Here is a 115,343-nt window from a genome sequence, read left to right as displayed (position 1 = left end):
CGAGGAGAAGCCACCGGTAGAAGCTTTTATGCAGGAATACGGATTTACATTTCCGGTGACCTATCTCTTCGCAGAAAGCGATAGCCCTTTACCCTCCGTGGAACCCCCGCGGTCCTATCTTATAGATCAGCAGGGATATATCGTTATAGACCAGTCCGGAATGGCTGACTGGAATACGTCAAAGGTTCGGGCATTACTCGATACCCTATTGGAAAACCCCCAGAATGATTAGGCATGCCTCCAATTACGACCTTGACCTTGTTTCGATTCAAGGGATGGCGCAGGAAATTTTGGGCCCTTTCCCAAATGGGGCGAGCCCCGGGCAGGCTTAAAGAGGTCAGGGGTTTGCGCTTTTTCAAATTGCTTGGAACCGGGGCCGAGGGATTTTCAACAAAGCCTGACTGGTCTGTTTACGGTCTGCTGCAGGTCTGGGACGGAACCCTGGCAGCGGAGGCATTTTTCAATACCCACACGCAGTTTCAACGCTACAGGCTCAATTCGGAGGAATACCTCACCCTCTATATGCGTCCCTTGCGATCTATGGGGCGCTGGAATGGCATAAATCCATTTGAGACAGACGGTAAACCCCGGGTGGAAAACGCTCCTTTGGCTGTAATCACCCGGGCTACGATTCGCAGAAAATACCTTCGTTCATTCTGGAAACACGTTCCGGCTTCCCAGCACCCGCTAAAGGGAAAGAGTGGGCTGATTTATGCCAAGGGTATCGGGGAAACCCCTTTTGTCGACATGGCCACTTTTAGCTTGTGGACCGATGAGGAGGCGATGAAAGCCTATGCCTATGGAACAGAGGCACATCAGAAGGTCATCCGCAGAACGCGGGAACTCGGATGGTACAAGGAAGAGCTTTTCGCTAGGTTTCAGCCTTACCGGGTTCTGGGAAGCTGGGGCGATATTCCAAATTTAGAGACCTTTCGGGATATGCTCAAGAAAGCAAATACAAGCCTATAAAAAAGACGAATTGGGCGCTGAGCAGGTGAATCGAAAATAACCGGTCTCCTTTGATGCCTATCTTTTCATAACCCCAGAGAAAAAGTACGGAGAGAATAAACCAGCAGGTGTAATTCCACAAGGGGGGTGTTCCTCCCTCAAAGGTCCAGAAATCCAGTCTTGGAGCCATACCTTCCATAAAAAAGTCCAACCCGACCAAAAGCAGAGACCCAAAAAGAATGCGAGCTCCTTTAGGCAGAGGTAAATCACTGCTGACACAACCACTGCAAAAACTAAGCAAGGCCCAGTTAATCCCTATGAGATAGGGGATTCCATCCAACTTGGGACCTAAATTCCCGCCGTAATGGTACGATCCGAAAAGCAGACCTGTATGCACGCCAATCCATTCTGCCGCAATACCAGAGGCGCAAATAAATGCGAATAGCAAAACCTTCCGCCTTGTATTTAGTGGAAAGATCCAGATAAAGAGCAGGGTCATAAGCAGGAGGTTGAGCGGCGTTTTGGTTACAAACCATTCGGAATGTCCAGATAATATCCCGATCAGCCCGCTGAGGTGCAGCAACCAAATCAGAAAAATCCCTAGGGGCAGCTTGTACCGTTCACTTATGGAGGTGCTGTGAGTCATGGGTTCTTTATGGTGTTGCTGATGATTTTGGCAGAGAGCAGTGCGAGCGGTATCCCGCCTCCCGGATGTACGGAACCCCCTGCGAAATACAAATTTTTTATGCGTTGGCTGAAATTGGGATGGCGCAGGAAGGCAGCAAATTTATTGTTGCTTGCCGCTCCATATAAGGCACCTCTGTAGGAACTCGTGCGGGCGGCAATACCTGCCGGGGTGAGTACTTGTTCCACCTGTATATGGTCCGCAATGGATACCTTGAGGTTCCGACTGAGTTTGGCCAGGATGGCTTGGCGTCCCTGAGCCACCAGCCTATCCCAATCCTGACCGTAATCTCCCGGCGCATTGATCATGACAAACCAGTTTTCCCCTCCGCCGGGAGCGTCCTCTGAGTTCTCTTTGGCGGTTATATTTATATAGACCGTAGGGTCGTCAAACAGTGTTTTTTCTTCGAAGATTTTTTTGAACTCTCCGGGATAATCCCCGCTGAAAAAAATATTGTGTAAATCGAGATTTGGGAATTCCCTGTTCATTCCCCAATAAAAAATAAGGGCCGAACTGGAGCGTTCCTGAGAGAGGATGCGCTCCGGCGCCTTGAGGTCCGGAAGCAATTTCCGATATGTCGGATAGATATCCATATTCGACACGACCACCTCGGCCGGATAGTCCACCTGACCAACGCGAATCCCAGTGGCCCTGCCATTGGTTGTGAGAATACGTGAGACGGGCGAATTAAAGGAAAAGGAGACACCAATTGACTTTGCCAGTTCGTAAAGGCTCATGGGAATGCGGTGCATGCCTCCTTCCGGATAGTAGGTTCCAATTCCCATTTCCAGATGGGGAATCATGGACATTATTCCCGGGGTTTTATACGGGTTAGAACCGTTGTAAGTGGCATACCGGTTGAAGAGCTGCACAAGTTTGGGATTTGTAAACGCGGCCTTGTTCAGCCTATCGAGACTCGTAAAGATACCCAGGCCGCTTGCCGACAGCAGGGCCCTAAGGGTCTTTGTGGAGCTGTAGGTCTTTAGTTTGTGCAGGCTCTGTTCTAAAAATAGGGGAGCGGTCAGCTCGTATTTTTTCTGATTTTTTTTCAGATAGGCAAAAATGTCCTGTTCATTTTCACCAAATGTCCGGGCGGCTTCACGGACAAATCTGGAAGTATCGGCTGGGGCAAAAAATTGGGTACCATCTTCCCAGAAATAATGACAGAGGACCTGCTTTCTCAAATACTGAAAATGATTTTTCGGATCTACCCCGCATAATTGGAAGAGTTCATCGACCAGGTGTGGGAGCGTGAAAAGGGACGGCCCAAGATCAAATCTGTAGCCCTGATACGTTTCGGCGTGCATCTTACCGCCTGCATAGGAATTCGCTTCGAAAACGGAAACCTCATAACCTTTTGCCCTCAGCCGTATAGCGGACGCAAGGCCTGCGATACCAGACCCTACAATACAAGCGCGAGCCATTGATGGTTATTTCTTAAAGTATTTGAAGGGGACAAAGAGCATTCCAAAACATTCCCCCTCTTCTTTTCCGAGGTGCTTGTGATGGATCTTATGGGCTCTTCGGATACCTCTGGCATACCAGTTATTGGCATTCCTGAAGAGTTTGAATCGCTGGTGGATAAAAATATCATGCACCATAAAGTAGGCGATTCCATAAGCCAGAATACCAAATCCAATAGGGTAGCCCTGCCAGAACGAAGTATTGGCCGCGGTCATTAAAAATGACATGCTGACTACGGCATAAAAAATAAAAAAGGCATCGTTCCGTTCAAACCAGGAATCGTGGTCTTTGTGGTGATGATCCCGGTGCAGGGACCAAAGGAAACCATGCATGATGTACTTATGGGTAAACCACGCCATAAATTCCATAAAGCAGAAGGTGCCGATAAATATTCCGATCCAGAGTAGTACTTGCATAACTTATACCAAATTTAAACGATATCTGACATATGAACGGGCAAGTAAGCCCACTTTTTGATAATTCGGTACCCGAACCCTTGAATTTTTTATTTCCAGGGAAGGTAGCCTTCGCAATTTATTAAGCAATTTAGAATAGTATCGATAAGCCATATACACCCCGAATTTAGATTCTCCGGGGAGTTTGAGGATTCCCTCATACCCTTTGGCAAAATCCGCTTCGATTTCGGCTACAATTGCGGCTTTAGAGACTTCGTCCAGCTCCAGGAGATTGGTGTTTGGAAAGTACGTCCGCTCCAGGCCATCAAAATCAGCTTTCAGGTCCCTGAGGAAATTCACTTTTTGAAAGGCTGAGCCCAGGGCCATCGCAGACTCTTTGAGTTCCTCATATCGGTCCCGGTCGCCTTTGACGAAAACACAGAGGCACATCAAACCGACGACATCCGCGGAACCGTAAATATATTCCCGGTACTCATCCTCGGTTTTGTATTCCTTTTTGTGAAGGTCCATCCGCATACTTTTCATAAAGGATGCGACCAAATGATGAGGAATGCCGTATTTGTGATAGGTGTGTTGAAATGAATTGAGAATAGGGTTCAGGCTAATGCCATGGGAGAGGGCGTACTCAAGGTCGGCCTCAAAACCGTTCAAGAGCACCTCTTTGTCGAAGTCGTGGAATGAATCGACGATCTCGTCAGCAAATCGCACAAAACCATAAATATTGTAAATGTCCTGGCGAATGCTGTTGGAGAGCATTTTGGTCGCCAGTGAGAATGACGTACTGTAGCGGTTGGTCACCAGCTGGCTGCACGAATCAGACACCGAATCAAAAAGAGCTTTCATACTCAGGCTTTGTTTTGTTGGTCGATCAGCTCAGAGACCAATTTACCGGAAATCAGGGATGGGGGAACACCCGGCCCGGGCACGGTTAATTGTCCTGTGAAGAACAAATTCTTAACTTTCTTACTCTCCAGACCGGGCCTCAGAAAGGCGGTCTGCAATAAGGTGTTTGCCATGCCGTATGCATTTCCTTTAAAGGAGTTATATCGACTGACAAAATCATTAACACAAAAATCCTCTTTAAATATAATACTATTTCGAACTGTTTGTCCGGTTCTTTTCTCCAGACGGTTTAAAAGTACTTCAAAATATGAATCTCGCAATGCCTGCGTATCTTCAATACCCGGCGCGAGTGGCATGAGAAAAAATCCGGCTTCCTTGCCTTCAGGTGCCATTCCGGGGTCTGTTACCGAAGGAAAATTAGCGTAGAACAAGGGGTCTTCCGGCCATTCAGGTGTGTCGTAGATGGCCCTGGCATGTTTGTCAAAGTCGGTATCAAAGAAGAGGTTATGATGCCGTACTCCTTTGATTTTTTTGTCAAACCCGACGTAAAAAAGAAGGGAAGAAGGTGCAAAAGTTCGTGTATTCCAGTACGACTCCGAATATTGCCTGTCCGAATTGGGAAGCAGGCTTTCGGTGTGGTGGTAATCCGCCCCGCTAAGGACAATGTCCGCCGTTATGGCCTCACCCCCAATTTGAATTCCTGTAGCTGCGCCCCCGGATAGGAGTATTTCTTCCACGGCTGCGTTTGTTCGAAAGGTCACGCCAAGCGATGCTGCCAGGTCGGTCATCGCCTTAACAACCTCGTACATGCCACCTTTTGGGTGCCAGGTCCCCAGGCCAAAGTCAGCATAATTCATAAAGCTGTAAAAGGAGGGCGTTTTGGAGGGTTTTGCCCCCAGGAACAAAACGGGAAACTCCAGTATGGAAACTAATTTTGGATTTTTAAATTCTTTTCGAACATCCTTGCTGATGGTGCTGAAAAATTGCCCCACACGTTTGATGGTATCGGCAGACACAAGCTCCAGGGGAGATTTTCCAGGTTTGTAAACCATCTTATTGATGGCTATGTCGTAATTATCGGCTGCCTTGGCAATAAACTTTTTAAGGGGTTTGGAACTCCCTGCTTCTATGCGCTCGAATTCCTGACAAATCTGTTCCATTGAGTCCCCAATGGTTACGACATCATCTTCAAAGATGATTTGGTAGGCCGGGCTGAGTTTCTCCAGTTGGTAGTAGTCTGAACTGCTTTTACCAAAATCGTTGAAGAACTTCTCAAAAATATCAGGCATCCAGTACCAACTGGGCCCCATGTCGAAAGTAAATCCATCCCGGATCAATTGAGAGGCCCTTCCCCCCAATTGTTCATTTTTTTCGTAAACCGTGACCTCGTATCCGGCCCTGGCCAGGTAACAGGAAGCGGACAGGCCCGCAAACCCAGATCCGATTATGGCAATCTTTTTACGCATAGTTTTAACGGGCTCCCCAGAAGGAATCAAAGCTGTTTCAACATTTGTTCAATGGAGTGGTAGACCGAAATATTTTCAGGCAGGTTATCCGCCGAAGCGTGTTCCGTTTGTCTCCCAAGCACCCAGAGCTGACTTTTAATTTCAGAATGTAATTTTTCCCTGAAATCCTCGAAGTACTGACCGAGATCATCTTTAGTGGGAATAACGGTAAAGTAAGAAACAAAAATCGGATCCTCGTAATAATTCTTTAAATCCACCAAACTTTCCAAAGGGATGGTTTGTCCGAGGTATATGGTTTTATAGCCTCTCAGAACCAATTCATAATTCACAAACAACAAGCCTATTTCGTGAATCTCGTTTTCCGGAAGGAACAAAACAAACACCTTGTCCGTATTTGAAGGTTCCAGAGACTGGAGTTTTTCAGTACTGGTATTGATTTTTTGTTTAATCAGGTGGGTGATGAAATGTTCGTGAGCAGGACCTATGGTATCGGACTGCCAAAGCAAACCGAGCTCGTGTAACAGGGGCATAAAAACTTCCCAGAATATTTCGCGAAAAGACCTTTCTGCCAAGAGGCCCGAGTATGTTTTCTGGAAGAGGGACTGGTCAAAGTTTATCATCGAAAGCTTGAACGCATTGATCGCATGACTCTTGACGCTGTTCTGGGCGACAATCTCACGCACCTGCTGAGAAATCTGGCCTTCCGGAAGATCTGCAATTTTAGAAATCTTATACCCGTTGTTGTAGAGCAGGGTGACGTTGAGTAATTTTTGAAGACTTTGCAGGCTGTAGGTTCGAATATTTGTCTGGGTGCGTTCCGGTTTCAGGAGCCCGTATCGCTTTTCCCAAATCCTTATGGTGTGCGCCTTAATTCCGGTCAAATTTTCCAAATCCCGAATGCCGAAGGATTTTTTAACACTGTTCATCTTTTCATTTTAAAACTTAAACAAAAGTATCAAAAATATAAAGACCCGGCCTTTAGGAATCGTTAAAATTATCCATACATCCTTAATTCACTGTAAAACACAGGACCTGTATTCAGAGAATACGGGATTCGTCCGAATTTGAAGTTCAGTTAAAATTTGCGCTCCGGCTGAAAAGGATCCAGGGACATTGAAGGTTGGGATCCCGAGATGAGTTCTGTAATGAGTTTTCCTGTAACAGGGCCGAGGCTCCACCCCATCATAGCGTGCCCGGTCGCCAGACTCAGGTTCTTCCAGGCCTGAACCCGCCCGATATAGGGAAGTCCATCCGGAGTCACGGGTCTGAGACCACATGCGGCAGCCTGTAATTCTTTGGGCTCCACACGCAGTTCGTCATAGTATTGCTCTGTCAGGCGGGCTATGGCCTCTACGCGGTTCTTCCGTATGTCGTTGTTGATCCCTGAGAGTTCCATAGTCCCGGCCAGCCGGGTAAACCCATCCATTGGGGTAATGGCCACCTTGGCCTCCATCAGGACTGCCGGGATGCGCACAGGGGTAGGTCTGGAAAGATCGATCCGATAACCTTTACCTGCCTGCAGAGGCAGTCTGATTCCAAGTTGTTTGCCCAGTAACGGGCTCCATGCCCCTGAGGCCAGTACGACCTCATCTGCCTTGAAGTATCCTTTAGAGGTTTCCACTCCCTTTAAAATGGCTCCACTGGACCTGAAAGCGGTTACCTCCGTCTTGGTGTGGATTTCTACCCCGGCATTGGGTAGAAACGACTTAAACCTTTCCATGATCTGGTTTGGGGTCGTGTGGGCATCGCACTGATAGTGGATGGCTCCCTGTATTTCCCGATTCAATCCCGGTTGCATTTTACCCAGCTCCTCCAGGGATAGTTCCCGGGCCTCCAGGCCCAGGTCAAGGGCACGTTTCATAACCTCCAGTTCCTCACGCCCCATCTGCTCGGACTTGAAAAGCATGAGCAAGCCCTTTTTTTCCAGTTGAAAATCCCCCAGGTCCCCACTTTGGTGGATTTCTTCATAGAGCGCTTTGCTCAAAACATTGATCTCGGCGATTACAGGAATGGCCTTGGCCACATTTTTGGGTGTGGAAGCTCTGTGAAAGTACCATGCCCATTTAAGAAAATCCGAATCCAGCCGGGGTTTGAGGTAAAAAGGACTGCTGCTGTTAAACATCCATTTCAGTCCTTTGGCCATTACACCCGGGGCGGCAAGCGGTATAATATGACTTGGGGTCAAATAACCGGCGTTCACATAGGAGGCCCCCCCGTTCATCTCGGATTTATCCAGAACTACGACCTGATGCCCGGCTTTGTGAAGATAATAGGCCGTATTCAGACCCATTATCCCTCCGCCGATGACGACTACATTTTTAGACATTTCTATTGTGAAAAATTAAAGCTAAATGTACGGATTCAGTTTGAAATGCGGCCCGGTTCAAAACTTAAGATTCTTCGGATCGGGGGGCATTGTTTCACAAAAGTTCTCTTACCGTCCCAGGTACTCAGGGCGAGGTGTAAATGCGGGGACTTAACAGCGGCGCTCTGGTAATGCGAACGCTTCGCCGGCGGTGGCGGTACATTACTGCGATGCATCATAACGTGGGGCCGAAAGTGTCTGGGGCGGTTCTGAAAAAGAAAACCCCGCTCTTCAGAGCAGGGTTTACACTTTAAGTGACCACGACTGGAGTCGAACCAGCACGTCCGTAGGACACTACCCCCTCAAGGTAGCGCGTCTACCAATTCCGCCACGTGGCCGTAATTAGCGGGACAAATATAACCCCCTTTTTCGTACTGGTACAAACCTCAGGGAAGAAAATTTAAATCCCGGGCCGGATCCTGTAGCTAGCTGACCAAAATCAGTTGGCATTAATACGGGTGGAGGTACCTTTAAATCAAAGAAAAAAGCATGTTAATGCGGTACCTGCCATGGTTTATCATCCTGGCTTTGGTTGCGGAGATATTGGGGACCGTTGGAGGATTCGGATCCTCGGTTTATTTTGTTCCCGTCGCCAGCTATTTTATGGATTTCCAGAGCGTGTTAGGGGTTACGGCCCTTTTTCATCTGTCCAGCAACGTGACCAAGATCGGGTTCTTCAGAAAGGGTATCGACAGGCATTTGCTATTGTATCTGGGGATACCCGCCGTGGTCTTCGTGGTTCTCGGGGGGGTTCTGAGCAGGTTTGCGAATCCCAGGTATCTTGGGCTTTCACTGGGGATTTTCCTGATTGCTTTTAGTGTGTTGTTCCTGGTCCATAAGACCCTCAGGATCCGGGCAACCAAAAAAAACGCCATAACCGGGGGAGTGGTTTCAGGCCTGATGGCCGGTTTGCTGGGTACCGGAGGTGCTATCCGTGGCGCTACCATGGCTGCCTTCAGACTTAAAAAAGACATTTTTATAGCCACTTCTGCTACCATTGACCTGGGCATAGACCTCAGCCGGTCCGTGGTCTATTTTTATAACGGGTATGTACACCAGCACGATCTATACCTGATCCCTATCCTGATTGTTGTCAGCCTAGTGGGCACCTATGCAGGAAAGCGCATCCTTGAGAAGATTTCCCAGAAGAAGTTTCAGCAAAACGTACTACTTTTATTGTTGTTCATTGGTTTGATAACCTTGGTAGTCCATCTGTTCGGCCTTCAAATAGACCCCGGTGGGTCAGCAGGGGAGGTTGCACTGGGAAGTTGAAACTGGGAACAGCAGGTGGCAGACAGCCCCGATTCAGACTTTTTAAAACTAACTGCGATACGCATTTATGGATTTTATCGATTACTACAACGTACTGGGAATACCTTCCACTGCAACGGCCAAGGAAATAAAGGCTGCCTACCGGAAGATGGCCCGGAAGTACCACCCGGACCTGAACCCGAACGATTCGAATGCAGAACTGAAATTCAAACAGGCCAATGAGGCGCACGAAGTCCTCAGCGACCCGGAGAAGCGGAAAAAATACGACCAGTATGGGAAAGACTGGATGCACGCCGAAGAATTCGAAAAGGCCAGGAAATCCAGGGGCCCTTCAGGGGATGCCGGTCAGTACACCTATTCCACCGGGCAGGAAGGGGACTTTTCTGATTTCTTTGAATCGATGTTTGGAGGGTTCACCTCCGGCCGAAGCGGACAGGGCAGGGGAAGAGGGTTCAAAGGGCAGGACTACAATGCCAACCTTCAACTCGATCTCAGAGATGCATTTAAAACCCATAAACGAACCCTTACGGTCGGCGATCGGAATATCCGGATAACGATTCCCGCCGGGATAGAAGATGGACAAACGATTCGGATAAAGGGATATGGAGGCCCCGGGATCAACGGAGGCCCCAAAGGAGATCTCTACCTTACTTTTGAGATTCGGAATACAACCGGATTTCGGAGGGACGGATCCAATCTGTACAAATCGGTTGCTGTGCCGCTAACCACAGCCGTTCTTGGGGGCGATCTTACGGTGGACACCTTCGATGGCAAGGCTAAGTTAAAAGTAAAGCCGCTTAGCCAGAACAATACCCGGGTGAAGCTCACGGGCAAGGGATTCCCAAAATATAAAAAGGAAGGGGAGTTCGGGAACTTGTTTATTACCTACGAGGTCACCCTGCCCAGGCACCTCACAGAGGAACAGAAACGGCTTTTTGAATCGCTTAAGGCCACAAATCTCTAACTTTATGAATGTGAAAAAATATATACGCATCACGGATTTTTGCAAGGGTCACGCCCTGGAAGAGTCTTTTTTGGTTTCACTTCACGAAATAGAACTCATCGATATTCGGGAGGTGGAATCCGAACGTGTGATCCCAAAAAGGGACCTTCGCAGGTTGGAAAGACTCGTACGACTTCACAGGGATTTGGAGATCAGTCCGCAGGGACTCCTGGCAGTTGACCACCTGCTCAACAGGATGGAGGTGCTTCAGGAAGAGGTGCTTGAATTGCGTCGTCGCCTCAATCGATGGGAGTAATCCACAGGACTTAATTCCCGTTGATAATCCGGCCGTCTTCCATTTCCAGAATGCGGTCAGTTCTGTGGGCAAAATCCTGGTCATGGGTTACGACCAAAAGGGAAAGGCCTTCTTCTTCCCTAAGCTGTTTAAAAATCTGAAATACATTTTCCGAATTATAACTGTCCAGATTTCCTGTGGGCTCGTCCCCCATTAGGATAGCGGGATTATTGATCAGTGCACGCGCAATAGCTACCCGCTGTTTTTCACCCCCTGAAATCCGGGACGCCCTTTTTAGGGCCAGTTTATCGATATGGAGCATCCGCAGTTTTTCCATGGCGTCGTAACGAATTTCTTCGACCGATTTTACGCCGAGTTTCAAAGCGGGCAACATAACGTTATCCAAAACTGTAAATTCCAGCAAGAGGTAATGGAACTGAAAGACGAAACCGATATACTCATTTCTGAGACTGGCGAGATGCTTATAGGAACTTCCTGTAATGAGATCACCCTTAAGGTAAAGGGATCCTTCATAGTCCGTATCCATGGTGGAGAGAATATAGAGCAGGGTAGATTTTCCCGACCCCGATTTGCCTATGATACTGGTAAACTGCCCCTCGGGAAGCACAAAACTAATATCTTTCAGCACGTGGTATTCCACGGGCTTCCGAAAGAATTTGTCGATATTTCTGGCCTCCAGAACTGCGCTCATAACCTGGTTTTAATTTCCGCGAATGATCTGTACGGGATCGATTTTTTTAGCCTTCGCTGAAGGCAGGTATCCCGCAACAAAGGTCGAAAGCAGGGCAAAGGTAATCCCGATCACGTAATACAAGGGATTGTGATTCACCGGAAAAGTATCGATCGTGGGCAAAGCTTCGGTTTCAAAGGGCAGGGAATCGATCAGATGGCTGAGGCCAAAGCCCAGAATCAGACCTGATAACCCGCCGATCAGCCCGATTAAAAGTGCCTGGCTCATAAAAATATTCTGTACGTCCAACCCGGAAAAACCGGTAGCTTTAAGGATGGCGATATCATTCATTTTTTCATAGATCAGCATATTGAGGATGTTATAGATCCCAAATCCTGCGACAATCAGCAGGGTAATGGATACGGCATAGGTGATCAGATTACGAATGGTGGTTCCGGTTTCAAACTGGGCGTTGGCATCCTGAATATCCCGCGCTTTAACCTTGTACTGGGCCTGCAGCTGCCTGGCCATTGCGGGGGCCTGGCGGATATCGGAAAGTTTGATGTGAATGTCGGTAATATAGTTGGAGGCTTCCCCCATAATGCGTTGGGCAGTCTCAAGATTGACAAGGCTCTGTGTATTGTCGATATCGGCCAGGCCACTTTGATAAATCCCTACAATCCGCAGAGGGAATACAGTGCCTTCCGGGGTGCTTACCTGAACACGGTCCCCCATCCGCAATGACATTTTCTCTAAAAGACCAATGCCCAGGATGATCCCGTTGTCGGAATTCGAAAGGGCACTGGGGCTCCCGGCTATGATATAATCCCCGAGGTTTGAAATCCGCTCCTCCTCTAGAATATCCATTCCTACCAAAACGCCCCCCAGGTTTTGGGCGCCTGACAGGTAAAAGATTTGTGCCCGTAACTGAGGGGTGGCCCCGACCACGCCCTTGCTGGATTTGAGGTTTTTCAGGATGGGCTGGGCATTGTGTATTTTCAGTTGTCCTTTTTTGGGTTTAACCGAGCGAATCTGCAAAAGGTCATCACCAAAAAGGGCATACTGGTTTACCGGCTGTACCTCGCTGGGCTGTACCTCGTTATACAAATGGATATGCGGGGTTTGATTGAGGATCAAATCGTCCAGCATGGTATTGAGTCCCGTCATAAAACTGACCAGAGTGATGTATGCCCCAATTCCAAAGGTAACCCCCAGGGCTGCGGTCACAGTGGATTTCATCTTGGTCAGCAGATGCGTCCGTGCAATACTCAGGATGAGCGGCCATTGCTTCATTACCGGGGTCTTAAGAGTTCCGTAGAGACGTCAATTCCCTCTATAATTTCAATGCGATCCAGGGTTTCGAGGCCAGTAACCACTTTGCGTATTCCCCGGGTAGTGCGCACGCTGTCCTCTCCAATTAAAAAGCTTTTGGGTATGGTAAGCGCTCCCTTCCTTTGTCCGATGACAATATTGGCCTCCCCGGAAAGGCCGGGATACAGGATTTCCGGGGCACTTTCAAACTGGGCTTCCACCTTAAAGGTCTGTGAGCGTTCATCCTTCTGGGGATAAATCTTAACTATGCGGGTTTCAAAAATGGTGCTGGGGTACGCATCCAGACTAATAAGGGCCAGCTGCCCGGTTTTGATTTGCACAATGTCAACTTCATCCACAAGGAGTTCGGCCAGGAAAACATCCGGGCTGCCAATGAGTGCCAGGGGTTCATTCGGGAGGACTCCCTCCCCCGCCTCTTTGTAAAGGGCGTACACTTTACCGTCTATGGTACTGCGTACCGTATAGTCCGCCGCACTCACCAAACTGGACCTGTAGGTGTTCTGCGCCTGGATCATCTGAGTTTTCAGTTCTTTTTGAAGCCTGTTGTATTCACTGCGCAATTGCTGTAGCTGGTTTCGGGAACGTTCGTAGGCCAATTTGCGGTTTTCATAGGTAGAGAGGGACCCGATATTTTGGGACCACAGTTTTTCCTGTCGCCTGAAATTGACCGAATCGTCCCGAAAGGTGAGTTCCGCGGTTTGAATACGCACCTCCAGGTCCTTTAAGGGGGTGGAAGCCCCGGTGTAGTATTGTTCTGCCAGCTCCATTTGCAAGCGCGCATTTTCCGAAGTCAATCGGGGTGTGGCATCGGTGATATGGAGTAGGGGAGCCCCTGTACTGATCAAATTTCCTTCTTCGACGAGGTTTTGTTCCAAAATACCACTTACCGAAGCGTAGACTCGGTACATGCTGTCCGGCCAGATAGTTACCGAGGCATAGACCGATGAGGTAATGTTTTGTTTTTCCGGCAGGATGGACTCCTGGTCAGGCCCGCAGGATATGGTGAGACAGAGCAGGAATAACAAAAGTGTAAGCCCTTTTGCGGATGGCGATACGAACCTCAGTTGTGTTGATTTCATAGGATTATCAACTTAAAAAAAGCGTAATCTGTACGGGTAATCAGGATTCGAGCAGGGGTCGCAGTTCCTGAAGCAATGCATCTTTAGGCAAAACCCCGGATTTTCTCCATCGTATTTCCCCCCTTTTGAACAGAATCATGGTTGGTACGCCCCGAATCTGATACCGCCCTGCGATATTTGAATTGCTGTCCACATCGATCTTCACAATTTTGATGCGATCCCCCAATTCCTGCTTTACATCCTTCAGGATGGGAGTCAGCATTTTGCAGGGTGCGCACCAGTCTGCATAGAAATCGATAAGTACCGGTGTCTCGGATTGAATGATTTTGTTGAAAGAACCTTTCATAATACTTTAATATCAGTATAAAAGTAGACATTCCCAAAGAGCTTAAACAATGATGTAAGTCATATAGGTGCCCCGATGCTTTTTGTAAATTTAGGACGATAACTAAAATGACTACTATGGGGTTTCGAATTGCCATTCCAACTGATTTTTCTGAAAACGCCCTAAAGGCGACGCGTTTTGCTATGGAATTATTTGCCGGGGAGGAGTGCACCTTCTACCTCACACATACCTATACCCCCGCATTCTACAGGGCGGAGTATTTGCTGCACAGCCCTGGTCAGATCGGCCTTGGCGATTTCTACCAGGAGCGCGTGCTTAAAAAGCTGGAGAAACATAAAAAAATGCTGCTTCAGTATGCGGATAAAAAACATGAGTTTATGACCCATGCGGCCTTTAATTCACTTGCGGAGGAACTCAATGAAATGGGCAAAAAAGAAGTACTGGATTTGATTGTGATGGGCACACAGGGAGCCACGGGGGCTCGCGAGGTCCTCTTCGGCACCCATGCCGTTCAGGTTTTACACAAAGCGAGTTGTCCGGTGCTCGTCGTCCCGGAGGGAGCCGAAGTAAGCTCTATGGAACACCTCTTGTTTCCAACCGATTTTAAACCGGATTACGAAAAGTTGCCCCTGGAGGCCTTAAAATTTCTTTTGCGGAAACCCGGGGTATTTCTGCATGTGTTACACGCGTATACACAGGCAGATGCCAAACCTGAACGAGAGCGGGGCAAGGCACAGCTCACCGAGCTTCTGACTTCCTATACATGGGAAATGCACGAAACGGGAGAAGGGGATATCGTTGGGGCCATTAACCGGTTTGCAGAGCAAACCCCTGTTCAATTATTGATTCTAGTTCGAAATGAGCACACGTTCCTGGAAAACCTCCTGGTTACCCCATTGATTGACCAGATTGGGTTTTATACCCGAATCCCTTTTATGGTTATCCCGCCATCAGGGGTGCCACAGACATGAGTAACTGATTTATACCAAAAATAACTTCAAAAAATTATATCGATGAAACAGATAGGCGTATGGATGGATAAAAAGGAGGCCCACGTGGTTTCCGTTTCCGAGGGCAAGACTGAGATGAAAAACCTGGCTTCAGATCTTGAATTCTTTAACCCCAAGGGGGGGTCCCGGTCCAAGACCCGATGGGGTCCTCAACAGGTCGTACACGACAGCCGGTATACGGAGCGGGAAAATCACCAGCTCCGGGAGTATTACGACACGCTTGCCCGTGAATTAAAAGATGCAGAAGCGATTGTATTATATGGGCCGGCGGGCACCAAAGCAGACTTTAAAAAACGCCTGGATGAAGCCCATCCGGATATCGGAATGAAGGTACGCGATGTCCTGACAGCAGATAGCATGACCCCAAATCAGGTTAAAGCTCTTATCCTCGGATATTTTGAGTCCTAACATGGAATGATAAGGGCACTGATCTATGACCCGGAACCCAAAAATCGTCAAATCATCGGGGGAAGCGGTGCGCTTTTCGCCCCGAAAACTCAGGAAATCGCTCGTACATAGCGGAGCACCTCCAGAGGTGGTCGATACGATTGTCGAAACGGTAACCCGGGAAGCCTATGAGGGCATGCCTACCCATGAGATCTACAAACGGGCCTTTGCCCTGCTGAGGGATTACCGCGAGTCCTGTGCTTCCCGTTACAAATTGAAGAAGGCCATTTACGAACTCGGCCCGACAGGATTTCCTTTTGAACGCTTTATAAGCGCAGTGCTCAGCCACTCGGGTTACAGGACCGAGACCAACCGGGGCTACCGCGGCAAATGCGTGTCTCATGAAATTGACGTGGTGGCCACAAACGGGGAGGGAACCCGTCTTATCGAGTGTAAATTTCATTCAGACCGGGGAAAGAAATGCGACGTTAAGGTGCCGTTGTATATTCACTCAAGGTTTGAGGATATTATTCGCCGTGAACGGGCCGAAAAGGGGAGTCATTCGAAACTTAAACCGGGTTGGGTGGTCACCAATACGAGGTTTACCAGGGATGCGCAGAAATACGGGACCTGTGTGGGCCTCTATCTTTTGAGTTGGAATTACCCCACAAAAAACAGCCTTAAGCGGCGTATTGATCGCTCGGGCTTATACCCGATTACAGTGAGCCCCCTTTTAAGCGGCAAGGAAAAGCAATTACTCCTGGAACGGGGACTGGTACTTTGCAGGGAAGTCCTGAAAGCACCGTACCTGTTGGATCAGATTGGGATCTCAAAATCGCGCCAAAAACGAATCCTGACAGAGTTCCGACAACTGTGCAACACAAATTCCGGCCTATGAATGATCTGAAAATACATTTCTGGGGAGCTGCTGGCTGCGTTACGGGGTCTAAATTCCTGATTGAGACGCCTTCGGACTGTATCCTTGTGGATTGCGGGATGTTTCAGGGTCTAAAGGAAAAAAGAAAGCGCAACTGGGAACCCTGGCCAAGGCCGCCCTCTGAAATCCATCGTGTCCTGATAACCCACGGACACCTGGATCATGTAGGGATGCTTCCGCGTTTGGTAAGGGATGGGTTTAAAGGACCGATTTGCGGCACTTCACCAAGTCTGGAAATTGCCCGGATTGTCCTTGAGGACAGCGCCAAAATCCATATGGAAGAGGCCGAACGCGCAAGGGCAGAGGGCTATAGCCGTCATGAAGTCCCTATGCCCCTGTACACCCCTGAGGATGTTAAAGCCACTTTGGCGCTCTTTACTCCCGTACCCAAAGACCATTGGAAAACGGCCGGGGAAGATCTGAAATTTCGCTTTCGCTTCAATGGTCACATCCTTGGTGCGAGTTTTATTGAAATACAGCTTGCCGGAAAGCGTATAGTTTGTTCCGGAGATATTGGCAGGCCCCGCGATCCCCTTCTCGCCCCCCCGGAAAAACCAGGCCAGGCAGATATCCTTCTATTGGAAAGTACCTATGGCAACAAGAACCATCCGGATATAGACATCTCCTCAAGTCTGGAGGAACACATCAACGCCACAATCCATGAAAGAGGGGTTTGCATCATCCCGAGTTTTGCGGTAGAGCGCCTGCAAACTGTGATGTACCTCCTCTGGAAACTGGTTCGCACCAACAGGATTCCTCCGCTCCCCATTTACGTCGATAGCCCTATGGGAGAGAATGTTCTCGATCTTTTTGCACGATTTCCGCACTGGCATAAGTTACCCATGGAAGACTACAGGCAGATGCGGCGACAAATAGAAGTGATTACAGAATACAGGGATACCTGGAAGGCAATTGATGATCCTAGGCCCAAGGTTGTGGTAGCGGGAAGTGGGATGCTCTCCGGAGGGAGGGTTCTGACCTATCTGAGCCAATTACTGGATCGGGCAACAACACGAATTCTACTTGTGGGATATCAGGCAGAAGGAACCAGGGGCAGAAACTTACTCGAAGGGGCGCACGAACTCAAAATTTTCGGGAAATATATACCTGTGGCAGCCAATGTGATCCAATTGGACAGTTTATCTGCCCATGCAGACCAGGGAGAATTACTGGATTGGGTTTCGGATATCACCCAGGCACCTGAACATATTTTTCTGGTGCATGGAGAGCCTACGGCTCAGGATGCGTTGCGTGTAAAATTAGCGGATGACAAAGGGTGGAAGGTGCGCATTCCCGGGATCATGGAAACTGTTGAACTCGACTGATTTTTTTGCTGATGATAGTCATATCCAGAGCAGTTGAAAAATCGTAACTTAAACACATAAATACGCTTTTAACATGAATACAAAAGGCGCATCACCTCTGGAATCCGAGGGCAACCGGGACCGACTCCTTGCCATGGAGCGGGATCTGCAGTTCCTCTATTTCCTTGTAAAGGCCCCTGTATATCAGAAACAGAGGCCCAACCTGTATGAACGCCTCATGGAATACGCTGATCAGGCGGGAGAACTCGAGGAGGAACTGCGCCGGCTGGATTCGGGCAGTAAAGGGGAACTCGAAGTTTTCGAAAAAAAATGCAACCTGTGGAAATCTGGGCTTTATGAATTTCTGGAGAGTATTTTATAATGGCGTTTGGCAGGCGCGTAAAAACAACCTCATGAACATTGCCATAAAAAAGCATTCTGGTCTGATATACGCTTATATAGGGGTCCTGCTGTTGTTTTCCTGCGGATCTCTGAGAGAAGAATCGCAATATAAAAATCCCGAAACAGTCCTCTTCCACGCAAATAAAGTCCTTGTGGTTGGGATGGTCTCGGATTACGGGACACGGCTGCGTCTGGAAAGCCACTTAAAAGATGCCTTTGCAGAGCGGGGTGTTGAGGCTATGCGAAGTGTGGATCTTTTCGATGTGGCCTTTACGGCATCTGAACGTACTGAAGCGGAATTGGATAAGGTGGAGCAGCAACTGCTCGATAAGGATTTCGATGCGATTTTGTTTTCCAAGCGCATCGATTCGGATACGCGCTCACAGCTGAGTTCACAACTGGCCGAAATGGGCAGATCTTATGAACGCTTCAGTGAAGATTACCTGATTCATCAGGGAATCTATTACGATGAGGACAAGGACGCGAATCAAAAACACTACACTGCAGAAACCTCGCTTTACTGCATATGCACCGGAAAGGAACGGGAATTGATATGGCGCTCAGATGTCAGACTTCCCAAACGACGCAATTCAGCGGGCGTTATTGACAACTATGCGGACTGGCTGATTCAGAGACTGGAAGATCAGCAGCTCATCATCGGGCATGAATCCTTTTAGCAATCCTTAAAGCAGGGGGCTTATAACCCTTGCTGCACCTTCCGCCAATCGATGTGTCAGGGGTCTGGTGCTAAAATCTTCAAAGTTCAGTTCGATGCTTTTTTCACTATCCCTTTCGAAGTATTCCCGGAGTTCTACCGCCGTCGTTTTTTCGAAGACCACGGCATTGACCTCGTAGTTGTGCTGAAAACTTCGGTCATCCACATTCGCAGTGCCTATCGTGCACACCCGGTCATCCACGGTGATTATTTTACTGTGAAGAAAACCTTCAGGATATAGAAAAATACGAATACCGGACCGCAGGAACCGTTGAAAATAAGAGCGAACACAAAGATTCACCACGATACTATCTGATTTTGAGGATAAAAGCAACCTTACGTCCACACCGCTGAGGGCGGCCGTGTGAAGGGCGGTCATCAGGGCGTGGTTGGGGATGATATACGGATTGGTGATATAGACGTATTTTCGCGCACTGTTTATTAGGGTAAAATACAGTTTTTCCATTAGGGAAAAGTCATCGTTGGGCCCGCTGGCCAGAATTTGCATCCGGACGTTCCCAGGGAATTGGGACATTTCAGGGGGCTTTATTTCAAGCTGGTTTCCGCTTACCAGTTCCCAGTCATTGATAAATACTGTGTTGAGGTGATGTGCAGCACTTCCGCGGATCATCAGGTGCATATCGTGCCAAATCCCCAGGTTTTCGTCTCCTTTGAGGTATTTGTCCGAAATATTTATGCCCCCCGTAAACGCCGTTTCCCCGTCTACAACAATAATTTTCCTATGGTTTCGATAATTAAGGGAAGTGAGGAAGCGCCCGAAGCGGTACGGTAAAAAGTTGTAAACCTCAATACCGGCCTCCCTTAATTTTTGGAGGTATCCACGGCTGAGTGACAGACTGCCAATGCTGTCGTAGATGAGTCGGACTTCAACCCCTTCGGCTTCTTTCTGAACAAAGAGGTCCAGAAGGCGATCGGCAAGTTCCCCTTCCTCAAAGATGTAGTATTGAACGTGTATGGTTTCCCGCGCTTCCCTGAGGGCTTCGAAAATCCGTTTGAAGGTTTTTTCGCCGTCTTTCAGGAGTTCTACCTCATTATCGGTAGTAAGGGGGAAGCCCGTATTGCCAGCTATAAGTTTCGAAATTTGGCCCTCGCGTTTGGACAGGGGGGCTGTGTCCTGGGCAGGGACGGCAGGAGTAATTTCAGGTGCCCTGGGTTTTCTGGAGTATCGCTGCTGTTTTCGCTTGTTGCGGCCCAGCATTAAATACAACAGAATGCCTCCTACTGGGATGGTGAAGATGGCTAACAGCCAAGCCAATGTCTTCGAGGGTCGGATTCCATTCAGTAGGAGGCTAATAACTATCGCTATTGCGATAAGTATATAAAGTGCGATTCCTATTACAGTCCACACGTGGTATCGGGTTTTACCGACAAGTTACATCAATTTAAAATTAATTGGGATGCTATAGGGTACGCTCACATTTCTGTTTCGTTGTCTTCCTGGAATCATTTGTGGCAAAGCGGCTATAATACGCTGTGCTTCTTTTTCCAGGGAAGGGTCTGGACCGCGGCTTCTAATTTTGGTAATCTTGCCATCGCGGTCGATGACAAATTGTACAAATACCCTGCCTTCAATTCCAAGTTCCTCAGCTGTTTCGGGATACATGAAATTCTTCTGGACGTGTTCCTGCATTTTTTTGTTAAAACACTCCCGCTGATCGGCGGTTGTAAGGCCTTCACATCCGGGGAATACAGGGATTTCTTCAATTACTGCAAAGGGTACCTCGATATCTTCCTCTTCTTCTTCGACATCAATATCGGAAGCATCCAGATTAACGCTCGCAATTTCAGTATCCTGACTTATCTCTGTACTTTCTATAATGGTTTCCTCCACTTCTTCAGTATCCTCAATGACCTCGATGACTTCGGGGGCAGCAGGAGGGGGAGGGGGAGGGGTCGTACGAATCATTTCTGTTTGAGGGACATCCTCATCGAGAGATTCCGCGTCTACCAACATGACAATTTCTTCCTGAACACTGTCAAAGGTTTTGTACTCAAGTGCTCTCCAAGTCACAAAGAGCACGATAGCCAGGCCCATCACAAAATAGAGCCCGCTATTACGATTCAGATCGGCTTTAGGATTCTTTTTAACTTTCATGGCTGTTAAATTTTGGCTGTTAATACTAATTATATTAACAATTTACCTCCATTTAACCTTTTAAAATATGATATTCGTCATATTTGCCTTCTTTTATTAAGAATTCCTTAACTAAAGGTCTGAATCAGATACAGGTAAATAGGCATTCCCAGGGTGATATTGAAGGGGAATGTCAGGGCCAGAGCCATTGGAAGGTAGAGGCTCGGGTTCGCCTTGGGGACCGCCAGTCGCATGGCGGCTGGGACGGCGATGTAAGAGGCACTGGCAGCCAGGATCGCAAACAGGAATCGATTTCCGGGTTCTGTTATAAACGAAGCAGTGACCACAGCGGTAATGCACCCGTTGATCAGGGGGATCAGGATGGCAAACACAAGGGCGAACCATCCTTTTTTCACCAGGGCGGAGAGCTTCGCACCACTGGTGATCCCCATGTCGAGCAGAAAAACAGCCAGGAAACCTTTGAAAATATCGGTCGTAAAAGGCTTAATCCCCTCTGCCTGGTGGTCACTAGCAAGGAAGCCAATCACCAGGCTCCCAAGGATGAGCAGAACGCTCCCATTGGTTACGGAATGCCGGAAAACTTTGGGAAGCGGCAGCGCAAAACCGTTCTTTTTGTCGAAAATGGCGACGAGCAAGACACCTACTACAATAGAAGGCGCTTCCATAAGGGCCATAACAGCTACCATATGTCCCCCGTAACTGATCTGTTCAATTTCCAGAAAAGATATGGCCGTGACAAAAGTGACCGCACTGACCGAACCATAGGCAGCGGCTATAGCTCCTGAATTGGCTACATTAAAACGCCGTCGCAGTATGAAATAGGTATAGATAGGTACAAAAACGGCCAAAAAGATTCCGAAAAGTAAGGACCAGATTATTTCGGGGTCATAAGGGCTGTGCGCTAATTCCTGCCCCCCCTTAAAACCGATTGAGAACAAGAGGTATAAGGAGATGAACTTAGAGGAATTTGGCGGGATTTCCAGATCGCTTTTGAGCTGGACCGCAATGATTCCCAGAAAAAAGAACAGCAGGGCAGGGTTCGTCAGGTTGTCGACGAGCAGATGTAAATCCATACGGAAAGTCTTCGCGTAAGGGTTTAAGTAAAGGTGGGCTTACTCTTTATCTATGGTAATTTCCAGGGTGCCTTTAATGGAGAGGCATTTACCCATCTCCCTGGCCTGGCGTATGAATTTACGCGCCATGATTTTTTCTGCTTCGAGCTCTGCAATGCGTTGGTCCGCATAGGAGGTGTCTGCTCCAAAATGGCCTTCGCACCAGCGCAGACGCTGCAATTTGTGGAAGTTGATCTTCTCATCCAGAAGAGACAGTACAACGTCTGTTGCTTCCATAGGGGTAAAGCTCCCTTTGACTAATTGCACTTTTTGGTCGGTGATCGTCTCTTGCATTGCGGTGTATTTATCGTTTTTCATAGCTAGTATTGTCAGGTTGTGATTTAAGCCGGATCAGGCTGATGATCCCCCATACGAATGTAACTGCCAGGAGTTCGGTCATAAAAAGATTGTCGAGACTCCAGGATCCCAGAAGCAGGACCCCCATAAGGACTGATCCTGCAATTATTTCCAGTTTGGTGCGGCTAAGGACCGGGCTGGTCGTGGATGCCATCTCATCTTCTGTATTGCGATGTTCCGTTTTGAAATCGCTGGCGTGTTTATAGTTGTATGAATATGCCATTTACGTCTGTTTAACGGCACAAAGTTGCAATATGTTTTTCATACATTTTTATTTATATTTATGATGAAAAACATTAATATTATTTATGAATTACACCCTTAACCAGCTAAATATATTCTATAAAATAGCTCAAAATCAAAGTATTACAAAGGCGGCTGAAGAATTACATTTAACCCAGCCAGCGGTCTCTATTCAGTTAAAAAACTTTCAGGATCAGTTTTCCATTCCACTGACAGAGGTTGTCGGGAGGAAGCTTTATGTGACAGATTTCGGAAAAGAGATTGCAGCTGCCGCAGAGCAGATTATCCACCAGGTCCAGGCGATCAACTACAAAACACATGCCTTTGAAGGTAATATTGCGGGTCGGTTGACGATATCCACGGTTTCAACGGCCAAATATGTCATGCCGTATTTCCTGACCGATTTTATGGATGCAAATCCCGGGGTTGACCTGGTGATGGATGTAACCAACAAGGCTAAGGTAATTCGGAGTCTGGAGCAAAATGCCATCGACTTTGCAATGGTATCTGTTTTACCGGATCACTTGAAAATTAACCGTGTGGAATTGATGCAAAACAAACTATTCCTGGTGGGGGGGACCTCACGGAGCCGGCCAAAAAGCTACTCTGCAGCCCGCATCCTGCGCGAGGAGCCGTTAATTCTCCGGGAGCAGGGTTCGGCAACCCGAAACGCCATGGAGACTTTTCTGGCTTCTAAGGACATCCAAAATTCAAAAAAACTGGAACTTACCAGCAATGAAGCTTTAAAACAGGCACTGGTGGCTGGCCTGGGATATTCAATAATGCCGCTGATCGGATTAAAAAACGAATTGGGGAATAAGGATCTGGAAATCATCCCGATGCGAGGCCTGCCCATCATCACACACTGGAATCTGATTTGGCAAAAGTCCAAGAAACTGTCACCGACTGCCCAGGCATTTTTGGATTATATTGAGGCTCAGAAAAATGAAATTATCCGGGATCGCTTTGACTGGTTTGAAAAATACAATTAAGGTAGCCTCAGGGTTAAGGTATTCGGGTTTTACCACTGCCTGAATTCCCGCAATGAATTTCCCAAACCTCCAGTATGGCATGAACGGTTTTAATGGTTTTGTTCTGAATGCCCAGTGCCAGTTCGGGGCAGTCGAGAAAAAAGGGAATGAGTTTTTTGCGCTTCAAACCAAAAATACCCTGGGTGGCCCTTGCCCACTGATCCTTTCCAGGCCTGTAAAACAGGGGGAAGCTATCGATATGGAAGTTATCCTCATCCGTGTATTCCCATTCGTATAAGATCAGATCCGGATTTCGCCTCACAACCTTTAAAAACACGGGCTCTTGCTTCGGATCTGTTTTGTAATTAAACCGGAAAAATGCGGCATCTTCCAGCAGCGCCACAGATTCAAAATGGAACTGGTCATAGCCGTATCCCCGGATTTGATCCGGCCTGTACCTTTTCTTGCGCCCTTTCTTTTTAAACCGGACTTTGGTGTACAACCCTTCAAAGGGCTCCGGACTCCGGTCTTTGATATAGCCTCTGAGGGTATCTCCTTTGAGTGTAATGAGGTACCCATCGGAATACCCCTTCTTTTGGGCGTGAACGGCGGTGGACCCCAGCAGGAGTAACAGCGTTATTAAAACGAGAACAGGGACTCCGGAAGCTTTTGGCTGACGCATATGTATGACTTTAAGTACCGATAACGGTTCTTAAAGCTTCATCCGCAAGGTATATGCCAGTTAGTGAGCGCTGCGTTAAAAGGTTGCGATATTCGTTGAACGTTTTGAAATTCCGGGAATTCCTAAGCTATTTCCAAAGATAAACTGCCTGAATTTTTGGGTCTGGTTCCGGACTGAGGGTAAAAAAGGCATTCAGCGTGTCCCTGGCGCCATAGAGCTGGAAAGATCCCCTTAGTTGGTTTACAGGCCTCATTTCCCCCCATCCCTGTATGGCTCCGGCTTTTTCCAGTAAAGAGCCGAATTCCGCAAGCCGGTTTTCCCGGCTCATATCCAGATAGAAGTTTTCGGCAAAGATCCGGGAGCCCAGGGCCTTATCCGGGGTTTTAAACCACTCGACGAGTTGTTCCTGCCGCATCTTCAGGATTTGCGGTGCATTGCGTTGTCTGGGTTCCAGATCGAGTTCCTCAAAGAGCAATTTAAGAATTTCGACATAGGGCCAGGGGGTGGTGTAGGTAACATTGCAGAAGGCCATCACCCCAATCCCCAGGTCCGGATAGAAAACATAATTACTCCCAAATCCGGGTAAGGCACCCCCATGGGAAATCCTCCGGGTTCCCTTACAGTTTTCCATACTGCCGAGTCCGTAACCGTAACCGCTTATCGCAGGGCACAGACTGTCATTCCAATCCCTTGACGTCGCATTGAGACGGGAATATTGGGGCTGTTGCATTTTTCTCAGGGAACTGCGCCTGACCGGACCTGTTTCTTCAGAATTTCTTGGTGGCCAGGCCGAAAGGTGGTAACTCACATATTTACTGAAGTCTTTAATAGAGGTGATCAAACCTCCCATGGCCCCATAACTTCCATCGTGCAGCATTGGGGCCACAGTCAGGCTGTCCGGGTTGTATCCGATCACCAGCAGATCCCCCGGGACTTCCTGATATTCCCAATAGGTTTCCCTCATTTCCAGGGGTTCCAAAATCCGGGTTTTTATATACTGTTGGTAGGGCATTCCCGAAACTTCGGATATGATCATACCCAGGATGGCATAGCCCGTATTGCTATATTCGAAATCGATGGATGGCGGATTGGAAAAACTTGGATTCCCTTTGATCAGGTCCCTGAGCATCTCAGAAGTTTCATCTAACTGCCGATCCCCCCAGGGATTGTCTTCGGGGAACCCAGCGGTCATGGTTAGCAGGTTTTCAATAGTGATATGTGTGGCATCTGACGTCGGATACTCCATGGACGCCATCTGGGGTACATAAAGGTAAGCCGGGTCTTCAAGGGAGATTTTTCCCGCTTCTACCAAAGTCATAATCGCCATAGCCGTAAAACTCTTGGTCATCGAGGCGATCCGGAATTGGGAGGAGGTGCTGGCAGGGATTTTCTGCTCCAGGTTGCTATAACCAAGGGCGGAATCCACCACGAGCTGATCATCCACAACAATCCCGTAAGCGATACCAGGGATATTCTTCTCCTCGGCATAGGTTTCAAAAAGCGTGTGAAGCTTTGATTTGATAGAGGCTATTTGGGCGGCCCTGGTATCCGCCTCGAAAGTTTCTACTTCATAACCCTGGGCAACCCGAAGTGTGGGAATGTCCTTTGGGAGGGCTTCAGTCTCCTGCTTACAGGATGCACAGATCAGGAATAGCACAAAGATGGAAAGTGCGAAAAGTAGTTTGGCGGTTATTTTCTTCACAGGTTACTTCTTAGGGGTTAAGGCACAATAATTTATGGGTCTATGCTGGAGTCTATCGCTACTTTCCGGGGGAAGGTAAGGCAGATGAGGTCAAATTACCGGTTTATTCGCAACGTATAATTGCCGTGTTGGCTGTATCGGGTAATTTTTCCGGTTTCATCCCGCTCAAATACGAGTGTTTCTCCAAGGGTTCCATCTCCACGAACACGGCGGAAGGTATCTCCTTCAATATACCTGAATTTGGTCATGGCATCCGCAGGTTTGTCTGACGGGAGGTTGAGGATGACCAAATCGCCATCCCAGCTGCCGATATATTCCTCACTGGACCATGGCATGGGATTGTAATACCCGAGATATTCCGAGAGGTCTTTCTTTGACGCATCCGGGGCCGTTTCTGTTTCCGATCCTTTTTTGGTCATTTTAGTAAGGATGGCATGCATTCCCATGACGTATTTCATAGGGTTCGTACCGCTGGAATTGATCATCACAGAGTACCCCCTCTTGTTTTTAAGATCCATCTCAAAGGAGGACCGATAGCCCGGACAGCTTCCTCCGTGGCCCGCCCAGGTCGTCCCATTGGGACCCTTATATACCCGGAAACCCAACCCCCAGGTTGTTTTCCAATTTGGATTGGTCCAGTGGACGGACTGCATATACTTCAGGGTAGCAGGCTTCAGGATTTCCGCAGTCTTACTTTCTCTGAGCCGGAATTGCCAGGAGGCGAATCGCCCGAGATCGGTGACATTTGAGGTAAATCCAGCTGCCGGGGTGATCCCATTGGCTTGAAAAAAGGCCACTTTTTCACGCTCCCCCCCCCGGTTTAAAGCGCTATAGCCTATTGCGAGTTCCGATCCGTAAAGCGACTCCGGCATTTCGGGCCGGGTGTCCGAAAGATTTAGGGGAGTAAGTATGTTTTGTTGGACAAAGGTTTCATAGGGAATACCCGATATCTCTGTGACTATTTCACCCAGGAGGGTGAGCGCCAGATTGCTGTATTGGAAATAGGTTGATGCCGGATAGAGCGATTCCTGTTCTGATAGCCTGGCGTCGATTTCTTCCGTAGACGGGAACGGAAAGTCGGGCCCGGTCCAATACGGATATCCCGCTTCACGCGGAAGTCCGGAGGAATGGGTAAGCAGGGTGCGGACCGTAATGGGGCCGCTATCGGGGAATTGCTGTTTCAGATCATATGCGGGCAGCAAATCCGCCAGGCGATCGTCAAGGCGCAATTTGCCATCATCGTAAAGCTTCATAATGGCGACGGAGGTAAAGAGTTTGGAGATGGAACATATACTGCATAGGGTAGCCTCTGTAAAGGGTGCATTTGATTCGGGATTTGCAGATCCGACTGCGCCACTCCACAGGAGTTTCTGATCTTCTACGATACTCGCGGAGATTCCGGGAATGTCTTCAAAGTCCTTTTGGGCATCCAGCCAGACTTCAATTAGCTTCAGGGCTTCTTCGTAGGAAGCTGTTTCATTTTGTGCGGGCAGGTTAGCCGAGCTGAAGAGGAGGCAGCAGAGGATATAAAAGTATTTTCTTCGCATTTTCATGAGGGCGTTTGTTAAAATGACAAGGGTTAAAGGCTATTGAAGCACAATCCGTTTCCCCGTTTTGGCACTTTGTTTTGCCGCCTCCAGGATCTCCATAACAATCATATTGTTATCGAGGGAAGACAGGTCGTACGGCCCAGGGGAATGGGCTTTGCGTAACACCGCTTTAAAATACAAAAAAGGGTCGTTAAAAGGGGTTTCCCGATCTTCCAATTCAAATTCTTTTTCCTCAAAACCATCATAACCTTTGGCTATCCGGAGACGCAATTGGGTACGATTATCGGCATAAACAGCGCCCTGCAGGCCGTAAATCTCCATATCTTTTCGACCGATGGGCCAATTCCAGGAGGCGTGTATGACGGCATTGGCGGATTCGTATTCCAGGAGTATCAGGGCCTCATCCTCAACCTCAGGGTTGTTTTCAGGTTGTAATTGCTGGGTGATTGCCGTAACCGCCACAGGTCTTTCTCCGTCCATCAATCGCGTCATCAGGTTAGCCCCATAACACCCGAAATCCATTAGCGCACCCCCGCCGTTTTGCACCGGGTCGATGAGCCATTCCAGGAATTCGGGATCCACACCAATTTTTGCCGGGCCCCTGTGCCCGTCCCGGATGACCACTTTGCGGACGGGTCCGACAACGGATTCCCGTACCATTTCAAAAGCCTTGTGAGTTGTAGGATACCACGTGGTCTCATAATTGGTCAGGACCTGTATCCGATGCCGGCGCGCCAGGGTTGCAATTTTCCGGGCGTGTTCCATGGAAACCGCCAGTGGTTTTTCAACCATCACATGTATCCCCAGGGGGGCACAGGCCTCCACGATGCTCAGGTGATCATATATTGTCCCAAATGCCGCAATGGCCTCCGGGTTCTGACTTGAGATGAGCTCATCCAGGGTGGTGTAAACCTTCTCCTCGGGGAATTCGTATTGTTCGGTGTACCTTCTGGCTAAGTCTGCATTCGCTTCGGCTATGCCTGCGATTTCGATTTCACCTGCTTTCGCACTATTGAAAATTTGGTGGACATGGGTGTGGGAAAGTCCTGCAATTCCAATTCTCAAAGGTGCATCCTGACCGAATCCACTGACGGCCATCATGAGCACAAGGCCGGAGAATACAAAAGGACGTGCTCGTTTCATGACAAAATTGGCGAAGTGTTTATGCTGGGTTTTCTTCCCTCAAATTTTATTGCTTTGGCTCTGATCCATTCTCTTCAGGCGCTTCCTTTGCCTGCTGCTCCTCTGCTTCTGTCAACCATCCACCACCAAGGGCCTTATACAGCCGTACATAGGACGAAAGCAAATTAGCCCGAAGCCCTTCCAATAAGAGTTCCGCATCAAAGGCCTGTCGTTGTTGTTCCAAAAACTCAAGGTAACTCGTCACCCCCATATTGTAGCGTTCCCGGGAGAGCGTTTGAGCCTGCAGAGCGGCAGTCCTGCGTTGTTCGGCAATCTCGATTTCAGCTTTGGTGGTTCTGATTTCCGTCAGGATATCCTCAACCTCTTTCAGGGCAAAGAAAACGGTGTTTTGATACGCATATAGCGCCTGAAAACTTCGGCTATCTTCAATATCGACCTGTCTTTTGAGCTGCCCCCAATAAAAAAGCGGGCCCGCCAGCTGTCCGGTCAAGGTCCAGAGTGGATTCTGAAAGCTAAGGCTCCCAAAACTGTCTGCCGTAATTCCGACCAGGGCTCCTACACTAAGGGAGGGGAGCCGGTTGCCTTTAGCTGCCCCAACAAGGGCATTCTGGGCGATCAGTTGATATTCTGCCGAGATCACATCGGGCCTTCTCGCGAGCAGGTCGACCGGTCTGGCCAGGGGCAGGTCAATATCGAAATTTTGGGTATTCAGGGCCTTTCCAGTACCCACTTCACCCGGGTTTCGCCCCAGAAGTATGCTCAGTGTATTTTGAAGTTGGACAATCTGGAGCTCGTATTGGGGGACAGCCCCGGCTGCGATTGTGTATTGTATTGTTGCCTGATTCACATCGAGTATGGGGACGATCCCTTTGTCATACCTGGCCTGGATCAGCTGGAGCATGCTGTCGCGGGAAGTCGCATTCCGAACCGATATTTCATATTGGGATTTTGCCCGGAGAAGGGAGAAATAAGTGGTAGCTACCTCGCTGATCAGGGATATCATCACACCCCTGTAACCGTATTCCGAGGCCACGAGGTCCGCCCGGGCTGCTTCGGACAGCCGCCTGAGTTTACCCCAAAGGTCCAGTTCCCAATTCGCGGAGGCAGCCCCCAGGATCAGGTTTTGTGGATCCCCGACCTGATTGAGCAGGAAGTTTCCCCTCTGCACTTGTCCGTTAATATCGAACTTGGGGAGCATTTCTGCATTCTGATTTTTCAGGGCAAAGCGACCCTGTAAGACACTTTCCGCCGCAATAAGGGCATCCCGGTTATTTTCCATGGCCACCAGGATCAGGCTGTCGAGGACCGGATCATCATAGAGTTCCCACCATTTGAGGTCTGCCGTACTCAGTTCCAGGGTATCGGTGTTAATGCTGTCGTATTTTACTTGCATTCCCGGAGTCTGCTGGGCGTACTGCTCCGGCTGGACAAGTTCGGTCCCCTGGTAATTCTTGCCAATCTTACAATTTTGTAAGAGCATCGCAACCAGCGCTATCAGGAGGAGGCGTTTCATTGTAGTTCAGTGGTTTTTGCAAGTTCAGCATCCCGCTTCTTTTCGTATCCGGCAATTTTTCCGATAAGCAGGAAGAGCATCGGATAGAAAAACACCCCTAATAAGGTCGCAATGCTCATCCCTCCCAGTAATGCCATACCCATTACCTTCCGCGCTTCTGCGCCTGTTCCGGAGGCGATAACCAGTGGGAATACCCCAAGGATAAATGAAAAAGCCGTCATCAAAATCGGCCGGAACCTCGATTTTGCAGCCGCGATTGCGGCATCGAACAGGGAGGCGCCATTTTTGAATTCCTCATTGGCAAACTCCACAATTAAAATAGCATTCTTGGCAGCCATTCCGATAAGCATCACAAAGGATACCTGAGCAAAAATATTGTTCTCAAAGCTCACGCTGAATTGCCTGGCGATCCAAAGGAAGAACAGGGCGCCGAAAATGGCAAAAGGGGTTCCGAGCAAGATCGCAAAAGGCAGACTCCAACTTTCGTACTGGGCTGCGAGGATGAGGAAAACAAAAAGGAGGGAAAATGCGAGGATTACCCCCAGGGAACCCGAAGCCTTGTCTTCCTGAAAAGACATCGCATTCCATGAAGTGGTCATGTCATCCGGCAACGTTTCCGCAGCGACCTCTTTCAATGCAGCCATGGCCTGGGCTGAGGTATATCCCGGGGCCGGGGCTCCGGTAACTTCAACCGCGCGAAACAGGTTAAAACGAGAGGTGTAGTCCGGGCCGCTAACGGGACGTATGGTGGCAACGGTCGACAGTGGAACCATATCGCCCACATTGTTTTTGATAAAGAAATTTTCGATCTGAGCTTCGTTCACTCGGTATTCGCTCTCGGCCTGAATATAGGTTTTGTACAGACGGCCAAATCGAGTGAAGTCATTGACATAGGCCCCTCCCATAAACGCACCGATCGTTTGATAAACGTCGTTCAGGGAAAGTCCCAGCTTCAGGGCTTTTTCCTTATCGATATCCATATAGCGCTGGGGTACATTGCTCTGAAATGTAGTGAATGCACTCCCGATCTCCTCCCGCTGATTGGCAGCGGCGATAAATTTATAGGCATTCTGAGAAAGGTATTCTGGTGTATTCCCCCCCTTATCCTGAACCATTATACTAAAGCCCGATCCGTTACCCAATCCAGGTATTGCCGGAGGTCCGAAGGCGAAGGCCTGTGCCCCGGCAATGGTAGTGGCCAGTTCATAATTCACCCGGTTGATGACCTCCTTGGCGGTGGCTTCGCGCTCGCCCCAATCCTTAAGAGTTACGAACATAAAGCCGTTATTGGTCGCCATAGCCCCTGATAAAAGGCTATACCCCGTTGCATTGGTTACGTATTCAACTTCGGGATACTGCAGGAGGCGCGCTTCGATTTGAGCACTAATAGCGTCTGATCTCTGAAGGGATGCCGCGTTGGGGAGCTGGACGTTTACGTAAAAATAGCCCATGTCTTCTTCAGGGATAAACCCTCCGGGCACCAACATGCCGAAGACCCCTGCACCCAAAGTCAGGATCAGAATAAATATCACACCCCTTTTTAATTTTCCGGTAATGGCCGTGGTGAAGGACATATAGCTGTCCGTAGTTTTGCCGATCCACCGGTTGAACGACCCGAAGAACTTTCCGAGCAATCCTTTGTAGGGTTCTGGTTTCTTAAGCAGGAGCGCGCAAAGAGCGGGGCTCAGCGTTAGTGCATTCACAGAGGACACTAAAACACTTACGACAATGGTGATGGCGAATTGCTTATACAGGATGCCGGTAATGCCAGCCATACCCGCTACAGGGATAAATACGGCCACTAAAACGAGGGTTGTCGCCAAAATGGGGGCTGTCACCTTTTTCATCGCCTCAATGGTGGCTTCTTTGGCGTTCATCCCCTTGTCAATGTTGACCTGTACGGCCTCCACAACCACAATAGCGTCGTCCACCACAATACCAATGGCCAGGACAAGTCCTAATAAAGAGAGGACATTAATGGTGAACCCCAACATGGGGAAGAAAATAAAGGCGCCGATAAGTGAAACGGGTATCGCCAGGGTAGGGATAAGGGTGGCACGCCAATCCTGGATGAAAATAAAAACCACAAGGATAACCAGGATAAGGGCAATGACAAGCGTGATGACAATATCCCGCAATCCGGCCGTAATCGGCAGTGTTGAATCCAGGGATACATCGTATGACATGCCGTCGGGAAAACCGAATTTGATTTCCTCCATCTCCGAAATCACATTCTGGGCGAGCTCTACGGCATTTGAACCCGGAGCCTGATACAGGCCAATGATGGCCGCAGATTTTGGAATCGAGTCCCTTCCCTCCAGGTTAACACCTAAACGGGGGATCATGCTGTAGGTTTCCACTCCCAGGCCAACCCGGGCAATATCGCCGATTTTAACCTGGGATCCGTCATCCTGTGTGCGTACGACAATTTCTTCAAAGGCCTCAGGAGAATTAAACCGTTCCGGTAACCGCACCGTGTAGGTGAATTCAGTTCCGGCAGGTGCCGGCTCTGCTCCGAATTTCCCACCGGGCACGATCACGTTTTGGGCATTGATCGCTGCGACGATCTCGGGTACGGTAATCCCCAGTGTGGATAGCCTGTCCGGTTTAATCCAAATACGCATGGAGTAATTGGAAGCCCCGAGGACATCTACCCTCCCAAGACCTGGAATCCGCGCAAGCCGGTCCTTGATATTGATCAGGGCATAATTTCCGAGGAATTCCTGATTGTTGTGATTGGGGTTCAGGGATGTCAGCGTTACCAGCATCAACTGGTTGGGCATGGACTTCTTTGTTGTCACCCCATACTGGGTAACCGCTGAAGGCAATTTGGAGGTTGCCGCCGAGACCCTGTTCTGCGCCAGAACCGTATTCATATCCGGATCCGTACCCACATCAAAGGAAACCTGGATGGTCATTGTGCCATCATTGGCATTTGTGGACTTCATGTAGATCATGTTGTCCACCCCATTCATCTCCTGTTCAATAGGTGTGGCAACCGATTCTTCTACATTCAGGGCATTTGCCCCGACATAGGTGCCCCGTACTTCTACCACGGGTGGGGTTAGACTCGGGTATTGCTCTATGGCCAGGCCAATGACGGAAACGCCACCTACAATTACGATTACTATGGCGATTACCATAGCCACAATAGGCCTCCTTACAAAGAAATTTCCGCCTCCTTCTGCCATACCTACAAAGTGGTTTTGCTTTCGAATTCTGTAGGCACGGGGTTCACCTTCATCCCTGCCTGTACTTTCTGGAGTGCATCTATGACTACTTTGTCGCCGGCCTGAACCCCATCTTCAATAATGACCATATCTCCAATTTTACGACCGATTTGGACCGCTCTGGATTCAATGGTGTTATTCGGGTCAGCCACCATGACAGAATACTGCCCCTGGAGTTCCGTAAGGCAGCGCTGTGGAATAACAATGGCTCCTTCAGCCACACTCATCTGCAGTCGTACCTTGGCATATAAACCGGGCCTGAGTATTCTGGAGCTATTTGGAAAACTGGCCTGGATTAACAAAGACCCTGTTGAGGAATTTATCTGACTGTTTACAAAATCTATTGACCCTTTTTCCTCAAAATGTGACCCATCGGCAAGGATGAGTTCGATATTGGGTTCCAGCCGACCTTCCTGAACATCCCTGGTGACTTCTTCGTCCGACTTGCCTTTACTGTATGCGCGTGCGAGTTCAAGGTACTTGGCTTCAGAAATCGAGAACTGGACTCGGATGGTATCAATTCTGGACAGGGTATTGAGGATAACCGGGTTCGGGTTGCGGCCCACATACTCACCTTCCCGGGCCTCAGTGGCCCCAATGAGCCCATCGATAGGCGCTTTGATGGAGCAATAGCCCAATTGAATCTGGGATTGTTTCAAATTGGCCCTGGCGGCATCCACATTTGCACGGGATGCGTCATAGGCGGCCTGTGCCCCGTCCAGGTCACTCTGGCTGACCGCGTTCATTTCTGCCAGCGGGATGTACCGATCCAGCTCGTTTTTTGCATTGACCATCAGGGTTCGGGCTTCGGCCAAAAGACTTTCTTTGGCGGCTACTTCTGCGAGGTATGGATCCGGGTCTATGGAATATAAAAGTTGTCCTTTTTTGACGCGAGACCCCTCTTCAAAGGAAATTTTCTGAAGGTAGCCATCTACCCTAGCCCGGATTGGGATATCCTTCTGCCCATATATCTGGCCCACCAGTTCATCGTAAATGGGCACGTCCTGTTGTTTCGCCTCAAACACGGTAATATCCCGGGCGCTCTGGGCTCCTTGTGGTTCTTTTTGCTTGCAGGACGTGCTTAAGGTAAAAAAAACCAAAGCACTTATACCCTGGACTAAAAAGCTAGGTCTAATATTAAGAATCCGATCCATTTCCCTCAATTGCAAAATTTTTGTTAAAGTAAGAAAATTTAAGTTACTGATCGGTGTAATAAATCCCTTACACCTTAGCCGGACACGCCTCATTAGGGGTCCACCAGAAGGGGTGATCCGGCGATTTCAATACGCAAGTCCACAGGAGCCGAACGCATTTTGAGGCAAAGAGGGTTTCAAAGTGCAAAAACGGTATCCGTAGGGTGGTGTTAATGCGTGGCGAAATCAGGGGGTATACCGGTCAATTCCCATTTCCCCAGGGAAACAGGGATATTTCCTATGGCGTTGAGGCGGTCCAGGAAATCTTTAATCCGGAAAGGGGTAGTCGTTCCCTCCTGTAAACGCGCGTATTCCATCATGGCCTCCTCCAGCAAATACTTCCCGGTAATATAACTGCTTCCATAGCCCGGTTGGCGCATATACAAATGCTGTTCAAAGAGCAAAAGTTCCTTTTCGGTTTTCATCCAACCCCTTGGGGTGTATTCGGAGTGGATCCCCCCGGCTTCCTCCATGGTCATCTCATTGGCATGGGCGTATAGTGAGCCCAGGCCCCGGGCAGCGCGTTGTGCAATCATGATGTAGACAATCTCGCGGCTTCTCGGACTGTCTTCATACAAGCCGGCCTGCATAAACATTTCTTCTACCGCCGTAGCCGTCCCTTCATTCCGTGAATCGAAAATATTATAGAGCAGGGGCCCTTTTCGGATTGGTGAGGGGTTTGGTTCGGTATCCATCCGCGCGAGTTCAAACCAATGATAAAAATGGGAATAGAGGGGTCGGGGATCATAGTGCTCCCCTATGACGAAAAAATTTCGCTTCTCCTTCGGGACAAATTCCCCGAGGTGTTCCCTTAGGGCCGGGTCAAAATAAGGTTTAACCGTTACAATGTCCTGTGAGGTCAGAAAATCGATAAGGCTTTTGGCGGCGCGGTCTGCCATGGCATCGTAGGCCTCCGGGGAATCGGCATCTGAGAGTTGGGGCAGGTCCCTGTTGCGGTGTTCTACCAGTTTTAAAGCGGTCCACGCCCGAGCGAGTTCCCTTTTAAGGAGCATAACTTCATCTTCCCAGGTCAAGGGGACCAGATGTACATTTTGAAGGTACCAGGTATAGTTTTCCTTTCCGATACCTGAAGGTCCGGTTTTGGTCGCACCTTCCGAGGTCAGCCATTGGACAAAGCTCTCAGTGGATTCAATGGCCCCTTCAATAGCACCGGTAACTTCCCGGTCTTCCTCAATACCCGGGTATTCCAGTATCTTCCTGAGGTCTTCGCCCTGCTGATGAATATCCCGGATCCCGGCCATCCACAATTCCCTGGCATTTCCGGTCAGGTTGGACCGAGCCTGGTTATTCAAAACGGGGATCACCCTGAGGTCTTCCAGAAACCTGTCCCGCTCAGGGGATGACAGGGGAAACTGGTACGTCCACATTTCCGTAGTCCGGTGATGCGTAGGGCCTTCATGCGCAGGGACATCACTGCGCGCCATCCAGACGGATTTATAAAAGGCGGGGTCGCGGACCCAGGACTGTAAAACCCTTTGATTGAAGTCGTATCCGTTCATCTCAGCCCATACAATAGTCCAGTCTACTTTTTGAGGTGTTGACCACCCCGTGGTGTCAATAGAGTGCAATTGTGACTGGAGCGCCTTGAATTTCGGCCATCGCGCTTTCCGGCCTGCGGCCGTATAGTCCGGTGCCCCATCGAGGAGGGGAGGGGTCTCGAATTCCCGCCATTGGTCAAAAAGTGAAACCAGCGCCTGGTAATCGGATTGGCCTGATGCCTGCTGGCCGTGTATAATAAAAGAACCAAGGGCTAGTAAAATGAAGAGGGTTGGACGGAGGGTCGTTTTCATATGTTGGGAATTTAGTCTTTTTTGTGAATGGGCTCGTAGATCAATCGCATAAAGGCACTGAAGCGCTCATTTTCGCGGGCTATCGGAATACCCGCTACGATCCCTACGAGCAGGGTTTCGGAAATATCGAGGCGCATCTGGGGACGAATGGTCATATCAAAATCCCCGTGCTCGATTTCCTTATTGAATTCCACCCCAATAAAATTAATTGTTCCAGGCACCATATAGTGGAAACTGGTATTGATTTCATAGGATGTTTCAAGGGTTCCGGAGCGATAGTCCTGCTCGAAAATAGGACCGGTGTAGATTAAAGAGTGAAAATGCCTTCCCCACCTTTTGGCAACTACCAGAAAGGGATTATAAGCATTGCCCTTAAAAAGGGGATTACCGAAGGAATCGAAAGGGGATAACTGGAATTCATTGAGATACCCCAATGCCATTGATGTTGCAATTTCCGGCTTTACCAGAAAAGTCCATTGCATCGCCACCTGCAAGGCATCCAACTGGTTTGAAGGTACCGAATCGCGGGCGGCGCCTTCGGCAGGCGAGTAAAAGGTAAAGGGGAGTTCCACTTCCAGCCCCAATCTGTTGACGGGAGCCCACTCGTACTCTATAAGCGCCTCATAGGAATCATAGCGCAAATTATCCTTGAGTCCAAGGCCTATGTTCCATTCCTTTTCGCCCTTCCGCGCCCCCAGGTCGCGGATGAGGTCGATATAAAGGGGTTCGGCGTGAAGTATTTTGTAGGGTTCCCTATCATCCTCCAGTTCTTGTTGGGGTATTCTCTGCTGGGACACCCGATTCTGCTGGGCGAGGCCAGGACTCGAGAGGACTAGGAAAAAAACTACAAACTCAGCAACCTTGGATCGCATCTGGAGATTCATTTTTTACAGGCTGTATTATCAATACAAATCAGCGTTCAACAATTCGATTTACGATATAGGTATATGCCCGTCGCGCACTCTGGACGGCTCCGTCCATATATCCTGGAAATGAACCGGAGGTCTCCGCCCCCGCCAGAATCAATTTACCCTTCATCTGTGCATTCTGAAATTGCTCGTTCCCGTTATTCTGATGAGGAAAAACAGACCTCTCATAAGGTACAAAGGTATGGGATTCATTCGCCCAAACCTTTTCGGAATAATTGATAAAAGAATCCACTGCCTTTCCGTAATACTTACGCAATTGGGCCAGTACGCGAAGGCGTCGTTCATCTTTGGAAAGGGAATAAAAGTTACCGTTTAGGAATCCCTTGAGGGCATAGCGGTCGTCGTCATAGTTAGAGTGGTCATACAGCTCGGTCACCGGGCCAACATTGCTAAAGACCGTTCCGCTGGTACTTACATCCCTCCAGAAAGGTTCTTTGTATTCCAGCCCGAATTTAATGGATTCCCCCATCCATGTATGGGTCTGTTCCATGAGTTCAATAAGCTCTGGATCAAAGGGCGGAGTAATGGATATCGTTTTATGCAGTAGATAGGGTGGGAGGGTAGAGACTGCGATTTTGCTCCTGAAAACACCTGTATCCGATTTTACCTCAATGCCATCCCCAACATCCCCTATATTCTGAACAACCTGATTATAGGAAATACGGCTATTTGGGATGGATTCCAACAATGCTTCAATCAGCTTTGAGGTCCCGCCCTTTATTCGGAAACTCGGGTCTGAATTCTCCGGCAAAACGACCAATTGGGCCGGGCTGCTGGAAATCGGTTCATAGATAGCCCGGTCCCCGAGGACTTGTTCAAAAATGTCAATATTCAGTTTACGCAGCAGGGAGGAAAGACTGGAGTGTTTTCGACCCAGCCATGTCGCCCCCATTTCTATGGTAGCGCCTGAAGGCGTAGTCTGGGTGAGGATCCGCCCCCCGGGGCGTTCCCTGGCTTCCAGTATTTGCACGCTGAGGTTTGTGCTTCGGAGCAGGTAAGCCAGGGTCAGTCCCGTAAGCCCAGCTCCGATAATCACAATATCCGATGAATTGTTTACCATGAATACCGGGATAGTGTATAAGGTTTAGATTTTATAGCCTTTCAAATATACGTCCGAATCCTGTTACCCGAACCCAGGTGGCTTTAGGTGGCCATTTCCCAGTTTAGGGACCAGGCGAATCAGGATGGGCTTAGGTCATAAGTGGAGTTTATTTTTATATAAGTATTACAAATGACTCAGGTCATCTTTATAAGCCAGGATTATCGTTACTTTGAGAAACTTACGAAATAAATAAATTACAAGAACCATGGAAGACAATACGCATTCAACATCAGCCTACAATGCCAACGCAGGCAGTAGCGCTGACAGCCCTGAAAGTAAATGTCCCTTTCTCAACGGGGAGATGAAGCAGGCAGCCGGCGGAGGAACCACGAACCGCGACTGGTGGCCCAATTCACTGAATTTAAATATCCTGCGGCAGCATTCGGAACTGGCCGATCCCATGGATCCGGATTTCGATTACGCTGAAGCCTTTAAATCGCTGGATCTCGAAGCAGTTAAAAAGGACCTTACCGATCTGATGACGGACAGCCAGGACTGGTGGCCGGCTGACTATGGACACTACGGACCTTTCTTTATCCGGATGGCCTGGCATGCTGCGGGAACCTATCGCATCTCCGATGGACGCGGGGGAGGCGGAACCGGTGCACAGCGCTTTGCGCCACTGAACAGCTGGCCGGATAATGCGAACCTGGATAAAGCCCGGGTGCTCCTATGGCCTGTAAAACAGAAATACGGTAAAAAATTATCCTGGGCAGATCTTTTGATCCTTGCCGGGAACGTCGCGCACGAATCTATGGGATTGCCGATGTATGGATTTGCCGGGGGACGGGAAGACATCTGGCAGCCTGAAGAAGATATTTATTGGGGTTCGGAGACCGAATGGCTCGGAAACAAGGCCCGATACAGCGAAGACGGGGAACTCGAAAAGCAAATGGGAGCCGCTCATATGGGACTCATTTACGTGAATCCGGAAGGACCGAATGGAAACCCCGATCCGGTGGCTGCGGCCCGCGATATTCGGGAGACCTTCGGACGTATGGCCATGAATGATTACGAGACTGTGGCGCTGATTGCCGGGGGACATACCTTCGGAAAGACGCATGGTGCAGCCAGTGATGCAGAATATCTGGAAGCTGAGCCTGCAGGTGCCGGGATCGAAATGCAGAGCCTCGGATGGAAGTCTAATTTTGGTACCGGAGTAGGTACCGATACCATTACCAGTGGCCTGGAAGGCGCCTGGACAGATACCCCGATTAAATGGAGCCATAAGTACCTGGAAAACCTTTTTGGGTATGAGTGGGAACTGACAAAAAGCCCCGCCGGAGCCTGGCAGTATAAGCCCAAGGATGGAGCCGGGGCCGGTACGGTACCCGATGCTCAGGATCCGAATAAAAAGCACGACCCGTTTATGCTGGTCACCGACCTCTCCCTGAGAATGGACCCTGCCTATGAGAAAATTTCACGGCATTTCCTCGACAACCCTGAGGAGTTTAAGGAAGCCTATCAGAAGGCGTGGTTTAAACTGACGCACCGGGATATGGGACCCAAAGCACGGTACCTGGGGGATGAAGTGCCCGGAGAGGACCTGATTTGGCAAGATCCAGTACCTGCTGCCGATTATGATAGTATTGATTCATCTGACGTTGAAACCCTTAAAGCGCAAATCCTGGAATCCGGTTTGGGTATTTCAGAACTCGTAGGTGCTGCCTGGGCTTCGGCATCAACCTTCCGCGGCTCTGATTACCGGGGCGGAGCGAATGGCGCCCGTGTTCGACTGGCACCTCAGAATCAGTGGAAAGTGAATAACCCGGTCCAACTGGGCAGGGTGTTGGATGGCCTTGCGGCCATTCAGAAGGCGTTTAACGATGCACAGTCCGGAAATAAAAGGGTATCCCTTGCGGATTTGATCGTCCTTGGAGGTTCGGCTGCGGTGGAAAAGGCAGCTCAGGAAGCGGGTCATAAGATCAGCGTTCCTTTTACCCCTGGGCGTACAGATGCGACCGAGGAGATGACAGATGCCGAATCCTTTGAGCACCTGGAGCCCCTGGCCGATGGCTTCAGAAATTACGTCAAGTCCAAGTTCTCGGTAAAAACTGAAGAACTCCTGGTGGATAAGGCACAGCTGATGACCCTTACCGCCCCTGAAATGACTGTACTGGTCGGAGGGATGCGCGTGCTGAATGCAAACTGGGACGGATCCCAGAAGGGTGTCTTTACGGATAGCCCAGGGAAACTGACCAATGACTTTTTCGTAAACCTTCTGGATATGGGTAATGAGTGGAAGGCAATGGATGCAGATGAAGAAGTCTTCGAAGGCCGCGATCGTAAAACCGGTGAATTGCGATGGGTAGGTTCCCGTGTGGACCTCATTTTTGGTTCCAACTCGGAACTCAGAGCCCTCGCTGAGGTTTATGCCTGTGATGATGCCAAAGAAAAGTTCGTAAAGGATTTTGTCGCGGCATGGCACAAAGTGATGAACCTGGACCGGTTCTAAACAGTGCTCGCGGGAATGCGATACCCGTTTTAAATCAATAAAGGGCGATCTGGGAACAGATCGCCTTTTTTATTCCATATATCGCGAAATGGAGTTGTATGCGGACAGCCGTTTGAGTGAGCTTTTTGCTGTGGTTCGAAATTTGGATAAAGCATACCTTTGGCTGCATCAGTAGCAGTACATTTCGCAAAATGAAATACGAATGAAGCACATCTTAATTTTAGGTTTATCCGTAATACTGGCAATGGTCTCGTGCAAATCTTCTGAAAAGGAAATTGATACCCTCTCAATGGCCAGAGAATACTATGCGTTTCTCGACAGTTCTGAGGGTTCTAAAATGGCAGCATTGTTGGGTGATCGCATTGTGATAAGAGAAAGCCAGGACAACTATGAAGAGGATTTTTCCAGGAAAGAATATTTGGAATGGCTGGAATGGGATTCCGTCTTTGAGCCGACATACAATGTTCTTGAAATTGAACGCGATAACGGTTCTGTCCGGGCGAGAATTTCAAAGCTTGACAAGCGAATCTTCTTTCTTCAGGGAGAACCGATGGTCTGGAATGAAATTATCCGATTTGACAATGAAAAAATAGCCAGAGTTGAACGCATTGAATACGAGGTTTTCAACGTTGAGAAGTTTTTAAAGAACAGAGATGGACTTGTCAACTGGATTGCCGAAAACCATCCCGAATTGAATGGGTTTCTCTACGACCAAACTGCCGCAGGAGGAATCGCGTATTTAAAGGCCATTGAGCTTTACAAAAATCGGGAATAGGGCAAGGGCAATAAAGTGAATAACATCCACTTTTGAGCAAACATAAATGGGATCACATAGGAGGCTAAAATTATATGCCCATTCACTGGAGAATTCTGGAAGGGCGAAGGAAAGGGAAGTCGGTTTTTCGTCCCTTTACCCGAGGTATTTTAAAGGAGATTCTCCAAAATCTGCAAGGGCAGGAAGCAGGTTGGTGACGATTGAAAGTAACTGGAGCTATTGGTGAAGCCTTATGAGAGACAGGCAATATGTTATGACACGAAAAGAAACACGTATCTGCTTCCTGTAATAGCCGAATTACGAAGAATGCCGGTCTGAAGTTGGAAGATATAATTGTGGTAATTCTTTTGATTTATCCCTCGATCCATGACTGTGCCAAATAAAAGCGTGCTCAAGTCTGGGGATCTATTCTACACACTTTCCCGGTGTATTTAAAACCGTGGCTCTGGTTTTTATTCTGAAGCCCTTCGTTTCTCAAAACGAACCTTGCGTACCCCATGGTCTGTATCGTACTGAAGGATTTCGCGAAAATCGAACTTTCGGTACAGGGTGGTGGCAGGCCCGTTTTCTGCCCCTGTTTCTACTGTGAATACCGGACTATTGCAGCGCTTAAGGACATAAGTGAGCAGGGCACTTCCAATTCCTTTCCTGAAATTTGCAGGGTGTACAACCAAACTTTGGATATGGGTAACCGCCGTATCTGGAATTATCTCAATCACACCGGCTAATTCCCCATGTTCAAAAAAGCCAAAAAATACATTGCCAATTTCTATAAAATCCGAAAGAGGCCGCCTAAGGGGTGGGAAATCCAAAGCGCCCAGCAGTTCAGCTTCCACGGCATAAGAAGCCTGAAATACCTGACGGATCAAGGCCGCGACCTCAGGATTTTTATTCTCTAGCCTTTGGATCATCTGGAAAGATACTTAAACAAGACATTTCCTTAAAACCTGTACCAGGCAAAATTTGGTTTATACTAAAAAATATAGTATTATTGTGATATCAAAATAATATTATTATGAAATCTGAAAAACACATAACACCCTCCAGTGGCTATTCGATGCTTTTTGTCCTTTTTCTCCTCCTGGTCCTTATGATCGGTGGGCTTCTTTTCTTTCGAAATCCGTTATTTCTCCTGATGGCTCCTTTTCTACTGCTTTTTATGCGGGGTTTCTTTACTGTAAATCCGAACAGCTCCAAGGTCATGGTGCTTTTCGGGGCTTATAAAGGTACCGTTCGGGAAAACGGCTTTTTCTGGGCCAACCCGTTTTATACACGACAAAGGATATCGCTCAGGGCCCGGAATTTTGACAGTGAACGCGTTAAAGTGAATGACAAAATTGGAAACCCAATCCTGATTAATGTAATCCTGGTGTGGCAGGTGGAGGACACCTTTAAATCTGCTTTTGATGTCGACAATTATGAAGAATTTGTACGTGTCCAGACCGATGCGGCGGTTCGCAAACTGGCCGGGTCGTATCCCTATGATAATTTTGACGATGAACAGGCCGAACTAACCCTGAGGTCTGGAATGGACGAGGTAAATGAAGCCCTTGAGGTTGAAATAACCGAACGTTTGCAGATCGCCGGTATCAAGGTGATTGAAGCGCGCATTGGATATTTGGCCTATGCGCCGGAAATCGCTAATTCCATGCTTAAAAGGCAACAGGCAGTAGCCATTGTAGCGGCCCGGAAAAAAATTGTGGAAGGCGCTGTGGGTATGGTAGAGGACGCCCTGGAACAATTGTCACGGGATAATATTATCGACTTTGACGACGACAAACGGGCATCCATGGTCAGTAACCTGATGGTCGTCCTCTGCGGGGATAAGGAGGCCGTACCTATTGTAAATGCCGGAACCTTAAACGGTTGATTTGTGAGCAAGCGTAAATCCTTTGTATTGAGAATTGATCCTGAACTCTTCAAAGAGGTCGAAAAATGGGCCGACGATGAGTTCAGGAGTGTCAATGGTCAATTGGAGTGGATGATCCATAAAAGCCTCAAAGACGCCAAGCGCTTACCGAAAAAGGGAAAATAGCTCAGGAGACACTATCCGACTCAGGGACTGGACTCCTCCTCTGGTAGTTTAGACCCTTCGCCTCCGGGAGTGTCGTCCTTCGAAGGGGTACCCGGCATGAGTTTGTAGATCAACCACCCAAATCCAAGGAGGAGATGGAGGGCGATGAGGCCAAGGATGATTTTTGTAATCAGGTTCATTCTGCTGTTACCGTTGCTGAAATCTGTTCTTCAGGCCAGGCGCCTATCGGACCCTTGCCAAAATCCAGTTTGAAATTTCCTGCAGGGCCGTTTCGGCAAACGTTTCCTCCAGGGCGGCGTATTCACCAGGGGAGCCTGTAGCGGAATTTTGAAACAGGTGATTCAGCCCGGGCAGTTCTTTTACCGTAAAGTCCGGATTTCCCCCTAGTTTCAAGTGCTTTTCAATGGACTCCAGATTCACTTTGGAAGGGACCTGAAGGTCATTTTCGCCATTCAGGGCTAAAACTGGGCATTTAAGGCGCTCAAGCGCCGGGGCCGGATCGTATTTCAGGAAATACTGCATCCACGGCGTGGAGAGTGCATCAACCTGGGTCTGAACCACATCCTCCAGAGCCACTCCCGGAGGTACCTGATCCGGATTTTTCCGGAGTTCCTCAAGGAGATAGGCATCTAAAACTCGCCTAAGTTCTGTCGGATCCTCCGTATTGCGCACGAGTTCAAGGGCGCCCCGGGTGAGGTCCAGTTCTTTTTGCAATTCCGTACCGCTTACTCCGCTGGCCTTGCGGATCAGCTCGCTTTGGAGCATTAAAATATCAAAGCCCGAAATACCGGGTCCCGCGAGCATTACAATAAAAGCGATGTCATCAGAACCATCCGCTACGATAGGGGCGATCAAACCACCTTCGCTATGGCCGACCAACCCGATGTTTTTACTATCGACATCTTTTCGCGCTTTGAGGAAATCCACGGCACTTTGGACATCCCTGGCCAAATCCACGGAGGTGGCACTGGGATAATCCCCGGTAGAGTTACCCGTACCCCGGTCATCATACCTCAATACGCCAATCCCGCTGCGGGTCAGGTGATCGGAGAGCACCAGGAAGGGTTTATGCCCGAAAACCTCTTCGTCCCTGTTTTGTGCCCCGCTGCCGCTTATCAGGACCACTGTGGGATAGATTCCATCCTTGGTGGGGAGCGTAAGGGTTCCGGAAAGTGTCAGCCCGTCTGCTGAATTGGAAATGGAGACTTCTTCGGAATAGTAGGGGTAGGGTTCTTTAGGTTCCTGAGGTCGTAGCAATTTATTTTTCACAACGGCATCCCTTGAAAAGTTTAGGGGAAGCGACTGTCCCATCTGGGTAAAAGTGCCTTCAATATTCCCGGCCGCATTGAGTTTACCAGCGTAGGTAATCGCCATAGGGGTTACTTCGAAATTCAGATTGGGATTCTCAAAGGTTACTGCAGTAATCTCGATACCGGTTGCGCCCTGATCCGGACTGTCCATGGTCGCCGTAAAACCGGTATCGGATTCCTGTATGTGTATCACAAGTGGAAGTTGGATTCCCTGCGTCTCAAGCATTCCATTCCATGTCCCCAGAATATCCTGAGACTGCAGGATACCTATGGTCCATAGCGAAATGAAAACCAGTATTTTTCGCTTCATTTTGTAGTGATTAGTGCCTGTAATAAATGAAAGGTGGTTCGTACAGCTTCCAGTCAGCGCACCTGGTCATATGTGCATGCCAAAACCAACTTTCCTGAAAATAGGGTACGTTAGGATTCCAGACGGTAGGTGACCTTGCAATTTTGGCATACTTTATGGTCGTCCTCCCGGACTAATTGAATGCCATCCAGGTGCTTCTTTGCATAGTCCAAAACCCATCCGTCATGCGGGTCATGGGCATCGACATCGTGACTGTAATTTCGAACAGCTTCGTAGAACTCCCCTCCGTATTCCTGCCTGCCCCAACAATTCGGGCAATACCCCTCGGGAGAAGCTTCTCCGGATAAAGACTTATTCTTTTTGAAAAAGTCCAGAAATGAATTTTTCTTAGCCATTGCTCAAAGTGATTTGATGATTTCACTTGGACTGAAATCAGGAAAGTTAAAGTACTAAAAAGTTTTCTGGTTTCCGAGTACGATTTCGCACCCTTTCAGCATTTCTTTATTCAGGCTTTTTTGGACCGCGACCGGTAATTTACCACCCTGTAGCTGATTTTTTTAAGAAACCCAGGTCTGACGCAATAGTATGGCATAAGGACTGGGGGGAGTCGATCCCAAAAGGGTGTAAAAGAAACCCGTACCAGTACAGCCCTTTGCAGGAGATACTGAGGCAATGTGAAAGGGGGGGTGAGGCGGATTTCCGCTGTACAACCCCGCATGAATTAATTACAACAATCACAACGGCTGCAGTCGCAGGAATTACAAGGGCATTGGGCCTCCTTACAGTTTCCGCAATTGCATTTGGAACATTCACAATTGGTACATGTACACGTATTCATCTGGAATTTTTTTTGAGATTCTCATGCCGGGGCCGAATCCAGGGTTTCCTTAAAGATAGCAAATTTCTGATGAGTTTCTCAGGACACCTCTTAATGGGGAGATCAGATCCAGGCTGTTCGTAGATATTGCGGCTTTCCATATCTTTAACCTCTAACCCGGGACAGGACCAACCCAACCAAAGAAGAAACCATGTTTAGAAATTTCAGGTATCCGGCGCTCTTTTCTATAGCAATCACTTTTCTGAGTGTACTAGGTGTATCCGGCCAACAAAATGACCTTCCTTCCCTTGAACAGGTAACGGCTGCTCTGGAGTTCCGGGAGATCGGACCCGCCGTCATGGGAGGACGTATCGCGGACATTGCGGTAAATCCCCAAAATCCAAATACCTGGTACGTAGCCGTAGGTTCAGGGGGACTTTGGAAAACGATGAATCGCGGGACTACCTGGAAACCTGTATTCGACGAACAGGCGTCGTATTCCTTAGGTTGTGTTACCCTGGATCCCGGGAATCCCGAGACGGTGTGGGTAGGTTCAGGGGAGAATGTCAGCGGGCGCCATGTGGGTTGGGGTGATGGGGTTTACCTCAGTAAGGATGGCGGCCGGACATGGCAAAACAAGGGCCTTAAGGATTCGGAGCATATTGGTAAAATCCTGGTAGATCCCAGGAATAGTGATATCGTTTTTGTGGCAGCCGAAGGCCCGCTTTGGGCTTCTGGAGGCCAACGGGGTCTGTTCAGGTCAGCAGATGGAGGCAACACCTGGGATCTCGTTCTGCAAATCGATGCAAATACCGGGGTAACAGACATTGAATTTGACCCGTCCAACCCGGATGTTCTCTATGCAGCGGCGTACCAGAGGCGCCGGCATGTCTGGTCCCTGATGGCCGGCGGCCCCAATTCTGGTATTTACAAGTCTACGGATAACGGCCTTACCTGGAAGCAGGTACAGTCAGGCCTGCCCAAAGGGGATATGGGCAAAATCGGCCTTGGCGTTAGTCCGGCAAACCCGAATTTAGTGTATGCTACGATTGAAGCAGCGCAAGGGGATAAGGGCTTTTACCGTTCCACCGATAAAGGGGAAAGTTGGGAGCGACGCAATAGCTATATTTCAGGGGGTACCGGACCCCACTATTACCAGGAAATTGAAGTTTCTCCAACGGATCCGAACCTCGTATATCAGATGGATGTGTTTCTGCATGTTACCAGAGATGGGGGTGCATCATTTGACTATCTGGGCACGGGACGTGAAAAGCACAGTGATAACCATACACTCTGGATCGATCCGAATGACGGGCAACACCTTATCGCGGGTACGGATGCCGGGCTGTACGAATCGTATGATCAGGGAGCTACCTGGCGTCATTTTCCCAACCTGCCGGTTTCCCAGTTTTATAAACTCGGACTGGACAACGCGGAACCCTTTTACAACATCGTAGGTGGAGCTCAGGATTTAGGGACCTTAATAGGTCCTTCCAGAACTCAGAATATTGAAGGGGTACGCAATCAGGACTGGTATGTGCCACTGGGGGCAGATGGCTATGAATCCGTTTTTGACCCGGAGGACCCCAATACAGTTTACATGGAAATACAACAAGGGTTGCTGCATCGCCTGGACCGCAGGACTGAAGAGGTTTTGAACATACAGCCCCAACCAGGCCCTTCGGACCCTCCGGAGCGCTGGAACTGGGATAGTCCGGTGATTGTTAGTCCGCATAATTCCAGGCGCCTGTACTTTGGCTCCCAAAGGGTCTGGAGAAGTGAGGACAGGGGAGATTCCTGGAGCGCGATCAGTGGTGACCTGACGACAAATACAAACCGGTACGAGCTTGAAATGGGGGACAGGGTATGGAGCGTAGATGCACTTTACGACACCGGGGCGATGTCCAAATACGCTACCCTTACTGCAATTTCCGAATCCCCGGGAGTTGAAGGATTACTCTATACAGGTTCGGATGATGGTATGCTTCAGGTCAGTGAAGACGGGGGGCAAAACTGGCGTAAAATGGCATCGCTTCCCAAGGTTCCCACACGTGCTTTTATAACGGATATTGAGGCCTCTTCCCACGATGATAACACCGTATTTGTTTCGGTGGATGTCCATAAAAAAGGAGATTTTAAGCCGTATCTGTTCATGAGTTCGGACCGGGGCAGATCCTGGAAATCCATCACATCTGATTTGCCTGCTAAAACCATTGTCTGGGTTGTAAAACAGGATCACCTCGACCCGAATTTACTTTTTATCGGTACGGAATACGGAATTTATTTTTCCCACAACCGCGGTGGCAATTGGATCCAACTCAAAGGGGGACTCCCGACGATTCCCTTTCGGGATATCGAATTGCATAAAAGGGATAACGACCTGGTTGGAGCTTCATTTGGGAGGGGTTTTTATGTGCTGGATGACTATTCAGCCCTCCGTGAGATATCGGCGGTTTTTAACCGTAAGGCCAACACGCTCTTTGATGTCCGCGATGCCTGGTGGTATATCCCCAATACGCCTATGCAGGCTAAGGCGATGCCCACACTTGGAAGTACACTTTATGTGGGGGACAACCCGCCTTTTGGCGCGGTGTTGACGTATTACCTCAGTGAAGTCCCCAAGACAGGTAAGTCGGGGCGAGAGGATCGCGAGAAAAAGCTGCGTGCTCAGAATGCGAGTATCCCCTTTCCGGGATGGGACCAGCTCAGGGCAGAACGCCTGGAAGGAGAACCTGAAGTCCTTCTGTTGATAAAAGATTCCGGAGATAATCCCGTTCGGTGGCTGAAAGCCGAGGCTTCTGAAGGACTGCACCGAACCTCCTGGGACCTGAGATTTGCCGCTCCAAACCCGGTTTCCCTTGAAGTCCCCGATTTTCAGCCTCCCTGGGCAGGGGATCCTCAGGGGCCCCTCGCTGCCCCCGGAACCTATTCTGCCACCCTTTACATCCTGCACGACGGGAAATTAACAGCTCAGGGAAGCCCGAAAGAATTTAGGGTTCGTCCCTTGCCCGGGGACGACTCCAATACTGATTTTGAGGCTATTTCAGCATTTCAGCAAAGCACCGGGGTACTTTCCAGGGAAATTTCGGCGTCCCGGAGAAGCCTGAGCGAAGCAGGCAGAAGGCTTAATTACATGGAAGCCGCGCTTCCCCGGACTACTCGGGCTACCTCAGCCCATTTTGAACAATTAAACGCACTTGAGGACCGCATGGCGGGCTTGCAGGAACGCCTTACCGGAGATCAGGTGATGCAGCGGATGAATGAATCGACGGTACCATCCATTGCTTCCCGGGTTGGAGGAGTGGTTTACGGGCATTGGGAAACGCGACAGCCCCCTACGGCTACCCAAAAGGAACAGGTCGAAATTGCCAGGCGGGAGTACCAGGGCTTTAAAGGGGATTTACGCACATTTATGGACGACCTCGACAAATTTCAGGCCGATCTCGAGGCGGCCGGGGCGCCCTGGACACCGGGTCAGAAACTCGAATAGGTATTGAGGGTGCATGCTTCCATCAGGCTGCACAACGAGATTTTAAGTCCCGTGGGAATCTGGTGGGTGAGACATCCCATAACCTCTTAATTCTGAAGTATCTACAGCTGTTGGTATAGCTATTGGCTTTCAATAGGGTCAATACCGTTATTTCCAAGGACTTTATTGACCTTGGGCAGCTCTTTTTTCAGGACCGTATTCAAGGTGTTCAAATGGGCGTCGAGTTCAGCCGAGAGCTCATTATAGACCTTGTAAGCTCCATCCGTAGGTCGGGCATCCCCCGTTTCCACACTGCGTCTCAGGGAGGCCAGGCGGTTGTTCAGTTTGATCGGGAAATTCAGCGGATCCTGATTGGACTGGTTCTTCACCTGATAGAGTTCCTCCTCTACCGCACTTAGCTGATCCATAAAGGGTTGTACGGTTTTTTGGAAAGCACCCGCGGGAATCTGATCCCGGTTTTCTTCGAGGTGGGACTTCATTTTCCGAATATCGATAACGGTTTGATTGGCTGTGCTGGTTTTACCCATGATCTGGTTGGAGAGTTCGAACTGGGCCTCCAGGTCGGCCTGAGAAATGCCCTTCAGGTTAGGGTCCATCACAATACTGAAGGGCCTGGTTTCTGTTCCATACGCGGTCTTTATGCGGACTTTGTAGGCTCCTGGTGGTGCTTTTGGCCCCCGTTGGGGTCTGGCACTCCAGATGATCATCCCTTCAAAGGTTGTAGCCCCCGGATACCTTAAATCCCAGGTGAATGCATTGAGTCCCTGTGCCGTGGTGGGCTTAGAGGAGCCTCCTCGTTGCCACCAGGGGAGGTCCGGATCTTCTTCATAGGCCGGCTGACTCCCGGTGTATGTATTTACCACCCGGTCCTGAGCATCGAGGATCTCAACGGTTATCGTATCCAGGGCTTCTTTGAGGTAGTACTGAACCGTCGCATCTGATATCCCCCTGATGGCGTTTGCAGGGGTAAACAGGACGGCGGCCTTGTCTTTCATCTCTTCAGAATACTGTCTTAAAGGGCGTATGTCATCCAGAATCCAGAACCCCCTCCCATGGGATCCCAGGACCACGTCGTCATCTTTGATCACTAAATCGCGTATGGGTGTATCCGGTAGGTTTAATTGGAGTGACTGCCACTGGGCCCCATCGTCGATAGAGAAATATACCCCGTGCTCTGTCGCGAGAAATAGAAGCCCCTCCCGGATAGGATCTTCCCGGACTGCCCGGGCAAAATGACCCTCGGAAATCCCATTGATTATTTTCGTCCAGGTCTTCCCGTAATCGTGGGTTTTAAAAACGTAGGGTTGCCGGTCATCCACCTGATAGCGGTTTGCCGCCAGGTAAAGGGTTCCGGGTCGGTGTTTGGATTCATCGATAATACTGATCCGTGAGAATTTGGGCAGTTCTTCCGGGGTGATATCCTCCCAGTTCCCGCCGCCATCTCTTGTAATATGGACCTTGCCATCATCTGATCCTGCCCAAATCGTTTTGACGTCATGCCATGATGGAGCCAGGGCGAAAACCGTGGCGTAGATCTCCGGGCCGTTCATGTCCATGGTGATGACTCCCCCGGTTTTGCCCAGGGTTTCAGGATCGGCATAGGTCAGGTCCGGACTTATTTTTTCCCAGGACTGCCCGTCATCCATTGTTTTCCAGACGTGCTGGGAACAGGTATACATTATCCGGGAATCCTGAGGGGCGAACATAATGGGGAATGTCCATTGCCAGCGCTCCGGAAGCGCTTCTGCGGGTTCCCCGGAAAAGAAACGGGGGTACACCTGAATATCCCGGCGCTGGCCGGTACTCCGATCGTAACGGGTGAGCAGGGCACCCTGACTGCCGGCGTAAAAAATATCGGGATTATCCGGGTGCTGCGTAATCCATCCACTTTCTCCTCCACCGACAGCGTAATACCAACCGTGATTCGGTCCCCGGGCCTGCATATGGTCCCAGCCGTCGCTTGGCATGGCAAGGGTACTGTTATCCTGTTGTGCCCCTGCGACATGGTAGGGGACATCACTTGTGGTCATCACATGGTAGAACTGGGTGGTTACGTAATCCTGTTCCGTCCACGTTTTCCCCCCATTAATACTCACATTACCTCCTCCGTCGTTGGAATTGATCATCCGATCCGGGTTTGTAGGGTCTATCCAGAGGTCGTGATTATCCCCGTGGGGTACTTTCAGGGTAGTGTCAAAAGTTTTACCTCCGTCTGTCGATTTGTAAAACCCTGTATTCAGGCAATAGACGGTTTCCTTATCAACGGGGTCCGCATAAATCCTGGAATAATAGAAAGCCCTCTGCCTGAGCTTGCGCTCATCATTGGTCCGCTCCCATGTCTTACCGGCATCGTCGGAACGAAATACGCCCCCTTCGTTGGCCTCAACGATGGCCCAGACCCTGTTGGAATCTACAGGAGAAACGGTCACCCCAATTTTTCCGATCGGTCCTTCCGGCATGCCCGCATTGGCCGTTAGGTCGGACCAGGTAGTCCCGCCGTCCACAGACTTCCATAACTTGCTGTCGCCTCCGCCTCCCCACATCTTCCAGGCTTTCCGGTAAACTTCCCAGGTGGTGGCGTAGAGGACTTGTGGATTATTCCGGTCTATAATCAGGTCTACTGCACCAGCTTTTGGACCCACGTACAATACTTTTTCCCAGGTTGTGCCCCCATTGGTAGATCGGAAAACACCCCGTTCTTCATTCGCTCCATAGGGATGCCCCAGGGCAGCCACGTATACGATATCGGGATTCGCAGGATGTATGCGGATCCTGGCAATTGCCTGGGTTTCTTCAAGGCCGAGATGCTTCCAGGTTTTTCCGGCATCACTGCTTTTATATACCCCGTCTCCCTGGGTGATGCTTCCCCTGAGCTGTACTTCGCCCATCCCGATATACACAATATCCGGATTGGTTTCGGCTACAGCAACGGCTCCTACGGAAGAGCTGGTAACCTGGCCGTCCGTGACCGCTTTCCATTCATTTCCACCATCCGTAGTTTTCCATAATCCCCCGCCCGTAGCCCCAAAATAGTACTCATAGGGCCTAGAAGGACTACCGGCGCAACCCAGGGATCGACCTCCGCGATTTGGGCCGATATTGCGCCATTCCAGACCATTATAGAAGGATGTGTCAATGGCAACGGATCGGTTTGAGTCGGCATCTGCCTGTTGCGCGCCAAGCGTAAATCCGGTAAGCAGTACACTAAAAAAAAACAGGTATCTGAAAGGAAACTTCATCGGGAAAAGGGTTTAGTTCGGTCCAAACCCAAAAGGCAGGACCGGGGGTTGATTAGCGTTTTTCGGGTCACCTTTAAAAATAGGAAAATTTTCGAGGTTGGGGGGTGCAGTCCACCGATTAGTTCCCCCCGACAGCAGGACGTAGGAAAGACGGCAATCGGCATACACGGGATTCCGTTTGGGAATGCGGTTGCAACCTATGCCTTTGGATTGAGTGGCCCCTGTTCCTGTAGTGTCTCCGGCTGGTTTGGAATATCAAACCTGAAAATGTCGTCCCTTGCGTAGTGGCCGATAACGTCGAAATCCATTTTGGAAGGGATGATATCTTCTAAATCCAGGTCTGCAATTAAAGCCCCTGCGGTATCGAACAACGGTCCGGCGAGGACCTCCCCCATAGGAGAGATTATCGCACTACCTCCCCTGCAAAGGTCTTCGGGTTCCCCTTCGAGAAGCGTTTGGTATTCCTCAGGATACATGGATTTGGTAAAGAACTGGTTGCATCCCAGTACAAAGCAGCGTCCTTCAAGCGCAATGTGCCTGAGGGTCGCGGTCCACCCTTCCCGGGAATCTGCCGTTGGCGCTATATAGATTTCCACGCCTTTCCGATACATGGACATACGGGCGAGTGGCATGTAATTTTCCCAGCAGATCAGGCCGCCTAATCTGCCTACCCGGGTCTGGAAACTTACCAGGGAGGATGCATTCGCTTCAGCCCATATCAGGCGTTCTGTGCCCGTTGGTTTGATTTTTCGGTGCACCCCTAAAAGCCCGTCGGTAGGGGACAGGTACAGCATGGAGCAATAGAGGCTTCCGTTTTCCTTCCGCTTTTCGGTAACACCGAGGACCAGGTAGGCGTTTACATCACGGGCCAGATTTTCAAGCCATTTTAAATCCGCACCCTCCAGATCGATGCTGTTCTCGTGATATTTGCTGTAAAGCTCCCGGCCGGGTTTACTTCTGCTCCCAACTTTGGCCCCAAAGGTAAATCCTCTGGGGTATCCGGGGATAAACGATTCGGGAAAGACAATGAGCTCACAACCTTCGCTTGCGTGTTTTCTCGTAAGTTCCTCCACCTTTTCCAGGGTTTTGGTTTTGTCAAAGAAAACAGGGGCGTCCTGAATCAGGCAAACGGTGACTTTCATTTTAAAAACATTTTGAGGAACCCCTGGGTGTATAACCCTCGTCGGTGCGTAACACAGACCTCAGGGAGGTTCTCCTTAAAAGTAGGAAATTTGAGGAAAGCTGAAATCTCCAAGCCCGTGAAATAAAAATATTTATCTACTTTACTTCCATCATTGGCATTCGAACGCCGAATTCCTTCAGACCTTTATGTTGTCAGAAATGAAAAAAACGTTCTTCCTTATCGTCTTTTTGGGGATCGCAACGACTTTGTCCGCCCAACAAACAACCCCAAAAACCCCCTTTACAAAGATGTACCTCCCCGTTTGGGAGGAAGCCCGGGATCATTGCCTGGAAGTGGCTCGCGCCATGCCGGACAGCCTTTACGCGTATCAACCCACACCGGTGAGCAAAACCTTCGCGGAACAAATGGTCCACATCGCTTATACTATCGAACTTCTGACACAGCGTTACGTTGAGGGCATGGAGGTGAAACCCGTGGTTCCGGATGCCGCTTCCCTGACCAAATCAGAGATTCTCGCTATGCTTGAAAGCGGTTTTGAGTATACCACAGGAGTGATCAATTCCATAGAGCAGGAACAATTGGACGAAACCTGTGTGATGTATCACAGTGGGAATACCGTGAGCCGTGCTTTCGCCCTTTTTTACGTTCAGGACCACATGGCGAATCACAGGGCTAAATCCAACCTGTATCTGCGTCTTTGTGGGATTGAACCTCCTGAGTACACCTGGTAAATGGAATCGCCTTTTTGTCCCTGTATGCCACCTTAATGAAGGACACACTCCTGAAGGCTTTGTGAAGTTTTCCCTGGGGGTGACTATCTGCGAATATTTTGAGGTATAAGCGCTTTCAGAAGTCGAATTTTTCGTACCTTCTATGGCTAATTAATATTTGAGAAAATGAAAAAAATTAAGTTTGTTATTACACTCCTTTTAGTGGGAAGTATCGGGCTGACAGCGTCAGCACAGAGCAAAAAAGACCAAAAAATTATTGAGGACGCCAAAGCGGCTGTTGCAACCCTGACTAAAGAGAATCCGGATTTAAAGAACTTTTTTAACAAGTCGGCCGGGGCGGCTGTATTTCCCAACGTCGGTAAAGGTGGCTTCATCGTTGGCGGCGCATCCGGGAATGGTGTCCTATACGAAAATGGAAAAATAGTTGGGATGACCAGTTTAAAGGAATTGACGGTTGGTTTTCAGGCAGGTGGAGAGGCAATTACTGAGGTGGTCTTCTTTGAAACGCAAGCTGATGTCGACAAATTCAAAGAAGAAAACTTTGAGTTCGGAGCGGGGGTTTCTGCCACTGCCCTTAAATCCGGTGCGAGTTTAAATAAAGAATTCAGCGATGGGGTTGCTGTTTTCACCTATACCAAAGGTGGTCTGATGGGGGATGTTTCTGTAGGAGGACAGAAATTTAAATACGATCCGTTTTAAACAGCTATTTAATCCTGTTCGGAGTCCTTTAAAGAAGTGGACTACCGAACAGGAGTATTCGACTGATAGAATTCAAGAATGATCTCGGCCAGGGCTTCGCCCTGGTCTTCTTGTATAAAATGGCCTGCCTTCAGGATTTTGTGGGCCTGTCCCTGGGCCCCGGGAACACTATTTTGAAATGCCTTTTCAGCCCCCTTCATGATCGTGTCTTCACTGCCAAATACCGTTAGAAAGGGTTTCTCCCATTGCTGTAAAACGTTCCAGGCCTTCCTGTTGTTTGCAGCTTCCGGATCTTCCGGATCTATAGGGACTAATACCGGGAATACCCGTGCCCCGGCTTTATGGGCCTCTGTTGGAAAAGGGGCATTATAGCCTGCACGCACATCATCACTGAGGTCTGTTGAGGTACCGGTGTCGATAATTTTACCAATTTCGAAAGTCTCCGAGTGCTGGGAGTACGCCCTCCAGTTCATAAAACTTTCGGGCATGGGAACCGAACCCGTAGGCAGGGTGGTATTCGAAGCTATGATCATGGAAAACCGATCCGGCATTTGTGCGACCAGTCGAAGCCCTGTCAATCCACCCCAGTCCTGTCCAAAGAGCAGGATTTCGGTTAATCCTAAATTCAGAATTAACGCGGTTAGCCAATCCAGGTGCTTCTGATAGGAATAGGTGGCCCGATCCGCGGGTTTGTCAGACTTTCCGAACCCGATCAGATCGGGTGCCACTACACGAAAATGGTCTGAAAGACCCGGAATCATTTTTCGATACAGATAGGACCAGGTGGGCTCTCCGTGAAGCAATAGCACGGTAGGATTTTCCTTTTTACCCTCGTCGAGGTAATGCATCCGAAGCGCGGGTGCTACCTCCTGATAGTTGGGTTTAAAATTGTATCCCGGCAAGTTTTCAAATCGTTCCTCCGGGGTTCTCAGAATATTCTCCATTGTGACTTCAGATAAGGGTGTGTTTAAAGATAGTCAATCTGAACCCCTGCAACACCTCTTTTCCCGGGGATGGCTTCGGAGCGTATAAACAACGATTTTGAGGCTTAAAACAGGGTGCTCTATCAGGGTTTATAATTTGGATTTAAGCTGTACCGGTACTTTTCAGGCCCCGAGAAGGTGAAATCTTTAAATTGGTAGGGTACCCAATGTACTGCAGCATATTTATTGAACATTTCGGATTCTTCGATACCCCATTCAAGTTCAACAGCCTTTGTATCCGCGTAGTCTTCCATACCCCTGCATTCATCTACAAGCCCTATAAAGCTGTTGGGTGCGGTCTGGTAAATTTTGGTCCAACCCTGATCGGCAACAAGATCGAACCCGAGTACTTCCTCGTAAAATTGCTGCATCCCTAACAGGTCCTTGTGATAGGTCCAGGTAATGGAGCCGAAAAAATTCAGATCCTTCGCCCCCGTAGGAATTCTGGACGCATCTGCAAGGATACTCATCAGGCGTTCATTCTCAGGGTGCTGCTTAAAGGTTTCGAATTCAAGGAGGTACCCCCCCGGATCTACGGCGACAAAACCATCGTGCGCTCCACCCTCTTTCGGCTTGTAGGTATATTTAATGGGAACGGAACGCTCCTTCATAAGTGCATACCATTGGGGTAGCTGATCCGTAAGCAAGGCGATAGCCGTGGATTTAGGCTGGCCTTTCGGATGCGCCTCGTCCAGCGGATGTAACTCAATAAAGGCATCCTGGCTGATCTGATAACGGAGGGAATCTGCAGTTTGCAGACCCAGGGTATTGAGGTAGAATGCCTGTGCCCCTTCCAGATTTTCATAGTAGAGATGCGTGGTCTGACTTCCCACGCCAAAGGAGTTAAGGGTTCGGTGTCCGGTAGTTTTTGACAGTAAGTTGTTTATCCCATGTGTATCGTACCCCAATAATCGTCCAAAACGCCTTGCCAGGGCTTCTGGGTGTTTGGGGTCCGTTGTATCGGCCTGTTTCAGGTCTGTTTTTAACTGTTCATATTGCTTTAATCGGTTTCCGGAAAAAATCAGTATCACGGACTTTTCCCGGGTCAGGGCAGGAGGGAACAGCCGGGATACCGGAAAATCGTCCTCCCGGTAGAGTTTTACATCGTACTGTCGGGCGATCGCTTCGAAATCATTCCAATGGGCATCAGCCACTGCCGCTTCCATGGGATGGCTCAGGGCTATGGGTTTGGCGCCACTGGAAACCATTTCACAGAACACCTTAAAAGTCGAAAGCTCATTTTTATCCGGCTCGGAACAGGAGAGGAGGCAGATCAGGATAAGGGGCACAATGCGGGAGCTATTTTTCACAAATGACAGTTTTTTAAATATAGGAATATTCAGGCAGGGATGCGATTCCATTATTTCATCTTTTCGCGGGATGCGAAAAGCAGGTTGCGGTTTGTGTAGGCTTCAGGGATATCAATACTGAAGGAGCCGTCTGCATTTGAAAGACTTCCTATTGCGGTTTTTTCTATCCCGATATTGGCAAAGGGAATTGGCGTGCCCGTCCCGCGTTCCAGGAGCCTTCCGGAAATATTTACCTGCGCGGTTAAATTTGTTCCGATGATGGAAACGAGCAGCGTCAGGATCACATAACTAAATGGAGCCTTTACCCTGAAAGGCTTATGGTTTGGGTCTTTTGTCAAGATCTTATTTCTTAAGGATTGAATCGATAATGGTTTTCTGAAAGCGCGCCCGGTCCTGATAGGGAATCAGGTGCCCCGAATTTTCGAACAGAAAAAAGCCTTTGACGGGTGCCTTTAGGTCTTTGTAATACGCTTCTGCCAAAGTATAAAGCGTACGATAATCGTTCTTACCCACGATAAAATAGACCGGGCATTCGACAGCGGGCAGGGACTCAAACAGATTGGTCTGTATCCCTTCGTTAAAGAGTTCCAGCCAGGTGGCCGACCAATTGTAAACGTATTTTTTAAAGGATTTTTTCTTGCCTAAAGAATTCCCTTCTTTTATAAAGATCCATTTACGGGAATAGTATAGTTGATCGGCATTTTTAAAGGGTACTTCCACCAAAGAAAGCTCGGATACAGCCGTCTCATTATTTTCGGCCCCTGCCTCCTTCATAAGGAGTTCGATGGACATTTTCTCACTTCGTACCTGGTCGATAATCGGGCTAACTGCAATAAACGCATGCAGGAGTTCCGGATGGTGTTCAACCATGTAAAAACCGAGTACGGTGCCCCAGGACAAGCCGGCAAGATAGAGCTTTTCTTTGCCGAATCTGTTCAACAGATAGCCTGTGAGTTCCCGGGTATCCCGCTCAAACAATTCCTGGGTAAATTCTGGCTTGGAATTACCAAGTTTCGCTGTTTCACCCGTACTTCGAATGTCCCAGAGCACAACCAAAAATTCCTCTGAAAGTTTAGAGAACATTTGCTTCATGCTGCCTGTGACCGTATCCCCCGGGCCACCGCTTAGAAATAAGAGTACCGGATTTTCCACGGATCCTTTAATACGTATGTATTGTCTGGAATCCGAAATGGGAACAATCTCATGTGTATCCAGCTTAAGGGTATCCGCAGTTCTCGTTCGATCCAGAGTATTACCATACCCAAAGGGCAGGATCAGCAGAAAAAGTAAAAGGAATAGGGGGTATTTCATTTCAAATATCTGTCCGGTTTTTTTCAGATCGGGAATTTGGATGCGTTCTATTTGTTGCTTACACAAATGGGAAGGAATTTCTTTTGCCATCCTGGGCTCTGGTGTTTTTCTCTTACGGCCTTGTCAATCTTCCGAATCCTCTATGGCTATTACTCGTGAATCTTAATCCATTCCACCGTATCAGAAGGAGTTAATTTTATCACCATAAACCGGGATTTCAGGGGCCAGGGGCCAAGCCTGGTTTGATTGATCAGGTAATACAGATGGGCCTCAGAAGAACGGTCGGGTCTCCCCAGCAGGGAAAGAATCTCCTCCCTGTTCAGTTTTCGCAATGTATCGGTGTAGACCAGGGTTGAAAGCATGAGTTCCCTATGGGGATAATCCGCACCAACTTTAATACCCCATTTCCCGGAGTCAAAAGGAGCCTGAAAATCTGACGATGTAGTGGATACTTCTTTATTCCCGTCCGCTTCTGTTTTACAGCCCGAAAGCGGCAACGCGGCCAGGAATACCGCAATACCCAAAAGCGAAAACATCTGAAGGCGCAAACCCATGATAAGGTCCTGTAATTAGAGCTGATTTTCAACGAAGTCATCAACCACAGGCTGGGCTTTCTCCAGGTCTGAAGAATGAACTTTGAGGCGTATGGTGTTTACCGTACCTCCGGCAAAACCCGCAGAAATTCCCGATTGATAATCATTTTGAACAATTGCCTCAATCCCGTTATCCTTCAGCAAGCCTTTGAGCAGGATTACCCGTACTTCCGACCCTGAATAAACGTGGACAAAACCATCCTTGTTTTCGTCTGATTCCATAGACCTAAAGATAGGAAATCAATCTGACTTATCCACCCTCTTTGATCAGGCTCTGTAGACCATGGCATTGATATTCATTCCCGCACCTACCGAGGCAAAAACAACAATATCCCCAGGGTTTATTTCATGGCCGGGCATTTTGCCTTTTACGATCAGGTCGAGCAATGTTGGGATGGTAGCTACTGAAGAGTTTCCAAGCCATCCGATGGTCATGGGCATTACGTCATCCGGGGCTGAATCTATGCCGTAAAGGGCATACAGCCTTTTTAAAATGGCATCATCCATTTTACCGTTCGCCTGATGGATCAAGAGTTTTTTTACCTCCCCGATGGAAATGTTACTCTTCTCCAGGCAGGATTTAATGGCCTGTGGAACGTGTTCGAGGGCGTACTGGTAGAGCTTTCGCCCGTGCATTTTCAAATAGCGATCCGAATCCCCCTCAGGAGATTTTTTATAGGAATCCCCCATAAATAACATCTGGGAATAGACCAGTGTATCGGAACGGGTTTTATGGGCAAGTATTCCCATTTTTTCGGAACCCTTTTTGGCTTCCAGTACCACAGCTCCGGCTCCATCGGCATAAATCATTCCATCCCTGTCGTGGGGATCAAAAATTCGGGAGAGGGTTTCTGCCCCGATGACCAATACTTTTTGGGCATCTCCGGAACGAATAAAGTAGTTCGCCTGTATTATGGATTCCAACCATCCCGGACATCCGAAGATCATGTCGTAGGCTACGGTTTCCGGATTCTTAATCTTTAATTTATGCTTCACCCGCGCGGCCAGACTCGGAACCATGTCTGAACGGGTATCCCCATGGTGGAGATCGCCAAAATTATGCGCAACGATAATGTAATCAAGGGTTTCTTTATCGATTCCCGAAGCGGAAATAGCCTCTTCAGCGGCCAGGAAAGCCATTTGAGAATTAAGCATATCCTCCCGGGCGAAGCGCCTCTCGGCTATGGTCGTAATTTCGAGGAATTTTTCGATAACTTCCTGATTGGTTTTTTCAAGCCTTTGGCCGGAAGAATCAAAAAACTCTTTGGATAGGAAATCTTCGTTTTTAACGCGAAGTTTGGGAATGTAGCTCCCGGTACCTGTAATTACACTATTTATGATGGTATTCATTCAGGAGCGATCAGATTTGTACTTAATGTCTGTGGCCTGTAGAAATAAATGGGTTCTCAAACGGAATGGACTTGGATAAAATGCCGAAGGAAAACGCAATAAAAGGAGGAATTTCTCAGGAGTTCTTAAAATCCCGACAAAAGTAGTGGATTTTTATCTTCGGGCATTCTAAGTGTTCGCTTATTTTGGAATGTCCAAATTCACTCAGGGCCCTTTCAAAAGTGAAAAAGCGATAAGCAGATACCATCTTATGGGCGGGAATATGGCTAAGTATATTACGCTTTTACAAAGATCATACAGTGCTGTCTGGGGAGGTTTTTCAGCTTTGCCTCGAGTTTCAGGCCTGCTGCTTCCATTTCTTTTACTGCCTGATTTACAGTTAATTTATGCAATTTTTTTATCGGGATGGACTCATCTTCCCCTTTGTATTCAATCAGGTAGATTTTACCTCCGGGCCGCAGCGCCTGAACAATGGAGTTGATGATTTCAACCGGATAATTGAATTCGTGATATACATCTACAAGCAATACTTTATCTACGGAGTTCTCCGATAAATTCACACTCTTTTCATCACCGGTAACCAGCACCACATTTTCAATATTATCCTCTTTTTTCCGGCGGTCGATCTCGGCTAGCATTTCAGGTTGGATATCGACTGCGTAGATCACACCTTCGGGAGCCAAAGGAGCCATCCGGAATACATGGTATCCGGAACCGGCACCGATATCCGCTATCCGGTCTGCAGGTGCAATGTCCAGATTTTTGATTAGAACCGACGTTTTCTCCTCAGCTTCCCGTGAAGGTCGTTCCAGCCAGCCCATTCCCTGATATCCCATTACACGAGCTATTTCACGTCCCATATACCATTTTCCGATCCCATTGGGGTCCCCCTTTTTAAAGGTGTATATGTCATCGGAAGCAGGCGGTTGTCCAAAACCTGTATACGAGCCTGAAAGACCGCATAGAAGCCCTAAAACCAGGAGTACCTGCCTCTTTTTAAATACAAAGAGGTTGCCCAGGCCTTGCCAGATAGGTTTTGGGAAATGAATCGTTTGAGGTGTCATACCAACATACATATTTTCTCAGTTATTAAAAGCGCGGTGTATTCCTTATTCCGCATGTAACAAATTTAAAACGAACCATTGAGAATGCCTCTTTGAAAGTTACAGCCTGAAATTATATCGGATCTTTAACAGGCTCTGGCCACTAAAGTTGGTAAACACTTCATTAAGGACAAAACTGCTTTAACCCCAACGCGATAACTCCCTGAGATAAAAAAAAGATCTCTTAACTAAAATTGGACCCCGTAATCTGAAGGAAACTGCTCAGGCATCTGTTCCGCCGATTCTCCCAGATTCTGTCTCAGGTCAATTTCGATTCCCCGGGAAATGGTCGAGATCGGTACGTCATTGGCTGTGCCTTCAAAGGGATTCTCCCCGGTTCGCCCGATGCGCTCCATCGTATGAAACATCCAGGCAACTGCCGTGTATATGGGTATGGTAAACCAAACAAACAGAGCTCCCTGAATGGGATGGCTCCCTGCAATGTCCTTACCGATATCTATAAACTGCGGAACCAGGGCCATCGGCAGCAGCATCAGCAGCAACCACATAAAATAATGGTTTAGCGTGGCGTACTGGCGGGGATAGGGAAAATTTTTAATGCGTTCGGTCTGGCCCTGCAGGGTCAGGAGTTCCTGAATAATTCCCTCGAGCTCCAAAAATGAAAATTCCCATATCACCCCATTTTCCTTGAGTGCTCTCAGGTGATGGGATTGCAGGTAAAGAATGGCAGTTTGCACATTGCTTTTGGAGAGGGCGTAGCTAAGATCATCTTCAGAAAGATACCCTTTAAGGTCTGCCTCCAGGGTTGATGATTCTTCAGGGGTGCGAATGCCCCATTCTCTATTGGTCCTATGCTTTCCAGTGGTTTCCCAGGTTCGGGAGCTCCGCATGGCGTGCCGGAGGGCGGTCATCCAGGCAATATGTCGGTAGGTAATGGCCCGGATGGCTGCAGGAATATCTGTCTGAGACGATTTGTTATCCATATATTCTTCCGTAAGCATATCCTGTACAAAGACCCCGAGGGTACGTGAGGTATTCACAATACCACCCCAGATTTTCCGGGCTTCCCAGATACGACCATAGACCGCATTGTTCTGAAATCCGATGATAAAAGCCACGGCAGTTCCGATCAGGGCCATAGGTGTCCAGGGGATGCGGAGCCATTGCAGGTCCAGAAAATAGTATGCGGCTACCCATAGAATACTTATAAATAAAAAGAGAAGCGTTTCAAACCGCGTCCATATGACCATTTGCCAAAGGCTATATACCTTGCCTGTATACATAAGTTTCGTATTTAAAGATTACCCAATGACACCTGGCCCTTATTTAAAGCCCGTGCATTTCTACCCTTTGGGCCGGCACTCAATTTGTAGTATGCAATCTCAATTTAGAGAATATTTCCCGATACGGGCTATTTAAGCAACTTTACATCGTCCAGAAAATAGCAGTGCTCATGTCTTGACATGCCTATTTTTGGATAATATGCGATGGCAGCAGGGGCCGAAAGCAGGATAAGCTTGGCCTGAGGGGCATGGAGTTTCGTGCGGCGGATAAGCTCTGTGCCGATACCTTTTCCCTGATGTGTTTGGTGTACAGCCAGGTCTGAGAGGTAGGTACAGTAAACAAAGTCCGTGACGCTGCGGGCTACCCCAATGAGCCTTCCTGAGTCCCTGGCGGTGAGTATCAGGTTGGCATTGGTGACCATCCCGCGGATCCGCTCCAAATCCTCAACAGGTCTGCGCGCCCCGAGACCCGATTGAACAAGGACTTCCCTGAATTCTTCCGGACTCAGGTTTTTTTCTAGGGTATAAGTGACCATGGCAGAAATAATTTAGCCATCTAAAGGTAGCCCATTCTGAATTGTGATATCCCGCCTGGCGTCTTGAATTTAGGGGAGCATCTAATACCAAAGAGCAAGGAGCTTATCCAATCTGCTCTGGCAAAATTTCCTATTTCAAATCCACGGAGTAACTAAGCATTTGATCTCTTGAAGAAGTCCCCGCTTCCAGAACATACGTGCCTGTCTCCAATGCCCATCCCATTTGGTTTTCATCCCAGTATGACAATTCGGATACGGGAACCTGCAGGTTGATCCGGGTGGAATCCCCGGGTTGGAGCAGGGGGGTCTTGCCAAAAGCGCGCAGCTCCCTTTTAGGCCGGTCAATGTCAGATTGGGGTTTAGAGCTATAGAGTTGTATCACTTCCTTCCCTGCAACCATGCCCGTATTTTTAACCATTACAGAAACATCGATTAACTCGTTTTCGGAGGTGATCTCCATGGAACTCAAATCAAATGTGGTATAGCTCAGGCCATAACCGAAGGGATAGGATACTTCCATATTGCGCTTGTCGAAATGCCTGTAACCCACGTAAATCCCTTCTTCATATATCGTATAGTCCTTGTTTCTGATTTTTTCATCTTCGGGCTTCTCTTCCGCCCCAAAAAGCACATCTGAAAAGTCTATGGGTTCGCCGTCCATGGGAAAATTCGCAGAAGACCCATGATCAGAAAGGTCAACCGGAAAGGTCATCGGTAGTTTGCCACTGGGGTTTGCCTTCCCGCTTAGGATATCAGCCGTGGCATTCCCGCCTTCCTGACCCCCTTGCCAGGCCAGAAGTATGGCATCGGGCAGTTCCTTCCAGCTGGCTGTTTCAATGACACCTCCGATGTTCATAACCACCACCACTTTTTTTCCAGCTTTTTGAAAGGCTTCGCATACGTCTTCAATTAGGGCTGTTTCCTGCTTGGTGAGCAGAAAATCATCCTTTTCAACCCGGTCTCCACCTTCACCGGCATTGCGTCCGAGGGTAATTATGGCGATATCCGAGGTATTGGACGTTTTTTCCAGGAGTTCAGGGGAGGGACTAAACTGAGGAGGGTTATAAGGATTTGTCATGGCTTCCAGGCCTTCCGGTTTTATGAATGCCTCCGCGTTTAACTTTTTGTGGTTTTCAAAGGCTGCTGTGGTGTTCTGATCTATTTCAAACCCCATATTTTCGAGCCCCTCCTGCAGGGAAACCGTATAGGCTTCGTTGACGTCTCCCGATCCTGTGCCCCCGGCAATAAATTCAAAAGAATTTACACCAAAAAGAGCAACCGTCTGATTGCCTTCAACGGGCAGTGCCCCCTCATTTTTTAATAAAATCATTCCCTCAGTTGCGGATTCACGTGTGATACGCGCATGTCCTTTGAGGTCAGGGGAATTTGTGAAGGCATAGTCCTCCATTTTTTTGGATCCGAGAATTAATTTCAGGATTCGCCTGGCTGAGGTATTGATATCTTCTTCACTCAGTGTTCCCTTCTCAGAAGCTTTTTGCAAGGCCTTCCATTGACTTCTTGTCCCAGGCTCCAAAAGGTCATTCCCTGCCTGTATCTGGGCGACAGCATCCGAGCCTCCGAACCAGTCCGTAACCACGAGCCCGTCAAAGCCCCATTCATCCCTGAGTATATCCGTAAGCAGCCTGCGACTTTGGGAGGTGTAGGTGCCATTTACTTTGTTGTAAGAGGACATCACAGTCCAGGGTTGTGATTCTTTAACGATAATCTCAAAGCCTTTAAGATAAATTTCCCGCATAGCGCGCTCCGATACGATGACATCGTTGCTATATCTGCTGGTTTCCTGGTTATTTGCCACGAAGTGTTTTACAGAGGTGCCCACCCCGTTAGACTCAATTCCATTTACCATTGCCGCCCCGATATAACCGGATAAAACAGGGTCCTCTGAGTAGTACTCAAAATTCCGCCCGCATAAGGGATTTCGCTGAATATTTGCCCCTGGGGCAAGGAGTACGTCAACCCCGTATTCGAGCCCTTCATTACCCATGGCCTGCCCCACATTATAGACCAATTCTGAATTCCATGTAGATGCCAGTAAGGTGGCTATCGGAAAGGCAGTGGCGTAGTAGGTTTGTTCCGAATCTTTGCGAACAGGTGCAATGCGTAATCCGGCCGGCCCGTCGGCCAGGTAGATCCTTGGGATCCCCAGGCGTTTTATAGGTTCGATCGTTCCGGCCGCACCGGGAACCAGCAGCTCGGGATCTTCCATTCCCAAAAGGGATTTCAGTCCCGAACCTTTTAGGAGATTAATCTTTTCTTCAAGGGTAAGACGTGCTAAGAGGTCCTCGGCTCTTTGGTCTAAAGGAATCCGGGTGTCTTCATAAGGATCGAGTCTGGCATTGCGGTTTAGGTCCCGAAACCGGAAGCCACCCTCTATGAGTTCTGCGATCTCAGTTTCGGGCTGCGTTTGTGAAAGTCCGAAACTGAGCCAGGCAGCGTTGATATAGATTGCTCCTGCAATTACAACTGCCAATGCGAAGCCGAGAATAATAAGAAAAATTTTCAGGGCTTTTTTCAGACCTTTATTCATGATTCGGGGGTGTTTAAGAAAGGCAAAAATAAGAATCAGGTTCAAGATTCAAAGAAATTTTGGGGACGAATACGCGTATTTAATAAGCCGGATTTGGTACCAATAAGTTTTTTCTGATGAAATATTGGAATACTGCTAAACACCAAGGTTTCTCTCAGTACAGAAGATGCTGGGTGCACAGTAAACCGATGCGATTTTATGAAGTTCCATAGGTTTGGCAACCGGGAAGGGGACGATCTGATTTTATGCTGCAGGATTTTCGGGTAAATTGATAATGGGGGAGGGGGCGCCCCTTAACCTTCATGCCGCCTACAGGAAGGAGGAAACCACTCGTGCGATAGCATAAATCAGCTTTTTGTGAAAAGGCTTTTGATTCCAGAAGTCCGCGTCAATTTCCCGGCTCAATTTCAGGTCTTCCATGAAAACAGATTCCAGCTTTTGTGCCAGATCATCTCCATAAACCACAGACATGATTTCGAAATTCAGGTCGAAGCTGCGAATGTCCATATTCGCGGTTCCCACTACGCTTAGTGAACCATCTGCAACTACGGTTTTGGCGTGGATAAAACCCTTGGTATAGAGAAATATGCGCACCCCTGCCTCCAAAAGTTCATCAAAGTAAAACCGGGACGCGGCTCCCACCAAACTGGAATCTGATTTTTCCGGAAGCAGGAGCCGGACATCTACCCCACTAAGGGCGGCCTGTTTCAGCGCATTGAGGATGCTGCTACTCGGGATGAAATACGGATTTGTTACATAGAGTTTTTGCCGGGCCAGGTTGAAGATCTTCAGATAGGAGAGCATAATATTCGAAAATGAATAATACGGACCCCCCGGGATTATTTGAGCAAGGCCCTTATGCGGCAAGGAGTCCGCGGTATGGTCTGAGGGCAGGAATTCACCTGAGAAAAGGAGTTTTTCACTTTGCGCGGCATTCCAACTGGAGAGGAAGTGCTTCTGAAGCTCTTGCACCAAAGGTCCTGTGAACTTTGCATGTGTGTCTCTCCAGTACAGTTTTGTATGGATCGTATTGTCATATCTGTCGGAAATATTGAGGCCTCCGACAAAACCGTATTTGCCGTCCACAATAATGACCTTACGGTGGTCACGGTGATTCAGACGGTTTGCAAATTGACGGATTTTTAATCTGATTTTTGGATAGATTTCAACCCCGGCTTCCTGTAATTCTTTTACGATATTTTTACGGATGCCCCTGCTCGCGTAATCGTCATAGAGAATGCGGATTTTAACGCCCTCCTGAATTTTTTCAAGTAGCACATCCTTAATCTGATTCCCCCGTGTATCATTTTCCCAGGCATAATATTCCATATGGATGAACCGCTTGGCAGATGCAAGGGTCCGGAGTACTTCGGGGTATTTGTCTTCCCCGTTAATCAATAGTTGAAAGGAGTTCTTACTGAGGTATGCCCCCATGGTATGATGGTGAAATTCCACGAGACTCTGAAAATGATGGGGAATTTTCGAATCTGAATGAAGTAATTCATCCGTAGTATCCACAATCTGTTCCTGATAGGATTTGTTTACTTCAAGAGAGGCCGAATTCGCCTCCAGGTTATAGCTTCTGTGTCTGTAATTTACGCCAAATGAGAAGTAAAATATGATGCCAGCTACAGGGATTACAAGGACCAGAAGAATATAGGCCAGTGACTTGGAAGAGGTTTGGGTATCGAGCAGGATTCGGACAATGGTGAAAATCAGGACACCGATATACAATAAACTTAAATAAAAATACAAATCCATTGAATGTTGGAATTAATAGTTCGCCTAAGTCAAACACATAACTTTAGGTTTGTGTAAGTTACTTTTTTTAGGTGAAACAGGGTTTAAATAATCACCCTTAAGCAGATGGATTTTAAGCTATTTAATTCAAATACCATCACAGAAACTAGAGCAAATTTGATGTATATTTACAAGCTGAGTGACGTACCGACCATCTCGGAACACAATAGTAATGAAACCATAAAAAGGTATTTTAAATGAGAAAATTTTTGATTTTTATGACCCTGGTCGCTTTTAGTTTCCAGAGTTGTTCCACCGTAAAAGTATTGAATACGTGGTCTGCTGAGGACGATGTAGTAGCGAGTTTTAGAGAAAAGAATGTCCTTGTCATTGCGCGTACAAATGAAAATACTGCCAGAACGGCCTTTGAGTCTGAAATAGCTAAACAAATGCGAAGCACAGGTATGAAAGCTACCGAAAGCTTTAAGAAAATCCCTACGCTGCATACAGAGGTAGAAATGAGCGAAGAGCGGTTGAACAAGATCCTGAGCATGATTGAGACTGAAGGTTTTAACGGTATAGTTATCACTACGGTAAAAGACACGGAACAGGTTACCCAAACAAATACTTCCGGGGTGTACGCTGGTGTTGGATATGGTGGATATCCCGGATATTACGGGGGCTTTAATAGTTACTACGGCAGTCCTTATGCTTACGGGCCGTATTATTCCGGCTTTGGAGGCTATATGCCTACATCGAGTACGACAACTACTTATAACAATTATGTACTGGAGACCGTTGGCTATAGTCTGGATGAGCCAGAAGACAAGCAACTCGTTTTCGTTGTGACTTCGAAATTGTCTGACCCAACGGATGCCTACAAGACTGCTGAAGAGTATGTAGGCAAGATCGTAAAGGCTTATGCAAAATAGGGGCGATAGTACGCCCTGATCAGGGCAAAGAATATAAAAAAAGCCGCTCGGATGTCCGGGCGGCTTTTTTAATGCTACAGAAACCTTCAGGAATTAGTCCAATTCCCCGATCACTGGAATGTTCTCAAGAATGGTTGTTCTGGTAAGTGCGTGAAAGTAATTTTCCAAATGATAAAACTGTGCCGCAGCCTTAGAACCGGAGGCCTTTTTTATCTTTTTGTAATACGAATTGATAAGTTTTTCGTTTCCTTTCGCGAGTTTTTGAGCTTCCAAAACGATATTATCCGTTTCCATGTCGGAGATGCCCTCGAATTCCTTGGCATACTTTTCAAGCAGGCTAATCCGCTTTTTCCCCAAAACCTTTCGTTCGGTTTCATAAGCGTCATAAAGTTCCCAGAAGGCGTCTTTGGATGCGCCTTCCAGTTCAATAAAATCGGCTACAACCGCTTTCTTTTCACCTCCGATAATCGACTGGAGAAAGTCTACTTCTTCGGCATTTGACTGAGCCTGTCCAAATTGAAGGGCCATCATGAATACCCCAATACTCATCAAAATTGTTTTCATAAATCAGTGTTTAATGTTAAGAATAAAGATTCCGCTTTAATATAAGATGCTCAAAGATACATCCCATTTAAGATTGGAGGGTTATATTTATGGGAATATTCCATCAATCTGTAGGGTTGGTTGGTTTTTCTTGATGAGCATTTTTATAATTTGTCAGGGCCCTGAACCCCGCCTATTTAAGTGACAGAAGCTGTAATTATGCATTGTTAAATGGATTAATTGGGGAATGCTGCCGAAAGATTTAATAAATTTGGAAAAATCCAATATTCAAAACCCGTACCTCCCCTTATAACATTCAGGACCTAAATTCTAATCATATCTGTTTTGCCTGGGGTAGTATGTCTCAAATTTTAAAATGATGAAAAAAGTATCTGCAGTATTATTTTTTGTATTTCTGGCATTGGGTGCCTTTACGAGTAACGCCCAGGTTTTTGAGCTCACCCCTACGTACGGGTACCAGTTTGGCAGCAAGTTGAATTACGGGTCGAATTACCTAAAAGTAAATGACAGTGGTTTTTTTGGTCTTACTGCCGGTTTCGAGGCTCGCCGGGATTATATGATTGAGGTGACCTATTATAATATGGGTACGGACCTGCTCATCCGCGATCGCATACTCAGCCCGAATGAATCCAAACTTGCGGATCTGAATGTGGACTGGTTTATGGTAGGGGGAACGCGATATTTCACCAACGGGAACATTAAGCCCTTTATTGGGGGACAACTTGGACTCTCGATATATTCTCCAAAGAATGAGAACAGGGATATTGTAAATAGAAGCCTCGATAGTGCCACCTATTTCAGTTTTGGCTTTAAAGGTGGGGTTGTGATTATGCTCACAGAGTCTATAGGCCTGAATTTTCAGGGCAATTTGCTCTTCCCGGTTGAATGGGGGGGCGTTTACGTCGGAATTGGAACAGGTGGGCCGAGTACCGGTGTAAGCGCGGGAAGCACGATTATCATGGGCGGCTTCAGCGGCGGGCTTGTTTTCCGTTTTGGTGCCTGATCCATAATATTCCCAAATAGGGCAGCTGTTTCAATTGACGCCGCCCACGGCCCTAATTCCATTAAAAAAAATGTGCATATATTTAGAGTTCCCCCAACGCTTTAAAACAGTATAGTTTATCAACCATTAACACTTATTTGAAAAATGAAAAACAAATTTTTACTAATGCTGGCTTTCAGCCTAGCCATGTGGTCCTATGGCCAGAAAAAGCCCAACATCCTTGTTATTTGGGGGGATGATATAGGGTATTGGAATATTAGCCATAACAACCATGGGATGATGGGGTATAAAACCCCGAACATCGACAGAATAGCCAGAGAGGGAATTTCTTTTACCGATTACTATTCACAACAGAGTTGTACAGCCGGGCGTGCCGCTTTCCTTGGTGGAAACGTACCTGTACGCACGGGCATGACCAAGGTAGGTATGCCAGGAGCTGCAGAAGGATGGCAGAAAACGGATGTCACCATTGCTGAGGTGATGAAAAGTCAGGGTTATGCTACCGGACAGTTCGGAAAGAACCACCAGGGCGATCGGGATGAACATCTTCCCACCATGCATGGCTGGGACGAATTCTACGGAAACCTCTACCATCTTAATGCAGAGGAAGAGCCTGAAAATGAAGACTACCCAACGGACATGGTTTTGGCCAATGGTAAGAAATTCGGCGAAGTTTTTGGACCGAGGGGTGTTTTGCATACCTGGGCCGACGGTAAGGGAGGGCAGCGTATTGAGGACACGGGCCCTCTTACCAAAAAACGGATGGAGACCATTGATGATGAAACGGTAGAAGCGACCAAAAAATTCATCAAAGAGCAGACGGATGCCGGAAAACCTTTCTTTACCTGGTGGAACGGAACCCGTATGCACTTCCGTACCCACGTTCGCGAGGATCGTCGCAACAAAGGTCATGACGAATACACCGATGGAATGATCGAGCACGACATGCATGTAGGTATGCTGCTTGATTATCTGGATGAACTGGGTATCGCGGATAATACAATTGTGTTTTACTCTACGGATAATGGCCCGCATTACAACACCTGGCCAGATGCCGGTACCACACCATTTCACGGTGAGAAAAACAGCAGTTGGGAAGGTGCATACAGATCACCGGCCTTTGTTAAATGGCCAGGTAAATTTCCTGCCGGAGAAACCCGGAACGGAATCGTATCACACGAGGACTGGTTGCCTACTTTTTCCGCCATTGCCGGGAATGCCGATATCGTTGATCAGCTGAGAAGTGGAACCACTTTAAACGGCAAACGATTCAGGAATTATATCGATGGGGTCAACCAACTGGACTACCTGATGGGGAAAACAGAGGAGTCCGCACGTAAGGGTTTTATCTATGTGAATGACGGGGGGGAAATTGCAGCCTTGCGCTATGGTCCCTGGAAGGCGATGTTTCAGGAGCAGCGGGCGAGTAAACTCGCCTTGTGGTTTGAACCTTTTGTAAAGTTGCGCGGGCCCTACCTGTTCCACCTCAGAAGAGACCCGTTTGAGAAGGCTCTGGAAGGTTCTAACACCTATTGGGATTGGTATATCGACAGGGCATTTGCACTGGGGGGCATGCAGTATTACGCTTTGCAGTTCCTTTCGACCTTTGAGGAATATCCACCGAGTCAGACACCCGGCGATTGGAGCCTCTCTACCATTGAGGAACAAATCAAGGCTATGATTCCAACAAGTAAATAATTACCAACTTCATATTACGATTAAGCCGCCCCTTCGGGCGGCTTTTTTTATGTCCGACGGCACGGATATATTCCCTGATAAATCTCAGAAGTTGGGATATTCGCACAAAAGTGGTGTACTGTCCTGATTCAAGGTTTAGATTTTGTAATTTTAACTTCTTTAAAAATTAAAACACTGCACCGGATGAAAAAATTCTTCTTTTTACTCTTACTTATTGCAGGCTTCTGGAGTTGTCGTCAGCAGGAAAATACGGTTTCTGAAGGAATGTCAGAAACAGCCGTGGTTGTTCAGGACCCTTTGCCTTCCTGGAATGACGGGGCTTCAAAGTCGGCGATTATTGCTTTTGTGGAAAAAGTGACTACTGAGGGTAATCCCTCTTTTGTCCCGGTTCAGGATCGGATTGCCACTTTCGATAATGATGGGACACTTTGGTCAGAACAACCCATGTATTTTCAGCTGGCATTTGCAATAGATCGCGTTAAGGGAATGGCTCCGGATCATCCCGAATGGTCCAATAAACAACCCTTTAAGGCGTTGCTAGAAGGTGATATGGAAACGGTGTTGTCAGAAGGTGAGGCAGGGCTTATAAAGCTTGTCATGGCCTCGCATTCCGGAATGACTGAGGAAGAGTTCAAACAATCGGTTATGGATTGGCTCAAAACCGCTCGGCATCCCAAAACGAATCAAGCGTATACCAGCATGGTCTATCAGCCCATGCTGGAATTGCTGGAATATCTTCGGGCAAATGACTTTAAGACTTTTATTGTTTCCGGAGGGGGAATTGATTTTATGCGCCCATGGACTGAAATGGTTTACGGTATTCCACCCTATCAGGTGATCGGGAGTAGCATTAAATCGGAGTTTGATTACAATGAAGGTAACCCCGTATTGCGAAAACTACCCGAAATTAACTTTATTGATGATAAAGAAGGGAAGCCGGTGGGAATCAACCAGCATATAGGTAAAAAACCCATTTTTGCGGCCGGGAATTCGGATGGGGATCTTCAGATGTTGCAATACACATCAAGCAATACGAAAGGGGCCTTTATGCTGTACGTACATCATACCGACGCCGACCGCGAGTGGGCTTATGACCGGGAATCGCATATCGGGAAGCTGGACAAGGGTCTGGACCAGGCAACTGCAAATGGCTGGACCGTTGTGGATATGGCCGAGGAATGGAAGGTAATTTACCCCTATGAAATGAATTAGGCATTTTACAACCTTGCAGATCTAAGCCATTGCTTTCAGCTTAGGCCCAGCGTTTACCCTTTCGGAATGCTTTTTTATGACTAGGACATTAAAGCACTGACGAATTGCCCTGACGTGAAAATATAGAGTCGTATTTCAGCTTAGTGGGTTGCAGTATTCCTAATCCCTTTCAAACGTATCCCTTCGCAGTTCGTTATTGATGTATTTTCCAACAACTACGGCCGTAATGATCACTAAATAGAATTGTCCGAGCAAGGCGATCAGGATAGAAGCTTTCTGGGCTAAGATGGTCACAGGGGTAATATCCCCATAGCCTACAGTCATCAGCGTAATATAGGCGAAGTAGAAAAGATTTTCAGATTGGGAGGTGCCCGTGGAATTATCCAGTCCCAGGAAAGACCCGGGTTCAGAAATTTCAATTCCAAGCACGATAAAAAATGCAATAAGGCCCATGGAGACATACCCGCCCATTACTCCAAAAATCACATTCTTGTTAACCTCAGTGGCGAACCATACTTGTCGTATTATTTCCAGGGTCACAATGGTGTAAAACAAGGAAAGGACTGCAAACCGGATTAATTTAAGATCTATGTTGTCTCCTGCTCCAAAAGCAAAGCGCATTACTTCCAGGATAACGACACCCGCAACCAAAACGGAATAAATTTTGAAATACCTTCTGCGTTCTGAAATAATGCCAAAGCCAGCGATGACATTGGCCAGGGTGAGCAGTGGGTCCATGTACCGTTCAAAAAAGGGGGATGGAAAAATCAGACTGCCGAATACCAATGCGACAAAGGAACTCAGATAAAGTTCAAAACGGTATCTTCTTAGAAATCCCAACAACACTGATTTATGCGTGACTGCAATATAGTTGAAAATTGGGTATTGCCTCCTTTGGTTTTAAATGGGGTGGCAATTAAAACTCGAAATTTGTAATGAAATTCAATTGGTGCAGGTTCCCGCGGTTAAATACCACCTGGGGATCGTCAGTATTCAGATTATCCCGGTAAACATAGAGGAAAGCCATATGGAGTCCCCGGAGAAACCCCTTAAATTCATAGTTTAACCTGAGATTAACCTGCTGGTACGCATCGAGGTTGTACTTGTTAAACTTAAAGGCATCCACCTCGGGGCCAAAAGTTCGGGTATAGTCAAATCCTGCGGAAAAGCGCTCAATTCCAAAGGTGTGGTCACCGCCTAAAGTCAGAACCCCGGTATTTCCAAAGCCATCCAGGCGGGATCGCGAAATAGAGGTATAGAACTGATCCCTTCCCAGTTCCCTGGGGAAAAGGAAGCGCCCGCTCGCAAATGCCCGGGAGTACGCCGCCCGCATGGTCCATCGATCCGTCAGGTACTGTATCTGACCACTCAGCACCTGCCCGCGCTCCTCAGGTTGCACGTACCGCTTTTCGTATTCCAGGGTCTTCTGGAATCCGTCCGGGATCTGCAGGGCGTACTGAACCCCCAGATTCCATCCATTTTTGTGATAGGCCACTCCAAGCCATCCGGTATAGGAAATGTTGTGAAGGTACCATTGGTAAACCTGTAGGTTGAAGTTTGAAACCCGGGTTTGATATTCGAGCATCGCCAAACCTTCGGACTCCAGATTTTCATGGTATTCAGCCTCACTGCCATCGGGCTGAAACCCCTGGTTGAACAATCCGATCCCTTCTTTAAAATCAAACCATTCCACAATGCTCCGGGGCGAAATCCGATCGATCCATGCCAGGTTAAAACGGTTCTTTCCCGTAATATAATGCAGCCATACCCCTTTGAATGCGAAGGGCTTCATTCGCCCATCAGAGCGGTTCATCAGTGGAGTATCCTGTATGGTCATTTTACCGTAAACCAAATAACCGTGTTCAAAAATATACCTGATATAAAGTTCTTCAAGTCGATCCAGGTCGTTAAAATTATCCTGGTCCAATACATCAAAGAGCTGATGTTCAAATTTTGCGGTTCCCCCGGTTATCGGATCCATTCTGTTCAGGTCATTGGAAAACAATTTATAGGTGAAAATACCGGCTACCCCAAGCTCAAAGCCAAAAATCTGATGGGATCTAATTCGCAGTGCACCTCCCGTGGCGTTAGCATAATAATCGGTGAGTTCGCCCTGATTTATGGTATTCATAAAAAAATTGCGAACATGTCCTGAAATAGTTCCCAATCCGAAAACATCACTAAGGGTTTCTACATCTTTTTGGGAGTGCATGGATTGAGCCACTCGAGACGTATCCGTAGCTGTATGCTCAGTCGTATGATGCTGGGATTGTACGCTTAAGGTTCCTGAGAAGCATACAAATATCAAGAAAAAAAGGTAGTGTGATCTCTGTTTTAAACCCATTGGCCTTTATATCAGAACAAAATTCTGAAGTATCCAAGAGATCTAAAGTGATCCAGGTCACATAACGCTATTTATTTCCATTGTTTTTTAAGTCGTCCAATGAGGGGATCAACGGTAAGGCCCTGAACGACGATTGAAAAAATGACTACTACATAGGTCATCACAAGGAAAACGTCCCTGTGCATGGCTTCGGTCAGGCTCAGAGCCAGTGCGATAGATATCGCCCCCCTCAATCCTCCCCAGGTCATGATAAGATTCGTATTGGGGATAAATTCAAGGGGTTTTTCGAAGATTCGAATGGGTATCATGAGGGAGGCATATCTGCAAAGGAGCGTAAGCGGGATCATGATGGCTCCTGCCAGGAAGTAATCCTCTTCAAAATCAAGCACCAGAAGTTCCATCCCTACCAGGACAAATAGTACGGTGTTAAGAAGGATGTCAATGAGTTCCCAGAACTTGTCCACATAGGTTTCGGTCTCTTCGGACATGGCCTGGGCCCGAGCCTTGGTCCCTCCTACGAGCAACCCTGCAGCCACCATGGCAAGAGGTCCGGAAACATGGAGATACTGAGCGAGTACAATCCCTCCCATAACCGCAGCAAGGGAAATAATCACTTCAATGGAATAGTCGTTTATACTTCGCATCATCCGAAAAGTAACCGCTCCCAGTGCGAGTCCCAGCAGTACTCCGCCCAAAACCTCATGCACAAATAATTTTCCGATTTCAAATACCGAAAACTCATCTGTTCCATTCGCGATGCCGAATATGGTTAGAAAGATGACCACACCAACGCCATCATTAAATAGGGATTCTCCCACGATTTTGATTTCGAGATTTTTTGGAGCCCCTATTTTTTTCAGAATGCCTAATACAGCAATGGGATCTGTGGGGGAGATCAGGGCACCAAAAAGCAGGCAGTATATAAATGGGACGTCCAGACCCAGAAGATCGAGCACATAAAAACTGGAAAAACCCACCAGAAAGGTCGAAACCAGGACACCAAAAGTCGCAAAAGCCAATACGGGCCAACGGTGTTTCTTTAGCTTGTCGAGATCCGTGTGCAGGGCTCCCGCAAAAAGTAAGAACCCCAGCATCAGGTCGAGCAATACCGTCCTGAAATCGATCTGGGTAATGATGTATTTTTCAGCCTGTAAGAGGGAATCATCGAAATAACTGAGCCCAAAAGCAGCCAGTGTAAAGAGGATGCTGATCACTGTAAGCCCAATGGTGTTTGGAAGGCGAATAAACCGAACATTCAAATACCCGAAGAGTGCGGAAAGGGCAACCAAAATGGTAGCGATAATAAAAATATGCATAAGGCTGAATTCTTTTTTTTGACAGGCAGAACCTGAAAATGACACTTTTTGAAAGTTTCAAATATAGGAATACTGGAAGATGAATGAGAGATATAGGTTATCCCTCTTAAATTACCACTTCTGATATTACATAAGGCCCTTGCCCGATCGACACACTATAAAGGTCACCTTCTATTGAGGATCGGACTAAGGATTGTCATTGTTCTGACTCCGATTGTATCCTTTAGCTTTGAAATTCTGAAAGTAGATGACCCGCTTCGGTCCATTTCACCCTTTTAGTCTAAAGACAGGTATCACAGACTCAAAGGTGTACTACTCCGAAATCACACTTCTTTGTACTCCTGGTCTGTCCGATCTCTTATGGAAGGTTAGCCTATTGGAGTGCATGTGGCGATTAGTAGTCTCCCTAGTACCGTTCTATATGAACGCTTGACACCCTATCATTGAATTCATGAGGAAGGCAACTGTGGCTCTTGTCCAGTGTGATCCGCTCTCCCCGCTTATTGTTGTCAGTATAGAGGGTAATCCGCATGCCTGATGGGATTCGAAGGGATGACAGGCGATCATTGCCAATACCGAGCTGGCTGTCAATATACGTCCCGGGTCCCAGCTTGTGGGAACTCCCCCGGTAATCGCAATCCACATAAAGGGTAATCATTTTGTTACCAGATCTGTTGGAAGAACTGTTGTGGTTGTTTTTTTGGGTAACCCGGATACTGGAAATTTTGTCATTGAGGTCAGCCGGCATGCAGACGACATTTTCATCAAATGTCCTGCTGCTCCCCTTGAAATTGTTGTCTGTGTAAAGTGTAACCCGCATGCCGGACGGGATCCGGATGGATGACAAGCGGTCATTGCCAATACCCAGCTGGTTGTCAACATAGTTCCCGGGTCTCAGGCTGTGGGAAGTTCCCCGGAAATTACAATCCTCATAGAGGGTTATCATTTGGGTACGGGATCCGGCTGAAGAATTGCTATGGTTGCTTTTATGTGCAACCCGGATGCTGGAAATTTTGTCATTCAGGTCGGCCGCAATACAAACGACATCTTCATCGAATGTCCTGCTGACGCCCTTAAAATTGTTGTCTGTATATACTGTGACCCTCCAGCCCTTTGGGATCCGTATGGCAGAGATGACATCATTGCCTATCCCCAGATCCCGGTCAAGGTAATTTCCCGCTTTAAGAGCGTGGCTCCTTCCCCCGTACTGGCAGTCCTGGTAAATCGTTACATGGTCCTGTGACCAAATATTAAATGAACTTATCAACAGCAGCAGGAATACAATTATTGCAGATTTTTTCATGCGAAAATATTTAATGTTTTTTACAACTCTTAAGATACTTTTTATTCGATTCTTCTGCAAAAAAAAAAGACGCTCTTGTAAACAAGGCGTCATGAGATCCCGGCATGAGTTGTCAAGGGCCCAGAAAATAGTAGTAGTAATCCAAAAATAAAATATCCCTCCACAGTGGGAGGGATATTATTACTGGAAACGAAAACCTTCTCTTTGACAATGATTTATAGTACAAGTTCCTTTTTGGCCAGATACCAATCTACTTTCTCCAGGGTTTCATCGGCCAGACGTGCATTGAGTTCGTCCAGGGATTTGGGCGGAGGTACGATAACCTTGTCTCCTTTTTTCCAGTCCAGGGGCATGGCCACTCTGTGTTTATCCGACATCTGAAGTGCCTCAAGAGCCCTGAGGATCTCATCCATATTGCGTCCCACATTAAGGGGATAGTACATGATCAGCCGGATTTTCTTCTTTGGATCAATAAAGAAAACGGCGCGCACTGCAGCGGTTTCACTTTCATTGGGTTGCAACATTCCGTAGCGTTTGGCCACGTTCATGTCCAGGTCTGCAATAATCGGGAAGTCAAAATAAACCCCCGTATTTTCCCTGACATTTTGAACCCATCCCAGGTGGGCGTGGATGCTGTCGATACTTAGTCCAATTAATTCTGTATTAAGGGCATCAAATTCAGCCTTACGAGTAGCAAAGCCGCTCATTTCTGTGGTACAGACGGGTGTGAAATCAGCAGGGTGTGAAAACAGGAGCACCCATTTGTCCCTGGCAAATTCCGAAAATCTGATTTTACCTTTGGTTGTCAGGGCTTCAAAATCCGGGGCGGCATCCCCGATCCGGGGCATTGGGTTTGCAAATTGAATATTTTCCATGAGTATTAACTTTTAATGGTGTTGCAATAATGCTATCAAATGTAGGGTCTGATACTTTTAAAATCAGTAACCAGGGTTACAGAACCCCCGCAGAGAAGTAGTTCCTTCAGGAACATTTCAGGGAGCGTATCCATGCTTGGGATTCCGGCAGGATATGTATATTTAAACTCTTAAAACCAACGATATGAAATTTCAGTGGAAAGGTGTGATGCCTGCAGTAACTACAAAGTTCGATGCTTCCGGCGGCCTGGATCTCGACCTCTTTGAAAAGAACACCAGGGCACAGATCGCAGCTGGGGTTAACGGTATCATCCTTGGGGGTACTTTGGGGGAGGCCAGCACCCTTGAGCCAGAGGAACGGGAAGTACTCACCCGTAAGGCTCTGGAAGTTGCATCGGGCTCCTGCCCGGTAATCCTCAATATTGCTGAAGGAAGCACAAATAGGGCTATACAGGCCGTAAGGTCGGCGGAGGAATCAGGGGCAGATGGTTTAATGCTGCTTCCCCCCATGCGTTATAAACCCACGGGCAAGGAGACCGAAACCTATTTCAGGGAAGTGGCTCAAAGCACCGATCTTCCGATTTTGGTATATAACAATCCGGTGGATTACGGGACGGAGGTTACGCTCGATATGTTTGAATCGCTAATGAAGGATTGTCCAAACATTCAGGCCGTCAAGGAATCTACCAGGGATGTTTCCAATGTAACGCGAATAAAAAATCGGTTTGGAGACCGGTTGAAAATTCTCTGTGGGGTTGATACCCTTGCCCTGGAAAGCCTGGCTATGGGGGCAGATGGATGGGTAGCAGGTCTGGTTTGTGCCTTTCCCAGGGAAACGGTTGCCATTTACGCCTTGTGTACGTCCGGGAATATGAAGGAGGCACTCGAGATCTATCGTTGGTTTCTGCCATTGCTTGAACTCGATATTAATCCACAACTCGTGCAAAACATTAAGCTCGCCGAACAAATGGTGGATCTGGGTTCCGAGGCGGTACGCAAACCCCGTCTTCCCCTGGAAGGGGCTGAACGACGCCGGGTAATCAGCGTTATCGAAGGCGCGCTTAAGGACCGTCCGGAATTACCGGACTATTTAAAGTTGCTTTAGTTAAGACGCATAAGGCAGGACTTCGAAAGATATATTTGGAGGGGAATTCCCCCTCCCACCCATAATTCAAGATACATACCAACCATGCAATATCCAATCACCGGTACCCAGATACTCGGATACTCCGAATCTGCCACGGGCAACAATACCTTCCAGACGCTAAACCCACAAACCAATGCACCCACCCCCTGGAAGTTCAGCGAAGCTACGCAGAGCGAAATCGATAGGGCGATGGAATTGGCTGCGGGGGCGTTTTCTGTATACAGGGATCTGTCCGGCCTGCGAAGGGCAGAATTTCTCAGGGCAATAGCCGATATACTGGAAGAGCACAAAGAGGATCTGGTGTTGGTTTATACTCAGGAATCCGGATTGCCGGAAGGTAGGGCGAGAGGAGAACTAGGACGGACAACCGGACAGCTCCGGGCTTTCGCAAATGTTGCGGAATCATCATCCTGGATGGAAGCCCGAATCGATACGGCTCAGCCTGATCGCACCCCGGTGCCGAAACCCGATATCCGAAAATGTATGCGACCCCTGGGTCCGGTTGTGGTTTTCGGAGCGAGCAACTTTCCTTTCGCTTTTTCTACGGCAGGTGGAGATACTGCCTCGGCTCTGGCTGTGGGCTGTCCTGTGGTGGTCAAAGGCCATCCGATGCATGCGGGAACTTCTGAGGCTGTCGGTCGGTGTATTCAGACGGCTGCCCGGAAAACCAATATGCCAGATGGGGTATTCTCACAACTTCAGGGAAGTGGCATGGAATTAGGAGCGGCCCTGGTCACCCACCCTTTGACAAAAGCAGTGGGTTTTACGGGGAGCAGAGGAGGTGGCCTCGCCCTGGAGCGCCTGGGGGCTGAGCGAAGGGAACCTATTCCGGTATTTGCAGAAATGGGCAGTATCAATCCCGTGGTGGTAATGCCATCTGCCACCCAATCCGAAAAGGGTTGGGCGAAGGCGTATGCGCAGTCTGTTACGCTTGGGGCCGGACAATTTTGTACGAATCCGGGGTTGGTCCTCGGAATTAAAGGTCAGGGCTGGACGGCCTTTTCCGAAACCTTGGCTGCGGAGGTGAACACCGTGGGGGCTTCCTGCATGTTACATCCAAAAATGGCTGAAAATTATCAGGATTTGAGAATGGATTTTCTCAGGCAGGATGGGGTAACCCAATTGACGGCTGCACAGGAAGAAAACGGGGCGGCCTATTCATCGGGAGCTGTGGCGAAGGTCAATGCGCTTGATTTCAGGGCCAATGAGTCCCTGAGGAGAGAGGTTTTCGGTCCTTTTACACTCCTGGTAACCTGTGAGGATACAGAAGATCTGATAAGAACACTCAGCACCCTGGAGGGACAACTTACGGCTTCGTTTTTGGGGAGTGAAAAAGAAATGCAATCAAATCCGGAGGTGTTGGACCTCCTCAGTGAAAAATCGGGCCGGATTCTGGTCAATGGCGTGCCAACAGGGGTGGAAGTTTGTCCTTCCATGCAGCACGGGGGACCCTTTCCAGCGACGACGGATTCCAGATTTACTTCGGTAGGTACGGACAGTGTGAAGCGATGGGTGCGCCCAATTGCTTTTCAGAACCTGCCTCATGGATTGCTCCCCCAGGCGTTGAGAAATGAGAATCCACTGGGTATCTTGAGGCTAGTCAACGGAGTGTGGACCGCCGATGCAGTCTGAGCGGGCAGTTATTGAGCCTGGATTTTAAGACGGGATAAAGTTGAATTCACACCTATGAATACACGTCATGTTTTTAAATGCATCGATGGCCATACGGCGGGCAACCCGGTTCGCGTAATTGCCGAAGGAGGACCTGATTTGGAGGGTGCCAATATGAAAGAGCGCCGGCTTCACTTTCTCAGGGAATTCGACTGGATCCGGAAAGGACTCATGTTCGAACCCAGGGGTCACGATCAGATGAGTGGTAGCATCCTTTATCCGCCATCTGATCCGCAGAACGATTTGGGAATCCTGTTTATAGAAACCAGTGGATGCCTCCCCATGTGTGGCCATGGTACAATTGGTACGATTACCATTGGGATCGAGGAGGGGTTAATACATCCCAAAACCCCTGGCGAAGTACGGTTGGAGACCCCGGCGGGCTTGGTCAGAATCCGCTACGGTCAGGACGGTAATAAAGTTACCTGGGTGGCACTTACCAATGTGCCCTCTTATCTGGCCGCCCGGGACCTGGAAATTGAGAGTCCCCTGGGGGTTCTGAAGTTTGATGTCGGCTATGGCGGAAATTTCTATGCGATTATCGATCCCCAGGAAAACTTCAGGGATATGGCAGATTTCTCGGCTTCTGAACTTATTGGAATGTCTCAGGGGCTCAGGCCTGCCATCAATAAAAGGTATCCGGGACGGTTTATGCACCCCGAAGATTCCAATATCCGGGATGTCAGCCATATTTTATGGACCGGTGCACCCCTTGCGAAAACCGCCTCGGCCAGAAACGCCGTTTTTTATGGGGATAAGGCTATTGACCGGTCTCCTTGCGGGACAGGTACTTCTGCCCGTATGGCACAATGGGTCGCCCGAAAACGACTTTCCCAGGGAGATGTTTTTATACATGAGAGCTACATTGGTTCGCTGTTTGAAGGAAGCGTTGTCGGAGCTGCCCATGTAGGAGAATTTCAGGCGATCATTCCACAGATAAAAGGATCGGCGTGGGTTCATGGGTACAATACCCTTATTATCGATCGGGCACACCCTTATCCGGAAGGTTTTCAGGTGGTTTAATACCACTTTCAAAAGTCTATTTCACACCTTCGGGTTGTTTTCATATATCATACATGCCCCGGCGGGTCAGGCTATGGCATACTAAAAACTTTTGATAACTTTCCCTGTAAGGAAGTGTGTGAAAAACCTACTTTTATACCGGTGAATTTAATACGTTAAACATGTCAGAAAAGATAGAAAGATTTGAAACTCTGATTTTGGGTTCGGGCCCGGCAGGGTATACTGCGGCAATTTATGCGGCACGCGCGGATTTAAAACCAGTTATGTACACCGGGATGGAGCCTGGGGGACAGCTCACAACAACCACTGAAGTGGATAATTTCCCCGGATATCCCAATGGGATTGACGGGCCGACGATGATGGTAGAGCTTCAGCAGCAGGCAGAGCGCTTCGGGACTGAGGTGCGTATTGGAATGGCTACGGCAGTGGAATTCAGTGATGAGCCCGGGGGCATCCACAAGGTAACCATTGACAACGATAAGATTGTAGAGGCACATTCAGTCATTATTTCCACAGGGGCTTCGGCGAAATACCTGGGTATTCCGAGCGAGCAACGTCTCAGAGGTGGTGGTGTATCTGCCTGTGCTGTATGCGATGGGTTCTTTTACAAGGGACAGGATGTGGCTATAGTTGGGGGAGGAGACACAGCAGCCGAAGAGGCTTCCTACCTTGCAAAGATTTGCAACAAAGTAACCATGCTGGTCAGAAAGGATTACATGAGGGCTTCCAAGGCCATGCAACACCGGGTGGAAAGCCTTTCAAATATCGATATTCGCTATAACACCGAGGTCGATGAGATCCTTGGAGATCAGGTTGTGGAAGGCCTGAGAATGGTGAACAACCAGACCGGAGCGAAAGAGGAAATTCCGATCACCGGATTTTTTGTAGCCATAGGACACAAACCCAACACTGAAATCTTCAAAGGGCAGATTGATATGGATGATACGGGGTATATCATCACCCGGGGTAAATCTACCAAAACCAATAAACCCGGGGTTTTTGCCAGCGGGGATGTTCAGGATAAGGAATACAGGCAGGCGGTCACTGCAGCGGGTACAGGGTGTATGGCTGCTTTAGATGCGGAACGCTATCTGGCCTCAGTTGAAACAACTACTGAAACCATCTCCTGAATCCAGGAACCTTTTGATTCATTTAAGGGAAAAATGCCCCTGTTGAGTTTTGCGCTTTTCAGGGGTATTTCTTTGATTATTTTACCCGATTGTAGTTTTCGGAAAACGTACGTTGTCCATCTTCATCAAGGGTAATCTGGCTGTAGGTATCTCCCTGGATCTTGAGTTCAAAGCTGAACTGACGGATGGTATCCAGAGCTTCCATCATGTAGTGGTCCCCATATTCTATTACCTCGATCAATTCGTCCGTTGTAATTCGGTAACTCCCATATCCAAACCTTCCGATGGTATCATTCGGATCGGTCCTGGACCACATAACCCTGCCATTGTAGTACATCTTCACCTGCCGGTAACCGGGAACCAGTTCAACGGTATCCTGGATGTTCTCCCCATCGTAGTTATAAAAACTTCTGAGTTCCCAGGTGCCTTCCAGGGAATGCATGGTATCAGGGGTTGGGGGACGGACTGCAGCGGTGGTAAGAACGACAACAGCTAAAAGAAGAATTCCATAAAGTTTTTTCATCAGAGTATGTTTTTTTGGCATCTTAAATCCTTAAAAATATACGACATATTATAATTAAACACGAAAAAAATTAAGATAAATACTACTGAAAACGCAAAGCAGGGAAAGGAGGGGTGTGAAAATCAGAAAATTTTAAGGACTTCTGACAGCTGATCCAGATGTGTTTTCTCATGGGAGGCGGTAATCACGATTCGCTTGGGTGAACCGGAGCCGGCTTCGGCCACATATTCAAAATCTGTGATCAAAATCTGGTTTGTGAAAAGATGGGATGCCAGTTCGGTATTGGTGAAACAAAACACCGGATATCCCGGATATGAAATCAGACTGCCTAAGTGCCGGGTTAGAGTGTCAAAATAATTCACGTTGTCCATAAGACGACGGTACTGCCTCAGATATAAACCGTTATTCAGGCTTAGCTGAAGGGCTGCCAATCCTGCTGGTGGTGCCGGACTCGCCCCCGCAAAAAAAGGAGTTTCTCTGAGCTGATCCAATATACGGATTGAACCTGCGATAATCCCGGCAGTAACCCCCATGGCCTTTCCGAGGGAACCACAAAGGAGAAATTCACTGAACCCATATGCGGACAATGCTTTCCACGAACCACTTCCGTCTTCGCCGCATATTCCAAGGCCGTGTGAATCATCAGCGACGAGTATACATTGTTTGGGAAGGGATTCAAGGCTTTCCCAAATCGGTCCGGGATTTGTGCGTTCCCCAAGGGAATCCGTAAATACGACGGGAGGGAGCTTGTTTCCTTTTGAAATGGATTGTTCCAATTGACCCCTTAGGGTTTCCCAATCCGATGTACGCTTGCTCCCGGGAGGCAACAGGGCTTCATGACAATTGGGACTGAAATAGCAAGGATATCCCAGGGATGCGAAATGTTCTGCCAGCAACCGGGCGGCCATAAAACCTGAAGAAAGGGTCAGGCAGGCTTCGCTCCCCAGCCAGGCGGCCAGAGTTTTTTCGGTTTTATCGTATACGGAAAGAACCAGATTACCCGCTCGCGAAGCGCCCCAATGCGTCCCCATCTCCAGGGTGAATTGGGCATGAGCTTCCCTGAATTGAGGGAGCGTCTGCATGCCGAGATAGGCCGTGCCCCCGAAATACAGATAGCAGGATTCGCCAATACAGAGCTCGGCTCCGGGTATTGTTTCAGTTCTTAATTTCATTGGAGCAGGCTTACCCCGGAGCCCCCGGTTGAAGGAAGGATGACCCGGCCTCCTGCTTCAATGCGCACTCCGGAGGCGATATCGGATTTTAAAAGCATGGCTCCATCCATATCCACATAATCAAGCTCCGGCAGTAGCTGAGCGATGGCGGAAATCCCAACTGTAGATTCCGTCATACATCCGACCATCACTTCTAGCCCAAGATCCCGGGCGCTGCGAATCATCCGACGGGCAGGGGTAAGGCCCCCGCACTTGGTCAGCTTTATATTGATTCCATTAAAGTGAAGGGCGCATCGCGCCACATCGGATTCCACCAAACAGCTCTCATCAGCGATTACGGGAAGCACGCAGTGGTGCAAAACCCGCTCCATACCTTCCCAGTCATCTGCAGGTAAGGGCTGCTCTATAAATTCAACACCGAGTTCCTTTAATGCCAGGGCATTGTCTATGGTTTCCCTTGCTGTCCAGGCGCAATTCGCATCCACCCGGAAAACAGCATCCGTATGTTTTCGCAGTTCTGTAATTATGGCCACATCTCGGTCTGTGCCTAACTTTATTTTATAGACAGGCCATGGGAATTCCTTCATCTTGGACACCATGATTTCTGTGGTATCCAGGCCAATGGTGTAATTGGTAACAGGGTATGTATCCATGGTAGTCCCCCAGATTTCATGAAGGGATTTTCCTTCCAGTTTTCCAAAAAGGTCCCAGGCTGCCAGGTCGACCGCGCAGCAGGCAAAGCTCGAGAGATTGTGATCCCTCATCATTTTATTCAGGGTTTCAGGATCATAGGCCGAAGCATCTTCAATAAGGCCTCTGGCCTCTTCAATTTCCTGCATAAGGTTGGAGATACCTACCCCGTAATAGGGATTGGAGGTGGCCTCCCCGTATCCCGTTTTTCCATCGTGGCTCAAGGAGATGATCAAAGTTGGTTGTTCGTCGTACCGCTCTCGTGAAATTCCAAAGCTATGTGCTAAGGTGAGCTTAAAGGAATGTAGTGTTAGTTCCAATGATTTTGGTTTTTACAATTCTCTAAAATAATGAAATCCCTGAATAACGGAACGAAAAACCCCGGCACCTGAGGCCGGGGTTCTTTGTAAAATGTATGGTTGTAAGTTAGGAACGCTAATTTTTGTAAACACTGCCCGAGGCGGACTTACGCGTTTCGACCTTTGGCTCCCCGCTATACCCAATGTCGGCACCACTGCTGGCGTGGGCGGTAAGCTCCTCAGTTACATTTACCCGTATATCCGCTCCGCTGCTGGCGTTGGCCCGACATATTTTTGATTCAAGTTCAACCGCCTTGATATCAGAACCACTGCTGGCATCCGCATACAGTAGGTTGGCACGTCCACCCAAACGGATATCCGCCCCAGAACTGGAATTGGCTTCAATCTGGTCGGCCACTATTTCTACCTTTAAACCGGCACCACTGCTGGAATCAAGATTTATTTTATCCGCCTCGATAAGTCCATCCCCTATCAGATCTGCCCCGCTGTTAGCTGCAAGAGATGTAACCTCAGGCATGGTCACGTAGATTTTTTTGGTCGCTCTTCCAATGTTTTCAATTGCGTGAACTTTCAGTTTTCCATCGCGTATGTCTGTTCCGATCAAATCGATTACATTCTCATCGGCTTCTACGCGTATTTTAAAATCTGATCCCTGGGTAACGTAGACATTCAGGCCTTCTGAGGCGGTAACTGCCGTGAAGTCTTCCGTGATGTCCCTGCTTTCCTGTACGACCTCTCCGTTTCCTTTAACGCCGCTACCAAAACCCACATCCATAATACATGAGGAGGAGAGCAGGGCGAGAATAATTGCGATTGTAAATCTTGCTAGTGTTGCCATGATGTTCGTTTTTTGATGTTACCGGACGTAAGTCCTTTTGTTTTTAGTCAATGCTGATATTTCTTTTGTAAAAGTCGCTGCCTTTCGTCAATTCAGGTAGAAATTCAGACTGAAATGTCGAATTCCTGAACTGAAGTGTACAATTAGCCATTTTCTCGGGCCTTGAGTTTGATTCCATTCTCGTCAATTTTCATCCGGAAGGTATCCCGGGAGTCCTGGACGTCGATGTCAATGCCGTTCTCATCTATAATGATGTGGCCGTTCCCATCCGATTCATCTTCGGTGTCTTCCGGACAATTCAGGCAATTAAGCCCGCCAGTGCTGTCCATAATCCAGGTGTAATTCACGATCCGTTTGCGATACATATCCTTGTCGTATCGCGTTCGCCTGCCCATAAAATCACCTGCTTCTGAATTAAAAGAAAGTACGGTTCCTTCAGGGATGAACAGGGTCAGCCTGATTTCCTGATCCCGTATTTTATTCTTAACCGCTGTGGTAAAATGATCCTCAAGGGTCAGGGTATTTCCGGAAAAGGAATACGAATAGTCTATTTGTCCGGCCCGATCCCTCGCATTTTGATAGGAACTCCCGTCGGCATCCTTGCGGATTCTGAGGCTCATGAGGGTGTCTTCGGACTTCTGAATGTCCAGCCTCAGGTCGTCGGAGTAGAGCAGGGCATTGTCCGATTCGTCGTATCTGATTTCCAATCCGCCAACGGTGGCTGTAGAGAGTTCCCCGTAATCCGAATCTCTGAATTGAATCTGAAGTGTATCAGGTATTTGACCCGTCGTAAGGACTTCCCGCTCACTAATACTCCCTGTATAGGCATGGGCAGAGGCCTGCTTGATCCCGAGGACGGCCAGGGAGATCAGTGAGATCAACCATAGTCCGAGAAGGGAGAATTTAGCAATATTCCCAATGGATTTAAGGTTATTGACCAAAATGCGCAATCCGAGGTACATCAGAAAGAAAAAAGGAATTCCAAGGGCAAAGAACATTAGCAGGGAGACCAGCCATACCGGGGCGTCTGTTGAATTTACCATACTGATAAAATCGATCCCAGGAATGTGCACAGCATCGATAATGCCAACTGTGAACAACCCGATAAACAGCCCGATGAGCGTAGAGGCTCCGATGATGACCAGGAGGATTCCTATGAATTTCCCTACAACCTTAAAGAGGAACATGATGATGTCCCCTACGGTATCAAAAAACGTTTTCCCCGTTTTTTTTACCTGATCTCCTACTTTATCGTAGTCTACACTCCGAACCTTGTCGGCCACTTCGTCAAAACCTTCCTTTACCTTCCGCTCAATATTACTGATATTGACGGGTTCCCCCGTCATATCGAGTTTCTGTGCAGTGGTAGCGGCTTCGGGAACCAGGATCCATAAGATGATGTATGCGATAAGGCCAAAGCCTCCGGCAAATATTGCGAGGAACAAAAAGATCAGGCGAATCCATAGGGCGTCTATCCCGATATAGTATTCCAGGCCGGCGCACACCCCACCGATATATTTCCGGTCGATATCCCTGTAGAGCTTGCGCACCCTTGCAGGCCCGGTTGGCCGGTTCCCCGAAGGGGCGTCTTCAAAGATCTCTTCATCGATATGGTAATCCTCCGGCTGGCCCATGATGGCAATGACTTCATCGACTTCTTTCGAGGTGATCACCTGCCGCTCGTTTTCCATTTTTTCATAGAAGAGTTCAGCAATCCGGGCTTCGATATCAGCGATGATTTCGTCGCTACCGGTAGTCCCTGAAAAGGAACGCTTAATAGCCTCCAGATAGCGCTGCAGCTTTTGAAATGCATTTTCATCAATATGAAAAAGCATGTTCGCCAAATTTATATTTACTGTCTTGTTCATTTTACGTCGTTTTAGCGTTGGTGACCAAATTAACCGCCGATCGGAGTTCATCCCAGGTGGTATTGAGTTCTTTTAGAAACAACTTACCGGTCTCAGTGAGGCCGTAGTATTTTCTGGGTGGTCCTGAGCTGGATTCTTCCCAGCGATAGTTCAGCAACCCGGCATTTTTAAGGCGGGTCAGCAGAGGGTAGATCGTACCCTCCACAACGAGCATTTTAGCGTCCTTCAGGGTATTCAGGATTTCAGAAGCATACTTATCTTCCTCGCTGAGGATGGACAAGATGCAGTACTCCAGTACCCCCTTGCGCATTTGTGCTTTTGTATTTTCTATGTTCATAATTTGTCGCTTCTTTGATGCCCAGCTCTTATGAGACCGGGATCCGGGTTAACTGTTCGTTTTTTGTGATTTCATAATTGTTTATGGCTTGATTGATGTCTGATTGATGTTTAATTGATGAATAAACTGCTTTCCTGTTTTAATGTAAACTCACAACCCGATGCATTTTCCAAATACCATCGGTATTTTTCCAGACCGATACAAACCGGCTGGGTTTGCTCAGGGCGTCGGGCTCCTGATTGTTATAAAATTTGTGGTATCCGATTTCAACGGCACCAAATCCCTTGATTTCGTGTACTTCGACACTTTCCGCAATAAGTTCCCGGGTTACCTTACCGCAAATATTTTTCTCGATGCTGTTTATAATATCGGATTTAGATGTGCTCAGTCCGCCCTGATCGTGGTAGAATTCAAGATCGTCACTCAATAGACTCGCCTGGGTCGCTAAATCGCATGAATTGTAGGCTTCGAAATAGGAAGCGTCCAGCTCCATTATTGTTTTATAGAGATCTGAATCCTCGGAAACCTGTCCCTTGACCCCTGAGGGGGCCAGCAGTAAAATTCCAAAGGCTATATAGATGAATCTCAGTATCATTTTATAAAAGGTATGGTCAAAGGGTATTTGAAATACGCTCCTTCATTGGTGCGCAGGGTCGCCAGGATGGTATAAATAATGTTTACGGCATAAAGCACGAGCTCCAGAAATCCCGTCAGTCCCAAAGGCAACCAGAACCTGGGTGAATTCCAGAAATTATCCATGAATCCATAATGAAAGGGTCCCCTGTGGTTCCCATGCGCCCATTCGATGATTCCCCCGTCGAAAATATTGGGAAGGAGCCCAAGAAAAAAGGGAAAGGAAATCATTCCGATAACCAACGCGTAAAGCGTCATACTTATCTGGAAGTTTAAGGCCTGTTTCCCGTGATAATCCACAAAGGCGTATTGTTTTCGGTTGGGCAACCAGAAAAGTAGTGGAAAGAGGAATTGACCGAGCGGAAAAAAGAAACGTCCGAGGGTAGCTCCGTGGATAAGTGCGGAGAGGTTTCGCTCGTGTTTTGTTATAGTTTCTGCCATGACCTAGTTGTTTCTTATGCAAATATATAGCTAAAAGAAGGTATTATGCAAAACATAGTACTATAAATTAACATAATATTAACAATTATGTGCGGGGCTGATTGGCTACCTTTAAAGAAGATTAGTTCGGAAAATATGAGTTCATTTACGCGAAAGTTCAATACATATTTATTCTTTAAACTCCCGTCTGCATGGTGGTGCGGCGTGCGTCTGGTTGAGCTTACGGACAAGCACGCCATTAGTTCAGTCCGGTACGGATGGCGAAATCAGAATCCGTTTAATTCCATGTTCTGGGCGGTACAGGGTATGGCTGCTGAATTGACTACCGGAGCGCTGGTGAGCGAGGAAATCCGCAAATCAGGCCAAGGTGTTTCGATGCTCGTTCTAAATAACAAGGCCAATTTCAGTAAAAAGGCGAAAGGCCGCATCACCTTCCGATGCGATCAGGGTGACCTGGTTACCGAAACGCTCGAACAGGTATTGAAATCCGGCGACGGGCATACCATATGGATGACCTCAGTGGGAAGGGATCAGGCGGGTGATGTCGTCAGTGAGTTTCATTTTGAATGGACCCTGAAGGCGCGAAAATGACAAGCTGTCTTCGCATGTAACATTTTGTGGAAATGGCTACTTATTATTTGGAGTCTTCTGAACTGTTTTTGCGGGGTAATCGCGTAATTTTAGTAACGGGGTGGGGGGCACCCCCTTCAGTAACAACTTCATCGGACAAACAGAATCAATAACGCAATAAAAAACTATACAGTTATGAACGCACACGAAATCGACTACGAAATATTTGGGGAAGAAATGCAATATGTTTCCATTGAGCTCGACCCCATGGAGGCTGTAATCGCAGAGGCCGGTGGATTCATGATGGGTGAAGAGCATATAAAGATGGAAACGATTTTCGGAGACGGATCCCACAGGGAAAAGCAGGGTGGTATCTTGGATAAGATCCTTTCTGCAGGTAAGCGAATCCTTACCGGGGAAAGCTTGTTTTTAACCGCATTTTATAATACCGGACAGGGAAAACAATCCGTGAGTTTCGCCTCCCCTTATCCGGGTAAAATTCTACCCATAGACCTTTCGGAGAAAGGCGGAAGCTTTATCTGTCAGAAGGATGCCTTTCTATGCGCAGCTCGTGGCGTTCATGTGGGCATTGAGTTTTCAAAACGTCTGGGCCGCGGTTTTTTTGGAGGAGAAGGCTTTATTATGCAGCGCCTGGAAGGTGATGGGATGGCCTTTATCCATGCCGGCGGGACCATGGCCCGGAAAGAACTTGCCCAGGGTGAATTGCTTCGGGTCGATACCGGGTGTTTGGTCGGGTTCACGCAGACGGTGGACTACGACATTGAATTCATAGGGGGAATCCGCAACACACTCTTTGGGGGTGAAGGTATATTTTTTGCCACCCTCAGAGGCCCGGGCATTGTCTATATTCAGTCCCTTCCCTTTAGCCGACTCGCGGAGCGCGTTTGGGCAGCGGCGCCAAAAGGGGGAGGAAAACAAAAAGGGGAGGGAAGTATCCTGGGTGATCTTGGGGATATCGCCATGGGAGATCGGTTTTGACCCCATACCTGCCCTTGTGGAATTTCCAGACATAGAGTATCTTCCAAGCCATAAGCCCTCAGGGCTAGTGGAGTCGGCATACGCCCAGCCAGTTTGCTGTGACGTATCTTTTGAGCCCGTGGACCCATTTAATTCAGAGGTATGAGAGTATCGATCCTATTGATCGTTTATCTGCTGTTTTCGAATCCTGTAGAAACCCTCCCCAATGAGGAGTATTCCGGGGTTGCTATGGACGTGGAGGCTGGGGTTGGGGAAAATCCTCAGGTGGCCTTTGGAGTTGAAGCGCTTCAGATGCCGGAGCTTCCAATTAAAATTGCCGATAGCGCCTTCAAGCCCCTGGAGTCCTGTCGAAACAGGGATTTGCAAACCAGACTCAACAAGCAACTGCTCGGGAACCCCGTTTTTGCACGGCTGATTTCCAGCAGGAAACTCTGTCTGGGCCTGGTCGATTTGACGGACTGGAAAAACCCGAGGTATGCCAGTATCAACGGGAAGGAAATGATGTATGCGGCAAGCTTGCCCAAAATTGCGGTTTTGCTGGCTGTGGAAGATGCGATCTACAAGGGGGAAGTGGAAGAGACCAATGCCCTGAGGGAGGACATGAACCAGATGATTCGGTATTCCAATAACTCGGCTACCTCCCGTATTATCGATCTATTGGGGTATGAGAAAATCGAAAGTGTCCTGCGGGATCCTGAGAACCAGTTTTACGAGGAATCCGAGGGTGGTGGGCTCTGGGTAGGTAAAATGTACTCCCGAAGCGGAAAGACCAATAGGGAGCCCATGAAGAACCTGAGCCATGCGGCGAATGTATTTCAGGCAAGCAGGTTTTATTACCGGTTGGCATATGGAAAACTGGTGAGTTATGATAGATCTGCCGATATGCTGGAGGTTATGAAAGATCCCGCGCTTAAGCACAAGTTCGTACACATCCTGGGCCAAATTGCACCCGAAGCAGAACTGTATCGCAAATCAGGCTCCTGGAAGTCCTGGCATTCGGATTCCATCCTGGTCTGGGACACCGACAGGAAGTATATTTTGGTAGCCCTTACGGAAGACCCCGGAGGCGAACAAATTGTCCGCAGTCTTGTCAGACCCGTTGAAAAGGTCCTCAAGCTTTAAAAAACCTATTTGATGCAGGGAATCCCCAGCCTGATTAGCAACTTGTTTGACATCAAGCCCACCGAGATGCGTAGGGCCCTGCTTCTGCAGCTCTATGTTTTTATCCTGATTACAACCCTGTTGATTGTCAAACCGACTATCAATTCCATATTCCTCACGGCCCTTTCTTCTGAAGCCCTTCCTACCGCATACCTTCTCACAGCGGTATTTGCGGTCCTGTTCTCGTTTTTTTACGATAAAATACTCTGGATCTTTCCCCTGAACAGAGTGATTTATGGCACCCTCATCTTATGTGCCTTACTCTTCGGACTTTTTTGCTTTTTATTGCATTTTCATCCCTCCACAACGGGCTGGCTCTATGCACCCTATCTGTTTGTAGCCATTTATGGCCTTCTGACTACGTCACAATTTTGGATCCTGGCAAACCTCGTTTTCAATGTTCGTGAGGCAAAGCGCCTCTTCGGGTTCATTGGGTCCGGGGCTATAGCCGGCGGTATTTTCGGCGGTTACCTGACCTCTTTGCTGTCCGAGGTGATCAGCTCTGAGAACCTTTTACTGGTGGCGGCGGTGCTGATCCTTATTTGTATCCCAATCAGCTCGTATCTCTGGAAAACATACGTCGATAAAAGTCACGTTGAAAAGCCGATAAAGGAAAAATCGGAGGAAAACCCATTGTCGATGATTCGCCGCAGCCACTTGCTGTCCCTCATTACCCTAACAGTGGGAGTCAGCGTAATTGTGGCAAAAATGGTGGATTACCAGTACAGTCATTTTGCAGCTGAAAAAATCACGAATACTGAAGACTTAACCGCCTTCTTCGGATTCTGGTTTTCTACCCTCAGCGTGGTTTCCCTCCTTGTACAGTTGTTCCTTTCCAAGCGGATATTAAAGTATTTCGGGATTGGAAAGGCACTGGTGTTTATGCCTTCCGGCATCCTGCTGGGTTCTGTCTTGCTCCTGATAATCCCGGAATTATGGGTGGTGGTGCTGATAAAGATCGTGGAGGGAAGTCTCAAGCAATCGCTGAATAAGGCCTCCTCTGAACTCGTTTACATCCCCGTTTCCATAGAGGTCCGAAAGCACGCCAAACCGTTTATCGATATTGTAGTTGACAGCATTGCCACCGGGCTTGCAGGGGTTATTCTGATTTTTCTCGTCAACGGGATGGATATTCCGAGCCTCTATATAAGCTATATTAATATAGGGCTGATTGGGATTTGGATTTTTCTGATTTCCCGTCTTTTCAAGGCCTACCAGAAGTCCTTCAGGGATTTGCTGCTTAAGGAGCACCCCAGGGCAAAAAAGCATGTGGCTCACCATTTCGATGTACATGATGCATCTGTCTATAAGACAGTGGAAAGGGTCCTGAATTCAGGTAAGGGATCGCAGGTGCTTTTTATGCTGGAGGAAATCCTGAATAGCCCGGATGAGCACTATTTCAGCGCCATTCGCAACTTGCTGGACCATCCTAATGAACACGTTCGCGCCCTGGCCATCCGGAATTTATACTATCTGGATTCGGAGGACATCAGGGAAGAAATGGAACAAATGCTCAATGATCCCTCTGATGAAGTAGTCATCCACGCACTTCGGTATTTTTTGCATAAAGACCACGACTTGCACCGGGAGGAAATCCATGACTTTGAAGCACATAGCAACCGCACCAATATCCATGCACTTACCCTTCTTGCAGTGGCCCGTGAAGTCCATACGGACCCGCACCTGAAAGAATTACTGAAATTGGATGAACGTGTGGACAGCCTTATGGAGCGGGCCGGGAAGGCACCGTGGAATTCAGAAAGGAAGTTTGACGTCATCGCAGCTCTGGAGGTGATAGGCCATACCAGGCTGGAGTCCCGTTATGGGTTGGTGCGTGAAATGCTGGAAGAAAGCGATCCTGAAATACTGGAGGCAGCCCTGGATAGCATGTCCCAAATTCAGGATGCTTCGTATATCCCCTTAATTGCATCCAACCTTCATAAAAAAGAATTGCGCGGCGCCGTGATCAGATGCCTCAAAGGTTATGGACAAGGGATCATACCCCTATTGAAGCAAGTGGTGGATAACCTGGAAATCGATTTACGGGATGCACTGTTTATTCCTGATGTGCTCCGGGCACTGGGCTCTGAAAAGGCAGTCTCGGCCCTTATTGAACTAATCGATTCTGCGGAATATGGGGTATCTGTTAAAGCGATCCAATCCTTGAAATCCATGAAGGTCGAATCCCCTCAGCTCAAGATAGACCATGACCTGATTGCCGGTAAAATTTTGGAGGAATGCCAGGTGTTTGAAAACCTCTTGACGTTTCTGCATTCCCAGGTATCGGAGCACGATAAGGATCCAGAGACGGAGAAATCAGGAAATATCCGGGAGGCCCGGGAAGGGTTGATTGTTATACTGCAACATCGCGTGGACGCCCACCTGGAACGCATCTTTAATCTGCTAGGGGTTCGGTATCACGAAGCGGATATCGATCCCATCCTGAAGCTTTCCATTGACGGGGACGAACAGCAACGCGCCAATGCCATTGAATTTATCGACAGCATCCTCGATTCCAGGCTTCGGCATGTTTTAGTTCCCATCATCGATAGTCTCGGTCAGGGCAGTGTCTACTCGGAGGAAGTGTTGCAGAAACTGAAACTCCCGTCCATAAGTGAACGGGAGTGTTTTGAAAGCCTGCTTTCGCGCCGTGATTTGAAGATCAGGCATGCAGTGCTTTTTCTCATAGCCCAGATGGATACTCAGCAATACGATACGCTAATCGAACCCCTTTTAAAGAGTCCGGTGGAAAGTCTGCGCCGGCAGGCTGCACAGGTGCTGAAAAAATAGTTCACCTCCTTATTTCCCGCGGACCAAATCATCAACCTTGTCTGCCAGGGCCAAATGGTCATTGGCGGAATTCTTATTCAGGACATTGGACATCAGACATACCGCGTATCGCGTCCCGTCCGGGTGTTCAATAATGGCCACGGAATTCATATAGTTGTAAACATTACCCTGGTAATCCCCACAGTTCGGGTTCTTTTTACGGTCACAGCTGTAGAAACTTCCTGATTTAAAATAGACCGCTGCACTGTCCAGCCTGTGGGAGTACGCATAGCGAATCCTACGATCCGTAAGGTAGAGTAGGCGCTTCATTTCCAGGCTGCTTTCCGCATCTACGATCTTTCCTTCTTCAAGGGCCATGACGTATTTCATCAGCCCGATCGGGGTGCCAATACTTCCGCCGCGTCCCGGAATATAGCTTCCAGCCCCACTTGTAAAGAATTTTCCGAGTCGCCACTCGTCCTCGCTAATCCCCAGGTCCCTCAACGGCTGGTTTACGGTGGTAATTGCATATTCAGAGAGTTCTGACTTGGGCTGGCTTTTGAAATACGCTTCTGACTCCTCGAAGGTGAGCGAAGGGTATTTATCCTTGAATATATGCATCAACAGGGCTTCGCGCCAGACGACGCTTGCCGCACCGTTATTGCTGACCGAAACCATATGGTCTACCCATTCAAATAGGGAGAAAACATCAGTTTCCCGAACCTTGCGTTTGACCTGTTCTCCTGTTTCAAGGTTGTATACCGGGACGGTGTGGTGATCCGACAAGGCCCATTTCCCCGCCCTGATTTGTTTGGTTTTCAACAGTTCGATTCGCTTGTCAAAATCCCCGGGGTAGACATGCTTTAACCCGGTAAAAAAGGCGGATAAAACGACCAGTTTCCCGACACTTCCGGGCTGGTACTGGGCGGCCGGCCGGTGCTCTGCATATCGTATGGGTTTGCCTGGAGACATGTCGAGCAGGGTCATGGAATAATTCGTGTTCAGACCTCTGAAAAGACCATCCACCCGGGATTGCAGTCCGGGGTCTGTCTCCGGAATTCCATCGGCGGTCAGGGTTACCTTCCGGTTATCGAGGTTTAAGGCAATGGAACTCAGGGGATAAAAAGCTCCCGGGCGCAGGCGGTTTGATTTTATTTTACCACTCTGCACGTCCTCAACCCATTTCAGGCGCCTGATCCCCGTGCGTTCGTACCCGTCGTATGGATACTCTGTGGTTGAGATAAAAAAGGAGCCGAATAACAAGGCGGCAATTAGGAATACTTTGCTCATTACTTAAGTGTTGATTTTAAACTGAATGATTTATTCTGGTCGACTTCCGGGGTTATGGACTGCAGGTATTCTGAGCTAAGGGCCCCTTTGTTTTCGACAAATGGACGTACCTGAAAGAGCCAGATTTTTTCGTCCTTAAAGCCGAGTTCCACATCATAAGGCCCCTGGATACCGCGGCTTTCCATGGTGCGGATTAGTTCCTTGCTGAAGCTGTTGATTTTTGAGATCCGGCCCTTATCCATTATTGGCCCGCTGAGTGAGGCTTCTTTTACAACTGTACCCCCGTTCGGGCTCAGGCTGTTGTAATACAATTCGCGGGAAGGGGCAATCAGATGATGCTCCCCGTTCTTTTTAATCGCCCAGGTTTCTGCCAACTGACCTTCTACCGCGCCCCCAACCCCGCGGCTCATCGCCACGGTGATCTCATCTGTCCTTCCGGAACTCACCCCTTTGGTGATCATCACTCCAGAGCAGTCATTGTCCACTCCCGGGATGACCACAATAGAGGGGTATACGTTCTCCGGGTTGTTGAGGTATTTCTGCCGCCAACGATAGCTTCGATCAGAAAAAGGGGAAGCCCATACCTGCTTGATGCCGTCTATTACAGCATCCCGTTCCTTTATATTGAACAGGGTGAGGTTCAGACCTGCACCCGTAAAACTGGCGAGGTCTTCCATGTTTGTGTCGCTTCGGAGGAAGACAGGTTGTTGTCCCAGGGATTTGCCCAGAATGCCTGTAAAGGAATCTTCGAGATCCTTTGTAAAACCGGGCAGCATTGGCATATCGATAATCATCCGGCTCAATTTGGCGAACTGGCCGAGCTGGAATTTTTCGATTTCGGAAGTGGGGCGCCCTTCGGTCTTCATTTTCCGGGCTGAGGCATAAATGTCGGTCAGGTAACCCCAGTAGGTCTGATCCTGTCCGGGGATCTGCTGATCCAGATGCGCCCTGAAAATCCCGAAGGGGATGACAAATCCATCCACCACATGATCCGGGAAGTTCTTTTTAAGTTCCCCCAGATTTGCGGCCTTCGGGCCACAAACCACCCCGGATGACTTTGCATCCACTTCGGTCAGATTCATTATGGTCGTCTGATTCAGGCGAATTTTCTCCACGGGCACTTCTATCATTTCCTCATTGCGAACCTCCTTCTTAAAAAGGGCCTTTTCGGTAGCGTTCATCTCTTTTTCTTGTTTCAGGATGACCGTACCCTTGTTGGAGACCGCATAGAAGACCCTTTGTCCATTGTATTTTTTAAGTTCCTGCAGGTTTTCGTTGGAAATCGAAGCATTGGGAATTCCAAGGTTCCTGGCCAGGAGTTGCAGGTGGGAGACCAGGTTGCCTTCAGCGATATTCAGGATACCCGCCACAGGCCTCAGGTCCGAAGGGGGTCGTTCGAAAGCATAGATGGAATTGGGGTCTACATCCATGTTCTGCAAATTTCCTTCCACAATGACCAGTTTTCCGTTTGCATAACCGGGGTTCAGTCCACTGATCTGGCTTGCATTGGATACGTCGAGGACCTGGTTGTTCAGGTTCTCCTCTTTTGTGATAAAGGATCCCAAACGCCCGAGTTTATTGCCCAGGTAAAGGGCGACAGAACCGCGGATGCGGTCGTCGTAAAAGGCCGTGGATTTGGGTTCAAATCCCTCGAAGCGCGTTATATCCTCATCGAAAACCGCCTTGTTGTAACTCGTGCCCCAGTTCAGCTGCTTCCTCGCGGCCTCTGCCAGGGTGCTGAGTTGTTCAAGGGAAATATTCCCGGATTCAACCGGGTTCAGATTTCCGCGGATTTGCTCCCACTCCCAGGTTTCTGTGTAGCCGGAAGCTGCCGCAGCCATACTCAGAAAACATACCTGGTCTAAAAGGGTTTTCAGGGTGGCAGCCTCATTCCCGGAAAGTTCACTGATCAGGAGGGATTCCAATTTCAGGGACAGGTCCAGCAAGGCAAGTTTACCAGCGGCAGAAGCCTCTGAATCAATTCGCTCCCGGATCATCCACATCGCCTCTGAGGTGTACTGTATTTTTTGATCGGAATTCCCCTGACTTAATTTATCGACCTGAGATGAGAGGTCCTGTCTCAGGCCTGCCTCAGTCACAAGTGAAAGTCCTTTCTTGAGATCCTGAACGTCCACAGGGGCAAAAAACGTCTCCATGGTACCGATAAGTTCATCAAAATCGGCATTGAGGGAAGCGGATAGTTTAGAAGCGTTTTGCGCTTTGAATTCCCTGACGGAAGCGATATCCTCACGCGCGGGTTGCCCGTGGATTTTTATCCGGAGGTTCTGGAAGGCGGGGTAGGCATCGGCAATGGCTTTCGACTGGCTGCGCATCAGCTGGGCCACATTGTCATCACCCGAATGCGGGATGTCTTTTACAGCCTGTCGGACCAGGTAGAAATTGTTCTCCAGGACACCTGGTTTTTCCAGAAGCCAGAGAAAGAAATTCTTGCCCCACTCAGACTCGTCCTCGGACTGCACATGACCCCTGTAGAATTGCGCCTTCCGGTTCACCCATCCGTCATCGACGGACTTGAGGTACTTTTCAAGCATGTACTGCTTAAGGCGGGAATGGTCGTTGGGTGCATCCCAGAAGGCTTCATAATCTGTAGAAGCGAGGATCTGGCCCAGGAAAACATGGCTTTTTTCGCCCAGTGCCACTACTTCATCGGAGTACCTGGCGTGCTGGACGCCGCCGTTTTCACAGGGTTCTTTGGGGGGATTCAGGGTGCCGTCATTGCAGAACCATCTCAGGTCCTTGTACGGCCCCCGGTATTCTTTTTTGTATTTATCAATTAAATCCCGGACATATTTGTTGTCCACTTCAAATTTTTCGCTTACCTGCCCCATAGTGATCAAGGGGAGTAAAAACAGCAGGAAAACCTTCTTTTTCATCGTTTGAGTTTAAGGGGAAATTTAACAAAATATTTTGAGTTGGATTGCGTGGGGCCGGACTTTATTGAATCTGTTTAAGTCCGTTCAATTCAGGTCTGTTACTGAATCAGCCACAATAGTTATAGGAAACATGCAGTCCCCCATTACTTTATAAGGTTTTGTACTTTTACGATATGGATTTCAAAGCCCTTCTCAAGTTCCTCAGAGCCCTCAACAGAAATAATTCTAAAGAATGGATGGACCAGCATCGCAAGGAGTACAAAGCACTGCGAGATGCTTTTATTCGATGGCTGGATTTCATGGACCTGCGGCTGTCGGAGCTGGACCCGGAGTACTATCCAACCCCGGGTAAGAAGGGGATCAACCGCATCAATAACAACTTGCTTTTTCACCCAAACCGCCCAGTTTATAAGGACCATTTCGGAGGGGGCCTGGATAAGGCGCCCGGAAAAGGGGATTTTTATATTCAAATAGGGATTGAGGAATCCCTTTTAGCCGGTGGGGTGTGGCGACCATCAGCGGAGAACCTCACCAAAATCCGACAAGCCATCGACTACGATGGAGAAGTCCTCAAAGGCATATTGGATGCCCCATCCTTTGCCAATATGTTCGGAGGTCTTTATGAAGATCAACCCCTGAAGCGAATGCCCAAAGGGTTTTCGCCCGGCCATCCGCATGAAGCATTACTTAAACACAGGACATTTGCCGTAGTGCGTCCCCTGGATGAGAAAACGGTGCTTACCCCGGGATTTGAAGACCTTGTTTTGGAAACCTATATGGAACTGCTGCCTTTTAGAAGATACCTTAACCGCGCACTCTCAGTATAACCAACCTTTTTTATGGAACGAATTCGAAATCTGGTCCGGGAAACCCTCTCCGATGCCTGGTACGCATTATACCGCTATACTTTTGAGTATTTGAGATCTGACGGTAGCTGGAAACAGCAAGAGCGCGAGGCTTATGACAGGGGAAATGGCGCAGGTGTCCTTTTGTACGATCCTTTGCGTCAAACCGTAGTGCTCACCCGGCAGTTTCGCCTTCCCACGTATATAAACGGCAATGCCGATGGTTTCCTGACGGAGGTCTGTGCAGGTCTTTTGGATGGGGATACCCCGGAAACCTGTATTAAAAAGGAAATTCTTGAGGAAACCGGGTATGCCGTACCCCATGTGGAAAAAGTAGCAGAGGTCTATATGTCACCCGGTGCTGTAACGGAAAAACTATTCCTGTTCCAGGGGAGGTATACCCCGGAAATGAAACGTGAAGGCGGGGGAGGAGTAGAGTCTGAATCAGAGGATATAGAGGTGCTGGAATGGACCTATGCAGAAGTATACGAGGCGCTTGAAAAGGGGGGTATACAGGATGCCAAAACGCTTATTTTACTACAACATGCCCTTCTTTATGGCCCCTTAAAAGCGACCTTTCAAAAGTAGTGGTACCTGAAATAGGGCGTACAGCCTCGTAATTTAGGTTCTTTGGTTGTGGCTCTTAGTAATTTTCGCGCACCCAAAGCAGGATCCGCTGCATCCTGTTTTTAATTACTGAGGTAGGTTTCAGATAGTGGTTGTTCATAAAACTGAAGGCTACCGTTTTCCCCGATTTTGTCTTTAAAAACCCACAGAGGTTGTGATTGTTGCTCAGGGTGCCCGTCTTTCCGAAAAGGAAGGGGCCGTCGGGATCCTTATACCAATTTTCAAGTGTTCCTTTCTGTCCCCCCTGAGCCATAAGGGAAAAGAGCCGCTCCTGTGGAATTTCCCTGTAGAGCTTTAAAAGGAGGTACACCAGGGATTCAGGGCTTATCAGATTGTATCTGGACAAACCTGAACCATCCACCCATCTGGGGGGTGAGGGCATTTCACTCAGGTGTGTTTCAAGGATATAGTCCCGTGCCAGTTTAAAACTAAGGCTGTCCGACAGGGTTGAGGATACGAGAAGCATCAGTTGTTCGGCCAGAAAATTATCGCTAAAGGCCATCATTTCACGATAAATGCTGTCCGAAGGAATTCCTGCAAGAATTTGCCAGGGATCTCCGGGCAAAGTTTTCCCCAGGTTTAGCTGAAGCCCTGTGGCTTCTTCCCAGAGTGCTTTGGTGATTACGGGACTCAGGGTCAGGGGAAGGATTGTCGTATCGCGGAGGGAGCTGGACACAAAGAATTGATTGCGTTCAGGTCTGCGACGATAGTTGTTATTTTCAAAAACCAGGCTGTCTCTGAAACTTTCGGGGGTCAGCTCAAGCCGATCCCCTTTGCGGACTAGACGCAATACGTTCCCATAAATTGGTAAGGATGAGCGCTCCGCCTGATAGCCCTGGTCAAAATCATCCCAGGCCCAGCCAGGCCCCCAGGGGGTCTCATCGACCATACTTTCATATAGAACCACATTGGGATACTGCCGGATAAAATCACGGGCTGTATGGTTGTTTAGTACGGGGTGCATGGCGGAAGGATCCCCCGTGCCCAGTACGTGTAATGTATCTCCGCGAACCTGATACTTCAGGGCGGGTATGCTTCGTGGCAGCTCCTTTAGGGCAGCGTAGAGCGTAAAGACTTTTGTTGTGCTGGCCGGGGTAAAGTATCTGGACCGGTTGCGGGATATGAGTGTATCCCCACTTTGGGCATCGACCATAAGCAAACCCGTAAATTCTGATTCCTGACCATAGGTTTCGAGCTGTTTATCGAGGAACCGCCCAACTTTTTTTTGGGTAGAACAACCTGTCAGAGCCAAATTCAGCAGGATGATTCCTCCAATAAACCCTCTGAAAATTAATGTTTTACGCACTCTGTTGGTATTTGAATGTGATGGAATGAAAGTGAAATTATTAAAATTTTAACGGACTCTGAACAATAAATAGAGGTCTTTTTGAATTACTTTTAATAAGCAATCTAACTCAAAAACAAACGGAAATATGGCAGGAGGAATGTTGGAGTACACCAAAACGGTACTCCAAAAAGTCAGTTTCGATGCACGCTTATTCCGTCGTGAACTCGAAAAGGCAGTAGAACGGCTAATGCCAAACGAATTGAAAGAACTAAAACAATGGCTCCTTCAATTTGTGACCGATAAGCCAGAGTTGAAACAAGCCCTGGTTTATTTACCTATCTAAAATCAGCCCCGCCATGCGGGGCTTTATTTTTGGTGGGTTCCAGCCCGTTAATCACTTAAAGCAGGGCTGATGATCTCCACGTCCTGAAACGCAATTGCCCCCCGGACTATAGCGGCAATTACATCTCTTAAGGCGTTTGATATCTGGTGTTTAAGCTCCTTCTTGTGGTATATCAGGCTTACCTCACGTGCCGGGGGGGGCTCCTGAAAATACCTGAGGTGTTTCTTCCGTTTTTCATCCAGTACCAGGGTGTGGAGATAAGGCAAAAGGGTCATGCCCAAGCTTTCATCTGCCAGGTGTACCAGGGTTTCAAAGCTTCCACTGTCCAGCTGAAAACGCTCTTCGTTGCCTTGTCCGGAGGCTTTGCACAGGTTGATCACACCATCCCTGAAGCAATGTCCGTCCTGAAGCAGCAGAATATCGTTCAGATCCAGGTCTTCGGGTCTTAATTTATCGGTTTTCGCCAGCCGGTGTCCGGCAGGAATATAAGCGACAAAGGGTTCGTAATAGAGTGGACGCTCAATGAGGAAATCCTTGGCGAGCGGTGTTGCTGCAATTCCTGCATCCAGATGCCCCTCCTTTAAATTTTTTATAATTGCTTCCGTATTTTGCTCCTTGATGATCAACTGAACTTTGGGATATCTGTCGATAAAGGTCTTTAAGAACATGGGGAGCAGCGTGGGCATCACCGTGGGGATAATCCCCAGTCTGAAAGTCCCGCCGATAAACCCCTTTTCCTGATCTACAATATCTTTGATGCGGGCCGCCTCATTGACGATATTCTTAGCCTGTTGTACAATTTTTTCACCGGCTTCCGTAATGCTAATCGGTTTCTTGGTCCTGTCAAAAATGCGAACGTCCAGCTCATCCTCCAATTTCTGTACCTGCATGCTCAGGGTGGGCTGTGTGACAAAACACTTTTCTGCCGCAAGGGTAAAATTACGGTATTCGGCCACCGCCAGGACATATTGAAGTTGGGTTATGGTCATCAGTCAGGACTTTTGAGATCCCTAAATTAAAAAATGTATCGACATAGCTCATCGTAAATGGGCCTGATGTGCAATACCTTTATGGAAATCAGAAGAATTATGAAATTAAACGCTATTGGGCTGCCAGCTGCCCAATCCAAAGAGTTGGCTGAAGACCTCAATTTTCTCCTGGCGAATTTCCAGACCTATTACCAGAACCTCAGGGGAATTCATTGGAATATCCGGGGGCGGAGTTTTTTTGACCTCCACGCCAAATTCGAAGAGCTCTACGACGATGCGAATCTCAAGGTCGACATGATTGCAGAGCGGGTACTGACCCTGGGAGAGACCCCCCTTCATACCTTTGCTGATTATACCAGAGTTTCTAAGGTGCCGGTGGGGCAGGACGTAAGTAAGGACGAAGAGGCAATCCGGTTGATTGTAGATTCCCTCAAAGAGTTGCTCCTTATCGAACGCAAAATCTTAAGTACTTCGGATACTGTGGGAGATGAAGGCACGAACGCCATGATGAGCGATTTTATCACCGAACAGGAGAAAACCGTCTGGATGATGAAAGCCTGGCTGGCGGAACAGGTTTAACCCCGAAGGGGCCATTCCGACTCAGTGAGAATAGAAAAGGCGCTGTTGGTTTCCAACAGCGCCTTGTGCTTTAATTGCCGGGTGCTTAATTCCCCTCGCTCAGGGAAAAACTTCCGTCTCCATTAAAGTCGGTTACACGGATGGTCACGGTCCATATTCCAGGGGCTCCGCTCTGGGTAACCCCACTAATGGAGTCTGGATCTTCACTTCCCTGAATCATTCTATCCAGTACAACCATTCCTTCAGCATCTTCCACTATCATTTGAAAGTTACCTACTGCGGATGCAGTAATATCTGCGTTGTAATCCGCCGTGTTCAGGTTATTGTTCCAGGTAAAGGAACGAACGGCGGTTCCACCATTCCCGTTAAAACTGGCATCGATATCCCCGTTAAAATCAGAACGGTCACCGACGGTAAAATCCGAGTCATTCGCTTGCAGCAAAGTTCCGTTAACGCTTACCCTTGCAAAGGAATCGTCGTCCTTACTGCAAGCCACAAACATTACCAAAACAGGTATCAACATTCCTGTTTTTAGGATCTTTAGGACATTGGTGTTAGAGAAATTCATAGGTTTCATAACATGGATTTATTTAAGATTTGTAGGTATATAACAACTCAAACGATGAAAATCCTCTTTAATTTTGAAATTTCTTGATAGAACTATGGTGGTGACCTGATCCTCCCTCAAGTTTTGGTGGGATTCGGAGCATCAAAACAGAATGGATTTGTAGTTGCCGGAGTAGGTAAAACGGTTTGGATGATGAAAACCTGGCCTTCTAAGTGGGGGTAAGGCAGGTTTAAAATAAAAAATACCACCCCTGGAGGTGGTATTTTTTGATTTATTGGGACCTTAGAAGCGGATGGAAATATCCTGATCTTCAGATTTGACTATAAAACTGACAGCCTCAAAGCTGGGCGGCCCCATACTCATATCGTTCCCGCTCATCCCATAAGGTTCATCGGGCATGCCGCTGGGCTGGTAATCCATTTGCTGGTTGCTGTTGAGATCGTGGAGCACCATTACCCCATAGGTTCCCGGGGCAATGTTGTCAAAGGTAAAGGTCATGACACCCTTTTGGGCTTCGGCTTTGTAATCGGCTACCCCACGTCCCTTCATAAAGGTCTCCGCTGTGTGTAGTGCGGCCAGAACGTCGCCCTGATCGCTGAGGACGTTCTCCAGGGTTATCTTCAGGGTTACCCCTTTTGATTTGTGCTCCTGTGCCCAGCTCAGGGCGGTGGTCAGGAAAAGGAAATAAAATAATGATTTCATGATATTGTGCTTTTAGTTATCAGGGCAAATATGCGCCTGACCCCCGGCAAGGGCAATAAGGAAATTCTGAATTGTAGAAATTTGGGGACGAATTGAGGCGGGTGCAGAAGGATAATCCAGAATCGGAGGGCGCACCTATACTCCGCCTTCAGGAAGCTATAGGAAAGGTTAATTCACGGCTGCCTGTTCTGGTTTGGTAACAATTTCCACAATCCAGTAGATAAATTGTCCGAGTCCAGAGGTAAAAAGGAAAAGCAATATCCAAAGTATCAGCAGGTTGTTCTCTCTCAGATTCGGATTGTAGGCCGCATGCACAATATAAAACACCAGACTTCCCATAGAAATCAGGAAGACTATAAATATGGTAGTGGCTAAAACACCCACCCCCCCGAATAGTGCAATGGGGTCAGGTTTGTCTCCGCCCTGATGCATTGTGGATAACAATGCAAAAAGGAAAAAACCATACCCGATAAAAATCAGGATAAGGGAAATAAACGGGGCAAGGGCAAAAAAAGCCTGCCAAAATTTACTTTTGAGCACGGACAGATCATTTACATAAAACTAAGCAATAGGAAAACCTAAATCAAGTCTTTGAATTCCTTTTCATCGCCTCGGCAACATCTTTTGATGATCCGCCGCGTTTCTCGAGCTCATTAATGATCCTCAGATGATCGTGCTCGCGTCCCTGGGAGAGTTTGAATGCAGCATCCAAACGGGTCACCTGGATTTCAAAACCGACAATGCCGCGAATCTGCGCCAGGGTGGCCCTGGACATATTTTTCAGGGAAACGGGCTCGGCGGAATCAGCTTCGTATTTATCGACCATTGCGTGAAGTGCTTCCCATAACTCTGCCTCATTTTGCCTGCGGTAGCGCCCTTTAAGGTGCACGGCCTTGTAATTCCAGGTGGGGACTTCCTCTTCTTCGTACCAGGAGGAAGAGATATAAGCATGCGGACCGTTGAAAATACACAACACTTCGTCCCCTTCTTCAAGATGGCGCCACTGCGGATTGGCCTTTGCGAAATGGCCCCTTAGCAAAAGGGTCTGATCATCTTTTTCAACGAGTTCCAGGGGCAAGTGTGTAGCCATAGGCCCCTCGGGACCATTACAGACCAGTATGCCAAAAGCATTTTCCTTTAGGAATTCATGAATTTCCTCTGGATTCTCATTGCGATAGGATTCCGGAATATACATAGGGTGTGGGATCGACCTGCTAAAAGTACAATTCGGAACGGAATTCTACCATTTCAGGACATTATTTTAAGGTTGCGTTATGTAGTCATCTAGATTTGTAAATTCAACACACGCGTATCAGGAAGCTCTTTTTTGGGCATAGCACCTGAAGCGTTTTTTACTAAATTAAAGGCGAGAAGTTTTTTCCCATGAAATCCATATTCAGGCACTTTATTAATGCAACGCTAATCGGCGTACTATTATTTATCGTATTTCAGGCGATATACTTCTTCAATGGGCAAAGCCTTGTGATCAACAGGACCTTTTGGTCGAATCTCCTGGATCACATGATATTTTCATGGCTGATTTATCTGGCCAATTACATCCTGATTTCCTATTTGTTAAAGCGTTACGGGCTTGATTTATTCAGGGGCAGGAACCTGATCTTGAGTATTCTTGGAAATATCGGGGTTTCCATGATTGCTATCTTTTTTGCCCGAAGCATCATAAGTGTTGGCCTAAGAGGAAATGACCTGTCGGGATTTCTAATGGGAGAATCCATAGACTATTACCTCGGTACCTCAATCCTCGCCGCTTTTATTGCCGGAGTTTTTTACGCAGTATTTTATTACAAGCACCGACAGGAGCATAAGGTAAAACAACAGAAAATCATTGCCGGTACGGCTTCTGCTCAATTCGATGCCCTTAAAAATCAATTGGATCCGCATTTCCTGTTTAACAGCCTGAATGTGCTTACGAGCTTGATCGAAGAAGACCCTCATCAGGCCCAGCGCTTTACAACTGCCCTCTCAAAGGTGTACCGCTATGTACTTGAACAAAAGAATAAGGAACTCGTGCCCGTGGATGAAGAATTCGCCTTTGCCCGTACCTACGTGCGTTTACTGAAAATGCGTTTTGAGGAGGGGATTCATTTTGAAATTCCGGAGCACAGTGCCGATCCAAACGCTAAAATTGTTCCGCTTTCGCTCCAATTATTGCTTGAAAATGCGGTCAAGCACAATGTGGTTACCCCAGATCGTCCCTTATATATAAAAGTGACTGAGGAAGACGGTTACGTAGTGGTAACCAACAATTTACAGGAAAAACAGGTAATTTCTAAATCGAGTGGGGTGGGTCTACAGAACATCCTCCAGCGATATTCCCTCCTTTCGGAACGTCAATTGAAAATCGAAAAAGACGGGAATCAGTTTCGCGTAGCGGTACCCATGCTCAGCCGAAAGGTATCCAAATACTCGTCACAAGAAGAGTATATTGAAGACAAACGCTACGTAAAGGCCAGGGAAAAAGTGGAAGCAATTAAAAGTTTTTATGGGAATTTAGGGGCTTATCTGGTTGTGATACCCTTTTTGGCCTGGCTGAACTGGCAAACCACCAGTTACGACTTTCCATGGGTGATATTTCCAGCCATGGGATGGGGTTTTGGGGTATTGATGCACGGCATGGAAGCCTACGGTTACAACCCGCTTTGGGGCAAGCGGTGGGAGGAACGCAAGATTCGGGAACTCATGGAAAAAGACGAATTTTAAGCCTTTTATGACAATTCAGTCAGGGAATCCAACGACTCGGAATCCTCTTTTTTGAAAACCCTGACGGATGCGGCATTTTTGGGGTAACTAAAACACAGACCTCATGAATACACAAGATAAATACGACAGCTACCTGCGGGCCAAAGAACGCGTTAAGGCGATTAAGGATTTTTACGGATCCCTGTTGGCCTATTGTATTGTAATTCCATTTTTGTTCTGGATCAACTGGACAACAATTGGCTTCAGTATTCCCTGGGCCTTCTTTCCCGCAATAGGATGGGGCTTTGGGCTTCTGATGCAGGGAATGGAAGCCTATGGATATAACCCATTTTTGGGAAAACACTGGGAGGCCCGTAAGATAGAAGAGCTGATGGATGCCGAACAAAAGGGATCCACCTTTAAATAAATCAAACACACAGATAAACAAACAGATTATGGAAAATCGGGAATCAAAATATTTAAGGGCCAAAGAGCGGGTAAATGAACTCAAGAAGTTTTATGGCAACCTGACCTCTTACATCTTTGTGATCTCCCTTCTGGCAGTGATTAACTACCTGACCAATGAATGGCGCTACATGTGGTTCCTCTGGGCGGCATTCGGCTGGGGAATAGGTTTGTTTTTCCACGCCTTCAGGACTTTTGGCTGGAATCCGTTTTTCTCAAGGGACTGGGAAGACCGGAAAATCCAGGAATTCATGGAACAAGACGACAAGAGTAAATCCCGATGGGAATAGAACCTTATAAACAGTCTACTGAAATGGAAGATCACACCATTATTGAAAAACGCAAACGCGCCAAAAAGCGTGTCGAAGAGCTCAAAGGGTTCTATATTCACCTGATGGTTTATATCGTCATCAATATTTTCATCATTGCTGTCATGGTGATTTCACAGTCGCGTAAGGAAGACTTTAGTCTGCACTATTATAACTTCACAACGGCCATATTTTGGGGTATTGGACTGTTGATTCACGCCATGATCACATTCAGACTGAATCCGTTTTTCGGTAAATCATGGGAAGACCGCATGATTCAGAAGTATATGGATGAAGACAGGGAGGAATCAAAACGATTTGAGAAGCCATCCGAATCGGGCACAAAATCAAATACGACACAAGGATGAAAGCACTGATTATCGAGGACGAAAAACCATCCGCCAGGAGACTTTCGCGGCTTTTGGAGTCTATGAATATTGAAGTTTCACAAATGCTTCATTCCGTTGCCGAATCTATTGCGTGGTTCGAGACCGAGCCGCACCCGGACCTTATTTTCCTCGATATTCAATTATCGGATGGACTCTCTTTCGAGATCTTCGACCAGGTGACCGTCCGCAGCCCGATCGTCTTTACGACCGCTTATGATGAATACGCCCTTCAGGCTTTTAAACTCAATAGCATTGATTATCTGCTAAAACCCATCGACGAGGAGGAACTCCAGGCTGCAATTACCAAATACAAAAACCTCGGTTCAGGAAGGTCTGAGGTACGCGTCGATTTTGAAGATATCCGAAAACTCCTGGTTAATCCCCTGGAACGGGAATACAAAAGTAGATTTACCGCAAGGGTGGGGCAGCATATAAAAATCATTCCCACCGATGAGGTGGAGTGTTTTTACAGCGAAAACAAAGGGACGTATGCCGCGACAACCGAGGGGCGTTCCTACCTGCTCGACACGACGCTGGAACAACTGGAAGCAGAACTTTCACCCGAGACTTTTTTCCGGGTAAGCAGGAAGTTTTATGTGCAAATAAATCACATCGCAGATATCATTTCCTACTCAAATTCGCGCCTGAAAGTAAAGATGAACCGGTTCAGTGAGCAGGAAATCATCGTGAGCAGGGAACGCGTAAAGGACTTTAAGCTTTGGTTGGAGTGATAAATACTAAAATACTGATAAATAAATTATTAGCACTTAGTATAGAAAAAACTTATAGCTGATTTTTGAGCTTAATCGACGCGATTTTCATCAAAAGATGAAGGAAGTAGCTTTGGAATCAGGCTTATGAAAATCGGCAATAAAACCACCCCTCCGGGCAGCAGGAATATGGCCAGGGACGGAATGCTTTTAAAAATATCCAACAGTTGTTGTTGCACCTTTTTCTTCTCTGTTGGACTCAATTCCCGGACCGTGGATTTAGAGAGTAATATCATGAGTTCTTTGCTCTGGGACAATTCCTTTCTGAGGCGTTTGCTGTTTCTACTGATGAGCCGATCCACCACACGGGCCATACTTTCATAATACTGAGAACCCGGAAGGGCTTCCCTCAAAAAATAGATTTGTTTGCTGTGCAGCTTAAAAAAGGCGTTGATATCCCTCAGGGCTCCCGCAATTTCTTTTTTCCGATAGCCCAAAGCGCCCCCCAGGGTTAGAACATACCGCTGCTGCCGTGTATCTTTTGAGTTTTGTTCCAGGGCTGTAAGTGTTGCAATGTCCAGGAAGTAGTGTGCGGCATCTGTTCCAGCGTATTTTTCCAGGCGCCCTTTGAAATCACTGAATTGCTCCGGTTGTTGGATGGTGAGATAGGTGCGGGAATTTTCAAAAGCCTCCCGCAATTTTTTTCTGCTTTCAGAAGGGGATTCCGAGTCCAGCGAATGGTATATAATATTGATTACCAGGGATTCAAGTTCTCCGGCGCGTTTTTTCAAAGACGTTTCTCCATTAAGAAAAGCTCTATACGCCAGAACATCTATGGGAAGCAGCACATTTGTGATCAGTGAATTGAAGGTCCGGCTTAAAACCGATTCGCCAAGGTATACTCTTGAATCCAGGATTTTTTCGAGTTGTACCGAGGTTTTACCACTCCTGAGGATTTTTTGAAGCAAATTGGGCTGCCCGAGTTCCAGGGATTTGTAGAAGTCCCGAACACTCCCAATAAAATCAGCGTAGGAAGACTGTGGACGTATCAGCCGATGGCTGCAATACAATCCGGCAAGAAGATTGATCTTCGCTTTTTCGTCCTGGGACAGGCGATAGGAAGGTTTGATAAACCCGGGGATACCGACATTAATCCCGTACATAAACCCGCAAGCGCGCAAGTCGGCATCAAGGGCACGCATATCCCGGTATGGGATGGGCTCTGCCGCCCGGAGCGCTCCAAATTTATCTATCCAGCCGGGAGCTGAAGGATTCATGCTTTACTGAGTTAGACTTCCAAAAATAGATGAAAAAAGTATACGGATTCTCCTTTTTCGATAAAGGCAAGGGGGGCGAATCCATCCCGGAGGTGGGATATTTCTGTCAAAAATGCACTTTTCATGGCAAAAAATGACCCTTTAATCGGTTTTCTAGTATTTTTTATCAGTTGATAGGGGAGCGCGATAACTTATTTTTACCCCATCAGGCGCATGGATTACCTGGAGGGTTGGATGTATGCATTTCTTCAGGCAAGGACAGGCATCTGGATTAAGAACACTAAATACTGTGGTATGGAACTATTTTTATTTTTTCTCTGGATTGCATTTATGGGTTTCCTGGGCGTAAAGTTGTACCTCGCGCATCAATCGCTCAAACGGGCCAAAAAAAAACCGACTCCTTAAAGAGTCGGTTATGCTAGGTGCCGGCTGTTTATTCTATAATTCCCGTACAACTAATCCTGGGTCCTGCAGCCCCACTGGGCTGAGAAGTGAAATCATCTGATCCCTGGTGGACGATTACTGCCTTTCCGAGAATATCTTTGTTGGGATCTCCACAACCTATACACCAGGCGTCCGTTTCAAAACTAACTTCAGCGCTGCCGTCTTCGTTGGCCAGAAAATTCCCGATATCTCCTTTGTGGAATCCGGCGGCATCACCCCATTTACCGTGAGGCTGTGCAGTGGGGTTCCAATGTCCACCGGTGGATGTGCCATCGGCGGCAGAGCAATCTGCTTTCTCGTGAATGTGGATTGCGTGTTCTCCCGGGCTAAGGCCAGAAAATGTGGCGCTCATGGCAACCATGCCATCTTTTTCCACAAAATTAACCATTCCCTGTACGTTGCTATCGCTCTTGGGTTCCATCCGGAAACTTATGATCGTTTCCTCCACCGTTTCCGTAATCTCCTCCACGGTCTCCTCTACTTCTTTGGTTTCTTTTTTGTCCTCTTTACAACTGAGCCCCAGGCTTAACGCCAGTGCCATAAAAATTATACTCGATTTTTTCATTGATTTTAGTTTAATGAGCTCAAAAGATACGCAATAAACCGATGGTTGTCAATTAGGAGCGCTTCCTGGTAGCGGGGACAGCTCATTGTTGCCTGAGTTGTGTCTTGATCTGGGTGGTTGAATGTAGCGTACGGTGTACCGGACACCGGTCTGCTATTTCGAGTAAACGCTTCCTCTGATTCTCTTCCAGGGGCCCGGACAGGGCTACCTCCCGGTGGAAGGTGTCTATTTTGGCGCCCGGACTGTCTTCACATGCTTCACAGTCCAGAGCGTGCTGTTTGCTGTACGAAGTATGGGTCTCTACGGACTCAAGGGCCCAACCTTTGCGACGCGCATACATCTGTAACGTCATGGAAGTACAGGCTGAGAGACTCGCTGAGAGCAATTCATATGGAGAAGGTCCGAAGTCCTTCCCTCCGAAATCTTCGGGCTCATCGGCGGTCAGATAGTGATTCCCAACCTTCATTTCTGTGGTAAACCCATCATCGATATCGAGGCTGGCAACCACCTGGTGATCCGTCATCAGGGGGGTAGCTTCCGGCCGGTGAACATAGCGTTTGGCCCATGCGCCAATGACATTTCCCACGTATCTTGAATCTTCTCCTGAACTCAGCAAGTGGTCCGCTCCATCCAGGCTGATAAAGCTTTTTGGGTGCCTGGCAGCTTGGTAGATTTCCTCGGCATTTTTTATCCCGACAATCTTGTCCTGGGGAGAATGAAGGATGAGCAGGGCACGGTCGAGTTTTCGGGCCACATCAGGAAGCCTATGGGACTGAAGGTCCTTGAGAAACTGTTCCTGAATGGTGAATCCCCGACCGCCAATCTGTACCTCTGCCTTTCCCTGAAGACGGATTTCTTCCAGGCTGTTGCGCAGCAGTTTGGTTACGTGCTCCGGATCTGAGGGGGCTCCCAATGTAGCCACAGCGCGTATGGCCGGGATCTGTGCTGCAGCAAAGATCACCGCAGCCCCCCCCAGGGAATGCCCGATGATCAGGGTAGGTGCCTTATAGGTGTGCGCCAGAAAATCTGATGCAGCTTTGAGGTCTGAAATATTCGCGGAAAAGTTGGTTTCCTCAAAATCCCCATCACTTTCACCCAGGCCCGTAAAGTCAAATTGCAATACGCCAAAACCTTCCTTTGCAAGGGCCTTACTAATGTTGCGGACCGCAACGAGGTTTTTGGTACAGGTAAAACAATGGGCAAATAGTGCAAAGTTGTGCGGGTGTCTGTCGGGTGGAAAGGACAAGCGACCCGTTAACTGATCCCCGTTTTCATTTTCGAAATATACTTTCTGCGTGCTCATGAGTCGGTGGGTTTCCCACTAATATCGTCAAAAGCACGCGAAAACCTGCCTGAACCCCTGCTAGTTTAAGGGTTGCTTCCCGAAAATATTGCGAAGGTCAGGATTGAAAAAGAGCGCGAATTGCAGCCGATCAAAATTGGTATTCCTAAAATGGTTCTTCAGATAGCCGATCTGAATACTGCTATTTTCAGTAATCCGAACACCAAAGGCTGCATACAGGCGGTTTTGGTCAAAAACCTCC

At 48.1% G+C, this 115,343-nt stretch carries 110 protein-coding genes and 1 tRNA gene (2 of these 111 cut by a window edge); 40 read left to right on the top strand and 71 right to left on the bottom strand.

Features of this window, described 5'->3' with window-relative positions:
• Both QU605_RS04580 and QU605_RS04575 read left to right on the top strand, forming a co-directional pair.
• A protein-coding gene (locus QU605_RS04580) for a TlpA family protein disulfide reductase (protein ID WP_289724099.1) crosses the window boundary here: on the top strand, positions 1-232 show its final stretch. 341 nt of this gene lie to the left of the window's left edge; the window shows 232 of its 573 coding nt (coding positions 342-573); its start codon lies beyond the left edge, outside the window; the stop codon is at positions 230-232.
• Between the two features lie 2 nt (positions 233-234).
• Positions 235-969, top strand: a complete 735-nt coding sequence (locus tag QU605_RS04575; protein ID WP_289724098.1) for a DUF3291 domain-containing protein — start codon at positions 235-237, stop codon at positions 967-969.
• Here the strand turns inward: QU605_RS04575 and QU605_RS04570 are convergent.
• The 8 genes from QU605_RS04570 to QU605_RS04535 form a co-directional block, all read right to left on the bottom strand.
• Positions 944-1,594, bottom strand: a complete 651-nt coding sequence (locus QU605_RS04570) for a carotenoid biosynthesis protein (RefSeq protein WP_289724097.1) — start codon at positions 1,592-1,594, stop codon at positions 944-946. The two genes, QU605_RS04575 and QU605_RS04570, sit on opposite strands and share 26 nt — an antisense overlap.
• Entirely contained in the window at positions 1,591-3,057 is a 1,467-nt protein-coding gene (gene crtD / locus QU605_RS04565) for a 1-hydroxycarotenoid 3,4-desaturase CrtD (protein ID WP_289724096.1), read from the bottom strand. Before crtD ends, QU605_RS04570 begins: the two co-directional genes overlap by 4 nt.
• A 6-nt stretch (positions 3,058-3,063) precedes the next feature.
• Positions 3,064-3,513: a sterol desaturase family protein gene (locus QU605_RS04560; protein WP_289724095.1), complete on the bottom strand. Its 450-nt coding sequence runs from the start codon at positions 3,511-3,513 to the stop codon at positions 3,064-3,066.
• Between the two features lie 3 nt (positions 3,514-3,516).
• Entirely contained in the window at positions 3,517-4,356 is an 840-nt protein-coding gene (locus tag QU605_RS04555; RefSeq protein WP_289724094.1) for a phytoene/squalene synthase family protein, read from the bottom strand.
• A 2-nt stretch (positions 4,357-4,358) separates the two neighbouring features.
• Complete coding sequence (crtID, locus tag QU605_RS04550) at positions 4,359-5,822, bottom strand: bifunctional phytoene desaturase/3,4-desaturase (RefSeq protein ID WP_289724093.1); 1,464 nt, start codon at positions 5,820-5,822, stop codon at positions 4,359-4,361.
• 26 nt (positions 5,823-5,848) lie between these two features.
• Positions 5,849-6,748, bottom strand: a complete 900-nt coding sequence (locus tag QU605_RS04545; protein ID WP_289724092.1) for a MerR family transcriptional regulator — start codon at positions 6,746-6,748, stop codon at positions 5,849-5,851.
• Between the two features lie 149 nt (positions 6,749-6,897).
• Positions 6,898-8,148 (bottom strand): NAD(P)/FAD-dependent oxidoreductase, encoded by a 1,251-nt coding sequence (locus tag QU605_RS04540; protein WP_289724091.1) that lies wholly within the window; start codon positions 8,146-8,148, stop codon positions 6,898-6,900.
• 294 nt (positions 8,149-8,442) lie between these two features.
• Positions 8,443-8,525, bottom strand: a tRNA-Leu gene (locus QU605_RS04535).
• Positions 8,526-8,682: 157 nt separating this feature from the next.
• Between QU605_RS04535 and QU605_RS04530 the strand changes: the two genes are divergently transcribed.
• From QU605_RS04530 to QU605_RS04520, 3 genes are all read left to right on the top strand, one after another.
• On the top strand, positions 8,683-9,459 hold the full coding sequence (locus QU605_RS04530) for a sulfite exporter TauE/SafE family protein (protein WP_353655874.1): 777 nt from the start codon (positions 8,683-8,685) through the stop codon (positions 9,457-9,459).
• Between the two features lie 67 nt (positions 9,460-9,526).
• Complete coding sequence (locus QU605_RS04525) at positions 9,527-10,423, top strand: J domain-containing protein (protein WP_289724089.1); 897 nt, start codon at positions 9,527-9,529, stop codon at positions 10,421-10,423.
• 4 nt (positions 10,424-10,427) lie between these two features.
• Entirely contained in the window at positions 10,428-10,718 is a 291-nt protein-coding gene (locus QU605_RS04520; RefSeq protein WP_289724088.1) for a chaperone modulator CbpM, read from the top strand.
• A gap of 10 nt (positions 10,719-10,728) precedes the next feature.
• Here QU605_RS04520 and QU605_RS04515 read toward each other — a convergent pair whose 3' ends face one another.
• From QU605_RS04515 to trxA, 4 genes are read right to left on the bottom strand one after another with little or no spacing between them, the layout of a single operon-like run.
• Entirely contained in the window at positions 10,729-11,409 is a 681-nt protein-coding gene (locus QU605_RS04515) for an ABC transporter ATP-binding protein (protein WP_289724087.1), read from the bottom strand.
• A 9-nt stretch (positions 11,410-11,418) separates the two neighbouring features.
• Positions 11,419-12,681, bottom strand: a complete 1,263-nt coding sequence (locus QU605_RS04510; RefSeq protein WP_289724086.1) for an ABC transporter permease — start codon at positions 12,679-12,681, stop codon at positions 11,419-11,421.
• Positions 12,681-13,799: an efflux RND transporter periplasmic adaptor subunit gene (locus QU605_RS04505; RefSeq protein ID WP_289724085.1), complete on the bottom strand. Its 1,119-nt coding sequence runs from the start codon at positions 13,797-13,799 to the stop codon at positions 12,681-12,683. The genes QU605_RS04510 and QU605_RS04505 overlap by 1 nt, the downstream gene beginning before the upstream one ends.
• 40 nt (positions 13,800-13,839) lie before the next feature.
• Positions 13,840-14,145, bottom strand: coding sequence for a thioredoxin (gene trxA, locus QU605_RS04500; protein WP_289724084.1), 306 nt, complete (start codon positions 14,143-14,145; stop codon positions 13,840-13,842).
• A 116-nt stretch (positions 14,146-14,261) separates the two neighbouring features.
• On the opposite strand from trxA, the gene QU605_RS04495 reads away from it, so the two are divergent.
• The 6 genes from QU605_RS04495 (at position 14,262) to QU605_RS04470 (ending at position 18,862) form a co-directional block, all read left to right on the top strand.
• Positions 14,262-15,116: a universal stress protein gene (locus QU605_RS04495; RefSeq protein ID WP_289724083.1), complete on the top strand. Its 855-nt coding sequence runs from the start codon at positions 14,262-14,264 to the stop codon at positions 15,114-15,116.
• Between the two features lie 42 nt (positions 15,117-15,158).
• Complete coding sequence (locus QU605_RS04490; RefSeq protein ID WP_289724082.1) at positions 15,159-15,563, top strand: hypothetical protein; 405 nt, start codon at positions 15,159-15,161, stop codon at positions 15,561-15,563.
• 25 nt (positions 15,564-15,588) lie between these two features.
• On the top strand, positions 15,589-16,440 hold the full coding sequence (locus QU605_RS04485; RefSeq protein WP_289724081.1) for a restriction endonuclease: 852 nt from the start codon (positions 15,589-15,591) through the stop codon (positions 16,438-16,440).
• Positions 16,437-17,804: an MBL fold metallo-hydrolase RNA specificity domain-containing protein gene (locus tag QU605_RS04480; RefSeq protein ID WP_289724080.1), complete on the top strand. Its 1,368-nt coding sequence runs from the start codon at positions 16,437-16,439 to the stop codon at positions 17,802-17,804. Before QU605_RS04485 ends, QU605_RS04480 begins: the two co-directional genes overlap by 4 nt.
• Positions 17,805-17,877: 73 nt before the next feature.
• Entirely contained in the window at positions 17,878-18,165 is a 288-nt protein-coding gene (locus tag QU605_RS04475; protein ID WP_289724079.1) for a hypothetical protein, read from the top strand.
• Positions 18,140-18,862: a hypothetical protein gene (locus tag QU605_RS04470; protein ID WP_289724078.1), complete on the top strand. Its 723-nt coding sequence runs from the start codon at positions 18,140-18,142 to the stop codon at positions 18,860-18,862. Before QU605_RS04475 ends, QU605_RS04470 begins: the two co-directional genes overlap by 26 nt.
• A 6-nt stretch (positions 18,863-18,868) precedes the next feature.
• Here the strand turns inward: QU605_RS04470 and cls (QU605_RS04465) are convergent, their stop codons facing one another.
• From cls (QU605_RS04465) to QU605_RS04445, 5 genes are all read right to left on the bottom strand, one after another.
• Complete coding sequence (cls, locus tag QU605_RS04465) at positions 18,869-20,269, bottom strand: cardiolipin synthase (protein ID WP_289724077.1); 1,401 nt, start codon at positions 20,267-20,269, stop codon at positions 18,869-18,871.
• 24 nt (positions 20,270-20,293) lie between these two features.
• Positions 20,294-21,016: an energy transducer TonB gene (locus QU605_RS04460; RefSeq protein WP_289724076.1), complete on the bottom strand. Its 723-nt coding sequence runs from the start codon at positions 21,014-21,016 to the stop codon at positions 20,294-20,296.
• A 107-nt stretch (positions 21,017-21,123) separates the two neighbouring features.
• On the bottom strand, positions 21,124-22,089 hold the full coding sequence (locus QU605_RS04455; protein ID WP_289724075.1) for a sodium-dependent bicarbonate transport family permease: 966 nt from the start codon (positions 22,087-22,089) through the stop codon (positions 21,124-21,126).
• A 39-nt stretch (positions 22,090-22,128) separates the two neighbouring features.
• A complete protein-coding gene (locus tag QU605_RS04450) occupies positions 22,129-22,446 on the bottom strand; it encodes a hypothetical protein (RefSeq protein ID WP_289724074.1) in 318 nt (105 codons plus the stop codon).
• Entirely contained in the window at positions 22,433-22,708 is a 276-nt protein-coding gene (locus QU605_RS04445) for a hypothetical protein (protein ID WP_289724073.1), read from the bottom strand. Before QU605_RS04445 ends, QU605_RS04450 begins: the two co-directional genes overlap by 14 nt.
• An 85-nt stretch (positions 22,709-22,793) precedes the next feature.
• On the opposite strand from QU605_RS04445, the gene QU605_RS04440 reads away from it, so the two are divergent.
• Positions 22,794-23,720, top strand: coding sequence for a LysR family transcriptional regulator (locus QU605_RS04440; RefSeq protein ID WP_289724072.1), 927 nt, complete (start codon positions 22,794-22,796; stop codon positions 23,718-23,720).
• A gap of 13 nt (positions 23,721-23,733) precedes the next feature.
• Here the strand turns inward: QU605_RS04440 and QU605_RS04435 are convergent, their stop codons facing one another.
• The 10 genes from QU605_RS04435 to QU605_RS04390 all read right to left on the bottom strand — a co-directional run bounded on the left by QU605_RS04435 (position 23,734) and on the right by QU605_RS04390 (position 38,512).
• Entirely contained in the window at positions 23,734-24,381 is a 648-nt protein-coding gene (locus QU605_RS04435; protein ID WP_289724071.1) for a hypothetical protein, read from the bottom strand.
• 127 nt (positions 24,382-24,508) lie between these two features.
• On the bottom strand, positions 24,509-26,083 hold the full coding sequence (locus QU605_RS04430) for a serine hydrolase domain-containing protein (protein WP_289724070.1): 1,575 nt from the start codon (positions 26,081-26,083) through the stop codon (positions 24,509-24,511).
• A gap of 95 nt (positions 26,084-26,178) precedes the next feature.
• The gene (locus tag QU605_RS04425; RefSeq protein WP_289724069.1) at positions 26,179-27,636 is read right to left on the bottom strand and encodes a serine hydrolase domain-containing protein; all 1,458 of its coding nucleotides are present in this window, start codon (positions 27,634-27,636) and stop codon (positions 26,179-26,181) included.
• A 33-nt stretch (positions 27,637-27,669) separates the two neighbouring features.
• The gene (locus QU605_RS04420; protein WP_289724068.1) at positions 27,670-28,776 is read right to left on the bottom strand and encodes a Gfo/Idh/MocA family protein; all 1,107 of its coding nucleotides are present in this window, start codon (positions 28,774-28,776) and stop codon (positions 27,670-27,672) included.
• Between the two features lie 46 nt (positions 28,777-28,822).
• A complete protein-coding gene (locus QU605_RS04415; RefSeq protein WP_289724067.1) occupies positions 28,823-30,289 on the bottom strand; it encodes an efflux transporter outer membrane subunit in 1,467 nt (488 codons plus the stop codon).
• The gene (locus QU605_RS04410; RefSeq protein ID WP_289724066.1) at positions 30,286-33,480 is read right to left on the bottom strand and encodes an efflux RND transporter permease subunit; all 3,195 of its coding nucleotides are present in this window, start codon (positions 33,478-33,480) and stop codon (positions 30,286-30,288) included. The genes QU605_RS04415 and QU605_RS04410 overlap by 4 nt, the downstream gene beginning before the upstream one ends.
• Positions 33,481-33,482: 2 nt before the next feature.
• Positions 33,483-34,673 carry an efflux RND transporter periplasmic adaptor subunit gene (locus QU605_RS04405; RefSeq protein ID WP_289724065.1) on the bottom strand — a complete coding sequence of 397 codons (1,191 nt, stop codon included), beginning with the start codon at positions 34,671-34,673 and terminating at the stop codon, positions 33,483-33,485.
• Between the two features lie 209 nt (positions 34,674-34,882).
• Positions 34,883-36,523 carry a hypothetical protein gene (locus QU605_RS04400; protein ID WP_289724064.1) on the bottom strand — a complete coding sequence of 547 codons (1,641 nt, stop codon included), beginning with the start codon at positions 36,521-36,523 and terminating at the stop codon, positions 34,883-34,885.
• A gap of 11 nt (positions 36,524-36,534) precedes the next feature.
• Positions 36,535-37,395 (bottom strand): HAEPLYID family protein, encoded by an 861-nt coding sequence (locus QU605_RS04395; protein ID WP_289724063.1) that lies wholly within the window; start codon positions 37,393-37,395, stop codon positions 36,535-36,537.
• Positions 37,396-37,435: 40 nt separating this feature from the next.
• Positions 37,436-38,512 (bottom strand): flavin monoamine oxidase family protein, encoded by a 1,077-nt coding sequence (locus QU605_RS04390; RefSeq protein ID WP_289724062.1) that lies wholly within the window; start codon positions 38,510-38,512, stop codon positions 37,436-37,438.
• 247 nt (positions 38,513-38,759) lie between these two features.
• Between QU605_RS04390 and katG the strand changes: the two genes are divergently transcribed.
• Together katG and QU605_RS04380 are read left to right on the top strand one after the other, a co-directional pair.
• Positions 38,760-41,009 carry a catalase/peroxidase HPI gene (gene katG, locus QU605_RS04385; RefSeq protein ID WP_289724061.1) on the top strand — a complete coding sequence of 750 codons (2,250 nt, stop codon included), beginning with the start codon at positions 38,760-38,762 and terminating at the stop codon, positions 41,007-41,009.
• Positions 41,010-41,211: 202 nt separating this feature from the next.
• Positions 41,212-41,784 (top strand): hypothetical protein, encoded by a 573-nt coding sequence (locus tag QU605_RS04380; RefSeq protein WP_289724060.1) that lies wholly within the window; start codon positions 41,212-41,214, stop codon positions 41,782-41,784.
• A gap of 452 nt (positions 41,785-42,236) precedes the next feature.
• On the opposite strand, the gene QU605_RS04375 is transcribed toward QU605_RS04380, so the two are convergent.
• Positions 42,237-42,695, bottom strand: a complete 459-nt coding sequence (locus tag QU605_RS04375; protein ID WP_289724059.1) for a GNAT family N-acetyltransferase — start codon at positions 42,693-42,695, stop codon at positions 42,237-42,239.
• Positions 42,696-42,799: 104 nt separating this feature from the next.
• Between QU605_RS04375 and QU605_RS04370 the strand changes: the two genes are divergently transcribed.
• Both QU605_RS04370 and QU605_RS04365 read left to right on the top strand, forming a co-directional pair.
• Positions 42,800-43,654, top strand: coding sequence for an SPFH domain-containing protein (locus tag QU605_RS04370; protein WP_289724058.1), 855 nt, complete (start codon positions 42,800-42,802; stop codon positions 43,652-43,654).
• 3 nt (positions 43,655-43,657) lie between these two features.
• On the top strand, positions 43,658-43,819 hold the full coding sequence (locus QU605_RS04365; protein WP_289724057.1) for a type II toxin-antitoxin system antitoxin: 162 nt from the start codon (positions 43,658-43,660) through the stop codon (positions 43,817-43,819).
• 20 nt (positions 43,820-43,839) lie between these two features.
• On the opposite strand, the gene QU605_RS04360 is transcribed toward QU605_RS04365, so the two are convergent.
• The 3 genes from QU605_RS04360 to QU605_RS04350 form a co-directional block, all read right to left on the bottom strand.
• The gene (locus QU605_RS04360; protein WP_289724056.1) at positions 43,840-43,998 is read right to left on the bottom strand and encodes a hypothetical protein; all 159 of its coding nucleotides are present in this window, start codon (positions 43,996-43,998) and stop codon (positions 43,840-43,842) included.
• A 43-nt stretch (positions 43,999-44,041) separates the two neighbouring features.
• The gene (locus QU605_RS04355) at positions 44,042-45,439 is read right to left on the bottom strand and encodes an alpha/beta hydrolase family protein (RefSeq protein ID WP_289724055.1); all 1,398 of its coding nucleotides are present in this window, start codon (positions 45,437-45,439) and stop codon (positions 44,042-44,044) included.
• Between the two features lie 110 nt (positions 45,440-45,549).
• Positions 45,550-45,834, bottom strand: coding sequence for a hypothetical protein (locus QU605_RS04350; RefSeq protein ID WP_289724054.1), 285 nt, complete (start codon positions 45,832-45,834; stop codon positions 45,550-45,552).
• A gap of 633 nt (positions 45,835-46,467) precedes the next feature.
• Here QU605_RS04350 and QU605_RS04345 point away from each other — a divergent pair.
• Positions 46,468-49,746, top strand: a complete 3,279-nt coding sequence (locus QU605_RS04345) for a WD40/YVTN/BNR-like repeat-containing protein (protein WP_289724053.1) — start codon at positions 46,468-46,470, stop codon at positions 49,744-49,746.
• Between the two features lie 119 nt (positions 49,747-49,865).
• Here QU605_RS04345 and QU605_RS04340 read toward each other — a convergent pair whose 3' ends face one another.
• Entirely contained in the window at positions 49,866-52,985 is a 3,120-nt protein-coding gene (locus QU605_RS04340; RefSeq protein ID WP_289724052.1) for a VPS10 domain-containing protein, read from the bottom strand.
• Positions 52,986-53,182: 197 nt separating this feature from the next.
• Complete coding sequence (locus QU605_RS04335; protein ID WP_289724051.1) at positions 53,183-54,127, bottom strand: carbon-nitrogen hydrolase family protein; 945 nt, start codon at positions 54,125-54,127, stop codon at positions 53,183-53,185.
• A gap of 199 nt (positions 54,128-54,326) precedes the next feature.
• Here QU605_RS04335 and QU605_RS04330 point away from each other — a divergent pair, with 199 nt between their 5' ends.
• Together QU605_RS04330 and QU605_RS04325 are read left to right on the top strand one after the other, a co-directional pair.
• Positions 54,327-54,860: a DinB family protein gene (locus QU605_RS04330; protein WP_289724050.1), complete on the top strand. Its 534-nt coding sequence runs from the start codon at positions 54,327-54,329 to the stop codon at positions 54,858-54,860.
• A 165-nt stretch (positions 54,861-55,025) separates the two neighbouring features.
• The gene (locus QU605_RS04325) at positions 55,026-55,559 is read left to right on the top strand and encodes a lipid-binding SYLF domain-containing protein (protein ID WP_289724049.1); all 534 of its coding nucleotides are present in this window, start codon (positions 55,026-55,028) and stop codon (positions 55,557-55,559) included.
• Between the two features lie 41 nt (positions 55,560-55,600).
• Here the strand turns inward: QU605_RS04325 and QU605_RS04320 are convergent, their stop codons facing one another.
• From QU605_RS04320 to cls (QU605_RS04265), 12 genes are all read right to left on the bottom strand, one after another.
• Positions 55,601-56,503 carry a haloalkane dehalogenase gene (locus tag QU605_RS04320; RefSeq protein WP_289724048.1) on the bottom strand — a complete coding sequence of 301 codons (903 nt, stop codon included), beginning with the start codon at positions 56,501-56,503 and terminating at the stop codon, positions 55,601-55,603.
• 122 nt (positions 56,504-56,625) lie between these two features.
• Positions 56,626-57,852, bottom strand: a complete 1,227-nt coding sequence (locus QU605_RS04315; RefSeq protein ID WP_289724047.1) for a VOC family protein — start codon at positions 57,850-57,852, stop codon at positions 56,626-56,628.
• Positions 57,853-57,902: 50 nt separating this feature from the next.
• Entirely contained in the window at positions 57,903-58,190 is a 288-nt protein-coding gene (locus QU605_RS04310; RefSeq protein ID WP_289724046.1) for a carboxypeptidase-like regulatory domain-containing protein, read from the bottom strand.
• A gap of 4 nt (positions 58,191-58,194) precedes the next feature.
• Positions 58,195-59,253: an alpha/beta fold hydrolase gene (locus QU605_RS04305; protein WP_289724045.1), complete on the bottom strand. Its 1,059-nt coding sequence runs from the start codon at positions 59,251-59,253 to the stop codon at positions 58,195-58,197.
• Positions 59,254-59,312: 59 nt separating this feature from the next.
• The gene (locus QU605_RS04300) at positions 59,313-59,717 is read right to left on the bottom strand and encodes a hypothetical protein (RefSeq protein ID WP_289724044.1); all 405 of its coding nucleotides are present in this window, start codon (positions 59,715-59,717) and stop codon (positions 59,313-59,315) included.
• 15 nt (positions 59,718-59,732) lie between these two features.
• Positions 59,733-59,978: a putative signal transducing protein gene (locus QU605_RS04295; RefSeq protein WP_289724043.1), complete on the bottom strand. Its 246-nt coding sequence runs from the start codon at positions 59,976-59,978 to the stop codon at positions 59,733-59,735.
• Positions 59,979-60,023: 45 nt separating this feature from the next.
• Positions 60,024-61,106 (bottom strand): 3-oxoacyl-ACP synthase III family protein, encoded by a 1,083-nt coding sequence (locus QU605_RS04290; RefSeq protein WP_289724042.1) that lies wholly within the window; start codon positions 61,104-61,106, stop codon positions 60,024-60,026.
• A 275-nt stretch (positions 61,107-61,381) separates the two neighbouring features.
• A complete protein-coding gene (locus tag QU605_RS04285) occupies positions 61,382-62,170 on the bottom strand; it encodes a class I SAM-dependent methyltransferase (protein WP_289724041.1) in 789 nt (262 codons plus the stop codon).
• Between the two features lie 227 nt (positions 62,171-62,397).
• Entirely contained in the window at positions 62,398-63,453 is a 1,056-nt protein-coding gene (locus tag QU605_RS04280) for a bestrophin family protein (protein WP_289724040.1), read from the bottom strand.
• A gap of 128 nt (positions 63,454-63,581) precedes the next feature.
• Positions 63,582-63,989, bottom strand: coding sequence for a GNAT family N-acetyltransferase (locus tag QU605_RS04275; RefSeq protein WP_289724039.1), 408 nt, complete (start codon positions 63,987-63,989; stop codon positions 63,582-63,584).
• A gap of 130 nt (positions 63,990-64,119) precedes the next feature.
• A complete protein-coding gene (locus tag QU605_RS04270; RefSeq protein ID WP_289724038.1) occupies positions 64,120-66,537 on the bottom strand; it encodes a glycoside hydrolase family 3 C-terminal domain-containing protein in 2,418 nt (805 codons plus the stop codon).
• A gap of 309 nt (positions 66,538-66,846) precedes the next feature.
• Positions 66,847-68,298 carry a cardiolipin synthase gene (gene cls / locus QU605_RS04265; protein ID WP_289724037.1) on the bottom strand — a complete coding sequence of 484 codons (1,452 nt, stop codon included), beginning with the start codon at positions 68,296-68,298 and terminating at the stop codon, positions 66,847-66,849.
• Between the two features lie 236 nt (positions 68,299-68,534).
• On the opposite strand from cls (QU605_RS04265), the gene QU605_RS04260 reads away from it, so the two are divergent.
• Positions 68,535-69,209: a hypothetical protein gene (locus tag QU605_RS04260; protein ID WP_289724036.1), complete on the top strand. Its 675-nt coding sequence runs from the start codon at positions 68,535-68,537 to the stop codon at positions 69,207-69,209.
• 93 nt (positions 69,210-69,302) lie between these two features.
• On the opposite strand, the gene QU605_RS04255 is transcribed toward QU605_RS04260, so the two are convergent.
• Entirely contained in the window at positions 69,303-69,773 is a 471-nt protein-coding gene (locus tag QU605_RS04255; RefSeq protein ID WP_289724035.1) for a hypothetical protein, read from the bottom strand.
• Positions 69,774-70,131: 358 nt separating this feature from the next.
• Here QU605_RS04255 and QU605_RS04250 point away from each other — a divergent pair, with 358 nt between their 5' ends.
• From QU605_RS04250 to QU605_RS04240, 3 genes are all read left to right on the top strand, one after another.
• Positions 70,132-70,776 carry a hypothetical protein gene (locus QU605_RS04250; protein ID WP_289724034.1) on the top strand — a complete coding sequence of 215 codons (645 nt, stop codon included), beginning with the start codon at positions 70,132-70,134 and terminating at the stop codon, positions 70,774-70,776.
• A 144-nt stretch (positions 70,777-70,920) separates the two neighbouring features.
• On the top strand, positions 70,921-72,474 hold the full coding sequence (locus QU605_RS04245) for an arylsulfatase (protein ID WP_289724033.1): 1,554 nt from the start codon (positions 70,921-70,923) through the stop codon (positions 72,472-72,474).
• A gap of 183 nt (positions 72,475-72,657) precedes the next feature.
• On the top strand, positions 72,658-73,686 hold the full coding sequence (locus QU605_RS04240) for an HAD family hydrolase (RefSeq protein ID WP_289724032.1): 1,029 nt from the start codon (positions 72,658-72,660) through the stop codon (positions 73,684-73,686).
• Positions 73,687-73,845: 159 nt separating this feature from the next.
• Here the strand turns inward: QU605_RS04240 and QU605_RS04235 are convergent, their stop codons facing one another.
• The 5 genes from QU605_RS04235 to QU605_RS04215 all read right to left on the bottom strand — a co-directional run bounded on the left by QU605_RS04235 (position 73,846) and on the right by QU605_RS04215 (position 79,524).
• Positions 73,846-74,526, bottom strand: a complete 681-nt coding sequence (locus QU605_RS04235; protein ID WP_289724031.1) for a potassium channel family protein — start codon at positions 74,524-74,526, stop codon at positions 73,846-73,848.
• Between the two features lie 76 nt (positions 74,527-74,602).
• A complete protein-coding gene (locus QU605_RS04230; protein WP_289724030.1) occupies positions 74,603-75,898 on the bottom strand; it encodes a hypothetical protein in 1,296 nt (431 codons plus the stop codon).
• A 203-nt stretch (positions 75,899-76,101) separates the two neighbouring features.
• Positions 76,102-77,346, bottom strand: a complete 1,245-nt coding sequence (locus tag QU605_RS04225) for a cation:proton antiporter (protein ID WP_289724029.1) — start codon at positions 77,344-77,346, stop codon at positions 76,102-76,104.
• A 406-nt stretch (positions 77,347-77,752) separates the two neighbouring features.
• The gene (locus tag QU605_RS04220; RefSeq protein ID WP_289724028.1) at positions 77,753-78,649 is read right to left on the bottom strand and encodes a beta/gamma crystallin-related protein; all 897 of its coding nucleotides are present in this window, start codon (positions 78,647-78,649) and stop codon (positions 77,753-77,755) included.
• A gap of 215 nt (positions 78,650-78,864) precedes the next feature.
• Positions 78,865-79,524, bottom strand: coding sequence for a peroxiredoxin (locus QU605_RS04215; RefSeq protein ID WP_289724027.1), 660 nt, complete (start codon positions 79,522-79,524; stop codon positions 78,865-78,867).
• A gap of 184 nt (positions 79,525-79,708) precedes the next feature.
• Here QU605_RS04215 and QU605_RS04210 point away from each other — a divergent pair, with 184 nt between their 5' ends.
• From QU605_RS04210 to trxB, 4 genes are all read left to right on the top strand, one after another.
• Entirely contained in the window at positions 79,709-80,629 is a 921-nt protein-coding gene (locus QU605_RS04210; protein ID WP_289724026.1) for a dihydrodipicolinate synthase family protein, read from the top strand.
• A gap of 84 nt (positions 80,630-80,713) precedes the next feature.
• Positions 80,714-82,303 (top strand): aldehyde dehydrogenase (NADP(+)), encoded by a 1,590-nt coding sequence (locus tag QU605_RS04205; RefSeq protein WP_289724025.1) that lies wholly within the window; start codon positions 80,714-80,716, stop codon positions 82,301-82,303.
• Positions 82,304-82,357: 54 nt separating this feature from the next.
• The gene (locus QU605_RS04200) at positions 82,358-83,365 is read left to right on the top strand and encodes a 4-hydroxyproline epimerase (protein WP_289724024.1); all 1,008 of its coding nucleotides are present in this window, start codon (positions 82,358-82,360) and stop codon (positions 83,363-83,365) included.
• Positions 83,366-83,526: 161 nt separating this feature from the next.
• Positions 83,527-84,495: a thioredoxin-disulfide reductase gene (gene trxB / locus QU605_RS04195; RefSeq protein ID WP_289724023.1), complete on the top strand. Its 969-nt coding sequence runs from the start codon at positions 83,527-83,529 to the stop codon at positions 84,493-84,495.
• A gap of 76 nt (positions 84,496-84,571) precedes the next feature.
• On the opposite strand, the gene QU605_RS04190 is transcribed toward trxB, so the two are convergent.
• The 8 genes from QU605_RS04190 to QU605_RS04155 form a co-directional block, all read right to left on the bottom strand.
• A complete protein-coding gene (locus QU605_RS04190; protein WP_289724022.1) occupies positions 84,572-85,018 on the bottom strand; it encodes a hypothetical protein in 447 nt (148 codons plus the stop codon).
• A 122-nt stretch (positions 85,019-85,140) separates the two neighbouring features.
• On the bottom strand, positions 85,141-86,190 hold the full coding sequence (locus QU605_RS04185; RefSeq protein ID WP_289724021.1) for an aminotransferase class I/II-fold pyridoxal phosphate-dependent enzyme: 1,050 nt from the start codon (positions 86,188-86,190) through the stop codon (positions 85,141-85,143).
• Positions 86,187-87,200, bottom strand: coding sequence for a dipeptide epimerase (locus QU605_RS04180; RefSeq protein WP_289724020.1), 1,014 nt, complete (start codon positions 87,198-87,200; stop codon positions 86,187-86,189). The genes QU605_RS04185 and QU605_RS04180 overlap by 4 nt, the downstream gene beginning before the upstream one ends.
• 115 nt (positions 87,201-87,315) lie before the next feature.
• Positions 87,316-88,038, bottom strand: a complete 723-nt coding sequence (locus QU605_RS04175; RefSeq protein WP_289724019.1) for a head GIN domain-containing protein — start codon at positions 88,036-88,038, stop codon at positions 87,316-87,318.
• 143 nt (positions 88,039-88,181) lie between these two features.
• Positions 88,182-89,906 carry a PspC domain-containing protein gene (locus tag QU605_RS04170; RefSeq protein WP_289724018.1) on the bottom strand — a complete coding sequence of 575 codons (1,725 nt, stop codon included), beginning with the start codon at positions 89,904-89,906 and terminating at the stop codon, positions 88,182-88,184.
• Position 89,907: 1 nt separating this feature from the next.
• A complete protein-coding gene (locus QU605_RS04165; RefSeq protein WP_289724017.1) occupies positions 89,908-90,243 on the bottom strand; it encodes a PadR family transcriptional regulator in 336 nt (111 codons plus the stop codon).
• Between the two features lie 139 nt (positions 90,244-90,382).
• The gene (locus QU605_RS04160) at positions 90,383-90,838 is read right to left on the bottom strand and encodes a nuclear transport factor 2 family protein (RefSeq protein WP_289724016.1); all 456 of its coding nucleotides are present in this window, start codon (positions 90,836-90,838) and stop codon (positions 90,383-90,385) included.
• Complete coding sequence (locus QU605_RS04155) at positions 90,835-91,317, bottom strand: DUF4870 domain-containing protein (RefSeq protein ID WP_289724015.1); 483 nt, start codon at positions 91,315-91,317, stop codon at positions 90,835-90,837. The genes QU605_RS04160 and QU605_RS04155 overlap by 4 nt, the downstream gene beginning before the upstream one ends.
• 135 nt (positions 91,318-91,452) lie before the next feature.
• On the opposite strand from QU605_RS04155, the gene QU605_RS04150 reads away from it, so the two are divergent.
• The 4 genes from QU605_RS04150 (at position 91,453) to QU605_RS04135 (ending at position 96,837) form a co-directional block, all read left to right on the top strand.
• Positions 91,453-91,908 carry a DUF4442 domain-containing protein gene (locus QU605_RS04150; protein WP_289724014.1) on the top strand — a complete coding sequence of 152 codons (456 nt, stop codon included), beginning with the start codon at positions 91,453-91,455 and terminating at the stop codon, positions 91,906-91,908.
• Positions 91,909-92,082: 174 nt separating this feature from the next.
• Positions 92,083-92,886: a TIGR00266 family protein gene (locus tag QU605_RS04145; RefSeq protein WP_289724013.1), complete on the top strand. Its 804-nt coding sequence runs from the start codon at positions 92,083-92,085 to the stop codon at positions 92,884-92,886.
• A gap of 141 nt (positions 92,887-93,027) precedes the next feature.
• Positions 93,028-94,008 carry a serine hydrolase gene (locus tag QU605_RS04140; RefSeq protein WP_289724012.1) on the top strand — a complete coding sequence of 327 codons (981 nt, stop codon included), beginning with the start codon at positions 93,028-93,030 and terminating at the stop codon, positions 94,006-94,008.
• A gap of 12 nt (positions 94,009-94,020) precedes the next feature.
• Complete coding sequence (locus tag QU605_RS04135; RefSeq protein WP_289724011.1) at positions 94,021-96,837, top strand: Npt1/Npt2 family nucleotide transporter; 2,817 nt, start codon at positions 94,021-94,023, stop codon at positions 96,835-96,837.
• A gap of 9 nt (positions 96,838-96,846) precedes the next feature.
• On the opposite strand, the gene QU605_RS04130 is transcribed toward QU605_RS04135, so the two are convergent.
• Together QU605_RS04130 and QU605_RS04125 are read right to left on the bottom strand one after the other, a co-directional pair.
• Positions 96,847-98,106, bottom strand: a complete 1,260-nt coding sequence (locus QU605_RS04130; protein ID WP_289724010.1) for a serine hydrolase — start codon at positions 98,104-98,106, stop codon at positions 96,847-96,849.
• Positions 98,106-101,000 carry a PEP/pyruvate-binding domain-containing protein gene (locus tag QU605_RS04125; RefSeq protein ID WP_289724009.1) on the bottom strand — a complete coding sequence of 965 codons (2,895 nt, stop codon included), beginning with the start codon at positions 100,998-101,000 and terminating at the stop codon, positions 98,106-98,108. The genes QU605_RS04130 and QU605_RS04125 overlap by 1 nt, the downstream gene beginning before the upstream one ends.
• A gap of 173 nt (positions 101,001-101,173) precedes the next feature.
• Between QU605_RS04125 and QU605_RS04120 the strand changes: the two genes are divergently transcribed.
• Together QU605_RS04120 and QU605_RS04115 are read left to right on the top strand one after the other, a co-directional pair.
• Positions 101,174-101,827, top strand: a complete 654-nt coding sequence (locus tag QU605_RS04120) for a DUF2461 domain-containing protein (protein WP_289724008.1) — start codon at positions 101,174-101,176, stop codon at positions 101,825-101,827.
• A 12-nt stretch (positions 101,828-101,839) separates the two neighbouring features.
• A complete protein-coding gene (locus tag QU605_RS04115) occupies positions 101,840-102,433 on the top strand; it encodes an NUDIX domain-containing protein (protein ID WP_289724007.1) in 594 nt (197 codons plus the stop codon).
• A gap of 55 nt (positions 102,434-102,488) precedes the next feature.
• On the opposite strand, the gene QU605_RS04110 is transcribed toward QU605_RS04115, so the two are convergent.
• Positions 102,489-103,778: a D-alanyl-D-alanine carboxypeptidase/D-alanyl-D-alanine-endopeptidase gene (locus QU605_RS04110; protein ID WP_289724006.1), complete on the bottom strand. Its 1,290-nt coding sequence runs from the start codon at positions 103,776-103,778 to the stop codon at positions 102,489-102,491.
• Between the two features lie 127 nt (positions 103,779-103,905).
• Here QU605_RS04110 and QU605_RS04105 point away from each other — a divergent pair, with 127 nt between their 5' ends.
• On the top strand, positions 103,906-104,103 hold the full coding sequence (locus QU605_RS04105) for a hypothetical protein (RefSeq protein ID WP_289724005.1): 198 nt from the start codon (positions 103,906-103,908) through the stop codon (positions 104,101-104,103).
• Between the two features lie 47 nt (positions 104,104-104,150).
• Here the strand turns inward: QU605_RS04105 and QU605_RS04100 are convergent, their stop codons facing one another.
• Positions 104,151-105,092, bottom strand: coding sequence for a LysR family transcriptional regulator (locus QU605_RS04100; protein WP_289724004.1), 942 nt, complete (start codon positions 105,090-105,092; stop codon positions 104,151-104,153).
• A gap of 99 nt (positions 105,093-105,191) precedes the next feature.
• On the opposite strand from QU605_RS04100, the gene QU605_RS04095 reads away from it, so the two are divergent.
• Positions 105,192-105,671, top strand: a complete 480-nt coding sequence (locus QU605_RS04095; protein ID WP_289724003.1) for a Dps family protein — start codon at positions 105,192-105,194, stop codon at positions 105,669-105,671.
• Between the two features lie 85 nt (positions 105,672-105,756).
• On the opposite strand, the gene QU605_RS04090 is transcribed toward QU605_RS04095, so the two are convergent.
• The 4 genes from QU605_RS04090 to QU605_RS04075 all read right to left on the bottom strand — a co-directional run bounded on the left by QU605_RS04090 (position 105,757) and on the right by QU605_RS04075 (position 108,136).
• On the bottom strand, positions 105,757-106,248 hold the full coding sequence (locus QU605_RS04090) for a hypothetical protein (protein ID WP_289724002.1): 492 nt from the start codon (positions 106,246-106,248) through the stop codon (positions 105,757-105,759).
• A gap of 273 nt (positions 106,249-106,521) precedes the next feature.
• Positions 106,522-106,941: a DUF2141 domain-containing protein gene (locus QU605_RS04085; RefSeq protein ID WP_289724001.1), complete on the bottom strand. Its 420-nt coding sequence runs from the start codon at positions 106,939-106,941 to the stop codon at positions 106,522-106,524.
• A gap of 168 nt (positions 106,942-107,109) precedes the next feature.
• Positions 107,110-107,481, bottom strand: coding sequence for a hypothetical protein (locus QU605_RS04080; protein WP_289724000.1), 372 nt, complete (start codon positions 107,479-107,481; stop codon positions 107,110-107,112).
• 43 nt (positions 107,482-107,524) lie between these two features.
• On the bottom strand, positions 107,525-108,136 hold the full coding sequence (locus tag QU605_RS04075; RefSeq protein WP_289723999.1) for an FMN-binding negative transcriptional regulator: 612 nt from the start codon (positions 108,134-108,136) through the stop codon (positions 107,525-107,527).
• Positions 108,137-108,324: 188 nt separating this feature from the next.
• On the opposite strand from QU605_RS04075, the gene QU605_RS04070 reads away from it, so the two are divergent.
• From QU605_RS04070 to QU605_RS04050, 5 genes are all read left to right on the top strand, one after another.
• Positions 108,325-109,662: a 2TM domain-containing protein gene (locus tag QU605_RS04070; RefSeq protein ID WP_289723998.1), complete on the top strand. Its 1,338-nt coding sequence runs from the start codon at positions 108,325-108,327 to the stop codon at positions 109,660-109,662.
• A 103-nt stretch (positions 109,663-109,765) separates the two neighbouring features.
• Positions 109,766-110,068: a 2TM domain-containing protein gene (locus QU605_RS04065; protein ID WP_289723997.1), complete on the top strand. Its 303-nt coding sequence runs from the start codon at positions 109,766-109,768 to the stop codon at positions 110,066-110,068.
• Between the two features lie 28 nt (positions 110,069-110,096).
• A complete protein-coding gene (locus QU605_RS04060) occupies positions 110,097-110,396 on the top strand; it encodes a 2TM domain-containing protein (RefSeq protein ID WP_289723996.1) in 300 nt (99 codons plus the stop codon).
• A 23-nt stretch (positions 110,397-110,419) separates the two neighbouring features.
• The gene (locus QU605_RS04055) at positions 110,420-110,782 is read left to right on the top strand and encodes a 2TM domain-containing protein (RefSeq protein ID WP_289723995.1); all 363 of its coding nucleotides are present in this window, start codon (positions 110,420-110,422) and stop codon (positions 110,780-110,782) included.
• Positions 110,779-111,534, top strand: coding sequence for a LytR/AlgR family response regulator transcription factor (locus QU605_RS04050; protein ID WP_289723994.1), 756 nt, complete (start codon positions 110,779-110,781; stop codon positions 111,532-111,534). Before QU605_RS04055 ends, QU605_RS04050 begins: the two co-directional genes overlap by 4 nt.
• Before the next feature lie 71 nt (positions 111,535-111,605).
• Here QU605_RS04050 and QU605_RS04045 read toward each other — a convergent pair whose 3' ends face one another.
• From QU605_RS04045 to QU605_RS04030, 4 genes are all read right to left on the bottom strand, one after another.
• Entirely contained in the window at positions 111,606-112,790 is a 1,185-nt protein-coding gene (locus QU605_RS04045) for an LETM1-related biofilm-associated protein (protein ID WP_289723993.1), read from the bottom strand.
• Between the two features lie 433 nt (positions 112,791-113,223).
• Positions 113,224-113,799, bottom strand: coding sequence for a superoxide dismutase family protein (locus QU605_RS04040; RefSeq protein ID WP_289723992.1), 576 nt, complete (start codon positions 113,797-113,799; stop codon positions 113,224-113,226).
• A gap of 82 nt (positions 113,800-113,881) precedes the next feature.
• On the bottom strand, positions 113,882-115,102 hold the full coding sequence (locus tag QU605_RS04035; RefSeq protein WP_289723991.1) for a bifunctional alpha/beta hydrolase/OsmC family protein: 1,221 nt from the start codon (positions 115,100-115,102) through the stop codon (positions 113,882-113,884).
• Positions 115,103-115,162: 60 nt separating this feature from the next.
• Positions 115,163-115,343, bottom strand: partial view of a DUF2490 domain-containing protein gene (locus tag QU605_RS04030; protein WP_289723990.1) — the 3' portion only. The gene runs 575 nt beyond the window's last position; only the last 181 of its 756 coding nucleotides appear in the window; its start codon lies beyond the right edge, outside the window; the stop codon is at positions 115,163-115,165.

The sequence above is a fragment of the Robiginitalea aurantiaca genome (assembly GCF_030380815.1).
Lineage (GTDB): Bacteria > Bacteroidota > Bacteroidia > Flavobacteriales > Flavobacteriaceae > Robiginitalea > Robiginitalea aurantiaca.
Note: the sequence above shows the minus strand (reverse complement) of the source record. Positions and strands in the feature narration are given on the sequence as shown.

Bases quoted from the DNA above. Each gene is read 5' to 3' on its own strand.
- QU605_RS04575 (WP_289724098.1), top strand. From the start codon at position 235: ATGCCTCCAATTACGACCTTGACCTTGTTTCGATTCAAGGGATGGCGC.
- QU605_RS04570 (WP_289724097.1), bottom strand. From the start codon at position 1,594: ATGACTCACAGCACCTCCATAAGTGAACGGTACAAGCTGCCCCTAGGG.
- crtD (WP_289724096.1), bottom strand. From the start codon at position 3,057: ATGGCTCGCGCTTGTATTGTAGGGTCTGGTATCGCAGGCCTTGCGTCC.
- QU605_RS04560 (WP_289724095.1), bottom strand. From the start codon at position 3,513: ATGCAAGTACTACTCTGGATCGGAATATTTATCGGCACCTTCTGCTTT.
- QU605_RS04555 (WP_289724094.1), bottom strand. From the start codon at position 4,356: ATGAAAGCTCTTTTTGATTCGGTGTCTGATTCGTGCAGCCAGCTGGTG.
- crtID (WP_289724093.1), bottom strand. From the start codon at position 5,822: ATGCGTAAAAAGATTGCCATAATCGGATCTGGGTTTGCGGGCCTGTCC.
- QU605_RS04545 (WP_289724092.1), bottom strand. From the start codon at position 6,748: ATGAACAGTGTTAAAAAATCCTTCGGCATTCGGGATTTGGAAAATTTG.
- QU605_RS04540 (WP_289724091.1), bottom strand. From the start codon at position 8,148: ATGTCTAAAAATGTAGTCGTCATCGGCGGAGGGATAATGGGTCTGAAT.
- QU605_RS04530 (WP_353655874.1), top strand. From the start codon at position 8,683: ATGCGGTACCTGCCATGGTTTATCATCCTGGCTTTGGTTGCGGAGATA.
- QU605_RS04525 (WP_289724089.1), top strand. From the start codon at position 9,527: ATGGATTTTATCGATTACTACAACGTACTGGGAATACCTTCCACTGCA.
- QU605_RS04520 (WP_289724088.1), top strand. From the start codon at position 10,428: ATGAATGTGAAAAAATATATACGCATCACGGATTTTTGCAAGGGTCAC.
- QU605_RS04515 (WP_289724087.1), bottom strand. From the start codon at position 11,409: ATGAGCGCAGTTCTGGAGGCCAGAAATATCGACAAATTCTTTCGGAAG.
- QU605_RS04510 (WP_289724086.1), bottom strand. From the start codon at position 12,681: ATGAAGCAATGGCCGCTCATCCTGAGTATTGCACGGACGCATCTGCTG.
- QU605_RS04505 (WP_289724085.1), bottom strand. From the start codon at position 13,799: ATGAAATCAACACAACTGAGGTTCGTATCGCCATCCGCAAAAGGGCTT.
- trxA (WP_289724084.1), bottom strand. From the start codon at position 14,145: ATGAAAGGTTCTTTCAACAAAATCATTCAATCCGAGACACCGGTACTT.
- QU605_RS04495 (WP_289724083.1), top strand. From the start codon at position 14,262: ATGGGGTTTCGAATTGCCATTCCAACTGATTTTTCTGAAAACGCCCTA.
- QU605_RS04490 (WP_289724082.1), top strand. From the start codon at position 15,159: ATGAAACAGATAGGCGTATGGATGGATAAAAAGGAGGCCCACGTGGTT.
- QU605_RS04485 (WP_289724081.1), top strand. From the start codon at position 15,589: ATGACCCGGAACCCAAAAATCGTCAAATCATCGGGGGAAGCGGTGCGC.
- QU605_RS04480 (WP_289724080.1), top strand. From the start codon at position 16,437: ATGAATGATCTGAAAATACATTTCTGGGGAGCTGCTGGCTGCGTTACG.
- QU605_RS04475 (WP_289724079.1), top strand. From the start codon at position 17,878: ATGAATACAAAAGGCGCATCACCTCTGGAATCCGAGGGCAACCGGGAC.
- QU605_RS04470 (WP_289724078.1), top strand. From the start codon at position 18,140: ATGAATTTCTGGAGAGTATTTTATAATGGCGTTTGGCAGGCGCGTAAA.
- QU605_RS04460 (WP_289724076.1), bottom strand. From the start codon at position 21,016: ATGAAAGTTAAAAAGAATCCTAAAGCCGATCTGAATCGTAATAGCGGG.
- QU605_RS04455 (WP_289724075.1), bottom strand. From the start codon at position 22,089: ATGGATTTACATCTGCTCGTCGACAACCTGACGAACCCTGCCCTGCTG.
- QU605_RS04450 (WP_289724074.1), bottom strand. From the start codon at position 22,446: ATGAAAAACGATAAATACACCGCAATGCAAGAGACGATCACCGACCAA.
- QU605_RS04445 (WP_289724073.1), bottom strand. From the start codon at position 22,708: ATGGCATATTCATACAACTATAAACACGCCAGCGATTTCAAAACGGAA.
- QU605_RS04440 (WP_289724072.1), top strand. From the start codon at position 22,794: ATGAATTACACCCTTAACCAGCTAAATATATTCTATAAAATAGCTCAA.
- QU605_RS04435 (WP_289724071.1), bottom strand. From the start codon at position 24,381: ATGCGTCAGCCAAAAGCTTCCGGAGTCCCTGTTCTCGTTTTAATAACG.
- QU605_RS04425 (WP_289724069.1), bottom strand. From the start codon at position 27,636: ATGAAAATGCGAAGAAAATACTTTTATATCCTCTGCTGCCTCCTCTTC.
- QU605_RS04420 (WP_289724068.1), bottom strand. From the start codon at position 28,776: ATGAAACGAGCACGTCCTTTTGTATTCTCCGGCCTTGTGCTCATGATG.
- QU605_RS04415 (WP_289724067.1), bottom strand. From the start codon at position 30,289: ATGAAACGCCTCCTCCTGATAGCGCTGGTTGCGATGCTCTTACAAAAT.
- QU605_RS04410 (WP_289724066.1), bottom strand. From the start codon at position 33,480: ATGGCAGAAGGAGGCGGAAATTTCTTTGTAAGGAGGCCTATTGTGGCT.
- QU605_RS04405 (WP_289724065.1), bottom strand. From the start codon at position 34,673: ATGGATCGGATTCTTAATATTAGACCTAGCTTTTTAGTCCAGGGTATA.
- QU605_RS04400 (WP_289724064.1), bottom strand. From the start codon at position 36,523: ATGAAAACGACCCTCCGTCCAACCCTCTTCATTTTACTAGCCCTTGGT.
- QU605_RS04395 (WP_289724063.1), bottom strand. From the start codon at position 37,395: ATGCGATCCAAGGTTGCTGAGTTTGTAGTTTTTTTCCTAGTCCTCTCG.
- QU605_RS04390 (WP_289724062.1), bottom strand. From the start codon at position 38,512: ATGGTAAACAATTCATCGGATATTGTGATTATCGGAGCTGGGCTTACG.
- katG (WP_289724061.1), top strand. From the start codon at position 38,760: ATGGAAGACAATACGCATTCAACATCAGCCTACAATGCCAACGCAGGC.
- QU605_RS04380 (WP_289724060.1), top strand. From the start codon at position 41,212: ATGAAGCACATCTTAATTTTAGGTTTATCCGTAATACTGGCAATGGTC.
- QU605_RS04375 (WP_289724059.1), bottom strand. From the start codon at position 42,695: ATGATCCAAAGGCTAGAGAATAAAAATCCTGAGGTCGCGGCCTTGATC.
- QU605_RS04370 (WP_289724058.1), top strand. From the start codon at position 42,800: ATGAAATCTGAAAAACACATAACACCCTCCAGTGGCTATTCGATGCTT.
- QU605_RS04360 (WP_289724056.1), bottom strand. From the start codon at position 43,998: ATGAACCTGATTACAAAAATCATCCTTGGCCTCATCGCCCTCCATCTC.
- QU605_RS04355 (WP_289724055.1), bottom strand. From the start codon at position 45,439: ATGAAGCGAAAAATACTGGTTTTCATTTCGCTATGGACCATAGGTATC.
- QU605_RS04350 (WP_289724054.1), bottom strand. From the start codon at position 45,834: ATGGCTAAGAAAAATTCATTTCTGGACTTTTTCAAAAAGAATAAGTCT.
- QU605_RS04345 (WP_289724053.1), top strand. From the start codon at position 46,468: ATGTTTAGAAATTTCAGGTATCCGGCGCTCTTTTCTATAGCAATCACT.
- QU605_RS04340 (WP_289724052.1), bottom strand. From the start codon at position 52,985: ATGAAGTTTCCTTTCAGATACCTGTTTTTTTTTAGTGTACTGCTTACC.
- QU605_RS04335 (WP_289724051.1), bottom strand. From the start codon at position 54,127: ATGAAAGTCACCGTTTGCCTGATTCAGGACGCCCCTGTTTTCTTTGAC.
- QU605_RS04330 (WP_289724050.1), top strand. From the start codon at position 54,327: ATGAAAAAAACGTTCTTCCTTATCGTCTTTTTGGGGATCGCAACGACT.
- QU605_RS04325 (WP_289724049.1), top strand. From the start codon at position 55,026: ATGAAAAAAATTAAGTTTGTTATTACACTCCTTTTAGTGGGAAGTATC.
- QU605_RS04320 (WP_289724048.1), bottom strand. From the start codon at position 56,503: ATGGAGAATATTCTGAGAACCCCGGAGGAACGATTTGAAAACTTGCCG.
- QU605_RS04305 (WP_289724045.1), bottom strand. From the start codon at position 59,253: ATGGCAAAAGAAATTCCTTCCCATTTGTGTAAGCAACAAATAGAACGC.
- QU605_RS04300 (WP_289724044.1), bottom strand. From the start codon at position 59,717: ATGGGTTTGCGCCTTCAGATGTTTTCGCTTTTGGGTATTGCGGTATTC.
- QU605_RS04295 (WP_289724043.1), bottom strand. From the start codon at position 59,978: ATGGAATCAGACGAAAACAAGGATGGTTTTGTCCACGTTTATTCAGGG.
- QU605_RS04290 (WP_289724042.1), bottom strand. From the start codon at position 61,106: ATGAATACCATCATAAATAGTGTAATTACAGGTACCGGGAGCTACATT.
- QU605_RS04285 (WP_289724041.1), bottom strand. From the start codon at position 62,170: ATGACACCTCAAACGATTCATTTCCCAAAACCTATCTGGCAAGGCCTG.
- QU605_RS04280 (WP_289724040.1), bottom strand. From the start codon at position 63,453: ATGTATACAGGCAAGGTATATAGCCTTTGGCAAATGGTCATATGGACG.
- QU605_RS04275 (WP_289724039.1), bottom strand. From the start codon at position 63,989: ATGGTCACTTATACCCTAGAAAAAAACCTGAGTCCGGAAGAATTCAGG.
- QU605_RS04270 (WP_289724038.1), bottom strand. From the start codon at position 66,537: ATGAATAAAGGTCTGAAAAAAGCCCTGAAAATTTTTCTTATTATTCTC.
- cls (WP_289724037.1), bottom strand. From the start codon at position 68,298: ATGGATTTGTATTTTTATTTAAGTTTATTGTATATCGGTGTCCTGATT.
- QU605_RS04260 (WP_289724036.1), top strand. From the start codon at position 68,535: ATGAGAAAATTTTTGATTTTTATGACCCTGGTCGCTTTTAGTTTCCAG.
- QU605_RS04255 (WP_289724035.1), bottom strand. From the start codon at position 69,773: ATGAAAACAATTTTGATGAGTATTGGGGTATTCATGATGGCCCTTCAA.
- QU605_RS04250 (WP_289724034.1), top strand. From the start codon at position 70,132: ATGAAAAAAGTATCTGCAGTATTATTTTTTGTATTTCTGGCATTGGGT.
- QU605_RS04245 (WP_289724033.1), top strand. From the start codon at position 70,921: ATGAAAAACAAATTTTTACTAATGCTGGCTTTCAGCCTAGCCATGTGG.
- QU605_RS04240 (WP_289724032.1), top strand. From the start codon at position 72,658: ATGAAAAAATTCTTCTTTTTACTCTTACTTATTGCAGGCTTCTGGAGT.
- QU605_RS04230 (WP_289724030.1), bottom strand. From the start codon at position 75,898: ATGCACTCCCAAAAAGATGTAGAAACCCTTAGTGATGTTTTCGGATTG.
- QU605_RS04225 (WP_289724029.1), bottom strand. From the start codon at position 77,346: ATGCATATTTTTATTATCGCTACCATTTTGGTTGCCCTTTCCGCACTC.
- QU605_RS04220 (WP_289724028.1), bottom strand. From the start codon at position 78,649: ATGAAAAAATCTGCAATAATTGTATTCCTGCTGCTGTTGATAAGTTCA.
- QU605_RS04215 (WP_289724027.1), bottom strand. From the start codon at position 79,524: ATGGAAAATATTCAATTTGCAAACCCAATGCCCCGGATCGGGGATGCC.
- QU605_RS04210 (WP_289724026.1), top strand. From the start codon at position 79,709: ATGAAATTTCAGTGGAAAGGTGTGATGCCTGCAGTAACTACAAAGTTC.
- QU605_RS04205 (WP_289724025.1), top strand. From the start codon at position 80,714: ATGCAATATCCAATCACCGGTACCCAGATACTCGGATACTCCGAATCT.
- QU605_RS04200 (WP_289724024.1), top strand. From the start codon at position 82,358: ATGAATACACGTCATGTTTTTAAATGCATCGATGGCCATACGGCGGGC.
- trxB (WP_289724023.1), top strand. From the start codon at position 83,527: ATGTCAGAAAAGATAGAAAGATTTGAAACTCTGATTTTGGGTTCGGGC.
- QU605_RS04190 (WP_289724022.1), bottom strand. From the start codon at position 85,018: ATGAAAAAACTTTATGGAATTCTTCTTTTAGCTGTTGTCGTTCTTACC.
- QU605_RS04185 (WP_289724021.1), bottom strand. From the start codon at position 86,190: ATGAAATTAAGAACTGAAACAATACCCGGAGCCGAGCTCTGTATTGGC.
- QU605_RS04175 (WP_289724019.1), bottom strand. From the start codon at position 88,038: ATGGCAACACTAGCAAGATTTACAATCGCAATTATTCTCGCCCTGCTC.
- QU605_RS04170 (WP_289724018.1), bottom strand. From the start codon at position 89,906: ATGAACAAGACAGTAAATATAAATTTGGCGAACATGCTTTTTCATATT.
- QU605_RS04165 (WP_289724017.1), bottom strand. From the start codon at position 90,243: ATGAACATAGAAAATACAAAAGCACAAATGCGCAAGGGGGTACTGGAG.
- QU605_RS04160 (WP_289724016.1), bottom strand. From the start codon at position 90,838: ATGATACTGAGATTCATCTATATAGCCTTTGGAATTTTACTGCTGGCC.
- QU605_RS04155 (WP_289724015.1), bottom strand. From the start codon at position 91,317: ATGGCAGAAACTATAACAAAACACGAGCGAAACCTCTCCGCACTTATC.
- QU605_RS04150 (WP_289724014.1), top strand. From the start codon at position 91,453: ATGAGTTCATTTACGCGAAAGTTCAATACATATTTATTCTTTAAACTC.
- QU605_RS04145 (WP_289724013.1), top strand. From the start codon at position 92,083: ATGAACGCACACGAAATCGACTACGAAATATTTGGGGAAGAAATGCAA.
- QU605_RS04140 (WP_289724012.1), top strand. From the start codon at position 93,028: ATGAGAGTATCGATCCTATTGATCGTTTATCTGCTGTTTTCGAATCCT.
- QU605_RS04135 (WP_289724011.1), top strand. From the start codon at position 94,021: ATGCAGGGAATCCCCAGCCTGATTAGCAACTTGTTTGACATCAAGCCC.
- QU605_RS04130 (WP_289724010.1), bottom strand. From the start codon at position 98,106: ATGAGCAAAGTATTCCTAATTGCCGCCTTGTTATTCGGCTCCTTTTTT.
- QU605_RS04125 (WP_289724009.1), bottom strand. From the start codon at position 101,000: ATGAAAAAGAAGGTTTTCCTGCTGTTTTTACTCCCCTTGATCACTATG.
- QU605_RS04120 (WP_289724008.1), top strand. From the start codon at position 101,174: ATGGATTTCAAAGCCCTTCTCAAGTTCCTCAGAGCCCTCAACAGAAAT.
- QU605_RS04115 (WP_289724007.1), top strand. From the start codon at position 101,840: ATGGAACGAATTCGAAATCTGGTCCGGGAAACCCTCTCCGATGCCTGG.
- QU605_RS04105 (WP_289724005.1), top strand. From the start codon at position 103,906: ATGGCAGGAGGAATGTTGGAGTACACCAAAACGGTACTCCAAAAAGTC.
- QU605_RS04100 (WP_289724004.1), bottom strand. From the start codon at position 105,092: ATGACCATAACCCAACTTCAATATGTCCTGGCGGTGGCCGAATACCGT.
- QU605_RS04095 (WP_289724003.1), top strand. From the start codon at position 105,192: ATGAAATTAAACGCTATTGGGCTGCCAGCTGCCCAATCCAAAGAGTTG.
- QU605_RS04090 (WP_289724002.1), bottom strand. From the start codon at position 106,248: ATGAAACCTATGAATTTCTCTAACACCAATGTCCTAAAGATCCTAAAA.
- QU605_RS04085 (WP_289724001.1), bottom strand. From the start codon at position 106,941: ATGAAATCATTATTTTATTTCCTTTTCCTGACCACCGCCCTGAGCTGG.
- QU605_RS04075 (WP_289723999.1), bottom strand. From the start codon at position 108,136: ATGTATATTCCGGAATCCTATCGCAATGAGAATCCAGAGGAAATTCAT.
- QU605_RS04070 (WP_289723998.1), top strand. From the start codon at position 108,325: ATGAAATCCATATTCAGGCACTTTATTAATGCAACGCTAATCGGCGTA.
- QU605_RS04065 (WP_289723997.1), top strand. From the start codon at position 109,766: ATGAATACACAAGATAAATACGACAGCTACCTGCGGGCCAAAGAACGC.
- QU605_RS04060 (WP_289723996.1), top strand. From the start codon at position 110,097: ATGGAAAATCGGGAATCAAAATATTTAAGGGCCAAAGAGCGGGTAAAT.
- QU605_RS04055 (WP_289723995.1), top strand. From the start codon at position 110,420: ATGGAAGATCACACCATTATTGAAAAACGCAAACGCGCCAAAAAGCGT.
- QU605_RS04050 (WP_289723994.1), top strand. From the start codon at position 110,779: ATGAAAGCACTGATTATCGAGGACGAAAAACCATCCGCCAGGAGACTT.
- QU605_RS04045 (WP_289723993.1), bottom strand. From the start codon at position 112,790: ATGAATCCTTCAGCTCCCGGCTGGATAGATAAATTTGGAGCGCTCCGG.
- QU605_RS04040 (WP_289723992.1), bottom strand. From the start codon at position 113,799: ATGAAAAAATCGAGTATAATTTTTATGGCACTGGCGTTAAGCCTGGGG.
- QU605_RS04035 (WP_289723991.1), bottom strand. From the start codon at position 115,102: ATGAGCACGCAGAAAGTATATTTCGAAAATGAAAACGGGGATCAGTTA.